This window comes from Tardiphaga sp. vice154, assembly GCF_007018645.1.
Classification (GTDB): domain Bacteria; phylum Pseudomonadota; class Alphaproteobacteria; order Rhizobiales; family Xanthobacteraceae; genus Tardiphaga.
Genome location: NZ_CP041399.1, coordinates 3,720,403 through 3,828,622, shown reverse-complemented (window position 1 = coordinate 3,828,622; position 108,220 = coordinate 3,720,403). Strand labels below are relative to the sequence as shown.

Here is a 108,220-nt window from a genome sequence, read left to right as displayed (position 1 = left end):
AAACCCACCCAGGCCGTTGCGCCAGATATCGAAGCCGGCGAAGTAGATCAGCCGGTCCGGCATCCCGCCGGTCAGGAAATCGAGCCGGCTTGTGCCGGACAGCACGGGGGCAAGAAAGCTTTGCCAGGCCGGCTTGCTTGGCTCGGCCAACTCGATCTCTTCCTCATCGTCGTTGTCGGCGGCCTCCTGCGCGGAAATTCTCGGCACGCAAAGGCTCAGGGCAGCAACGCAGACGCCGACGGCGCATAACGTTGCTCTCCGGAACATCCACCGTACCCCACGCCACAAAAATGCAACCAGAGGTTATTAAAGCTGTGGACAAGTGAGGCGTCTACCGCCGCCATGCGAACGATGCAGGAACGTCGGTAAAAATATCCGAATCGGGCGCGTCAGGTCAGCCGGTCGATCAGCGCCATGGCGCCGGCGGGGGCGCGGACTTTGGCCTCGTGGATCACATAGGTGAAGACGTCGCGCGGCTGTTTCTTTGGCGTGGCGTCGGTGATCCGGGGCAGGTCGGTCGGCTCGCCGCCGGAGGCCCAGGTCTCCAGACGCTTCGCCCAGGCATCGAGAGCCTTCGGCGGATAGCAGGTTTCGATGCTGTCATCGCCCTTTTGCAGTCTCGAATAGACGAAGTCACCGGTGACATCGGCGATGGCGGGGTAGGTGGCGTGTTCGGAGAACACGACCGGGGTGTTGAACTGGCGCAGCAGCGCAATGAATTCCGGTACGCAAAAACTGTCGTGCCGGACCTCGACGACATGGCGCAGACGGCGGCCGTCGATCTGGCGCGGCAGCAGGTCGAGGAAGGCGCCGAAGTCGCTCGGATCGAACTTCTTGGTCGGCGCGAATTGCCAGAGCACCGGGCCGAGCTTGTCACCGAGCTCGAGCACGCCGGAATCGTAGAACCGCTGCACGCTTTCGCCGGCCTCGGCGAGCACGCGGCGATTGGTGGCGAAGCGCGGCCCCTTCAGCGAGAATACGAAATCATCCGGCACTTCGCTTGCCCATTTGCGAAAGCTCTCCGGCTTCTGCGAGCCGTAAAAGGTGCCGTTGATCTCGATCGAGGTAAGTTTCGAGGCGGCGTAACTGAGCTCCTTGGCCTGGGTCAGCTTCTCCGGGTAGAACACGCCGCGCCACGGCGCGAAGGTCCAGCCGCCGATGCCGATGCGGATGGTGCCGGCCTTGCCGGCCGACTTGACCGCTGACTTAGCTGCGGTCTTGGCTCCAGCCGTGGCCGGGGGGACGACGTTCGGACTGCGCTTCAAGGCGCTCTTGCCGGGAGTCTTAGGTTCGGTCTTCGTCTTGGTCTCTGATTTTGCTGGCTTTTTCGCTGTTTTTTTTGCCACGTCGATTGCCCCTTGCGCAATGCCCCACCAACCCCTATCTTGTTTTTAACGGCGACGTCGATGCTTTAACAAGCCTCCGGCGCTGGGACGACCCTAGGATAGCTCGGTAGCGCCGGATGTACGCGCACCATGTTGTTCGGGGTCGTTGGCATTTCTGGGCTAGTTTTTAGCCTTCCCCACCTCCCTTCATTCGGCCTGACCTGCATCAAGTTCCGGTGCGCTATCTCGTCCTCGCCTTGGCACGGTCCGGCGTGGCGGATATAGGCTGTGTTATGAATGAAGCCATCAGACCGGAACCCGGACAGCTCCTGCAGGCGGGGGCTCCGCTGCAGCTGTCCGTCATCGTTCCCACCTTCAACGAGAGCGGCAATGTCGCGGTGCTGGTGCAGCGCCTCGGCGTTGCGCTGGCCGGCATCGCCTGGGAGGTCATCTTCGTCGATGACAACTCGCCGGACGGCACCGCCGACGTGGTGCGCGGGCTGTCGCAGCGCGATCCGCGCGTTCGCTGCATCCGGCGGATCGGCCGCCGCGGCCTGTCCGGCGCCTGCATCGAGGGCATGCTGGCTTCCAGCGCGCCCTGCGCGGCCGTGATCGACGGCGACCTGCAGCATGACGAAACGCAACTGCCGAAAATGCTCGGCCTGATCGAATCGGGTGCCGCCGAACTGGTGATCGGCAGCCGTTACATCGACGGCGGCAGCGCCGACAGTTTCAACAGCCAGCGGCTCGGCGCCAGCAAGTTCGCCACCGCCGTGGCGCAGCGCGTGCTGCGCGTCAAGATCGCCGACCCGATGAGCGGCTTCTTCATGATCCGCCGCGATCGTTTCGAACAACTGGCGCCGCAGCTCTCGATCCAAGGCTTCAAGATCCTGCTCGACGTGGTAGCGACGGCGCGCGGCGATCTGCGGATCATCGAGGTGCCCTACACCTTCGGCTCGCGGCTGCATGGCGAGAGCAAGCTGGATTCGATGGTCGCCCTGGACTTCCTTGGCCTGGTGCTGGCCAAGCTCACCAACGACGTAGTGTCATTGCGCTTCTTGCTGTTCGCGCTGGTCGGTTCGATCGGCCTGTGCGTGCATTTTGCCGCATTGTATGTCGCGCTCGAAGTGTTCCTGCTGCCATTTGCCGAAGCGCAGGCCTGCGGCGCGCTGCTGGCGATGACCAGCAACTTCCTGCTCAACAATTTCCTGACCTATCGCGACCAGCGGCTGAAGGGCTTTGGCATCCTGCGCGGATTGCTGCTGTTCTATCTCGTCTGCTCGGTCGGCCTCCTCGCCAATGTCGGCGTCGCCTTCTCGGTCTATGACCAGGAGCCGATCTGGTGGCTGGCGGGGGCGGCCGGCGCGCTGATGGGCGTGGTGTGGAATTACGCCATGTCGGGCCTGTTCGTCTGGCGCAAGCGGTGATGGTGAGATGACGCCGGCGGAAACGCGGCTGGTGCGTGGCACGGCTGCGGTGGTCGCGGGTCTCGTGCTGCTGCGCCTGATCGCGGCGGCATGGACGCCGCTGACCTTCGACGAAGCCTATTACTGGATGTGGTCGAAGCACCTCGCCGGCGGCTATTATGACCATCCGCCGATGGTCGCGATCGTCATCCGGCTCGGCACGCTGCTGGCCGGCAATACCGAATTCGGCGTGCGGCTGGTGTCCGTGCTGCTGACTTTGCCGATGAGCTGGGCGGTGTACCGCACGGCCGAGCTATTGTTCGGCGGCACGCGGATCGCCGCCAGCGCCGTGCTGCTGCTCAACGCCACCATGATCGTATCGGTCGGCACCATGATCGTGACGCCGGACGCGCCCTTGTTGGTCGCCTCGAGTTTCGTCTTGCTGACGCTGGCGAAGGTGCTGGCGACCGGTCGCGGCCTCTGGTGGCTTGGCGTGGGCCTGGCGGTCGGTGCCGCCCTGCTGTCGAAATACACCGCGATGTTTTTCGGGCCGGCGATCCTCATCTGGCTGGTCGCGGTGCCGAAGCTGCGCCGCTGGCTGGTCTCGCCATGGCCCTATCTCGGCGGGCTGGTCGCGCTTGCGGTGTTCTCGCCGGTGATCTTGTGGAACGCGGACCACCAGTGGGTGTCGTTCATCAAGCAACTTGGACGCGCCCGCATTGACAGCTTCAGTGCGGCCTATGTGGCAGAACTGATCCCGACGCAATTCATGTTCGCCTCACCGCTGGTCTTCATCCTCGGCGCGATGGGACTCTACGCGCTGATGCGGCGCGATGGCGGGGCGTGGCCGTCACGGCTGCTGATCAGCGCAACGCTGTGGACCATCGTGCTGTATTTCGTCTGGCACGCCTTCCACGCCCGGGTCGAGGCAAACTGGTTCGCGCCGGTCTATCCGTCGTTCGCGATCGCGGCCGCGGTTGCGGCGCATCTGGCGATCTGGCAGCCACGCGAGCGCCGCACGGTGGATTTCTGCCTGCGCTGGGCAGGCCCCGTCGGCGTGGTGATGTTCACCGCTTTGGTGGTGCAGGCCAACACCGGGCTGCTGTCGGGCTATCGCCGCGACGCCAGCGTGCGCAGCATTGGCGTCGGCTTCAAGGAACTGGCCGGCGAGATCGACGCGGCGCGCCTCCGCACCGGCGCGACCTGCGTGCTGGCGCCCGATTACGGCACCGTCGGCTGGCTTAGTTTCTATCTGCCGGAGGGAACCTGCGTTGTTCAGTCAGGTCAGCGGATTCGCTGGGTCAACATGCCGGAGCCTTCGCCCGCGCAGCTTGCGGGGCCGCTGCTGCTGGTCGGCGAAGCGAATGCGGCGCAGCAGCCGGAATGGCAGGCGCGTTTCAGCCAGATCGAGAAGATCGCCACGCTGACCCGCAAGCGCGGTGCGTTGGTCATCGAGGATGTCGACCTCCATGTGCTGGCGGGTGCCCGCGGCGATCCGCTGGATCGATCGCTTCCGCCGGAACTGGAATTGCCAGCCGCGCGATAAAAGTCGCGCCGATGATGAACCTTTTGCGATGTTCCCGGCGACTAATCCCCGCGATGACACTCATTGGGGCGGGCATTGGAATGGAAAACTCAAATTTCGAAACAAGTCATTTTGCCGCGAACAGCGACCGCGAGACGACGGCAAGCGCGGACGTCGCGGAAGTCGGAGGCCTGCGCGGCGCGCGTATTGCCAGCGTGCTGGCGCAGATCAATGACGGCTTTGCCGACCAGCAATTCTCGACCCGCACGGTTGCAGAACGGCTCGGGCTCTCGGTGCGCTATGTTCAGGACCTGCTGCAGGGGTCCGGCCTCAGCATCACCGACCGTATCATGCAGCTCCGTCTCGACAAGGCACGCACCATGCTGACCGACGATCGCAACTGCAGCCTCAAGATCAGCGATGTCGCGACCAGTTGCGGCTTCAACGAGCTGTCGTATTTTCACCGCAGCTTCCGCCGCCGCTTCGGGGCCTCGCCGGCCAGGTTCCGCGTCCAGTCGATGAACGGCTAGGCACGTCGCCGTCACTTTTCCCCGGATGCGACGCTGCATCGATGTGGCATCGCATCCGTTGCCAGCAACCGTTCTCCCAAGAGCGGTCCGATCCCGCGGCGCAGTTCCGTTTCGGCAGTTCGCCGGGCGCGCGCGATCTGATGCGGTCCCGCCCCCCGACCGCGCGCCCAGGCCCGCGGCGCCCCCGATCTGCGGAGCCTGATCATCGATCGGGCAGGGTGGTGGACGACCCTCAAAGCCGATTTCAGAACCCATCCGGTCCGGATTATTACAGTCCAGCCATGACTCCGCCCGGATTGTCCGGCATTCGGTGAATGGTTCCGGGAATTTGAGATTTCCGGAGCACGACGCTGCCGAGGATCTGCCGAGACTTCATAAGCCTTTAACTAAAATTCGACCTAATGACGCTGCGACCTCGGGTGACTGTCTGCTGACTTCGGTCCGGCAATGCACGCAGGGAAGCCTATGAAATTGCCCTGGACGACCTGCGTATGAACACCCGAACTGCTGCCTTCTACGGAGTCACGGCCGTCCGCGGCCAGCGTTCCCGGAAATCCAAGGCAAAAATTCGCCCGCTCAGCTTTCTCAGCGGTGTCACGCTGGCGCTGGTCGCCCTCGGCGGCGCCTGGTCGCTGCAGGCGCGACTCTCGGGCGCCAACGTGCCTGTAATCGCTGCGGCGGCCGATCTCGGCGATGCCGCAACCCAATCATCCTTCGCCGAACGCTTCGACCAAACAACCTTTGTCGAGCGCTTTTCGCCGGTCATCACGGCGGCGGCTCCGGCCGCACCGACCAAGGCCGAGCGCAAGGTCGCCTGGTTCGATCCCACCTATTCGCTCGGCGCCCCGCCGGAACGCTTTGCCCGCCCGGCGCCCGTCGAGCCGCAGGTCGCAACGGCCGCTCCCTCGCCGAAGGAAGTGGTTTCGCCGGCGCCGACCGTGAAGCAGCTGGTCGCCAGCATTCCCATGCCGTCGCAGCGCCCCTCGGAATTGCGCACGGCGCCGGTGCCGGCCGTCTCCGGGCATGAGTCGCTGGTGGCGCGCGCCCGGGCCGCCGTACTCGCCAGTGGCGCGGCGCGTAACCCGACGATGTTCGAGAAATTGTTCGGCGTGGGCTCGCCCGAGAAGGCGACCGGCACCCAGCTCGCCTTCGCCGGCTCCGATGGTGGCATCACCAGCGACGGCAAGGACGCCGTGGCCGCCGCCCCCTCGTCCGACCGCCAGACTGCCGTCTATGATATCTCGGCCAAGAAGGTCTACATGCCGGACGGCAGCAGGCTGGAAGCGCATTCCGGCCTCGGCGGCCGGCTCGACGATCCGTCGGGCGTCCGCGAAAAAATGCGCGGTGCCACTCCACCGCACGTCTACGACCTGAAGCCGCGCGAAGCCCTGTTTCATGGCGTGGCGGCGCTTCGCCTGACCCCGGTCGGCGGTGAAGCCGCGATCTTTGGTCGCACCGGCCTGCTGGCGCACACTTACATGCTCGGTCCCAACGGCGACAGCAACGGCTGTGTCTCGTTCAAGGACTATGCTGCTTTCCTGAAGGCCTATCGCAACGGCGAGGTAAGGCGGCTGATCGTGGTCGCGAGCCTGAACTGAACCGGCGGCCCTGTCTTTCGCCGTGCTCGGTCCAATGGATGACTTGCTGGGCGCGTGGCATCCTGAATACAATCCCGGGTAACGATGCGCTGGATGTGGATATTCGCATCCGGTGACATGCATGGCGCCGCCAACGAGCGGCACCGCACCGGGAGGAACCGCCGTGATCCTGAAATCCGTTCGCACCTTGATGTTCGCCGCCGTGGCGGGCCTGGCCGCGCTGTCGCAGGCCCAGGCGCAATGGCCGCAGAAACCGGTCACCTTCATCGTGCCGTTCGCGGCCGGCGGCGGCACTGACGCCTTCGCGCGGCCGCTGGCGCAGCAACTCGACATCCAGCTAGGCAAGCGCGTACTGATCGAGAACCGCGCCGGCGCCGGCGGCACCGTGGGCGCTTCGCTAGCCTCCAAGGCCGCGCCTGACGGCTACACCTTCTTCATGGGCGCCGCGCACCACGCCATCGCGCCGTCGCTGTATCCCAACCTCGATTACGACATCGAGAAGGACTTCATCCCGCTGGCGCTGATCGCCCGCCCGCCGCAGGTGATCGTCGTCAACCCGGAAAAGGTGGCGGCCAAGACGCTGGCCGAATTCATCACCTATCTGAAAGCCAACCCCGACAAGGTGAACTACGGTTCGGCCGGCGCCGGCACCACGCATCACCTTGCCGGTGAGCTGTTCAAGAGCCTGACGGGCACCAAGCTGCTGCACGTGCCGTATCGCGGCGCGGGGCCGGCGATGCAGGACCTCATCGCCGGACACGTCCCGGTGGTGTTCGACGGACTCGGTTCCTCGGCCCCGCAGATCAAGAGCGGGCAGTTGCGCGCGCTGGCGATCGCCGCGCCCAAGCGCGTCGCCGCGTTCCCCGATATTCCGACGGCCGAGGAAGCCGGCCTGCCGGGCTACGAAGTCGCAACCTGGTACGGCCTGTTCGCACCGAAAGGCACACCGCCGGAGATCGTCGATCGGATGAAGAAGGAGCTGGCCACCGCACTGCAGGCGCCCATGATCAAGGACGCCTGGGAGCGCAACGGGTCCGACGTGCCGGACGTCTCCGGCGCGGCGTTCGGCAAGATGGTGTCGAGCGAAGTGACGCGCTGGCGCAAGGTGGTGACGGACGCCGGCGTCAAGCTGGACTGAGCGGCAGGCAGCGCGACCCGATCATTTGTAGTGTGGCAAATAAACCGCGCCGCCGCGCGTGAGACGCACGGTCAAGCCTATCATCGTGGCGTCGGATTGCCCCAGGCGGGGCGAATAACCTAGTGATCGCGTACCTACTCGATCACTGGGGAACACCATGAACAAGCTTCTTCTTGCTACCACTGCCATCTTCGCTCTGGCCGTCACAAACGCATCGGCGGCCGATCTGGCTCCGCGCTCCTATACCAAGGCGCCGGCACCGGTCGCCGTCGGCTACAACTGGTCCGGCTTTTACGCCGGTGTGATGGGCGGCTACGGCTGGTCGGATCGCGTTCGCCTCGACGGCTTCGCCGTCAGCACCAACGAGATCAACGGCGGCTTTGGCGGCGGCACGATCGGCTATAACTGGCAGACCCCCGGCAGCATGTGGCTGTGGGGCCTCGAAGTCGATGCCGCTGGCAGCGCGATCAAATATCGTGAAGCCCTGCTGCCGAACCTGATCTTCGAGGACAAGGTGCGCGCCTTCGGCAGCGTCACCGGTCGCGTCGGCATCACCGCCGGAGCCGCGCTGTTCTACGCCAAGGGCGGCTATGCCTGGGCCAACAACCAGGTGTCGCTGAGCATCCCGGGCGTCGCGAGCGCCTCCGAGAGCAAGACCCTGTCGGGTTGGACCATCGGCGGTGGCCTCGAATACATGGTCGCACGGAACTGGTCGGTGAAGGGCGAATACATGTATGCCGACTACGGCAACGGCCGCTACGGCAACGCCGCGACCGGCTTCACCGATCTCGGCCTCTCCACCCACACCGTCAAGGGTGGCATCAACTACCACTTCAACTAGCGTTTTCTTCACTACGCGATCGCCGCGACACGGGAGCGTCGCGGCGATCGTCAGGACTACTCCAGAAAACTTCAGCCCGGCCGCGTCATCAGCGGTCGGGCTTTTTTTTCGCTGGCGCCGGGCCTGGATCGCAGGCCCGGCGTCTAACCGTCAGCGGCAGACGCGGGTCTTGGTGACGACGCGGCGGCCCATCGGCCCGCGGCGCACCACTGTGCGCATGGTGCAGACCGGCCCGCGGCGAATCACGGTGCGACGCATGTAGCGCGCGGCCGAGATATCCGTGCTGCTCGAGATCCCGGTCGGCGTGGGCGTGGCAGCGGATGCCGGCGCGACCAACGATGCAAGGCCGAGGGCCATGGCCGCGGCGAATCCAAAGGCGATTTTCTTCAAGAGCGTTCTCCTCAGTTAAAACCCGGTGCCGTTCGGCGCGAACGGCCGCAGCCCTCTATTGCGGCTGGCGGATGAATCATTGCTGAACGCTTCATGGCAGGAAAAAGTTGCAATGGTCGCGGTCGGTCTTGGCCGGCACGGACTTCAGACGTAAATTTTGATGCAACCGCTTTGCGTTGGGTCATGACAGCCACATGGCCTGGAAGTAATATCGCCGCACTCAAATCTACTGTCGCACTCGCTGCGACGAGTCAGCCGCGCTAAAGTCGCGAAAGGTTCGTCCAGCCGTTGGAGGTCAGATGAAGGAACCCAGATCAGCAGCCGAACTCGAGGCAACGATCCTCAGTCAGATGACGCCGCATGAGGCTCCGGAAGGCGCCATCGTCAGCATCGTGCGCGACGGCGACAGCTGGCGCCCGGCCGTGCAACTCGGCCATGACGTGCCGGAGCACGCCGAGTGGATCGCCAAACTGGTGCAGGTCGCGGATCATCTGAAGGCGAAGTATGATTTGATGGATTAGGTGGCCCGGGCGCGTAGCCCGGATGAAGCGAAGCGAAATACGGGATCCAGACGTGACGGTCAGGCCAGCTCGATTTGCATCCAGGTCACGGATTACCAAGCTGGAGCAGAAAACTTGCGATGGTACACTATCGCCGAAACTGGATCCCGGGCGGGACGTTCTTCTTGACGGTTGCATTGGCCGACCGGCGCTCCTCTGTGCTGGCAGATCATATCGCACTGCTACAGATGGCGTTTCGCAACACAAAGAACCTCAAGCCGTTTGCCATCGATGCCGTCGTGATTCTGCCCGAGCATCTCCATGCGATCCTGATCTTGCCGCCGAGCGACGCCGATTATTCAGGACGTTGGAAGAGCATCAAGGCCTGGTTTACGCGCGGCGTTGTAGCCATTGGCGAGGCGCCGCCGCGCGATCATCGCGGCGAGTATCTGCTGTGGCAGCGGCGGTTCTGGGAGCACACGATCCGGGACGATCAGGATCTGGAGCGCTGCACGAGCTACATTGACTATAGCCCGGTCAAGCATGGCTTGGTCTCGACGCCGGCGGCATGGCCCTATTCATCGCTGCATCGCTATGTCCGGGCGGGGCTGTTGCCTGCCGATTTGGGCGGACACGGAGGCGATGACAGCGGCCATTTTGGCGAGCGAGAGGATTAGCCGCTAGCCCGGATGAAGCGCAGCAAAATCCGGGATTCGGAGGCTGCGGGAGGGCCGGCCCCGGATTGTCAGCCGGGCTACAAAAAACCCCGGCATCGCTGCCGGGGTTTCGTCGTCGATCTCGCCGCACTCACAGGCCCATGCGGGCAGCTCCGATCGGTCTGTCGCGGCTCACCGCGGAGGCGGGCATGGCTGGCCGTTCGGCAGCGTGCATGGCTTGCCGGCAGGCGAAGCCGGGCGGGCCGCAGCCGGTGGAGGCGGCGGTGCCGGCCGCGCCACGGGAGGTGGCGGTGGCGGCGGTGCCGGCCGCACCACGGGAGGTGGTGGCGGCGGAGGCGGTGCAGGTCGCGCCACCGGAGGCGGCGGTGGTGCCGGTCTTGCCACGGGTGGTGGCGGCGGCGCAGGCCGTGCAACCGGGGGCGCTGGCGGCGGTGGTCGCACCACAGGCGGTGGCGGTGCCGACGGTCGCGCCGCAACCGGGGGCGGTGGTGGCGGTGCTGCCGGTCGCGCCGCAGCCGGAGGAGGCGGTGGCGTTGGGCGTGTTGCCGGTGGCGGTGGCGGTGTCGGGCGCGCTGCCGCTGGAGGCGGCGCGATTGGGCGGGCGGCTGCCGGCGGAGCCGGTGGCGCCGCGGGCGGGGTAGGCTTTGGAGCGGCCGATGGTGCCGCCGGAGCCGGCGGCGAAGCGGCCGGCGGCAGCGGTTGGCCGTTGGCGCCGGGCAAGGCCGATCCCGGTCTTGCGGCGTTCAGCGGAGCGGCAGGCGTCACAGGCGACGGGGCTCCGGCCTGGCCGGGTCTTGCGCCACCTGCCGGCGCCGCCGGAGCCGGCGGCGAACCGGGCACGGGCGGCAGCGGACGGCCGTTGGCACCGGGCAAGGTCGACCCCGGTTTTGCGGCATCCGGCGTTGCGGCAGGTGTACCGGCGGCCGGGCGAGGCTGGCCGTTTGCACCGGGCGGCGGTGGCGTTGCAGGCGACGGTCCACCCGGCACGGGGCGTGCGCCCGGCGCTGCGCCGGGGACGGGCGGAAGCGGCTGTCCGTTGGCGCCGGGGAGCGCGGTGTTTGGGGCGTTGCCATTCGGCGTTGCCGGAGCCGGGCCGCCCGCTTTCGCGCCAGGCGGCGTTGCACCGGGCGCGCCAGGGGCGGGCGGAAGCGGCTGGCCGTTGGCCCCCGGCAAGGTCTGCGCCGCCGGCCTGCCATTGGCAGGGGGCACGCCCGGCGCGCCGGGCGGATTGGCCGGATTGGCGCCGGATAGCGGCGTTGCTCCGGCCGGTGCCATCCTGGAACCGGTGGGTGGCACAGCGCCGGGCGCGGGCTTGCCGTCCGGCGTGGTCGCGCCGGGTGCGGGTGTCGTCTGCGCCTGCGCCGGCACCGGTTGTGCCGACAGCGCCGGTTTGAACATCTGGGCCGGCGGCGGATTGGGGGCCAGCGCCGCCTTGGTCGCGACCGACGGTGGCAGCGACGGCGCGAGCAAGGCCGCGGCGCCGACACCGGCAACACCGGCCGCGAGCACGCCGGCCGCAACCGGCGCGGCCGGCGACCCGGCCGGAGCGGGCGCCTGTGCGGCCGCCGCTACCGGGGCTGCCGGCGGCGTCAAGACCTGAGCCTGTCCGGCGGGATTGGTGATCGTCACCGCTTGGGTGGTGTTGTTGATCACCACGGCGTTGTGGATGTTGTTGTAGATGATGTTGCTCGGCGGCGGCGCGATGTCGCGCGGCGGCCGGACCCAGACCGGCACCGGCTGATAGTTCGGCACCGGCAGGACATAGGCGTAGACCGGCGGCGGCGGCGGTGGCAGATCGTCGAAATAGACCGGGCGTCGCGGCAGGAAGAACACCGGCGGCGGCGGGGGCGGCGCAAAACCGAAATCCGGATCGTCGAACATCAGCACCGGCCGCTGGATGTAGATGACTTCTTCCGGCGGCGGCGGCGGAATGTCGTAGGCCATCACTGTGAAACTGGGCGGCGGATCGTATGCCGCCGAGAGATAGCTCAGCCGGCGCCGTGCATCGTCGGAATGCGCGCCGCGCGGGTAGCGCCGCAGATAGGACCAGTAGGCCGGCGGCGTGTTGACGTTGCGGGTGCGGCGCCAGGTGATCGCCTCGCGGCGTGCGGCGACGATGGCGCGCACGCGCCGTGCCATCGGATCGCGGGGATAGGCGTCGAGAAAGGCTTCGTAGTCCTCCAGCGTGTCGCGATCGACCGCGGCGAGATAGGCCTCCTGGGCGCTGAAATCGCGCACCGGGCGGGAGCGCACCATTATGGCCTGCTCGCGCGACACCGTCGGCGGCGGCGCGTCGGGGGCGCGTTCGAAGAAGAAGAACGGCGCCGGCAGCTTCGACACGTTCCACGGCACCTGCGCGCCCTTGGTGGTCTCGTTGACGCGCAGCCGGATGCGGCTGAACAGATCGTCGCTGCTCAGGCCGCCTTCGCGCATCATCTCGGCCAGCGCCTGGGCATAGGCCGAATAGGGGCCGGGCTCGGCGGGCGCCACGGTGCCGGGCGCGGCGTTGAACGCCACCAGCATGCCCGGCTCGGGATCGACCAGCGCCAGTCCGCCGGACAGCGGATTGCCGGTCCTGGCGAAGGGATTGGCGCGCGCCAGATCGAGCACCACCATGCTGGCCTTCAGCTTCAGCGCCGCCAGCGGCACCATATAGTCGGACAGTCGGATGGCTTCCGCCGAGACATTGACGTCACGGGTGATTTTGGCGTCGATCGGCGCGAAGTAGTTCTCGCCTTCGAGCTGCAGACCGTAACCGCCGAGATAGACGAAGGCGACGGCGTCAGGTCCGGCCGAGGCGGCCTTGTCGAGGAATTCCCGGAAGGTGCGGCGCAGCGTGTCCTGGTCGAGGTCGCGCGCGCCGGTGACGTCAAAGCCGGCGGCCTGCAGCGTCTGCGCGATCAGGCCGGCATCATTGGCCGGCGTCGGCAGCGCGCCGGCCTGATAGTTGGCATTGCCGATCACCAGCGCGATGCGCCGTTCGGCGGGGGCGGCCCGCGAGGGGCTCTCCGAGGCCACGATCAAGGCCAGCACGACAGCAAGGAATTTCAGCATCCACGTCATGGCGGCTCCGCGCGTTCTGGAATCGTGCCTCTAGTCTCTAAGGAATGCGTTGAATGATTACTGAATGCAACAGGTCGAAACTATGGCTGGCGCGGGGAGCGGGGTGAATGGGCGGATGTGGCGGGCCATTGCGCCGCTGCCGCCCATTGAACCTCGCTCCTGCTCGGCGCGCGGGTCGCGCTTTGGATCGTGAACCGGTGGCAATCGTCCCCGAAGCCGCAGGACGCGCGGCCGTTGTTGGCGTGAGGCTGGTGGTGGATGAGCTTGCAGGCTCGATCGTAGCCCGGATGAAGCGAAGCGAAATCCGGGACGCACAAATTATGTCCACGCGGGTCCCGGATTGCGCTTCGCTCCATCCGGGCTACGGACGACTAACAAGACGCGACGCCGCCTTTCTGTCGCTTTTGCGAAATCCAGGATATGCTCCTGTCATGGTGCTCTACCGGCGAAACTTGATCCCTGGCGGGACGTTTTTCTTTACGGTGACGCTGGCCGACCGGCGATCATCGGCCTTGGTTGATCATGTCGGCATTCTCCGGGCCGCATTCCGCAACGCCCGCAGTCTCAAGTCGTTCGCCATCGACGCCGTCGTGATCCTTCCCGATCATCTGCATGCGATTCTGACATTGCCCGAAGGCGATGCCGACTTCCCCGGACGCTGGAAAAGCATCAAGGCCGGGTTTACGCGCTGTGTCGCTGCGTCCGGCGTCTCTGTGCCGCGAAATCGTCATGGCGAATACCGGTTGTGGCAGTCCCGCTTCTGGGAGCACACAGTCCGCGACGACGCTGATTTCGAGCGCTGTGCCAACTACATTCATTTCAATCCCGTCAAGCACGGCCTCGTGACGGCACCGGTGGCTTGGCCATATTCGTCGTTGCACCATTATGTCCGCAAAGGCCTGTTGCCGGCAGACTGGGCCGGCGATGGATGCAACGATGGCGCCGGCTTCGGAGAGCGCGCCGAATAATATGCCGGGCTGTAGCTGTAGCCCGGATGAAGCGCAGCGAAATCCGGGTTCACAGGTCGCGGTCACCGCTCCCGGATTGCGCTGCGCTCCATCCGGGCTACCGACAAACAAAAACCCCGGCATCGCTGCCGGGGTTTTCTTAATTGTCAGTTGCCTGGTTGGCTTGGACTTAGAAGTCCATGCCGCCCATGCCGCCGCCCGGGGGCATGCCGCCGCCGGCGCCGCCCTTCTTGGGCAGTTCGGCGACCATGGCTTCCGTGGTGATCAGGAGACCCGCAACCGAAGCTGCGTTCTGGATCGCGGCACGGACCACCTTGGTCGGATCGATGATGCCCTTCTTGAGCATGTCGCCGTAGGTGCCGGTCTGCGAGTCGAAGCCGAACGCGTAGGTCGCGTTCTCGAGCACCTTGCCGACGATGACGGAGCCGTCTTCGCCTGCATTGAGCGCGATCTGGCGAGCCGGGGCCGAGAGAGCGCGACGCACGATTTCAACGCCGGTCTTCTGGTCGTCGTTCGCGGTCTTGATCTTCTTCAGCTGTTCCGAAGCGCGCAGCAGAGCGACGCCGCCGCCGGGGACGATGCCTTCCTCAACCGCAGCGCGGGTCGCATGCATCGCGTCGTCGACGCGGTCCTTGCGCTCCTTGACTTCGATCTCGGTCGCGCCGCCGACGCGGATGACGGCAACGCCGCCGGCCAGCTTGGCGAGACGCTCCTGCAGCTTCTCACGGTCGTAGTCCGAAGTGGTCTCTTCGATCTGCGCCTTGATCTGCGACACGCGGGCTTCGATGTCGGCCTTCTTGCCGGAACCGTTGACGATCGTCGTGTTCTCCTTGTCGATCATCACCTTCTTGGCGCGACCGAGCATGGCGAGCGTGACGTTCTCCATCTTGATGCCGAGATCTTCCGAGATCGCCTGGCCGCCGGTCAGGATCGCGATGTCCTGCAGCATGGCCTTGCGGCGATCGCCGAAGCCCGGAGCCTTGACGGCTGCAACCTTCAGGCCGCCACGCAGACGGTTGACGACGAGGGTGGCGAGAGCTTCGCCTTCGACGTCTTCCGCGACGATCACGAGCGGCTTGCCGGTCTGCACGACGGCTTCGAGCAGCGGCAGCATCTCGTTGAGGTTGGAGAGCTTCTTCTCGTTGATCAGGATGTAGGCGTCATCGAATTCGACGCGCATCTTGTCGGCGTTGGTGACGAAGTAGGGCGAGATGTAGCCGCGGTCGAACTGCATGCCTTCGACGACGTCGAGTTCGGTCTCGAGCGACTTGGCTTCTTCAACCGTGATGACGCCCTCGTTGCCGACCTTCTTCATGGCGTCGGCAAGGAACTTGCCGATTTCGCTGTCGCCGTTGGCGGAGATGGTGCCGACCTGGGCGATCTCTTCGTTCGAGGTGACCTTCTTGGAGTTCTTGACGAGGTCGGCAACCACGGCTTCCACAGCCAGGTCGATGCCGCGCTTCAGATCCATCGGGTTCATGCCGGCGGCAACCGACTTGGCGCCTTCACGGACGATCGCCTGGGCGAGCACGGTCGCGGTGGTGGTGCCGTCGCCGGCGAGATCGGCCGACTTCGACGCGACTTCACGGACCATCTGAGCGCCCATGTTCTCGAACTTGTCTTCAAGCTCGATTTCCTTGGCGACGGTGACGCCGTCCTTGGTGATGCGGGGCGCGCCGAACGACTTGTCGAGCACGACGTTGCGGCCCTTGGGGCCGAGCGTCACCTTGACGGCGTTGGCGAGAATGTCGACGCCGCGCAGCATCTTGTCGCGGGCATCAACGCCGAATTTGACTTCTTTAGCTGACATGTTTTGCTTCCTTGGAAATTAGGGGGAGAAGGCGGGAGGCGCTGATTAAGCGACCTTCTTCTTGGCGGCGGGGGCGGCGATGTCGGTCAGCACGCCCATGATGTCGCTTTCCTTCATGATCAGCAGGTCCTGGCCATCGATCTTGACCTCGGTGCCCGACCACTTGCCGAACAGGACGCGCTCGCCGACCTTGAGGTCGATCGGGATCAGCTTGCCGGCTTCGTCGCGGCCGCCGGGACCGACGGAAACGATCTCGCCCTGCGAGGGCTTCTCTTTGGCGCTATCCGGGATGATGATGCCGCCAGCGGACTTCTCTTCAGCGTCGATGCGCTTGACTACAACGCGATCGTGCAGCGGACGGAATTTCATGCAGTCCTCCTAAGTTTCTGTAAAAGTTCGATATTTCGGAATTTTGGCAGTCGAGGCCGACAAGTGCCAGCACGACTGTTCCGGACATAGGCCGAACGTTCCCGCTCGGCAAGGCCTTCTAGCAGTTTTTTTGGCACTCAAATATGACGGCTGCCAATTTGCCCCAACGCCGTTAATGGGGCGCCAGAGGGCTGCTAGCACTCGCGGTAAGTCATTGCTAACATTGAGGCTTTCAACGCATTGTTAAACTTTTAAGCTTGTGATGGGGTTGTTGTGTGCGTCACACTTCAGACATCGCGTCGTCAGGGCGAAGTGGAATCCGGTTCGCGGTCGGGCGTTGCGGTCACAGGAGAGCAGAGCGTCGAGGTCCTACCGGAAGCCACTGAGGCCGAATGCGCTCTGTCTTTGGAGGTTGCAATGGGTTCGCGAAGTGCAGTTTCTGACGATTTCAGGAAGCAGGTGCTCGGCTATGGACTGACGACCGCGCAGATCCTGTACCGGATGCCCGACCATCCCGCTTTGCTGCAGAGCTACGTCTGGCAGGATTACGACCTGTTTCCGAAATTCCCGGCCCTGAAGGATTTTCTGGCGTTCTGGGAGGAGAAGCTGGATGGCCCCTTGTTCGCCGTCACCGTCGCGCATTCCAAGCTGATCAAGCCGGCCGAACTGCGCGCCATCGACGGCGTGTTCCGGCTGCATTGACGCTGCGGCGCAAGGCCCGAGCGCAGCTGCGCGCGCTTCGGTCTATTCCGGGGCCGTGGCTCGGCGGTTGCGACATGATGCGAATTACCGCTGTGATCAACTGCGGCTAACCTCCTGCGAAGGGCGCGAGGCGCATTGGCGCAGCGTTGTTCAACAGGGGGTTCGCAATGGCGAAGCAGGCGATGTCAAAGGCTTCAAGTCTCAAGACCGCGGCGCGAACCGCCACGACGAAAAAACCGGGCGCATCCACGCGTGCGGTGTCCGCGAAAAGCGCGTCGCGCAAGCCGCTGAAAGCCAAAGCCGCCGCTGCGAAATCAACCCTGCGACGTTCGAAGCAGCGGGTTGCCGTCAGCCATTATCGCGAAGACGATTTTCAGACCAATGGCCTGCGCGCCTACGCCAGGTATCGCGACCTCGGCATCGCCGCCGCCACCCACGGCCTGGCGCAGGCACATGTGATCCGCCTGATTGGTCCCTGCAATCCGGACGAAGTCTCCAAGCTGCATTTTCACGACATCGAATTTCAGATGGTCTATGTGCTGAACGGCTGGGTGAAGACCTATCTCGAAGGGCAGGGCGAGACGCTGATGCAGCAGGGCAGCTGCTGGACACAGCCGCCGAAAATCAAGCACCTGATCCGCGATTACTCCGATAATTGCGAACTGCTTGAGATCATCCTGCCGGCGGAATTCAGGACCACTGAGATCACGCGCTGACGTCGTCGTTGCGCCGCATCACGTTCAGACGTGCCGCGGCAGGCGCTGGCCGGGCATCAAATCGTATGGCGCACGCCAGCCGGGTAGCTCCGCAACACGGCCGAGCCACGCTTGCACCGCCGGATGCGTGCTTGCAAAATCGTAGCCGGTTTCTTCCTTGGGAAAGAACAGATAGCCGATCATCGACAGGTCGGCGATCGTCGGCTTGTTGCCGACCATGAAGTCGCGATGCCGCAGATGCGCATCGACGATCGCCAGGAAACCGTCGAGCCGGCTGCGCAGAAACTTGAGCACTTGCGGGTCGGCATTCGGCATGAAGGCGCGCATGAAGCGATAAGTCGCCATGAAGCTGGTGAGCTTGTGGTTGTCCCAGAACAGCCAGCGCAGGATTTTGAAACGCTCTTCATCGCTGTTGCCGCCGAAGCAGCCATAGCGTTCGGCCAGCGTCAGCAGGATCGGCGCGGTCTGGGTCAGGCGCGTTTCGAAATCTTCGAGCACGGGAATTTCGCCCATCTCGTTGACCTCAGCGCGCCATTCCGGCGTGCGGGTGACGCCGCCGCCGAAGTCAGTCCACACCAGTTCAAAGTCTGCGCGCACAGCGTCAGCATCAGCGCGAGCTTGTAGCTGTTGCCGGACTCCGGGAAGTAATGCAGCCGGTATTTAGTCACTGTCGTTCTCCAGCATAGCAGCGCGACGTTGTCGATGAAGCTGAGCGGCGACACCGTCTTCGATGCTCTGTCGCGGACCGGCGCGGCGATGGCGACGATGAGCGCCGGATCGTTGGCGGTTCACTTCGCCAATTGGTTGCCTTAGCGGGTCAACTTTCACCGAGGTTTAAGGAGTTGATGGGAAGATAATCAGAATGCGCATCCATTTCCGGAGAGGCCGGGCCGGACGCCCTGCCGGTTCCACCGCTTCGATTTCGACTTCCACAACCAGGACCCACCGATGTTAGTTTTAGATTCCCCGATATCCTGGCGTGCGGAAGGACGCGGCACTGTCGATCACGCCGAGCGATCAGGCGCATTGCCATTGCGCCCGAAACTTGCGTTTGCCGGCGCCGAATATGAACTGAATTTTATTCGATATTACCACGCCTTTTACTATCGCTACGCGCAGGCCAGCCTCATCGTCGGTATGGTTTTGATCTTCGGCGATTTTCTGGTGGACCATCTGGCGTTCCAGAATGCATCCGCAAATACCTATCGCCTTCAGCTGTGCCTGCCGATCCTCGGCATTGGAATCGCCTATTCCTTTACGTCCACGGCCAAACGGCATTGGCAATTCGTCATGTGCGCCTTCATCGCGGTGGTCGCCTGCAGCCTGTTTTGGGTCCTGCTGGAAATCGACAGCCAGGGCGGCATGGGTCTCAGCTCCTGGGTTGGCATCCTCAATTTCGTCTTTCTTGAGTTCTATTGCTTCGTCATTCTTGGCGTCCAGTTCCGATACGCGCTTCCGGCGGGACTCATCATTCTCCTGATGTTTGAATGCGCGCTGCTGCTGGCGTCCGGTAAAGACCTGAGCACGCTCTTCTACTGGTCCTATCACGTCGTCACCGCCTTCATTCTGGCGGCGGGCATCGGCTGGTGGCGCGAATTCCTGTTGCGTAAGGATTTTTCGGCGCAAACGGCCCTGACGGCGGCGAAGGATTTCCTGAAGAACCAGAACGGGCTTCTCGAAATCGAAGTTGAAAAACGCACCCGCAAGATTCTCGATACGCAGGATGTGACCATCGAAATCCTGGCGTCGCTGGCCGAGACCCGCGACAACGAAACCGGCAACCACATTCGTCGCACCCAGCATTATGTCAGGGCGCTGGCTCGGCAATTGCAATTTCACCCTTCCTTCGCCGACTATCTGGTCGATCATCAGATCGATACGCTCTTCAAATATGCTCCGCTCCATGACATCGGTAAGGTTGGCATTCCCGACAGCATCCTGCTGAAGCCGGGTAAGCTTGACCCGGACGAATTCAAGATCATGCAGACCCATACGACGCTCGGCCACAACGCCATTGAAAATGCCGAAAAGCGACTTGGGACGAAGATTGAGTTTCTCGCCTGCGCAAAGGAAATTGCGCTGTTTCATCATGAAAAATGGGACGGCAGCGGTTATCCGAACGGGCTGGAGGGTCACGCCATTCCCATCTCTGCGCGCCTGATGGCGGTGGCCGATGTTTACGACGCATTGACCTCCAGCCGTGTCTACAAGGACGCCATGCCGCATGACCAGGCGATCGCGATCGTCGTGGAGGGCAGGGGCAGGCACTTCGACCCGGATATCGTCGATGCCTTTATTCAGATCACCGATCAATTCAAGGATATTGCAGTTCGTTACGCGGATTGAGAGCGCCTACGTAGGCGGGCTCACGGCGGCTAGCTGAGCACGCCGACGACGGCGCCGATCAGGCATGTCGTCAGCGTCCCCGAGACAACCGACTTGAGGCCGAGCGCGGCGATTTCGTCGCGCCGCTCCGGTGCCATCGTGCCAAGTCCGCCGATCATGATCCCGAGGCTGGCGAAATTGGCGAAACCGCACAGCGCATAAAGCATGATCAGCCGCGAGCGCGGATCGAATGTGGTGGGCGGCAGCTTTGACAGCTCCACATAGGCGATCAGTTCGTTGAGGATGGTCTTGATGCCCATCAGGCTGCCTGCGGTCATCGCCTGATCCCACGGCAGGCCCATCAGCCAGCACACCGGCGCCATCACGATGCCGAGCATGCGCTGCAGCGTGATGGCGGCGCCGCCGACATTCGGCAGCAGGCCGAGCGCGGCGTTGGTGAGATAGACCAGCGCCACCAGCACCAGCAGCAGCGCGACGATGTTGAGCAGCAGCTCAAGTCCCGCGACCGTGCCCCTGACGATGGCGTCCATGGTGCCGGAGGCGGTGGCGGTGGGATTTTCCAGCGCGCCGCCGGTCCGCCTGTCGGCGGTTTCGGGCACCATGATCAGGCTGATCACGATGGCCGCCGGCGCACCGAGCACCGAGGCGATGACGAAATGCGCCGGTGCGTCCGGGATCAGCGGCGCCAGCAGCGTGGCATAGAGCACCAGCACGGTGCCGGCGATCCCCGCCATGCCGCCGGTCATCACCAGAAACAGCTCGCTGCGCGTAAGCTGGGCGAGATACGGCCGGATGAACAAGGGCGTCTCGACCATGCCGAGAAAGATATTGGCGGCGGTCGACAATCCGACCGCACCGCCGACGCCGAGCGTGCGTTCCAACAGCCACGCCATGCCGCGCACGATTGGCGGCAGCACACGCCAATAGAATAGCAGCGTGGTCAGAACGCTCATGACCAGCACGATCGGCAGCGCCTGCAGCGCGAGGATGAAATCCGACCCCGGCGTCTTGGGATCGAACGGCAGCACGCCGCCGCCGAGATAGCCGAACACGAAGGAGGTGCCGGCGCGCGTCGCCGACGAGATTACGTTGACAGCGTTGTTGATGGCACCGAAGGCGTGCGCGACGATCGGCAGCTTGAGCAGGATGACGGCGGTGAGAAATGTGGCGACAAGGCCGATGGTGGCCTGCCTGAGCGACACCGCGCGGCGGTTCTCACCCAGCACCCATGCGAGCATGAGCAGCGCGAACACGCCGAACGCCGATTGCAATTGCAGCATGACACCCCCGAAGCCGCAACGATTATGGCCGCAGCGGCCTCAGGTGTGCAATGGCAAGGCCGGCTGAGGCCTAACCGCGCCCGACGAACGGCATCTTGGTCGCCATCACGGTCATGAACAGCACGTTGGCGTCGAGCGGCAGGCCGGCCATGTAGGCGACCGCGTCGCCGACGGCCTTGGCGTCCATGCGCGGCTCCTGCTTGGAGGTGCCGTCGGGCTGCAGCACGCCGGGGCCGTTGACCATGCGGTCGGTCATCGGTGTGGCGGCATTGCCGATGTCGATCTGGCCGACCGCGATGTCATAGGCACGGCCGTCGAGGTTGGTGGCCTTGGTGAGGCCGGTGATGGCGTGCTTGGTCGAGGTGTAGGCCGCCGACAACGGTCGCGGCGCATGCGCGGAGATCGAGCCGTTGTTGATGATGCGGCCGCCATGCGGAGTCTGGTCCTTCATGATGCGGAAGGCGTGCTGGGTGCACAGGAACGGTCCGGTGAGGTTGGTGTTCACCACCGCCTGCCAATGGGCGAAGCCGAGATCTTCGAACGGTACGGCCGGTGCGCCCATGCCGGCATTGTTGAACAGCAGGTCGAGCCGGCCGTAAGTGTCCCTGATTTTGGCGAACAGCACCGCGATCGAGGTGGGGTCCGCCATGTCGGCGGTGACCGGCAGGCTCTGGCCGCCCTCGGCTTCGCCGAGCTTTTGTGTTTCCTGCAGCAATTCCAGGCGGCGCCCGGCGAGCACGACGGTGAAGCCGATCTTCATCAGCGCGAGCGAGGCGGCGCGGCCGACGCCGGTGCCGGCACCGGTCACGAGTGCAATCTTGTGGGTCATAGTGTCTTCCCTTATCGTTTTTTCTGGATTAGTTCGCGGCGCATGAAGCGGGCCTGCGCATCGTAGCTGCGCAATTGCCCGTCGAGCTCGGGATCGACGACGATATCAAAACCCTGCCGGCGCCAAAAATGAACCGAATTGTTGACGGCAACAAGCGTCATGTTCGGTAACTGCAACGCGCTCGCGTGAGCCGCAAGCGTCGCGACGATCGCGGCGGCCGCGCCGGATTTTCGTGAGGCGGGAAGCAGTGCCAGATCATGGATATAATAGGTCGAGGCGGCCGTGGCTGGATGGCGGAGGACCGCGTTCAGCTGCGGCGGCTGTCCATCGTACCAGGGATGGCTGAGCACGTACCCGACCGCGCCGGCGTCGCCATGCAGCGTGAAGCAGCCGGCCGGATGCAGCGCCAGGCGATCGGCAAACACCGCAGCCTCTTCCGGAAAGTCCGGATGAATGACATCGGCCAACGCCAGCACGGCCGGCAGGTCGGCCGCCGTCATCGCGCGCCAGTGCGACGTGGTTACCGGCGTCAATGCGTTCAGCCTTCCTTCTTGTAGGGCGGGCGCGGGATGTTGTGGTGCGCCTGGCGCAACGCGGCCGACCAGCGCGACCGCAGGTCGTGGAAATAGGGCTCGCCGGCCTCGATGCGATGGTTGAGGTCGGCCTCGCAGGTGTCGGTGCGCACGACCAGCACGTCGATCGGCATGCCGACGCCGATGTTGGAGCGCATCGTCGAATCCATCGAGATCAGGCTGGTCTTCAGCGCCTCATAGAGTTCGACCTCGTAATGCACGGCGCGGTCGAGCACCGGCTTGCCATATTTGTGCTCGCCGATCTGCAGATAGGGCGTATCGGTGGTGCATTCGATGAAGTTGCCGGCCGGGTAGATCATGAACATCCGCATCTTGCCGCCCTTGATCTGACCGCCGAACAGGAACGAGACGTTGAACTTGATTTCCTCGGCCTCCAGCGCCTCGCCTTCAGTGGCGTTGACATGGCGGATGGCACGGCCGATCCGCTGCGCGGCCTGGAACATGGTCGGCGCATTGAGCAGCGTCTCGTGCTCGCCGGTCTTGGGATTCTCGAACCCCTCGCTGAGCGTGGACAGCACCGACTGGCTGATCGCCAGGTTGCCCGCAGAGGCCACCGCCATCACGCGGTCGCCGGGCTGGTCGAAGATGTGCAGCTTGCGGAAGGTCGAGACGTTGTCGAGCCCGGCATTGGTGCGCGTGTCGGCGATCATCACCAACCCGTCCCGCACCAGGATTCCGCAACAATAGGTCATCGAATGTCCTTGCCCGACCAGAGGGTCGACAGAACACTGATAGGTCATTCAGACGGCGCGTAAAACCCCGGAATGCTGGCTTCCTTCCGCTTTACGGCGTCCCGAGCCGCGCGAAATCCCGATCCAGCTCGGCGAGCGCGCCGTCGATGCGCTGCCGCCTTGCCTGGATCCATTGATCCTGCTCGGCCAGCGACTGCTTCGCTTCGGCCACCATCCGCGCCATCTCGGCGGGCTGCGGCCCGCCGGCGGTCGCGCGATGGCGGATGATCGCCACGGGGTCCAGGGCTGCGCGGAATTCCGCCTCGCTCAAGGGCAGTTCGCCGCCGGCCACCTTCATCTCCGTCAGCGTCGTGGAAAAGATCCGCCGGGCCTCCTGATAGGGGAAATCGCTCGGTCGGATGTCGTGCGCCTTTGCGTAGTCGACGACCTCGGAGGCGAAATGATGCCCGACGCGGAACGGCAGCTTGTACTGCCGCATCAGCACGTCGGCCACTTCCTGGGATGCGGTCCAGTCGCTGTTAAGTTCTTCCAGCGCGCGCTCCGGATTGACCGCGAGGGCGCCGAGGATGCGGTCCCAGCCGGCCAGCACGCGCGTGGCGCCGCCGACCACTACGGCATTGTCACCGACGTTCTTGGCATCGTTCATGCCCGGCGGGATGTTGTGCGCCTGGATGGCGCGACCGATCCCCAGCGATACGACGCTGGATGCTTGCCCGCGCACGTCGTTCAGCAGCCCGGGATTGCGCTTCTGCGGCATGGCGCTGGAGACATAGGTGTTGCCGCCGCCTTCCTGCAGCAGAATCCAAGGGCGCGGCTGGGCGTATTGCACCATGACGTCCTGGATGTAGGCGCCGGCGTGGAGGGCGATCGCGGTGGTCACCGCGCCGAGCTCGACCGGGATCTCGGTGGCCGAGATCTGCGCGGCGTCATAGGCGTTGTCCACGGTCGCGGCAAAGCCGAGGTAGTTGGCCATGCGGGGGCGGTTGAGCGGCCAGCTCGTCCCGTTCAGCACGGTTGTGCCCATCGGCGAACGGTCAAGCCGGGCGTAGAACTGGCGCAGCCGCTCGGCATCGCGCTGCAGGCCCGCCACATGGCCGAGCAGGTAGTGCCCGTAGCTGTTGGGCTGGGCAGCGACGCCATTGGTGTAATTGGGAACGATTGTTCCGGCGTGCTTTTCGGCGAGCGCCACCATGGTGGCTGTCGTCTTGCGCAGCTGTTCGGCCAGCGTCAGCACTTCGTCGCGAATGATGGCGGCGCGCACCGTGGCCAGCATGTCCTGACTGGAACGGCCGGCATGCAGCAGCGTCGCCTCGACGCCGGCAGCCTCGATCAGCAACGGCTCGAAGGTGATGACCAGGGTGGGCCGCTTGCCGCCCGGCTTCTCGCCAGCGTGCAGCACCGTGCGCAGGCCGGCCGCGATGCGCGGCGCCACCGCGCGATCCAGCAGGCCTTCGTCGGTATTGATGACGGCGCTGGCCTTGTTGATCTCGCCCAGCCAGAAGAACTCGTCACGCCTGGGTCCGGATTGTGCCTCGGCCCCGACAGTTGTGAGCGAGATCAATAGTGCTCCAAGGCAGATTGCCGTCTTCTGCATGTTTCCTCGCTTGTGACGGCACTTGGGCGCGCCGTTCATGCGACAGTCGCGACTCCCGGCGCGGCTGCGCCCAGGCATCGATCAACCGTCAGGTTAACGATTGTATCAAGACTGGCTCTGCCACTGTCCCTGTCGGCCGGCCTGATCGACCTTGACGGAGACCATCAGGGTTTCCATGCCGCCGCCATAGCGGGTGCCGCGCACCGGGGCGGCGCCGAGATAATCCAGGCCGATGGCGACGCGGGCATGCGCGTCGGTGGTGCAGATCGCATTCGCCGGATCGAAGCCGACCCAGCCCAGATCGGGCACAAAGGCTTCCGCCCAGGCGTGGCCGGCCTGCTGCTCGACCATGCCGTCGCTGCGCAGAAAATGCCCGGCGACGAAGCGGCAGGGTACGCCGCCGGTGCGGGCGCAGGCGATGAAGATGTGGGCGTAATCCTGGCAGACGCCGCGCTTGCCGGTGAAGGCCTCGATCGCCGAGGTGCCGGTATTGGTGGGGTCGCCGTCGAACGTCATGTGCTCGTTGATCGCCATCATCAGCGCGTGCAGGTAACCCAGCACGTCGGTGTCGGGCTGCGGATCGAGCTCGCGGGCGAAGGCGGCCATCGCCGGGTTGGCCTTGGTGAGGCTGGTCTGGCGCAGGAAGAAGCTCGGCGGAAAGCGCTCGTCGGTACCCTTCAATACGCCGCCGGTGTCCTGGGTTTCGATCAGGCCTTCGCAATGGATGGTCAGGTCGGCGATCGGCCCGTGCGTCAGCACGTGGGTGACGTTGCCGTAAGCGTCTTCATGCAGGTCGAGCCGCGAATCGGTGGAGACGTCGATCTGCCATTCCGCGACGTATTGACCGTCATGGCTGCCCGGCGTCATGCGCAGGATCTGTATCACGCCCGATGCCGGCGGCTCGTAGCGATAGGTCGTCGTATGGGCGATACGCAGGCGCATGATGTTTACTCGTCATTCCGGGGCGAGAGCGCGAAGCGCGATCGAACCCGGAATCTGCATTGATCTATTTGCTCGGGATTCCGGGCTCGCGGTCGGCTGGCGCCGCCCGCGCCCCGGAATGACAATCAATCATATCAGATATTGCTTGGCGATGATCTCGCCGAGCCGGCTGTTGTCCGCAATGAATTCCTGGATGAATTCATGCAACCCGTGCTGGAAGATATCGTCCATGTTGCTGTGTTCGAGCCGGTTGCGCACGCCGCGGGCATGGCGCTGCGCGGCGCCCTGGCGGCCGTAGGAGACGCCGATCTGGTCGAGGTTACGTACCAGATTGCCGTAGCAGGAGGCGAGCGAGCGCGGCAGCGTGTCGTTGAGGATCAACAGGTCCGCGATCAGCCAGGGTTTCAGCGTTTCGCGATAGACCCAGTGATAGGCGGTCAGCGCCGATACCGAGCGCAGGATCGATGTCCACTGGTAATAGTCCAGCGGGCCGCCGACGTGTTCTTCTTCGGGCAGTAGCAAGTGATATTTGACGTCCAGGATTCGTGCAGTGTTGTCGGCGCGCTCCAGATGCAGGCCAAGGCGTGAGAACCAGTAGGCATCGTTGCGCAGCATGGTGCGATAGGCCGAGCCATCGAAGCGCAAGGAGGTTTCCTGCACGAAGCGCAGGAAGCGCGCCAGTTGCTCGCGGGTCTTGGCACCATTGCTCCAGATCTCCTGCAGTTCGATCCAGGCACCATTAATGGTGTCCCACATCTCGCCGGTCAGGGCGGTCCGCACCGAGCGCGAATTCAGCCGGGCATTCTCGATGCAGTTGCGGATCGAGGACGGGTTGGCGGTGGAGAAGGAGAGATATTCGACGACGTTCTTCTCGTCGGCTTCCTCGTAGATCTCGTAGAACGCCGCCGAGACGCCGGCGGTGAGCAGGGCCGAATCCCATTCGTTGGTCTGGCCGACATAGGCATTGGGCAGCGCGGTGACGCGCAGCGTCGCCTCGATGGTCCGCGCGAGATATTCGGCGCGTTCGACGTAGCGGGCTAGCCAGTACAGGTTCTCGGCGGTGCGCGACAGCATGCGGGGTAATACTCGTCTGAAATCGGTTTGCGCGTTTGGTGTCGAAGTCGCTCGGTGGGACGAATTACTCGTCGAGAATCCAGGTGTCCTTGGTGCCGCCGCCCTGGCTGGAATTGACCACCAGCGAGCCTTCCTTCAGAGCCACGCGGGTGAGGCCGCCGGGCACGATGGTGACGCGGTCGCGGCCGGTCAGCACGAACGGCCGCAGGTCGACGTGGCGCGGCGCCAGGCCCGAGGCGGTGCAGGTCGGGCAGGTCGACAGCGCCAGCGTCGGCTGGGCGATGAAGCCTTCCGGCTCGCGCTTGAGCTTGTCGCGGAACGCCTCGATGGTCGCCTTGCTGGAGGCAGGTCCGATCAGCATGCCATAGCCGCCGGAACCGTGGACTTCCTTGACGACGAGGTCAGCGAGGTTGTCCAGCACATAAGCGAGGTCCTTCGGCTCGCGGCAGCGCCAGGTCGGCACGTTCTTCAGGATCGGCTCCTCGCCGAGGTAGAATTTCACGATCTCCGGCATGTAGCTGTAGATCGCCTTGTCGTCGGCGATGCCGGTGCCGACGGCATTGGCCAGCGTGACGTTGCCGGCCATATACGCCGACATCAGGCCGGGCACGCCGAGCGCTGAATCCGGGCGGAACGACAAAGGATCGAGGAAGTCGTCGTCGACGCGGCGGTAGATCACGTCGACGCGCTTGAGGCCCTCGGTGGTCCGCATGAACACTTCGTCGTTCTTGACGATCAGGTCGCGGCCCTCGACCAGCTCGACGCCGAGCTTGTCGGCCAGGAATGAGTGTTCGTAATAGGCGGAATTGTAGACGCCGGGCGTCATCAGGGCCACGGTCGGCTCCGAATTGGCGCTATCAGGAGCCACCGAGCGCAGGCAGGACAGCAACTCGTCCGGATATTTCTCGACCGGGGCGACGCGGTGCCGGGCGAACAGGTCGGGGAACAGCCGCATCATGATTTCGCGGTTTTCCAGCATGTAGGACACGCCGGACGGGGTGCGGGCATTGTCCTCCAGCACGAAGAACTCGTCCGGATTGGTGCGGACGATGTCGATGCCGGCGATGTGGACATAGACGTCGTGCGGCACCTGCTGGCCGTTCATTTCCGGGCGAAAGACCTCGTTCTGGAAGATCAAATCGTCCGGGATCAGCCCGGCGCGCAAGATGTCGCGGCCGTGGTAAATGTCGCGCAGGAACATGTTGATGGCGCGGGTGCGTTGCTTCAGGCCTCTTTCCAGCAGCGTCCATTCCTTGCCGGAGATGATCCGCGGGATCACGTCGAACGGAATCAGACGTTCGGTCGATTCGGAATCGCCATAGACGGCAAAGGTAATGCCGATCCGGCGGAACAATAGTTCCGCCTCCTGCCGGCGATATTCCAGGGCGTCTGGCGGCGTCTCCTTCAACCAGCGCGAGAGTTCTGCATAGGCTGGGCGGAGATCGCCGAGCGGGCCATTCATTTCGTCGAACGCAACTGCCATGAATCCTGACTGCTTTTCGAGTTCATGCCGGAGAATGCATGATGAAACAGGATGCTAGCAAGGGCCGGGCCAGCGCGATATGCATTCGAGCTGGGCAATTCGTAGCAGGGCACCAGTGAGGTGCCTGAAAAATCGGCGGGAAGCTGCACGTTTCGGCAGCAAAAGCCCGTGACATCAAGGCCTTGCCTGCGCATGGTCGCGGGGAACGGTGAGGAAATATCGATGAGCGACATAGTCACGGCAGGCATTCTGGTGATCGGCGACGAAATTCTGTCGGGCCGGACCAAGGACAAGAATATCGGTTTTATTGCCGAATACCTGACCAATATCGGCATCGACCTCAAGGAGGTCAGGGTGGTCTCCGACGATGAGCCGGAGATCATTGCCGCGCTCAACGCGCTGCGCCAACGCTATGATTACGTATTCACCACCGGCGGCATCGGGCCGACCCATGACGACATCACCGCCGACGCGGTGGCCAAGGCGTTCGGCGTCAAGATCGACCACCATCCCGAGGTGGTCGCCCGCTTCAAGGAGCGGTTCGGCGACGATCTCAACGAAGCCCGCCTGCGGATGGCGCGAATCCCTGATGGTGCCGACCTGATCCAGAGCGCCACCATCCTGGCGCCGGGGTTCAAGATCGAGAATGTCATCGTGATGGCTGGCGTGCCTTCGATCATGCAGGCGATGATGGACATCGTGTCGCCGAAGTTGAGATCCGGCGTGCGGATGCTGTCAGACACGGTGCGTGCCGACGCCCGCGAAGGCGATCTCGGCGGTCCCCTGGGCGAGATCGCCAAGGCGCATCCGGATGCGATCATCGGCAGCTATCCGTTCATCGACGACGCGCAAAAGCCGAACGTCAATCTGGTGGTGCGCTCGCGCGACCAGGCCAAGTTGGATGCGGCGATGGCGGCGGTGAAAGAGATGCTGGTGGCGCTGCATGCACCGAAGATCGGAAATTGAGGAACTGACATGGCTGAACATCCGGAAATGAGCGCCCAGGAGCGCGCCGGCAAGGCGTTTCCGGTCTCGTGGGATCAATTCCACCGCGACTGCCGGGCGCTGACCTGGCGCCTCAACAGCGCCGGTCCGTTTCATGCGATCATCGCCATCACCCGCGGGGGCCTGGTGCCGGCCGCGATCGTGGCGCGCGAACTTGGCGTCCGCATCATCGATACCGTCTGCATCGCCAGCTATGAGCACACCACGCGTGGCGAACTCCAGGTGCTGAAAGGCATCTCCGCCGATGCGGCAAAGCTCGGCGGCGGCACCGGCAAGGGGCTCTTGATCATCGACGACCTCGTCGATACCGGCAAGACTGCGCGCATCGTGCGCGACATGCTGCCCGACGCCCATTTCGCCACGATCTACGCCAAGCCGATGGGCCGGCCGCTGGTCGACACCTTCATCACCGAAGTGTCGCAGGACACCTGGATCTTCTTTCCGTGGGACCTCGGCCTGTCTTTCCAGCCGCCGATGCGGGACGGCGCGGCGTAAGCCTTTCACCTCTCCCCGTTGGGGAGAGGTCGAGCGGGCGAAGCCCGGTCGGGTGAGGGGGCCTATCGATAGGCCGGTACCCCCTCACCCCAACCCTCACCCCAACGGGGAGAGGGGGCGCAGCAGCGTTTGCCTGATAGTTAGAGTTTCAACTGTCGGCATTGCGGAGTGATTGACCATGCCGCTGCAAAACCGCGTCACGCCGTTTGGCGACATCGTCGCGACACCTGAGCGCGGGATGTTCACCGGCAACCGCGGCATCATCCACGATCCCTCAACAAAAACGCTGCTCAATAAACGCTGGAGCAATCCGGCGTGGATCACCTGCGTCTGTGAGTTCCGCGGCCGCCGCCGCGAGGTGATGGCGACGCGAAGCTGGACCGAGCTGTTCTTCCTCGACGAGGCCACCGCGCTCGCCGCCGGCCACCGTCCGTGCTTTTATTGCCGCCGCGACGAGGCGAATGCGTTCCGCGCTGCATGGGAAGAGGGCAACGGCATCAGCCGCGTGCGGGCGAGCGAGATCGATGCGGTGCTGCATGTGGAGCGATTGGATGGCCGCAAGAAGCGATTGCATGCGCTGCCATGTGCGATCGACGCGTTGCCCGACGGCGCGATGCTGGCTATGAACGGCGAAATTTACATGATCTTGCAGGGCAGGCAGCTGCGATGGACATTCGTCGGCTATCATGCCGTTGACATCAAACTGGTTGATGCACCTCTGTTGACGCCGCCGTCGACGCTGAAAGCGCTTCGCGCCGGCTATCGCCCGCTGCTGCATGCGAGCGCGCAACCATAGAACTCGTCATTCCGGGGCGCGGACGGCGTGAGCCGGCCGCGAACCCGGAATCCCGAACTGTTTTGAACATGCCGAGGTTCCGGGTTCGCTCGCGCTGGTGCGCTCGCGCCCCGGAACGACAGTCTGGGGCTTACCCCAACCGCTCCCGCGCGAGCTTCGCGCCCGCACCCAGCGCACGCAGCTTCGCTTCCGCGATGTCGCGATGCATCGGCGCCATGCCGCAATTGGTCGTGGCGACGATGTTCGCCTTCGGCACATGCTTCATCACCGCCTCGATGGTGGCCACCACATCCCCCGGCGTCTCGACCGCGTCGCTGGCGACGTCGATGACGCCGGCCTGCACGATCTTGCCCTTCAGCAGGGACAGCAATTCCAGCGGCACCCGCGAGTTGCGGCATTCGATCGCGACCTGCTGGATCGGACTGGCGTCAATCGCCGGAAAGATCTGCTCGTACTGCCGCCACTCGCTGCCCAGCGTGTCCTTCCAGTCGGTATTGGCCTTGATGCCGTAGCCGTAGCAGATGTGCACGGCGGTCTGGCAGGTCAGTCCCTGGGCCGCGCGCTCCAGCGCCTTGACGCCCCAGTCGGCCGCTTCGTCCATGAACACGTTGAAGGCCGGCTCGTCGAACTGGATCATGTCGACGCCGTCGGCCTGCAGCGCCAGCGCTTCCTGGTTGAGCAGCTCGGCGAAGGCGAAGGCCATTTTCACGCGGTCGCCGTAGTAACTGTCCGAGAGCGTATCGATGATGGTCATCGGACCGGGCAGGGTGAACTTCAACTTGTTCTTGGTATGCGCGCGCGCCGCCTGTGCTTCGAAGGCATGGACGCGGCCCTTCAGTTGCAAGGGCGCGACCACCTGCGGCACCATCGCCTTGTAGCGGTCCTTGCGGATGCCCATCTCGACCTTGTTGGCGAAGTCGATGCCACCGACCTTTTCCAGGAAGCCATGGACGAAATGCTGCCGCGCCTGCTCGCCTTCGGTGACGATGTCGATGCCGGCGTCCTCCTGCACCTTGACCGCCAGCAGGGTCGCGTCGCGCTTGGCGCGCGCCAGTTCGTCACCGGAAGAACGCCAGGTCGGCCACAGCTTGTTGGGCTCGGCCAGCCATTCGGGCTTCGGCAGCGAGCCGGCGATCGTGGTCGGGAACAGCATGGCGTCTCCTCATGGTTTCTATTTGCCACCTATCTGCCATGTCCAGCCCGGCGCGTATAGGCATTGGCGCGCCGGCCAAGCGGCGCTAGGATCGATGAAAACAAGATGGGGAAACCATGATCGACCTGCATTACGCACCGACGCCGAACGGCTGGAAGATCTCCATCATGCTGGAGGAATGCGGGCTGCCCTATACGTTGGTGCCGATGCAGCTCGGCCGCGGCGACCAGCTCCAGCCGGAATTTCTCAAGCTCAGTCCCAACGGCCGGATGCCGGCGATAACAGACCATGCGCCCGCCGACGGCGGCGATGCGGTGAGCATTTTCGAGAGCGGGGCGATCCTGATCTATCTGGCGGAAAAAACCGGCCGTTTCCTGCCGACCGATTTGCGCGGGCGCCTCGAGGTGCTGCAATGGCTGATGTGGCAGATGGCCGGGCTCGGCCCGATGCTCGGCCAGAACGGCCACTTCCTGCTCTATGCGCCGGAGAAGATTCCCTATGCGATCGATCGCTACACGCGCGAGGCAAAGCGATTGTACGGCGTCCTGGACGCGCATCTCGAGGGCCGGGACTATATCGCGGCGGACTATTCCATCGCCGACATGGCGTGTTTTCCCTGGATCATGACCCACAAGGCGCAGAGCCTGACGCTGGACGACTATCCGAACATCAAGCGCTGGTACGCGGGTTTGCGTGCGCGGCCGGCGCTGCAGGCGGGCCTCGCGGTCGGCAAGCAGGCGCGGCAGCCGATGGACGAGCAAGCGCGCAAGATCATGTTCGGCGTCGACGCGCCGGCGCACGCGCAGCAGCAGCAATCTTAGCTGTCATTCCGGGGCGCATCGCGCGCGAGCGCGACGGCGAACCCGGAATCCCGAGATGTTTTGAACACGTCGAGATTCCGGGTTCGCGTTCGGCTGACGCCGCCCGCGCCCCGGAATGACAACACCGAGGAAACCCCGATGATCGAATTCTTCTTCGACTGCTCCAGTCCCTGGACCTATCTCGCGTTCCACAATATCCAGCCGTTGGCCAAAGAGTTCGGTGAGGACATCGTCTGGCGCCCGATCCTGGTGGGCGGCATCTTCAATTCCGTCAATCCAACCGTCTATGAATCCCGCAAGACGCCGGTGCCGGCCAAGGCGCGCTACATGAAGAAGGACCTCGCCGATTGGGCGCGCTCGTCGGGTCTGGCGATCAAGATGCCGCCCACGGTGTTTCCGGTGAACAGCGTCAAAGCGATGCGCGGCTGCATCTTCATGGCACCGGACATGGTGCCGTTTGCAAAGGCGGTATTCGAGGCCTATTGGGCCGACGACCGCGACATTTCGCAGGACGAAGTGCTCGGCGACATCTGCACGCGCGTGGGAATCGATCCCGCCAAATTCTTCGTCGGTATTGCGGATCAGGCGATCAAGGATCAGCTCAAGGCCAATACCGACGAGGTGATCGCGCGTGGCGGCTTCGGTTCGCCGACGATCTATCTCGACAAGACGGATATGTACTTCGGCAATGACCGGCTGCCGCTGATCCGCGAGGCGCTGCAGCGCCGACGCGCCGGCGCATCAGGCTCTGAAAGCGCCGCTTGATGCCGAGAGCCGTCGTTTGCCGCGCGCTCGGTCCGCCCCAAGATTTGCGCATTGAGGAATTTACCTCGTCGCCATTGCAGGGCGGGCAGGTTCGCGTCGCGGTGCGCGCTGCCGGCATTAACTTTCCGGACATCCTGATGACGGCCGGCGCGTATCAGCTCAAGCCGGATCTGCCGTTCACGCCGGGCATGGAAGCGGCGGGCGATGTCAGTGAGGTGTCTGGCGACGTCACCGGCGTGAAGCCCGGCGATCGCGTCATCGTCAAGCTGCGCCATGGCGGCTATGCCGATCAGGTGATCGCGACCCCGTCGCAAATCACGCCGCTGCCATCGACTTTTGATTATGCGGAAGGCGCCACGTTTCTTGCCGCCCATGGTACGGCCTATCATGCGCTGGTCGATCGCGCCCAGATAGGGCCAGGCGAAGTCTTGTTGGTCCACGGCGCGGGCGGCGGCGTCGGTCTCGCCGCAGTGGAGATAGGCAGGCTGCTTGGCGCAACGGTCATTGCGGCTGCTTCATCGGAGGACAAGCTCGCGGTCGCGAGGACGCGTGGATCGGATCACAGCGTGCTCTACGGCATTGAGCCGTTTCGCGATGCCGTGAAGCGGATCACCGGTGGCCGCGGCGTCGATGTGGTGTTCGATCCGGTCGGCGGCGAGGTGTTCGAGCAGAGCGTGCGCTGCATCAACTGGGGCGCGCGGCTGCTGGTGATCGGCTTCACCGGCGGGATCGGCATGGCGAAGACCAATCTGGTGCTGATCAAGGGCGCCAGCGTGCTCGGCGTGCGCGCCGGCGAGGCCGCGCGGCGCAATCCGGCAGTGGGCGAGGCACGCATCAAGGCGCTGCTGCAATGGGCGGAGCAGGGCAAGGTTCGGCCCAACGTCTCGCATCGGCTGCCACTGGAAGATGTGGCGCATGCGATGCGGCTGCTGATGAATCGCAAGGCGATCGGGCGCGTGGCGCTGATGATGTGAACGCTCGTCGTTCCGGGGCGCGAGCGCACCAGCGCGCGCGAACCCGGAACCTCTACATGGGACGATGAGCATCCCGGGATTCCGGGTTCGCTCGGGCTGCGCCCTCGCGCCCCGGAACGACAGGCGAGGGCTACTTGTATTCCCGCTCTTCCCACCACGGGAAATAGTCGGGCATGTCCGTGCTGACCTTGTTCCTGAAGTCCGCCGGGCGCTTCTCCAGAAACGCGATCACGCCTTCCTTGACGTCCTCGGAACGACCTCGTGCATAGATGCCGCGGCTGTCGATCTTGTGGGCCTCCATCGGATCGTCGGCGCCCATCATGCGCCACATCATCTGGCGGATCAGCGCCACGGACACCGGCGCCGTCTTGTCGATGAACGTTCGCGCCAGCGCGCGCGCCGTCGGCAGCAACTCGTCGGGCGGCACCACCTGGCTGACGAGGCGGCCTTCGAGGGCTTCGGCGGCGGGAAACACCCGGCCGGAAAAACACCATTCCAGCGCCTGCGAAATGCCGACCAGCCGCGGCAGGAACCAGCTCGAGGCGGCTTCCGGCACGATGCCGCGCTGCGAGAACACGAAGCCGAAGCGGGCATTCTCCGAGGCGATGCGGATGTCCATCGCCAGCTGCATGGTGGCGCCGATGCCGACCGCGGGGCCGTTGACCGCGGCAATCACCGGTTTCAGGCATTTGAAGATGCGCAACGTGACCTGGCCGCCGCCATCGCGCACTTTGTCGTCGCTGTAATCGACGCTGCCGTCGGCATGGCGTTTGACGGGGCCTTTGCGGGCATCACGGTCGAACGTGTCGGCGCCGGACGACAGATCCGCGCCGGCGCAAAAACCGCGGCCGGCGCCGGTAACGATGATGGCGCGGACGTTGTCGTCGGCGTCGGCGGCATCGAACGCCGCGATCAGCTCGGCCTGCATGGTGGCATTGTAGGCGTTGAGTTTGTCCGGCCGGTTCAGCGTGATGGTGAGGATCTGGTCGGCGACGTCATAGAGAATGGTCTCATAGGCCATGCTGGTTTCGCTCCCGGTATATTTTTGTTTTTAGTTTGTCATTCCGGAGCGCGAGGGCGAAGTCCGGGCGAACCCGGAATCCCGAGATGTTTTGCGTTGAACATGTCGAGATTCCGGGTTCGCTCGCGCTGGTGCGCTCGCGCCCCGGAATGACAGCTTGGGAAGAGTTGTAGCAGACGACGGGTGATGTGCCAGCCGCGTGCGACCTGGTCGCAGGCGGCGAGCTGGCAAGCGCGGCGGCGCTGCGATCGTACAGTGCCGCCGTTTGTGCAGGTCGCCAGCCTTAGACCGCGACCGGCAGCCGGGTTTCGATCAGGCGGGCGAACATGCTGGCGCCGATCGGCAGGATCTTGTCGTCGAGATAATAGCCGGGATTGTGCACCGGCACCGAGCCTTCCTGGCCGAGCCAGAAATACGCGCCGGGCACCGCCTGCAGCATGTCGGCAAAATCTTCCGAACCCATCTTCGGCCGCACCTTGGTGAAGACGTTGTCGTCGCCGACGATGGTGCGCGCGACCTCCTCGATTGCCTTGGCCTGTTCTTCCTGGTTGATCAGCACGCTGAAGCCGTCGCGGATATCGACCTTGATCTCGACATCGAAGGCGGTCGCCATGCCGGCGGCCAACGTACGCATCCGCTCGCGGATCTGCAGGCGGATCTTCTCGTCGAAGGTTCGCACGGTGCCGCACAGTTTGGCGTCGCCGGGGATCACGTTGTAGGCTGAGCCGGAGTGAATCTGGGTGATCGACAGCACCGCCGACTTCAGCGGATCGACATTGCGGCTGACGATGGTCTGCATGGCCTGGCCGAGGGTCATCGCGATGACCACCGGATCCTTGGAGCGCTCCGGCATCGCGCCATGCGCGCCGTAGCCGGTGATGGTGATGTCGAAGAAGTCGGCGGCGGCCATGCCGGGGCCGGGGAAGATCGCGATCTCGCCGTGGTTCATATCGGGCGCGTTGTGCAGGCCATAAATCTCGTCGCAAGGAAACTTGTCGAACAGCCCGTCCTTGATCATCGCGCGCGCGCCGCCGAGGCCTTCTTCGGCGGGCTGGAAGATGAAGTGCACGGTGCCGTCGAAATTGCGGGTCTCGGCGAGGTAGCGCGCGGTACCGAGCAGCATGGTGGTGTGGCCGTCATGGCCGCAGCCGTGGAAGCGGCCGGGAATCGTCGAGCGCCATTTCAGGTTGGTGTTTTCTTCCATTGGCAGCGCGTCCATGTCGGCGCGCAGGCCGATGCGCTTGGTGCCGGAGCCGTTGCCGCGGAGCACGCCGACGACGCCGGTGGTGCCGAGGCCGCGGTGCACCTCGACGCCCCAGCTCTCGAGCTTCTCGGCGACGATGCCGGAGGTGCGGACTTCCTCGAAGCCGATCTCCGGATGCGCGTGCAGGTCGCGGCGGATCGCGGTGAGTTCGTCGGCGAAACCTTCGATGCGGTCGAGTGTGGGCATGGGACTATCCGTTTGCAGGCGCGAGGGCGGGCGAGGGGGTGGTCGGCGTAAAGGGCTGGCCGTTGGGCTTGAGACGAATGCCCGGACGCAACCGGGTCCACGGCAGCACCGAGGTATCCGCCGGCATCGCGCCTGGCGCGGCGCAGATCAGCAGGGAGCCTGCGATCGGCTCGAAATCGGCGCGGAAATGCACCGAACTCTTGTTGACCAGGATGGATTCGGTGGTCGGCTCGATGCCGACGAAGCGGTACATCGCCTGGTCGGCGAGCTGCGCCTTGTGCGAGGAGATCACGACGCGGACATCGTCGATGCGCAGGCAGGCCGAGGGGCCCATGTCCATGTCGCGCCCGCCGTAATAGGGACCATTGGCGACGAAGATGCCGTCGGACAGTTTCTCGACCGTGAAGGTCGCTTCATAGGGCGCGTCGCCGGGAATGCCGGACTTGCCGCCGAGCGACAGCGTCACGCTGGCGCCTTCGCCGGCGGCGTGCGCGGCCGCAGCCGAGACGGGATCGTAGATCACGCCGATCGAGGCCTTGGTCGCCTTGTTGCGTACCAAAGCGGCGAGCATGCCGGTGGTGTCGGAATCGCCACCGGCGCCGGGATTGTCCTGGGTGTCGGCGATCACGATCGGCTTGCTCGCCGTCTTCGCCAGTTCCATCGCATGCCGCACGCCTTCGTCGGGCGTGTAGATCCTGCCGTCGAAATCATCCTCGTGGCCGCTGACCAGACGCACCACGGTATCGGCGGCGGCGTCGGCATCGGCTTGCGTCACGCCATAGGCGAACACGCTCGGGCAGCAATGCGGGAAGTCGGCGGCCGGAAAGCCCGGGCAGAACGACAGCGTCGGGACCTGATCGTCCTCGAGGACTGTGAGCATTTCGTAGATGCCCTTGGTCGGCTGGTCGTTGGTGCACTGCCAGCTGATCGGAATCAGGAACGGCAGCTGCCGGAACGCCTTGGCGAACTTGTTGCCGGCGAGCAGCAGGGCCATGTGGCGCGCGGCGGCGCGGCCGGTGTCGGCCATGTCGACATGCGGATAGGTGCGATAGGCGATCAGCGCGTCGGTGTTCTCGACCAGTTCGGGCGAGATGTTGCCATGCAGGTCGAGGCTGACGACGAAGGGGACGTCGGGGCCGATCACGGCGCGGACGCGGGCCGCGATCTCGCTCTCGCCGTCGTCGAGATGTTCGGTGACCATCGCGCCGTGCAGGTCGAGATAGACGGCGTCGAGCGGCAGCGCCGCCTGGATGCCGTCGACCATCTCGGTGACGATGCGCTCATAGGCGTCTTTCGTCACATGCGCCGACGGGCTGGCGCCGCAGGCGATGGTCGGCACCAGCTCCCAGCCGCGCGTCTCCGCGTCCTCGACAAAACCGGCGAGGCCGACATTGATGCCGCGCATCACGCGCAGCACGTCGGAGCCGTGCGTCATCGCCGGCCAGCCGCCGCCGTGTACGAAGGAATCATACGTCGCCTTGGTCGGCGCGAAGGTGTTGGTCTCGTGCAGGAAGCCGCCGACAGCGATACGGGTCATGAATGTCCAATCTAGGTCATCATTCCGGGGCGCAGCAGACGGCGTAGCCGGCTGATGCGAACCCGGAATCTCGGAGTGTTCATCGTCCCACGTCGAGGTTCCGGGTTCGCTCGCGCTGGTGCGCTCACGCCCCGGAATGACAGAGTGGGGTTAGATCGCCGCGGCCACCGACTCGACCGCGACCGGCCGGAAGTTGGCGAAATCCCATCCCCGTCCGGGCGCCGCGTCAAGCAGCTGTCGGGTATAGGCCTGTTGCGGATTTGTGAGGACTTCGCCGGCCGGACCCTGTTCCACCACGACGCCGTGCTGCATCACGGCGACATCGTCACAAATTTGCGCTGCGACGCGCAGATCGTGGGTAATGAACAGGATGCCGATGCCGAGCCGGGTCTGGATGTCGTCGAGCAGCCGCAGCACCTGGGCCTGCACGGATACGTCGAGCGCGGAACACGCCTCGTCCGCCACCAGCACGTCGGGCTCCAGCGCCAGCGCACGCGCGATCGCGATGCGCTGGCGCTGGCCGCCGGAGAACTGGTGCGGATAGCGCGACACGGCGTCGGCCGGCAGATCGACCAGTTCGAGCAGTTCGCGCGCGCGCGCCATCGCGACCTTGTGCGACGTGCCGTAATTGATCGGGCCCTCCGCAATCGATTCGCCGATGGTGATGCGCGGATTGAGCGAGCGGTACGGATCCTGGAAAATGATCTGGATCTTCTTGCGGTGCGGACGCAGCGCGGACCGCGACAGGTCGGAGATCTCGCGGCCGGCGAGGCGGATGCCGCCGGAGGTCGGATCGATCAGCCGCACCAGGCAGCGCGCCACCGTGGACTTGCCGGAGCCGCTCTCGCCGACGATGCCGAGCGTGCGGCCCTTGCGCAGCGTCAGCGTGACGTCCTTGGCGGCCGCGACTTCGCGGGCTTTGCCGAAGAAACCACGCTCGCGATAGACCTTGCCGAGTTCGTTGGCTTCCAGCACGATCGGGTTGAAGCCCGCTTCGACGCGCGCGTGGCGCGGCACCAGGCTCGGCACCGCCTGCAGCAGGTTGCGGGTATATTCCTCCGTCGGCGCGCGCAGGATGCCGTCGAGCGTGCCGGTTTCGACCAGCCGGCCCTGGCGCATCACGGCGACGCGATCGGCGATCTCGGCGACCACGCCCATGTCGTGGGTGATGAACAGCACGGCGGTGCCATGGTCCTTCTGCAAATCGCGCATCAAGGACAGGATCTGCTTCTGCGTGGTGACGTCGAGCGCGGTGGTCGGCTCGTCGGCGATCAGCAGCTTGGGCTCCAGCACCAGGGCCATTGCGATCATGATGCGCTGGCGCTGGCCGCCGGACAGGCGGTGCGGATAGGATTTGAAAATCCGGGTCACGTCGGGCAGGCGGACCTGGTCCATCATGTCGAGGATGCGCTTCTTGCGCGCCGTCGAATTCAGGTCGGTATGGGTGCGCAGCACCTCGTCGATCTGGTTGCCGACCGGGACGACGGGATTGAGCGCCGTCATCGGCTCCTGGAAGATCATCGCCATCGTGGTGGCGCGCAACTGCCGCAGCCGTCGGTCGCTGGCCTGCAATACATCCTCGCCGACCAGCTTGATGCTGCCGCCGGTCGCCTTCAGCGAATCCCGGGGCAGCAGGCCCATCGTCGCCAGCGAAGTCACCGACTTGCCGGAGCCGCTCTCGCCCACCACGCACAGTGTTTCGCCCTGGCGGACCTGCAGCGAGATGCCGTCGATGATCCTTTTGCCTTTGCCGTCCTTGCCGACGCCGACAATGAGATTGTCGACTTCGAGCACCAGCGGGCTGGTGTTGACGGCCTTGCCGAGCTGTTGGGTCAGTTGATCGTTCATCGGTGCGTTCACGTGGTCGTTCACTTGCCGGCCTCCCGCTGCTTCATGCGGGGATCGAGCGCATCGCGCGCCGCGTCGCCGATCAGGTTGACGGAGAGGATCGCGATCGACAGCAGCAGGCCCGGCCAGAAGATCAGCGACGGCTTGATCTGGAAGAAGGCGCGGCCCTCGGCCATGATGTTGCCCCAGGTCGGCGTTTCCGGGCTGATGCCGGCGCCGAGGAACGACAGGATCGCTTCGGTGAGAATGGCGGAGGCCGCGATGTAGGTACCCTGGACGATCAAGGGCGCCACGGTGTTCGGCATCAGATGCCGCCACATGATCTTCGGCAGGCTGGAGCCGAGCGAGATCGCGGCTTCCACATAGGGCTCCTCGCGCGCCGACAGCACGACGGAGCGTACCAGGCGCGCGACGCGCGGGATTTCCGGGATCGTGATCGCGATCATCACGGTGGTCAGGCTGGCGCCGGACAGCGACACCACGGCGATGGCGAGCAGCACGCTCGGCATCGCCATCAAGCCGTCCATCACGCGCATCAGGATGGCATCGACCCATTTGAAGAAGCCGGACACCAGGCCGATCACCAGACCGATGGCGACGCTGATGCCCGCGGCGCCGAGGCCGATCAGGAGCGAGATGCGGCCGCCATAGAGAATGCGCGCCAGCACGTCGCGGCCGTAGGCGTCGGTGCCGAGCAGGTATTTGGAGCTCGACGGCTTCAGCCGCTCTGCCGGCAGCAGCAATTGGGGATCATGCGAGGTCAGCCACGGCGCGAAGATCGCCGACAGGATCACCAGCGCAAGGCATACCGTCGCCACCGCGATGATCGGCGTCGAGGTGAGGAAGCCGAGGGACGGCCCGGCGCGCGTCGGCAGGGCCGTGTTGGGAAGTGTTTCGGTCGCCATTGACGGATTCCTAGTAACGAATTCTGGGATCGAGCAGCGAATACGCAAGATCGATCAGCAAATTGACCAGGACGTAAATGCCGGAGGTCAGCAGGATCATCGCCTGGATCACGGGGAAGTCCCGCGCCAGGACCGCGTCCACCGTCAGCCGCCCGACGCCGGGCAGGTTGAACACGCTCTCGGTGACGACGACGCCGGAGATTAGCAGCGCAAAGCCGGTGCCGATCACGGTGATGACGGGCACGGCCGCATTGCGCAGCGCATGGCGCAGCAGAACGCCGGACTCGTTGATGCCCTTGGCGCGCGCGGTGCGGACATAGTCCTCATTGAGCACGCCGAGCATCGCGGCGCGGGTCATGCGGGCGATCAGCGCGACATAGATAAAGGACAGAGCGATCGTCGGCAGGACGATGCGTTCGAAGAACGGCCCGAATCCCTTGAAGATACTCCGGAAGCCCTGCACGGGGACCCAGCGCAATTCGATCGCGAAAATCTGGATCAGCACATACCCGATCACGAACACCGGGACCGAGAAGCCGATCACCGACAGTGCCATCACGAAGCGGTCGATCCAGGTGCCGTGCTTCCACGCCGCGATGACGCCGAGCGGCACGGCGACAAGAATCGATACCAGCATGACGCTCAATGCGACTGATATCGAGGGTTCGACGCGCTGGCCGATCATCTGCATCACCGGCACGTTGGAGATCAGCGAGGTGCCGAGATCGCCGTGCAGCAGCCGGCCGATCCAGGAAAAGAACTGTGTATAGAGCGGCTCGTTGAGGCCGAGCTGGGTGCGGATGCGATCGAGCTGTTCCGCCGTCGCATTATCGCCAGCGAGAATCGCTGCGGGATCGCCGGGCGTCAGCCGCAGCAACAGGAACACGAACAGCGCGACCACGCCCATGACGGGAATGGCGGCGAGAACGCGACGAATGAGGTAGCCAAGCATGGACGTTCCTAACAGGCGCAGGCCGACGTCGACGACGTCTGGCAGCGCGGGTTCGGAAGCGATTTGGGCTCGTTGCAGATATTTTTCATGGTTCTCACTGTCGAAACGGACTTTATGCAGCGGAGCAAGAGCTGTGCCAGTGTTTTAGCCTTGGATTGCCGTCCGTGCACCGCCTATGGCGCGCAGACTGCCTTTTCCTTGTGCATCAATCCAGCGTCGCCAGCAAACCGGCCATCAGGCGACCGCGCTGCACAAGGCTGTCGATTTCGATGTATTCGCCAAGCGTGTGCATGTCGGCGCCGACCACGCCCAGGCCGTCGAGTGTGGGGATACCCATCGCGCCGGTGAAATTACCGTCGGAGCCACCACCAGAGCTCTCATGGCCGAGATCGATTCCGAGATCCCGGCCGATGGCACGGGCTTTTTCGTACAGCGCCATCGTGCCGGCGTCGGGCTCCCAGACCGGGCGGGTCACGCCGCGCGTCACCTTGAAGGTCACGTCGTTGGTGGTGCCGTTCAGCGCCATCATGCGCTCGATGCCTTTGTCGAGATCGGCCTGGCGCTTGGCCATGCTCAGCGCCTCGCCGGTGCAGGACGAGGCAACGCAATTGACCCATCGTCCGCCATGCACGACGCCGACGCTGAAGGTACAATCCGGCCCGGTCATCTCGTCGATGGCGATGATCTGGCGGGCCATCTCGCGAATCGCGGAGCGTCCGTTGGACAACGTCGCGCCGGAATGGCTGGGCTTGCCGATGGCCTCGAGATTGAAGCGCGCGATCGCATAGCGGCCGGTGACGACGCCGCGGCCGCCGCGGCCGGCGGGCTCCGGCACCAACACATATTTGTTGCGCGCGGCTTCCGCCTCGATGATGTCGCGGGTCGACGGCGTGCCGACTTCCTCGTCCGGCGTGAACAGCACGGTGATCGGCAGCGGCGTGGTGAAGGACGCGCGGGCGAGCTGGCGGATCGCTTCGAGCGAGAGGTAATTGCCGCCCTTCATGTCGCAGATCGCGGGGCCGTAGCACTTCGATCCTTCGCGGCGCCAGTTCAGCTTCTCGATGGTGCCGACCGGATGCACGGTGTCCATGTGCCCCGCGATCAGAATGCCCGGCTCGCCGAATTTCGGATGCGGAAAGCGCGCGCGAACGCAGCCGCCGAATCCCTGGCGCCCTGCGATGCGCTCAACGGTCGCACCCATGATCGCCATGTCGCGCGCGGCAAGATCGAGCATGCTGTTGACGGCATTGGCGTCCCACGTCGGGCTTTCGCACTCGACCCAGACGCGCAGCCCTTGCAGCATCGCATCGACATCGAACGGCAGGTTGGCGGGATTCATCGGCAACTTCCTTGTGGATGAGAATATCACGCGTCGTCGCACGGGTTCGCGCGAAGCCGCACGCGAAGCCGTACGGCGAGGTCTAGCAGCACTGGATTTGAATTGGCAAATCGGCGGCGCGCGTGTGAAGTGCATTGCATCAATACCGCATTGACGTGCCGCGTGCTTGATGCAAGTCTTTGATGTCTAAAAGATAAAGACAGCGTGCCAACGCCGCCTAAAAATCTATCGCGTTGCATAATGAATCATCCACCGATGATGAGTTTCCAATCAGGAGAGACCGATGTCTTACATCTCACGCTGGCGGCAGTCCGCAGCGTTTTCCAAAGTGACGCTGTCCGGCGTGCTCGTCGCGGCTGCATTGGCACTGCCGGCGTTCTCGCTGCCGGCGCTGGCAGCCGGCAAGACCATCACCGCGGTGATGCATTCCGATCTGCGGGTCATCGATCCGGGCATCACCACGGCGTACATCACGCGCGATCATGGCTACATGGTTTACGACACCTTGCTGGCGATGGACGCGAACTTCAAAGTTCAGCCGCAGATGGCGAGCTTCAAGGTCTCTGACGACAAGCTGGTCTACACCTTCACGCTGCGCGATGGCCTGAAGTGGCATGACGGTCCGCCGGTTACGGGAGAAGATTGTGTTGCCTCGCTGAAGCGCTGGGGCAAGAATGACGGCATGGGCCAGAAGCTCATGGACTTCACCAAGAGCATCGAGGCGCCCGACGCCAAGACCATCGTGCTCACGCTCAAGGAACCCTACGGCCTGGTGATCGACTCGATTGCCAAGCCGTCGTCCCTGGTGCCCTTCATGATGCCGAAGCGTCTGGCCGAAACGCCCGCCGGCAAGTCGATCGCCGAGCAGATCGGCTCCGGTCCGTTCAAGTTCGTGCAGGCTGAATTCCAGCCCGGCGTGAAAGCGGTCTATGAGAAGAACAAGGACTACGTGCCGCGCTCCGAGCCCGCGAGCTGGGCCGCCGGCGGCAAGGTGGTCAAGGTCGATCGCGTCGAGTGGATCACGATGCCCGACGCGCAGACCGCGGTGAACGCCCTGCAGTCCGGCGACATCGACTTCATGGAGAACGGCCCCTACGATCTGCTGCCGGTTCTGTCCAAGGACAAGGAGCTCAAGATCGAGGTCCTCAATACGCTCGGATACCAGACGCTTGGCCGGATGAATTTCATTTATCCCCCGTTCGATAACGTCAAGGTTCGCCGCGCCGCGTTCCTGGCGATGAACCAGAAACCGGTGCTCGACGCGCTGGTGGGCAATCCCGAATACTACAAGATCTGCGGCGCGATGTTCGGCTGCGGCACGCCGAATGCGACGGACGCCGGTATGGAAACCGGAATCAAGGGCAGCGGCATGGCGGAAGCCAAGAAGGCGCTGGCCGAGTCCGGTTATGACGGAACCCCCGTCGTGATTATGGCGCCAACGGACGTCACGACGCTGAAGGCGCAGCCGATCGTGGCAGCCCAGCTGCTGCGCGATGCTGGCTTCAAGGTCGAGGTGCAGGCCACGGACTGGCAGACGGTGGTCACCCGCCGCGCCAGCCAGAAGCCCGTCAAGGAGGGCGGCTGGAACATGTTCTTCACCAACTGGGTCGTCGCGGACATTCTGAACCCGGTCTCCAACGTCTCGACGCAGGGCCGCGGCAAGACCGGCGGCTGGTTCGGCTGGTATGACGACGCCAAGATGGAAGAGCTGCGCGACAAGTACGCCCGCGCCGCGACGCCGGAAGAACAGAAAGCCGCCGCTGCGGAAGTGCAGGCCCGGGCGCTTGAACAGGTCGCGTATCTTCCGCTCGGCGAGTATCAGGTGCCGAGCGTATGGCGCACCTCGCTGACCGGCGTGTTGCCGGGCGCCGCTACCCCGGTGTTCTGGAACATCGACAAAAAGGACTGATCCGCGCCGCTTCGGCGGAGGATTGATCCTGCGGCTGCGCCGGCCCGAGCGATCGGGCCGGCGCAGTGCGTTTGGGACATGCGATGGAGCTATTTGCGGCGTCGCGGATTGGCTGTAGAAGCGTTGCCAAGATCGGGCATCGCTTTCCTCTGGTCCCGCACGAGACATCACATGACGAACAGCGGCAGCAAATACACCGCCACCACCTATGGCGAGCGCGTCGAACAGGCGATCGGGGCGGGCGACGTCGATGCCTTGATCGAATTCGCCTATGGCTATCCGTGCCGTTGCACCAAGCTGAAGGGCGAGCCGCTCTGCGTCTGCCAGATGCAGGCCAAGGCCTTGCGCGAAAAGGTCGTGCCGTTGCCGCTGTTCAGCGGCAAGATCGAGCGCACGTAAGGCTCGGCCGCCAGCAATTGAAAAACATGCGTTGACCCCGCTGCCGAAAAACGTGAAGTAGGCCCGGCGCGGACGTGGCGGAATTGGTAGACGCAAGGGACTTAAAATCCCTCGATGGCAACGTCGTGCGGGTTCGATTCCCGCCGTCCGCACCAAGCACCACCCCGGCCTCAATCCGGTCACCGGCCGGTGCTTTACGCAACCTCAACGTTGTCGGGGTACCAAACTGGATGATCGATTTACATTCCCCCTGGGTCGCACGCGCGGCCATCGTGGCGCTGGGCATCGGCCTGGCCGGATGTGCCGGCATTGGTGACAGCTTCATCTCCGGAGCCTTCGTCGATCCCGCCAAATATGAGCTTTACGACTGCAGCCAGCTCGACACCGAGCGCAAGACGATGGCCAGGCGCACCGCGGAGCTGCAGGGGCTGATCGACAAGGCGCGGACCGGCGCCGCAGGAACGGTGGTCGGCGAGGCGGTGTATCGCAATGATTACATCTCGGCGCGGGCGTCGGCGAAGCTGGCGGAAGAGGCCTGGCAGCGCAGCAAATGCACGGAGACCGCGCCGCCGATCCTGTCGCCGGCAGCCGCCGCGAAGCCGACACGGCCTCGCTAACGCCAGCAAACTCTTTCCTTCACGGCACCCAGTCATAGATCCAGTTCTGCCGGGCCTGCAGCGCCGGCGCGCCGAGCGCCCGCATCGCCAGATCGCGCGCCAGCGCCATCGGTCCCTGCAGATGATAGATCTGGCCGGATTGCCGCGCGGTGCGCTGCACCCTTCCGACCCGCGGCGCGCGCAGCGCCGCATAGCGCGCCAGCGCGGCCGGAACGGTCTCGGGCTCTCGAGCGGCATCCGCCAGGCATTGCGCCAGCACGGCGGCATCCTCGATCGCCATGCCGGCGCCCTGGGCGGCGAACGGCAGCATGGCATGGGCGGCGTCGCCGAGCAGGGCCACGGGGCCTGCGTTCCAGACGCCGCCATCGGGCAGTGTCGACAGCGGCCAGCGCCGCCATTCGGCGACGGCGCCGATCAAAGCCAGCGCCGGCGCCGGCCAGCGCGAAGCCCGGAAATGGTCCGCGATCTTGGTCGCGCTTGAGTCGGCGTCGTCGAGCCGGCCGGGCATGATGACGACCACATTGACCTGCTCGCCGGAGGACATCGGGTAGGCCACCAGATGCGCCCGCGGCCCCATCCACAATTGCACGCGGCGTGGCGGGAAGGCGCAGGGCAGGCGGCTGTTCTCGATAGAGCCGCGCCAGGCGACCTGTCCGGAGAAGGTCGGCTGCACGGCGGGAAACAATAGCTGCCGCACCTGTGAGCGGACCCCGTCGGCGCCGATCAGCGCCAGCCCCGGCGCCTCGCCGGGAATTTCCACGGAGCCGTCGTCAGCGATGCTGAAACCGCTGAACGGGTGGGCGAGTTGCAATTCAATCTGCGAATGATCCTGCACGGCGGCCAGTAAGGCGGCCTGCAGGTCGGCGCGGTGCATGACCCAATAGGATGCCGTGTCAGACGCGGCGAAGGGCAGGCGGCTCACTTCACCGCCGCTGCGCGCCGTCATGATGCTGACGGCCTCCGGCCTCGTTGCAACCGCCGCAAGGCGGGGGCCGAGGCCGAGCCCGATCAGCACGCGGCTGGCATTGGGCGACAATTGCAGCCCGGCACCGACCTCCTGCAGCCGCTCAGCCTTTTCGTGGATGCAGACCGAAAAGCCCCGCTCGGCCAGCGCCAGTGCGGCGGTCAGCCCGCCGATGCCGGCACCGGCGATGACGATGCGGCGCGATCCTGACACCGACCGGGATCAGGCGACCTTGTCTTTCAGCACGCATTCCGGCGGGCGAGCCTCGCCGGCGCCAAGGTCCGCTGCGAAGCGGTACAGGGTCGAGCAATAAGGGCAGATGATCTCGTTGTCGTTGCCGAGGTCGAGGAAGACGTGCGGATGGTCGAATGGCGGGTTGGCGCCGACGCACATGAATTCCTTCGAACCGATCTCGATGATCGGGACGCCGGCATCATTGTGGAAGTGCGGAACGACGTGGTCGGCCATCTTGATCTACCTCTGCTCGCAATGGCGGCGAACCAGTTGCCGCGCGCCATTCAGTGCGACGCACCATAGTGTCCCCCGAAGATGATTCCTAGGGAGCCGGAAGCAGCCCTGACCGTCGCCTGCGGGCCGACTGCAAGTCGGTGCGATGGAGCAAATTCGACACAATCCCGTTGGGTTAGAGAAGCCCTTCTTTCGTCGGGGCGGTTGTGTCTAAAAAACGGCATACCATCTCTGCTCGGGATGCATGATCAGGACTGGCGGATGCGATACCGGCTCGACACGGCACTGACGGGGGTTGCGGTCTGCGCGACCATCGGCCTGTTGCTGTTGCCGCAGGCCCGCGACGCCGGCGCCGTGCTGGTGGCGCAGGACGATCCCGTCGCGCTGGCCGACGCGCAGGTTTCGGCAGCCATGCGGACCGATCCCGGCGTGCTGGCTCGCAATATCGAAGAAGCGTTGGCCGCCAAGGATGCCGATCTGGCCAATAGCTTCGTCGAGCTCGCCGCCGCCAGGCAGGTACCTCTGTCCGCAGATCTGACCAAGCGTGTCGCTGACGCCGTCACCGAGCAGAACTCCGCGTCGAATTTCGCCGCCAAATTCGCCAGTGGTTTCGTGACCGGGCAGGCCGACGATATTGGCAGCATGTCCGGCACGGTCGCCGGCGACCTGTTCGTCTACGGCGACATTCGCGACGTCGTCCGCGAGGGCAAGCATCTGGCGATGGGCGAGGACGCCGATCATCTGATTCTCGGGCTGGCTGCCGCGGGGCTCGCCGTCACCGCGGCGACTTACGCCACCGTGGGCGGCGCCACGCCGGTGCGGGCAGGGCTGTCGCTGGTGAAGGACGCCCGCAAGGTCGGCCGGCTCGGCGAAGGACTGACGGCCTGGGTGGGACGCTCGGCTCGCACTATCGTCGATACGCCGGCGTTAACCGGTGCGCTGGCCGATGCCTCGATGCTGCGGCCGGGCAAGACCATCACCGCGGTCAAGGCCGCCTTTCGCGGCGACAAGGCCGGCGATCTGGTCAAGCTGGCGCAGGATGCCGGCCGCGTCGGCGAAAAAGCCGGCGTGCGCGGCGCGATGGATACGCTGCGCATCGCGCAGGGGCCGAAAGATGTCGCGCGCATCGCCAAGCTGGCCGAGAAAAATGGCGGCCAGACCCGCGCGATACTCAAGATGTTCGGTCGCGGCGCCATCCTGCTGGCGGTCGGCGCCTTCAACATGACGATGTGGGTATTCTGGGCATTGCTGACGCTGTTCGGCTTCGTCTGCTCGATCAAGGCGGCGACCGAGCGCGTCACTTGGTCGTGGCTGCAACGCTCCCGAGCACGCAAGGCGCGCCGCGTGCTGCAATCGCGCCATGAAATGGCCTTGCGACCGACTCTGGCGGCGGCCTCGCTGCACGGCTAAACTGTGCCTCCCGCCGACCACCCAACACCCTCACCATCATAAACGGAATATTGGATGCCGAGTTTTCACAACGGCGCTGTTGAGATTGCCTATCTCGATGAAGGCGAAGGCGAGCCGATCGTCCTCGTGCACGGCTTTGCCTCCAGCAAGAACGTCAACTGGGTGTATCCGACCTGGGTCTCCGAGCTGAAGAAACACGGCAAGCGGGTCATCGCGCTGGATCATCGCGGCCATGGCGAGTCCACCAAACTGTATGACCCCGAAGACTATCATCTCGGACTCATGGCCGGTGACGTCCGCGCGCTGATGGCGCATCTGGGGATCTACCGCGCCGACATGATGGGCTATTCGATGGGCGCGCGCATCACCGCGCTGCTGGCCGCGAACAATCCGGAACTGATCCGCAGCGCCATCATCGCCGGTCTGGGCATCGGCCTGGTGATCGGCGGCGGTCCCGGCGAGAATGTCGCGATAGCGTTGGAAGCCGATTCGCTCGACGACGTCAGCGATCCCGTCGGCCGCACCTTTCGCGCCTTCGCCGACCAGACCCGTTCCGATCGGCTGGCGCTCGCCGCCTGCATGCGCGGCTCGCGCCGGCTGATGACAAGGGAAGAAGCCGCCGACATCAAGGTACCGACCCTGATCGCGGTTGGCACCATCGACGAGATCGCCGGCTCCGCGCAGGAGCTGCAACAGTTGATCCCGGGCTCCGAAGTGCTCGACATCCCGAACCGCGACCACATGCGCGCGGTCGGCGACCGCGTCTACAAGGAAGGTGTGCTGGCGTTTCTGTCGCGCCGGCCCTGAGGCTGGCCGGCCACCCTTGAATTGGCCGGCCGACAGCCCATTTCGGAGGCAGGCCTTGCACGCAGGCAATTCGTGTCCGATTAGGGAATGCCTGCAGAGTCAACGGCTTGGAAGGTGTTCTCGGGTTGACTGATGTTTCATCCGGCCGCCTTGCGCTTCGCGACAGCGCCGCTGGTTGTGCTATACTGCACGACCAAAGACAGAGATTTGCGAGTCCATCATGGCCGTGCAGAGCGTTAATTCGCAGACGACGAAACTGGCAACGCTGGATCCGATCTGGGATCGGATCCGCGCCGAAGCTGAAGACATCGTGCAGCGTGAGCCGGAGCTGGCGTCGTTTTTGTATTCGACGGTGCTCAACCATACGCGCCTGGAAGACTCGGTGGTGCATCGTGTCGCCGAGCGGCTCGATCACTCTGCGCTGTCGGGCGACCTGATCCGCCAGACCTTCGACGAGGCGCTGCGCGACGAGCCGGATATCGGCAATGCGTTTCGTGCCGATCTGGTCGCGGTGTTCGACCGCGATCCGGCAACCACGCGCTTCATCGATCCGCTTTTGTACTTCAAGGGCTTTCACGCCATCCAGTGCCATCGCCTTGCGCACTGGCTGCTGAACAAGGGCCGCAAGGACTTTGCCTGGTACCTGCAGAGCCGGGCGTCCGCGGTGTTCCAGACCGACATCAATCCGGCCGCGAAGATCGGCCGCGGCATCTTCCTCGATCATGCCACCGGCTTCGTCGTCGGCGAGACCGCGGTGATCGAGGACGATGTCTCGATCTTGCACGGCGTCACGCTCGGCGGCACCGGCAAGGAGAACGAGGATCGCCATCCGAAGATTCGCCGCGGCGTGCTGATCGGTGCCGGCGCCAAGATTCTCGGCAATATCGAGGTCGGCCATTGCGCGCGCATCGCCGCGGGCTCGGTGGTCGTGAAGCCGGTGCCGCACAACGTCACCGTGGCCGGGGTGCCCGCCAAGATCGTCGGCGAGGCCGGCTGTGCCGAGCCGTCGCGCACCATGAACCAGATGCTCAACGCGACCGGGCTGTGATTTTCGCGCCGCCTTGAACGGCGCTGGTGATTTCTCGACAAACAGCCTAGCCGCGGGCGTCGTCTCGCATTAAAGCTTCGCCATCAGCCCACCCCCCATCAATTGCATTGGAGACACCTGTGGACGTTCAGGAAGTCAGAAAGCTCGACGCCTATCTCAAGCGCGTGTTCGGCAACCAGAAGCTCCGCGTCGTGCCGCGGCCCAAAAAGGACGACTCGGCCGAAGTTTATATCGGCGAGGAGTTCATCGGCGTGCTGTTCGTCGATGACGAGGACGAAGATCGCTCGTTTCAGTTCCAGATGGCGATCCTGGAAGAAGACCTCGTCGACAACGGCTGAGCCTTTTCCCCTCCCCCTTGCGGGGAGGGTGGCCGCGCGTAGCGCGGTCGGGTGGGGGTAGCCCCACGGAAAACCGGTGCGTGGGGCTACCCCCACCCCGGCCTCCACTTCCAACGATGCTGCGCATCGTTGTCGTTCGGCCGACACTCCCCGCAAGGGGGAGGGATGTTACGACCGCCGTCCGTTCCCCCAATGCTACCCCCGCGGACCCGCCAGCTGCGTCGTCAGCGTGTCCATCGCTTCGCCGACGTCGCGCCATTGCGCCAGCCATGCGCGCGGGAAGCGGAAGCTGAGATCGGCGCCGTTGATGCGGCGTTCGCTCAGGCACATGCCGGGCGTCTTGCCGTCGCGGGTGCAACGCGCCACCAGAGCGGACTCATTCCCGATAAACAGGTCTTCGTTGCTGTAGGGCGTGGCATCGCGAAATGGCCGCGTCGCCAGTCCGTCCTGCGGCGCCATGACCTGATCGCTGTAGCGCGGATAGATCGTGCGCAGCCGCGTCTCCGGCGACATCACGTCATGATGTGCCGAGATCGACAGGAAGATGCGGTCGATCGGCTGCGGTGCCTCCTCGAACGCCTCGACGCTGACATGGCGTGGCACGTCGGTGGCCTGCAGCGACGGATACAGATAGCTCAGATCGACGCGTTCCTGCGGGCCCGAGTGCTTCTGCACCTTGCGGCGAAACGCGTGGCTGTCGACGTTGAACAGCGTGCCGCCGACGCTGACCGGGATCCGGTCGGGATCGCCGGCGCGAGCGCTCTGCCAGGTCGGCCACAAGAGATAGCCGATCAGCGCGATCGCGCCGAACGCCAGTGCCGCGCCGATCATGACCGGAACGAGGTGGCTGCGGGACTTGCGGCGGCGTCGCCGTATCGGGGATTGGGTCGGATAGGTGAGGGTCATGGGTACGCAGGTAAGAGACAGAACCTGGCGCCAATCAACCGCAAAACCCCCAGCACAGGGTTAACGCCGGGGCGATTTATTCGCCAGGAGTGGTAGCCATGGATTGCACCAAGGTCGCGCATTAACCTTCCATTAAGGATGTCGTGGCGCAGAACCCTGGATTTTGCGATCAAGGCGCGTTGTCGTGTGTAGGAAAGATCCTCGATGTCGCCGCAAGCGTTGAATTCCCTGTTTGAGCTGTGCATCGGCTTCGCACTGGCGGGCCTGCTGACCAGCGGATATCAGGCGCTGCTTCAGCGCCCCGCCGGCTTCGCGCTGCTGCAGCATCGCGCCAGGCCCACGGCCTTCGCCGCCGTGCCATTCCTGGTGTTCGCCGCGCCCTTCATCATCATGCGCAACACGCTGCTCGGCCGCCGCGTGGTCCAGCAATATCGCATCCGGTTCGTGATGATGGCGACCGTGCTGGCCGGCTTCTGGAGCCTGATGTCCGGCACGTTCGTGGTCATGACGCTGCGGGCCCTGGGCCTGCTGGCATAATCGCTGCAATCCATGCCAAGGTCTCCCGAAAGGGAGAACAAGAAACCATGGCGATCTACGAACTCGACGGGCAGGGCCCCGAACTTCCCGCCGACGGCAATTTTTTTATCGCCGACAGCGCAGAGGTGATCGGCAAGATCCGTCTGAAAGCTGCCGCCAGCGTCTGGTTCGGCGCCGTACTGCGCGGCGACAATGAATGGATCGAGATCGGCGAGGGCTCCAACGTGCAGGACAACTGCACCTGCCACACCGACAAGGGATTCCCGCTGACCATCGGCACCAACTGCACGATCGGGCACAACGTCATCCTGCATGGCTGCACCATCGAGGACGGCGCGTTGATCGGCATGGGGTCGATCGTGATGAACGGCGCGGTGATCGGCCGCAACAGCGTGGTCGGTGCGGGCGCGGTGATCACCGAAGGAAAGCAGTTTCCGGAAAATTCGCTGATCATCGGCGCGCCCGCACGCGTCGTTCGTACGCTGTCGCCCGAGCAGATCGCTGCGATGGGCAGCGCCGCGAAATTCTACGCGGCGAATGGCCCGCGGTTCAAACAGGGCATGAAGAAAATCGGCTGACGGGATTTCTTATCATCGCCACGCGACAGGCGCGCTGCCGCGTGGCGACCGCATGATGAAGAAGCATGAGGGCTACGTGCCCTCCGACTCCTGAGCTTCCATGGCGACGGCTATGCGTTCGTGGCCGGCGCTCCATAATGCATGTTCCTGGCTGCCATCCTGATATGGATTGGCCTCGGCCGGAATTCCGTCGCGGGCGGCGCGCTCGCCTTCGTCAGTGGGGTCTCGTTCGGGATCGGTCATGGGATGCCTTCCTGTCACTCGGGTGGTCGGATCATTCTTTCGCGCAAACGGATGTCTTACATACGGGGCGACTGTCGCCAATGCGGCTGTTTTCTCGACTTATCATAGACCTTATCGACACGACGGTTCAGCGCCTGCGCCACGCCGAGCCTGGCAAAACTGACCGGACCCCCGTGATCGGCCGCCTCGATCAGGCAGTGCATCGCGGTCTGCCATTCCTCCGCCTCATGCTCGGCTGCCGGCAGCCGCGTGATGTAGGCGCCTGCGTCGCGCAGACTGACCAGCACGGCGCCATCCGGCACCTCGATCGGCTCTCGAAACTGCTTGTCCCACGACATCGGGAAACTCCACGCAACGCTTTACACACTGAGTTCAAACCCTTCGGCAAGATTTTGTTCCGATCGGGAACCTGCGCCCGATGACGCGGTTGGCGTGCAAAGGAGATTCCGATGTTCAAAGCCTCCAAGCCAATGATTTTCGCCGCTGTTGCCGTTCTACTGTCGTCCATGGCGGCTTTTGCCCAGACCGGTGGGGGCGCCGGTGGCGCATCGGGAGGCGCGACGGGTGGTGCGGCGGGCACCAACAGCGCCGGCACGGCGAATTCGAGCGGCGGCATGGGCCGGACGACCGGCGCGGGGCCCGGGGGGGCGCCTGCGGTGGACGGCAAGCCGGCCACGGGCGACGCCAACGTCGATGCCCAGGACCGTGCCGTCGATCGCAAGGTGAAAAGCATCTGCAAGGGCTGTTGAACGGCGACGGCCGTCGAGCGCAGCGCGGTAGCGCGGATGTGAGCGGCCCGCGGCCCGATCGCATAGCTATTCGTCGCAACGATCCTATCTAACCGATACAAATCTACCGTAGCGGATGTGTTGGAGAATGGTGATGTTGCGCAAGATGGTGTTTGGGATGATGGCCGCGGCGGTTCTTGCCTTGGCGGCGCCGACCGAGGCTTCCGCGCGCGGTGGATATGGCGGCCACGGTTTTCACGGTGGAGGTTTCCACGGTGGCGGATTCAGGGGCGGCGGCTGGGGCGGTCGCGGCGTCGGCATCGGGCTGGGTCTGGGGCTTGCCGGCGCGGGCCTGTACGGCGGCTACGGCTACGGCCGCTACGGATATGGCGGCTATCCCTATGCCATTGGCGGCTATGATGACGAAGGTGGCTGCTATCTCGTGCGCCGTCGGATCATGACTCCGGCGGGCTACCGCGTGCGGCGGGTCGAAGTGTGCGAGTGATCGCTCTCCAGACACGCTGATGTGATCTTGCAACGGCTCCGGCATACCTCTGCCGGCGCCGTTTTGCGTCGGGCCTTGTCGGCTTGTGTTAGAATGGCCGGATGCTGGCGAACCTCGACGCACCCCATCTGACCCTGATGTTCTGCGGCATTGTATTGGCGCTTACGCTGGCGCTGGTCTGGCTGCTGTTCGAACTCGATCGCCGGTTCGGCAAACGCATCTCCGCCAGCGCGCTGGCGCGGTTTGGCTATTTGCCGGACGGCCGCCGGAAGCGCTGACCCAGCAGCGCGAGCCCGCGTCGCGCTTATCGGACGTCCCCCCCAAAAAAAGTTGCGGCCAGCGTTGGGGGAAGGCTGGCCGCACGCGATCCGGTCTGGGACGGGGAGGGGTGGGGAAGTGACCGGGTCGCGTATCTCGAAAAATTCGATATCAGCGGGCGCTGGCGGTGGCGACGGCAGGACGGTTGTCTCCGAGCGAAACCCAGACGTTCGGGTTGGACTGCGACTGCCGCTTGACGAAGCGGTAGCCGGTCTCGGTCCACGACACGACGTTCTCATTCTGGTTGTCGAGCACGTATTCGCCCTTGTCGGTCTTCACCGTCAGCACCGCATGTCCGTCGCCCTTCTTGTCGCGTACCACGGTGATCAGCAGTGCCTCGCGCGGCCAGCCCGCATCGATCAGCATCTTGCGCTTCAACAGCACGTAGTCTTCGCAATCGCCGTAGCCGTCGTCTGGCAGCGACCACTTCTCGACCACGCCCCAATGATCCTGATCGGTCATCGGCTTGATGGTCTCGTTGACCCAGCGGTTGACGCGCAGCAAATCCTTCCACGCCGTCTGCGTGATAACGATGTCGCGCGCTTGGGTAGCAGCCCCGCGGCAATCAGCGGGATTGTCCGCGCAGAATTCGATCCAGCCGATCGGCGAGCGCGTCGTGTCGCCCAGGCTTGCATAGCGTGCGTCGCCGGCATTCGCCGTAACTGAAAATCCGATCAGGAAAGCAGCAATCGCCATTCCTGTAGTTCGCCCCGTGATACCAAACATTGTGGCCCCCGTTTCTTGTTGGGACCATGTTTTGCACAGAGGCTTTGCGGCGCCGCTAAATCGGCCAACTACAATTGAGACGAATACGCTTCAAACACGCTACGTTTTCGAAACTATAGTTCGGGCTTTCTGGAGCCGAATTTAACCTTGCCGATTTGATTCAAACTTTACGCATTAAGCACGCCGCGCCGGGAAATGGCGGCTTTGCGGCGCAACCGTGGCTCGGCGTTAACGGGTAAGGCAGTTGTCAAACATGAAGAAGGCGGTATCCCGGGACAGGGATACCGCCTTTCAATCGCAACCAGATTGGGGTCAGGGAGGCTTGGTCGTTTACCCGGCGTTGACGCTGTCTTCCAGTGTCTCGGCGAGCTGCTCGTGAATGAACTCGATCGCGAAGCCTTCCTCGAGATGGCGGACGACGCGGGACTGCACCCGGCCGAGCAACACATGGCTGTGCAGCGGCGGACGCTTCTCCGCCGCGATGGCGGCGCCGGACAGCGACAGGTCGATGATCCGGCAGGTCATCTGGGTGCTGTCCTCGAGCGTGAGGACGCAGATCGGGTTGCGCGGCACGATACGGTCGTGGCGGCGGTCTTCCGGCAGGTTGAGGATGTCGCGGTTGGCAAGCCAGGTCAGCTGCGCCGCCAGCTTGTCGCGCTTGCGCGGGGTGGCGCCGACGGTCATCGCAAAGCCATTGTCGATGATGCGGGTCACCTTGCCTTCGACGCGGCCGATATGATCGAGATAGGCGATCACGCGATCGCCGATATTGCCGATGCCGGGGCCGAGCAGGGCCAGGCCGCCAGGCGACATATTGATCACCTGGCAGGGAAACTCGCGGCGGTCCGGCAGCATGTAGCGGCCGAGAAGGTGGACCTTCACGCGCTGGAAACGTCGCTTTTCTTCTGCCGCGGGCAGAATCGATCGTGGTTGCGCGAGCGCCATATGCCGTGCCGGTCAGCGGGTCGAGGGTATCACAACTCTACGTGGCTCAGGGTTAATGATGCGTTAGCAATCACGTCGTTTCATCGCCGATGGGTGTGAAGACGGCGCGCGACGCCAGACCGGATCGCTCAACGCAGCCCCTCATAGATCATCAGTCCGTGGGCGACCTTCAGCTTGCGCAGCGCGCGCGGTGCGAAGCGTTGCGGCGGGTGGGCGAGATAGCGGAACGAGGTCAGGCTGAAATAGCCGAGCCGGCCGCCGGCCTCGCCGAGCGGCGCCAGCAGGCCGGTCAGGCTGGTCGGGGTGTGGGCGCGCATGTTGAACGGCAGTAGCAGCAGTTCCAGTTGCACCTTGCGGCCGTCGTCGGTCACCGCGGTGACGCCGGCCACGGCCGCCAGCAGTTCCTCGGCCACCACGGTGACGATCTCTTCAATGTCGCGACGGTTGTCCGGCGCAAACAGCATCGGGAACGCCTGGCCCTTGAGGTCGCGGTCGAGCAGGGCGCAGACCCGCGTGCCGGCGACGCGGAACGGGAAACCGGCCGGCTTGTCGTAAGACAACACGAAAATATCGCCGAGCAGTTCGCGCACCGGACCGGGCTCGATGTCGCTGCGCTCCGGGGCGCGCGCGTCGCCGCGCTTGTCGTCCCAATAGGCAAAGAACTCTTTGCTGGATGGATGCTTCATCAACGCTCGCCTTGACCGGCAAATGGTCCGTGCGGGACATTTCTGTCCCGAATCCAGGCACCTCGTGCCCGCTACATCTTGTGCAGGTCAGACATTGCATCGTCCATGCCGCAGCCGCGTTTTCCACGGCGTTAACTTTAATTGCAGATGTTAACGTTTATTTAAGCATGATGGTGGCGTAGCGCTGGTGTTCGCGTAGTATGGTCGCGTACTACACATCGGCGCGGTACCTTGATGAGGCGCCGCGGTTGATACCAGGGTGGCTGACAACAGGTTTGGTCATCGCGCGCGATGCCTGGGACGGGGCAATTCGGATCCCGGGCAGGCATCCGCGGAAAGATCGATCCAGGTGAAGGGGGGGCGTCTCAGCGCTCTCCCTTTTTCTTTTTGGCGTTTGGTCGCTGAACCGGCGATGCGTATCGTATCCGGATTCAGCGTCGCAATGCATCGGGCCGCTCGTGCGCTGCCGCAGATATCACTATAATAAAAGATGCTAGAAATACTATTTACAATCTCTGATTGTAAATCCATGATTGACGTGCGGCGATCGAACCGGGGAGCGCGCATGACAACGGCAGACACCAGCCAGTCAAAGTATGCCGGGCCTGTCTGGCGCGGGGTTGATTACAGCCCGACCTGGACGGCATGGGTGGTGGGGGCCGGAGCGACGCAGACCGGCGATTCGGATTTCGCCAACGATGCCTTTCAGTCGCTATGGGCGGCCAATTTCATGGCCGCTCCAGGCGGCGACACCAGCCTCCCGACCGACAACGGCAACAACTATCGCAACGATCTGCAAATCATCGCTGATGCGGGGCTCAACCTCGTTCGCCTGTATAACTGGGATATGGCCCGGGGCACGACAGCAACATCCAATGTCGGACTGGACCACATCAACTTCCTCGATGCCGCTGCCGGCTTTGGCCTCAAGGTCGTTGTACCGGTGTCCGACTGGTTTCTATCGGATGATCCCAATGCCTGGAATTTTACCCCGGCGCCGCTTCCGTCGAACTACGATTTTGCGAATGCACCTGCAGCCATTCAGACGGATTTCAGCCAGTTCGTCGCCAGCGTGACGGACCCGACGACCGGCAAGATACATTCTGCCGTTCATTCCATTGATGTCGGAAATGAGGGCGATATTGGCCAGGGTTTGAACGGCCAGACCACGCCATCCAGCTTCTTGTACCGCACCATCTGGTGGATCGTGAATTTGCACCAGCAGATCAACGGCGGCAGCCCCGGTCCGGACGGCAGCCCGGCGGTGAATGGTGCAACGCCGGTGGTGCCTTCGACCGCCACCTTCTCCAATGGCGACCAGGGCCTGGGCATCGGGAGCTGGTTCAACTGCCTCATCGCCGGCGTGGCCGCCAACCAGCAGACGCCCACGGAAATGGATGGCCACAGCAGTTTCGACGTGGCCGTGACCGGGCTCAAGGCTGCGGATCCCGCCTGGGAGCAGTATTACTATAACAGCACGAATATCAGCCAGGTCTCGACGGCAACTCCTTTCGGCAACACCCTGGCCGCGACGCTGGCGCTGTACGATTCCGGCGCTTCCCCTTGGCCTGGCGCGGATTGCACGGTTCCGTTGCTGCTGATGGAGTTGTTCACCCCCAACCGTACCGCTTTTCCCGAGCCTGCGGATCAGGCGGTTGCGGCGGTGGGGCAGGTGACCGATCTTGAAAGCTATCTGGCCCAGAACAGCGCCGGCACAGCGAGCAGCAGCACCTATCTGATGGGCTACAATTATTTTGAATTCAATGATGAGCAGCAGGTCAAGCTGACCGGGCTCTACCAATACGGGGCCACTTTCAATCCGGCGGCAACGGGGACGACGAGTGTCTTCTACAGCCCCTATCAATTCCCCATCATGGCATTTCCGGTCTATTCCCTCGTCGCCACGCCCGGGCCGAATGGCAGCGGCACGCTGATCGATGCTTTGACCCAATGTGTGCCGGGAAACATCGTCGCTGTTTTCGGCGAGACGGGCAATTGGCAGGCGACCTTCTATACCGGTGCGCCGATCCCCTCCTGGGTGACCACGGGCATGAGCGTGTGGGGCGCCAACATTCCCGCCAGCACCACCGTCAACGTGCCGACACCAGGCCCGGGCGCGGTGGACATGACGGTCGTATTGGTCTGTGCCGGGTCGCAGGCCAGCAACCCGTTCACGGTCGAGACGGTGACGCTGAGCTTCTATTGAACGCTTGTGCGCCACAGCCGGCATTGCTGACATGCGATCCGTCCCGGCCCGCTGCGGCCATCGCGCGCTTGCTTCGCCGGCGTAAACCCGCCTATTTGGGCGATCGCTCGCATGAGCCCGCTGACCAGGCCCTTGACCGTTGGAATCCACCGTCCCCCCGCGTGAGCCCATCCTGACCCTGCCGGGGGCGCTGACCGCCTATGTGGCGCTGCTGGCGCTGATCCATGTCGGCCGGCTGTTGCTGCCCCCGGAACTCGACGACCTCGTCATCGAAATGTTCGGTTTCATCCCCAAGCGTTACGACCAGACGCTGCTGGCGATGCCATTTCCGGGCGGCGCCGGCGCCAAGATCTGGACCTTCGTCAGCTACTCGCTGCTGCACGCCAATCTCAGCCATATCGGCTTCAACGTGCTGTGGCTGCTGCCGTTCGGCAGCGCGCTGGCGCGGCGCTTCGGCGCGGTCCGGTTCTTCGTCTTCATGGCGGTGACGGCCGTCGGCGGCGCGGCCGCGCATCTGCTCACGCATGAGCACGAGCTGGCGCCGATGATCGGCGCTTCGGCCTCGGTGTCCGGCGCGATGGCCGCCGCGATCCGCTTCGCCTTCGTGCGCGGCAGCTTCCTGTCGTTCAACCGCGGCGATGCCGACGAGGCCGCGCGCGTCCCGGCGCAGCCGCTGCTGCGCGCGCTGCGCGATCCGCGCGTGCTGGGATTTCTGGGCGTCTGGTTCGCGGTCAATATCATCTTCGGGGTCGGCGCGATCGCGATCGGGGCCGAAGGCGCCAGCGTCGCCTGGCAGGCGCATATCGGCGGCTTCTTTGCCGGGCTGCTGCTGTTCTCGCTGTTTGACCCGATCCCGCGCAGAAGGCCTGGCGCCGGCGTTGCGGCCCCAGACAGGCCTGACCTGCGCTGAGCGCAGGCCGCCGCCTTGCGGGGTCGGCAGGATTGATCCACATTGCCGAAGGGACAGGTGACCTTGGCGGGGCGATGTTACGCTTTTCCGCGGCGTTGTTCTTTGACTGCCCGGGATCTTGAGTGCCCAAGAATAAGAGACGCCCACCCAAGGGCGAATTCGACTTCAGGAGGCGACGATGACGGTACGTGCAATCCTCGATTCCAAAGGCCACCAGATTATCCACGTCGGGCCGGACGACACATTGTCGGTGGCCATCAAGCTGCTGTCGGAGCGCAAGATCGGTGCGGTCTTGGTGATGTCCGGGCAGCACCTCGACGGCATCCTGTCGGAACGCGACATCGTCCGCGTGATCGGCGAGCGCGGCGCCTCTGCGCTGGACGAACCGGTACAGGCGGTGATGACGCGCAAGGTCATCAGTTGCAAGGCGACCGACACCGTGGGCGCGCTGATGGAGATGATGACTTCCGGCAAGTTCAGGCATCTGCCCGTCATGGACGGCGACAAGATGGTCGGGCTGATCTCGATCGGCGACGTCGTCAAATGGCGGCTGCGCGAATTCGAGCATGAGCAGGAAGCGCTGCGTGACTATATCGCGACGGCCTGATTGCACGTGGGGACGGCTTGAATTGAACGGCGCATGCGTCTGCGCTAGGGTTGGATCCTCCATCCCAGCATGAGCCGACTGAAATGGCGTTTGCGTCCGTCGATCCTATACTTGGCCTTTCTCCTTCGGACCGCGACCATCGAGAGTAGCCGCGGCAAAACCCGGACGTTCAGGTTTCGATCAGCGCCTCGTGCGTGGACTGGGGGGCGACTTCCCCGATCGCTTCGCGGATCGAATCGATCGCGCGTTCGGCGGCGCGGGAGCCGTGCGCGATCAATTCGTCGGCACGGTGGAAGTCGAACCAGCCGATATGACCGATGCGGGGCGCGATCAGCATGTCCGGCGGATCGCCGGCAAGGCGCGCCCGGGTGATGCGGTCCTGCATGATGTTGAAGGCATCGACCATCACCGAGGAAATGCCGGGCCGGCCGCGGCTGCCGAAGAACTCGCGTTTCATGGTGCGCTCGGCGGAGAACAGCCGGCTGAAGCCGCGCTTCGGCGGCTCCTCCGGCTCGATCTCCGGTTCGATCGGACGCGCGTGGGCGCCGTGCGAAAAGATCGTCGTACTATGGCCGAACACGTCGTTGCTGAGGTTGACGGCAATCATGATTTCCGCGCCGAGCGCGCGCGCCGCCGATACCGGCACCGGATTGACCAACGCGCCGTCCACCAGCCAGCGGTCGCCGACCAGCATCGGCGAGAAGATGCCGGGCAGGGCGTAAGACGCGCGCATCGCGTCGACCAGCCGGCCATGCGTCAGCCAGATCTCGTGGCCGGTGCGGACTTCGGTCGCCACGCTGGCGAATTTCAGCGGCAGGTCCTCAATCACGGTGTCGCCGAGCGAGGCCTCGAGCTGGGCGGCCAGCTTGTTGCCGCCGATCAGGCCGGAGCCGTTGAGGCGGATGTCGAGGTAGCCGAGGATGTTGCGCGGCTGCAGGCCGCGCGCCCATTCTTCCAGCGTGTCGAGCTGGCCCGCCGCGTAGGCGCCACCGACCACGGCGCCGATCGAGGTGCCGACCACGACGTTGGGGACGATGCCGTGGGCCAAAAGGGTGCGCAGCACGCCGATATGGGCAAAGCCGCGCGCAGCCCCGCCACCCAGCGCCAGCCCGATCACGGGGCGGCGGACGCTGCCGAGACCTGGTCTGCCGAGACCTGGGCTGCCAATTCCCGGCTTGTCACGGCCATTCGCGCCGTTTTCGTTGCGCCCCATCAGATTCTCCAGCACGAACTCACTCCTCAGCCGGCCTGATTCAGTCGACGGCCGCATATTTATTCGGCCCGGCCGAATGACGCCAGACGGTACCGCATTCATGATTTATGCCGCCGAACATCGCCTTAGGCAGTAAATACGACGCCGTGGCGACACGTCCGCCGGACGGCGTACATTGCCGGTGGATCTCGCGGCATTGTGTAGGGTGCCAAGTGCAGGCTTGAATTTGCCGCGTTTTCGGTGAAAAGCAGGGCGATGATGGCACTGGGCGATGATTTGGTAAGAGCCGGAAGGGGCCAACGCTTGGCATGCGCGCTGGCGCTGGCCTTGCTGTCGACTTTTCCAGCCGGTCCTGCCTTGGCCCAGTTTTTCAGCGATCGTCCGCCGCCGGTGCCGCCGGGCTCGATCCCGGGCGTCGAGTCCGGCCCGGCCATCAGCTTGGCACCACCTTCGGGGCCGGCTTCCGCGCCTTTGCTGCCGGCGCCTTTGACCCAGCCGCCGGTCGCCGCCGTGACGCCGCCGGTGCCGTCGCCGCTCCCCGTCAGCCCGGCTGCGCCCGCGCAGGGCGTGCTGGCGCTGACCGCTCGCTACGGCAAGGACATGTCGGTGATCGGCAACGGGCTGGTGTGGCGGGTCTATTCCGACCGGCCGGACGAAACCGGCGCCTTCAAGCTGATCCGCGAAGACCGTGGCGCGACCCCCAATATCGTGCTGCCGCCCGGCAGCTACGTGGTGCATGTCGCGATGGGGCTGGTCAGCGCAGTGCGCCCGGTGACGATCAAGACCGACACCGATCGCGAATCCTTCGTGCTGCCCGCCGGGGGCCTGCGCATCGAGGGCCGCGTTGGCTCCTCTAAAATTCCGCAGAACCAGATCTCGTTCAGTATCTACAAGGGCAGCCAGTTCGAGGCCGGCGAACGCGCGCCCTTGCTGCCGAGCGTGCCCGCCGGCGACGTCGTGCTGCTGCAGGAAGGCACCTACTACATCGTCTCCAACTACGGCGACGCCAATTCGACGGTGCGCTCCGACATTCGCGTCCAGGCCAGCAAGCTGACCGACGTCACCATCTCGCACCGTGCGGCCGTGATCACGCTGAAGCTGGTCGGCGACAAGGGCGGCGAGGCGCTGGCCAACACCGCGTGGTCGGTGATCACCCCGGCCGGCGACGTCATCAAGGAATCGATCGGCGCCTTCCCGCGCGTCGTGCTTTCCGAAGGCGAGTACCGGGCCATCGCCAAGAACGAAGGCAAGGTGTTCGAGCGCCCGTTCAAGGTGGTCAATGGCGTCGACGGCGAAATCGAAGTCGTCGCGCGCTAGCGCAGAAGAACGACAACAAGTATCAATAGCCGTCGATATGTCATGCTACTGTCATGGTTCTGAATTCGTCCTAACCATCACGCGACTTTAAAAATTCATAATGCTGGATTGCGCGTCACGGCGGCGGATCGTTTACATCACGTTAAGCAGCATGACCCGAATACCGTCTGCACCACAAGGATGCAGAAAGGAACGTCGTGACTGCGGTCAGACAATACGCCGGGCAACCGGATAGCAAGTTGCAGGGTGACGTTCCGGTGCTGCAGCGCAAGTGGCACGCCGCAGTTCGGCCTGGCCAGAATTTGCCGGGCTATGAAGAGGTGATGCTCGGCAGCCTCGGGCGCCTGGCCGATCACATCGTACTGCTGGTGGGCGACGGCGCGTCATGGCGGGTGTCGCGGAGCGGCCGTTACGTGCAGCACTGGCTCGGCGACGAGCGCTGGGACATCCCGCTCGATACGCTTTCGCCGGATTGCGCCACGGCCCTTTCGGAGGCTGCAGGCTGCGCGCTACAGACCGGTCGGCCGCGCATCTCCTCGGTGCATTGCGTCCGTAACGGACTGGTACAGACCTACGAAATGCTCGCGCTGCCGACCGCGTCGCGCTGGGGCAGTACGCTGATCGGAGTCTACGTCAATGAGCACGGGCCGCGCTACAATCTCGTCGATGCGATCTTTTCGGCCACCAATGAAGGCATCGTGACGCTGGCGGCGATCCGCAACTCTGCGAGCCAGGCTTTCGACTTCCAGATCGTGCACCTGAACGATGGCGCGGCAAGACTGTTGAAGGCGCCCTCGACCGGGCTGCAATGGTGCAGGTTGAGTGCTGGCGGCCACGCGCTGTGCCTGCCGGACGTGCTGCAATGGCTGCTATCGATGATCTCGCGCGGGACCAGCGACCAGTTCGAGATCGACAGCGCCGACCGCAACCTGCGGCTCAGCGCTACCGCGTTCGGCGATCTGTTATCGCTGACGATCACGGACGTCACCGACATCAAGCGCCGCGAGGAATCGTTCCGGCTGCTGTTCGATGCCAACCCGATGCCGATGTGGGTGTTCGATGCGGAGACGTTGCACTTTCTTGGCGTCAATGACGCTGCAATTGCGCATTATGGCTATGATCGCGCCACCTTTCTTACCATGGAGCTCCGGCAGATCTGGCCGGAGGATGAATGGGACGCGCATACGAGGTCGCTGCAGGAGATCGGCGATGCCTATCAGTCTGAGCGCAACTGGCGGCACATCAGGGCGAATGGCAGCGAGATCCAGGTTCTGACCTACGGCCGCCGGGTGTCGTTCGAGGGCCGCGACGGCTTTCTCGTCGCCGTGGTGGACATCACCGAGCGTCGCAAGGCGGAGGCCCGCGTCGCGCACATGGCGCATCACGACGGCCTGACGGGCCTCGCCAACCGCGTGATGTATCAGGAGCGGCTGAACCAGGCGCTGCAGCAGGCGCGCTCGGATGCCGAAGGCGGCATCGCGGTGCTGTGCATCGACCTCGATCTGTTCAAGAACGTCAACGATTCCTTCGGTCACCCGATGGGCGACCGGCTGCTGACCATGGTGGCCGCGCGGATGCGCGCCAATGTCCGCGGCAGCGATCTGGTGGCGCGGCTCGGCGGCGACGAATTTGCGATCGTGCTGGCCGGCGAGATTGCGCCCAACGACGCCAATGATTTCGCGCTCCGGCTGATCCATACGCTGAGCGAACCCTATGACATGGACGGCATCGAGATCGTGATTGGCGCCAGCGTCGGCATCGCGCTGTCGCCCGGCGACGGCGACAACAGCGAAGAGCTGATGCGCAACGCCGACATGGCGCTGTACCGCGCCAAGAACGACGGCGGCGGCGTGCATCATTTCTTCGAGCGCGAGATGGATCTCCAGGCGCAGAAGCGCCGTGACATGGAGATCGACCTGCGGCGCGCCTTTGCCAATGGCGAGTTCGAGTTACACTACCAGCCTTTGGTCGATCTCGCCGCGGACCGCATCACCGGCTTCGAGGCGCTGTTGCGCTGGAAGCACCCGGACAAGGGCATGATCTCGCCGGCGGACTTCATCCCGGTCGCCGAGGACATCGGCCTGATCGTCACGCTCGGCGAATGGGTGCTGCGCAAGGCCTGCGTCGAGGCCGCGAAATGGCCGGACGATATCAAGATCGCCGTGAATCTCTCACCGGTGCAATTCCGCAACCGCAATCTGGTGCAGGTGGTGATCGCGGCGCTGGCCTATTCCGGCCTGTCGCCGCTTCGGCTGGAACTGGAGATTACCGAGTCGCTGTTCCTCGCCGAAACCGAAGCCAATCTAGCGGTGCTTCACCAGTTGCGCGCGCTCGGCGTCCGCATCTCGATGGACGATTTCGGCACCGGCTATTCGTCGCTCAGCTATCTCCGGAGTTTTCCGTTCGACAAGATCAAGATCGATCGCTCCTTCATCAAGGATCTGGTCGGTCGCTCCGATTGCATCGCCATCGTGCGAGCGATTTCCGGGCTCGGCCGCAGCCTCAACATCACCACGACCGCCGAAGGCGTCGAGACCGTCGACCAGCTCGACTGGCTGCGCGCCGAGGGCTGCACCGAGGTGCAGGGCTTCCTGTTCAGCGCCGCGAAGCCGGCGTCCGAGGTGGAAGAGTTGTTGCGCCGGTTCGGCGCGCGGGCGTCGGAAGCGGCGTAGCGCCCGACATTGTCGTTCCGGGGCGCGAGCGCGGCAGCGCGAGCGAACCCGGAACCTCGATGTGTTTTGCGATGAACATTTCAGGATTCCGGGTTCGGTCGCAGCTCGCGCTCCTCCCGCCCCGGAATGACAGCTAGAATCTGGTGACCAACTTCGCCAGCTCCGGCCGAGGCCGGTCTTCGTTCGGCTTGGTCGGCTTGCCGATGTGGATGAAGCCGGCAATCTTTTCGTGGGCACCAAGGCCGAGGCCATCGAGCATGGCACGGTCGTAGGAATACCAGCCGGTCAGCCAGTTGGCCCCGAAGCCGAGCGCGGTGGCGGCGGTGACGAGGTTCATGCAGCTCGCGCCGGCCGACAGCTCCTGCTCCCACGGCGGCACCTTTGGATGCGGCTTGATGCTGGAGACCACCGCGATCACCAGCGGCGCTTCCATCAGGCTGTTCCTGGCGCCGTCGAGATCGGCGGCCGAGGCCTCCGGTTTACTGCGCGACAGCGCTGCGGCGATGACGTCGCCGGCGCGCGCACGCGCATCGCCCTCGAATACGATGAAGCGCCACGGCGCCAGCTTGCCGTGATCCGGCACCCGCGCGCCGATCGTCAGGATGGTGTCGATTTCGGCGGGGGAGGGGCCGGGGCCGCTCATCTCGCGCGGCTTGACGGAACGGCGGGTCTTCAGGAAGTCGATGATGTCGGGCACGGCGATCTCTTCGGCAATGGGACTGCCGATACCGCTACCACGCGAAACGGCCCGCGTTGAGGCGGGCCGCGATCATTTAGATCGAATGTGACCGCGCGATCGCGTGATCGCCCGGCCGTTCAATCGCTTAGCCCCTGGCCGGCATCTTGCCGGCGCGGTCGAGCAGATCCTTCGCGAGATCCTCCAGGATCTCGCGCGTCGCCAGAAACAGGCTGTGGCCCTGGTCGGTCTCGAACGCCAGCGCCACGACATGCGGGCGGTTGGGATCCGGGATCAACTGATAGGCCAGGATCGGGTAGGCGGGGATTTCCTGTTCGTCGGTCATGCCGCGTCCCTCGCCCGCTTGACGTCCGGCGGCGTGGCTTCCTCGACCAGTGAGGCCAGCGCGTCGGTCAGCGACATCACGGTCTGCTTTTCGCTGCCGAAGCGGCGGATCGAGACCTGGCCGGTTTCGGCTTCCTTCTTGCCGACCACCAGCATCACCGGGATCTTCATCAGCGAGTGCTCGCGGACCTTGTAGTTGATCTTCTCGTTGCGCAGGTCGATCTCGACGCGCAGCCCGGCTTTTCGCGCGGCGGCGGCGACGGTCGTCGCGTAGTCGTCGCCTTCCGAGGTGATCGTGGTGACCACGATCTGGGTCGGGGCCAGCCACAGCGGGAAGTTGCCGGCAAAATGCTCGATCAGGATGCCGATGTAGCGCTCCATCGAGCCGCAGATCGCGCGATGCACCATCACCGGCGCCTTTTTCGAACCGTCGGCATCGATGTAGAACGCGCCAAAGCGTTCCGGCAGGTTGAAATCGACCTGCGTGGTGCCGCACTGCCAGTCGCGGCCGATCGCGTCGCGCAGCACATACTCGAACTTCGGCCCGTAGAACGCGCCTTCGCCGGGCGAGATTTCGGTCTTGATGCGGTTGCCGCCCTGCGCCGCGATCTCCGACAGCACGGTGGCCATCACGCGCTCGGCGTGGTCCCACATCTCCTCGGTGCCGACGCGCTTTTCCGGTCGCGTCGAGAGCTTGACCGTGAGGTCGCCGTCGAAGCCGAAATCGGCATAGGTCGACAGAATGAGCTCGTTGATCTTCATGCATTCGTCAGCGAGCTGCTGCTCGGTGCAGAACACATGCGCGTCGTCCTGCGTGAAGCCGCGCACGCGCATCAGCCCGTGCATGGCGCCCGACGGCTCGTAGCGATGCACCACGCCGAATTCGGCGATGCGCAGCGGCAGGTCGCGGTAGCTCTTCAGGCCGTGCTTGAAGATCTGCACGTGGCCCGGGCAGTTCATCGGCTTCAGTGCGAACCAGCGCTTGTCTTCCGCCTCGTCGCCGGCGGACTGCGCCGCGAACATATTTTCGCGGTACCACTCCCAGTGGCCGGAGGTCTCCCACAGCGACTTGTCGAGAATTTGCGGCGCGTTGACTTCCTGATAGTCGCTGCCGAGCCGGCGGCGCATATAGGCGACCAGCGCCTGGAAGATGGTCCAGCCCTTGGCGTGCCAGAACACGACACCGGGGCCTTCCTCCTGGAAGTGGAACAGGTCGAGCTCGCGGCCGAGCTTGCGGTGGTCGCGCTTCTCGGCCTCCTCGATCTGGTGCAAATAGGCGTCGAGATCTTCCTGCTTCGCGAACGCCGTGCCGTAGATTCGCGTCAGCATCGGGTTGTTGCTGTCGCCGCGCCAATAGGCGCCGGCCACCTTCATCAGTTTGAAGGCGGTGCCGACCTTGCCGACCGAGGTCATGTGCGGGCCGCGGCAGAGGTCGAACCAGTCGCCCTGCTTGTAGACCTTGATGGTCTGGTCGGCCGGGATCATGTCGACCAGCTCGACCTTGAACATCTCGCCGTTGTCCGAGAACACCTGCTTGATGTCGTCGCGCGACCAGATTTCCTTGGTGAAGGGTTTGTCGCGCTGGATGATCTCGCGCATCTTCTTCTCGATCGCGGCAAAGTCTTCCGGCGTGAACGGGTCGTTGCGGAAGAAGTCGTAATAGAAGCCGTTCTCGATCACCGGGCCGATGGTGACCTGGGTGCCCGGCCACAGCGCCTGCACGGCTTCCGCCAGCACATGGGCTGCGTCATGCCGGATCAGCTCCAGCGCGCGCGGGTCGTCGCGGTTGACGAATTCGATCTTGGCGTCGCGCTCGATCGGGTCGGAAAGGTCGGTCACCACGCCGTCCAGCGCCATCGCGACGGTGCGTTTGGCGAGCGAGGGCGAGATCCCCTTGGCGATCTCGAAGCCGGTGATGCCGGCGGCGAATTCGCGCGCGGCGCCATCCGGGAAGGTGACGGTGATCTGGGCGGCGGGCGGCGCCGGCGGGGTGAGGTTGGCGAGGCCGAATACGAATCCGGGCGGGTTGCTGTCGGGCATTTTCATCTCCTGTGGCTCACTCCTGCACACGGGCGCAGGTAAGCAGAAGCGCGGTATAGCAGCCGAATGTGGCGTTGCAACAGGGGTTGGAGCGCCTGATTTGACTTGGATGCGGCTGCATCCTTAGACTAGCACATCTTGCCCGCGCCTCGCCCCTACGCCCCCACCGCCCTCATGATCGGCAATTTCGTCACCGGCATCGCTTTGCTGGCGCCGACGGCGATGTTGCACGAATTGTCCGACGGGCTCGGCGTCACCATTCGCGAGGCCGGGCTGCTGATTACCTTCGGCGCGATCGTGCTGTGCGTGGGTTCGCCGGTGACCGCGTGGCTGACCAGCCGGATCGAGCGGCGGCATTTGTTGATGGGCGCGGTGGCGGTGATTGCGGCGGCGGATTTCGCCTCCGCCTTCGCGCCGAATTATGCCGTGCTGCTCGTGATCCGGCTTTTGATGGCCGCGGTGGCGGCGCTGTACACGCCGCAGGCCGCCGGCACGGTGGCGCTGATCGTGCCGCCCGGGAAACGCGGCGGCAGCATCGCCTATGTGTTTCTCGGCTGGACGCTGGCTGCCGCCATCGGCCTGCCGCTGGTGACCTTCATCGCCAGCCGCTATGGCTGGCGCGAGGTCTATGCCGGCATCGGCGCGCTGAGCGTTCTCAGTCTGCTGCTGCTGGCCTGGCGGCTGCCGCGCGGGCTTTACGGCACGCCGGTCGATCTTGCGACCTGGACCGAACTGGCGCGCAACCGCCTCGTCGTGTTGCTGCTGCTGATCACCACGCTGCAGATTTCAGGACAATTCGTGATCTTCACCTTTCTCGCGCCGCTGCTCGGACAATTGACCGGGGCAGGGCCCGACGCGGCCAGCGCGGTGTTCGCGATCTACGGCCTCAGCGGCCTCGTCGGCATCCTGACCGCGACACGCATCGTCGATGGCTGGGGGGCGTTCAACTCCTCGCTGCTGGCGACGGCGCTGGTGCTGTCCGGCATGACGGTATGGTCGTTCGGCGCGGGCTCGCTTGCCGTGATGGCGGTCGGCGTCGCGATCTGGGGCATGGGTTTTGGCGCCACCAATTCGATGCAGCAGGTGCGCCTGGTTGGCGCCGCGCCGGCCGCTGCCAGCGCGTCGGTGTCGCTCAACACGTCGGTGCTCTATGTCGGGCAGGCGATCGGCTCGGCGATCGGCGGGATGCTGTTTGCCGGGGGACAGTTTCGTGCCGCCGGTTTTGTCGCGATGGGGTTCATGACGACGGCGCTGATCGCCGTGATCGTCAGTCGTCGCGTGGTGGCGACGGCGCAATCCTAGTCACTCGCGCACATCATGCACGCCGCGCCAGCGCGCATAGCGCCACGGCAGATACCACCGCGCCGTGGCTGGCGCTTGCGCCGGCACGTTGTCGATGCCGTGGGTGCCCCACGGATTACAGCGCAGCAGCCGCGCCAGCGTCATCCAGCCGCCGGCCCACAGCCCGAACCGCCCGATCGCCTCATCGCCATAGACCGAGCAGGTCGGCAGATGCCGGCAATGGTAGCCGACCAGCGGCGATAGCGTGTGGCGATAGATCCAGATCGCGCCGCGACCGGCGTTGCGCGGCAGGCGCATCAAAGTACCCGCGCAATGCGCGCAATCCGCTGAATGTTTCATAGGCGCATTGCTATCAGATTGGACGCGTTTTGCACGGTGCATCGGCACGCGCTCGAGCGGGCTATGCAAACGGGACACACTTGCCAGCAATCCGATCGCGATGCGGCAATTGAACTGGACGCCGGTAAGGGACCGGTTACGTTTTTGCATAACAATGATGTGACAGAATCGTAAACGTTGTTTGGGGCCCGTACCACTGCTCGGTAGAGCGCAGGGAAGGAACCGATGTGAGACACGTGACGTCGCTTCGCTCGGGCCGTCTGGCACTGTTTCGTGCCGCCGCCTTTTGCCTCGCTCTTCCCGGCCTGCTGGCCGTGGTCGGCGCTCCCGCTTATGCCGGCGCCGTCATGGAAGAACGCAAGCTGCCGATGCGCTTCACCTGGATTGCCTGTGAGCCGGACTGCCGCGGCTGGATCGGCGCGGTCGGAATCATCACCGGTGACACCGTCAAGGATTTCGAGGAATTCGCCCGCGGACGCGAACTGGCCGGCGCCACCGTGGTGCTGGATTCCAGCGGCGGCTCCGTCAATGACGCGATCCGGATGGGCCGGCGCTGGCGCAGGATGGGCCTGCTGACCACGGTCGGCACTACGGTCGAACTGCAGACGCTGTCCGGCCTCAAGCCGGCGGTGGTGCCGCAGGCCTATTGCGAGTCGATGTGCGTGTTCCTGCTGCTCGCCGGCAAGACGCGTTTCGTGCCCGACCAGGCGCATGTCCGTGTCCACCAGATCTGGATGGGCGACCGCGCCGACGATCCGCGCGCGGCGACCTATACGGCGCAGGACCTGATGATCGTCGAGCGCGATATCGGGCGGCTGGCGAAGTACACCTTCGACATGGGCGGCACCGGCGATTTGCTGTCGCTGTCGCTGAACGTGCCGCCGTGGGAATAGCTGCATGAATTGACGCCGGATGAATTGCTGACGACCAACCTGGTCACCACGCATGACGTGGCGGCGGTGCTGCCGCCCGGCAAGCCCGACGTGCCGATGGCCTCGCTGACGCCGAAGGTGGTACAGGACCGCTTCGTCAGCGCCATCGACGACTCGAAGACGCCGGTGGCGTCGATCGAGCCCGTAACGTCCAGGCCGACCAAGACCGCTGAGGCGACGGTACCGACCGGAGGCGCGGCGGTCACGCCGGCGAGGTAAGGATTCAGGCCGGCGCGTTGCTGGCGGCCTTGGCTTCGATCTGGCCGATCGCGTCGACCACAGCATCGAAGGTCAGCAGCGTCGAGGCGTGGCGGGCCTTGTAGTCGCGCACCGGCTCGAGCAGCGCGATATCCGCCCATTTGCCGTCCGGCGGCGCGCCGTTTTCCTTCAGCATTTTTCGCACCGTCTCGCGCAACGCGCGCAGTTCTTCCGCGGTCGAGCCGACCACATGGCTGGCCATGATCGCGGATGATGCCTGACCGAGCGCGCAGGCCTTCACGTCATGCGCGAAATCGGTCACGACGGGACCGTCCATCGTGAGGTCGATCTTCACCGTCGAGCCGCACAATTTCGAATGCGCGGTGGCTGTCGCGTCGGGCGCTGGCAGGCGACCCAATCGGGGGATATTGCCGGCGAGGGCGATGATGCGCTTGTTATAGATGTCATTCAGCATAAAGGGCGCCTTGACCGTGAAACCGCGGGTTCCCTCGCCCGTACCTTGGCAGCCGGGAACCCATCCCTATATAGGATGGTAGCGGCGCAAGAAAATGCCTGCCGTGCTCCGGATCGCCGGAAATTGAGAATTCAATTCGGCAGGGCTGATGTTATTGTTGGGGTTTCAGGCGTCCGGTGGCTGTGCCATCTCCGTCTGCCCGGTGACACTCCGGTCCCAGGGACCGGTCGAACGGAGTTTATATGAACGCGATGATCAAGCCGCTGCGCGGCAAAGCCCCCGAGCCGAAGCCGGGCTTCCAGCCCTCCGAACTCGATCCGGCAGAATTCCTCGCCCCGGCGGTGAATCCCGACCAAATGCGGCCGTCGCGCGCCGAGGCCGAGCAGGCGGTGAAGACCTTGCTGGCCTATGTCGGCGAAAACCCGCAGCGCGAGGGCCTGCTGGATACGCCGCGCCGGGTGGTCGAGGCCTATGACGAGCTGTTCCGGGGCTATTACCAGAACCCCTCCGAGGTGCTGAACCGCACCTTCGGCGAGACCGCGGGATATGATGATTTCGTGCTGATCCGCGACATGGGCTTCACCTCGCATTGCGAGCATCACATGATGCCCTTCTACGGCAAGGCGCATATCGCTTATACGCCCGTCGAGCGTGTCGTCGGCCTGTCGAAGTTGGCGCGGCTGGTCGATATTTTCGGCCACCGCCTGCAGACCCAGGAACATCTGACGGCGCAGCTCGCGGCTGCTGTGGACGAGGTCCTGAAGCCGCGCGGTGTCGCCGTGATGGTCGAGGCCGAGCATACCTGCATGTCGGCCCGCGGCATCCGCAAGGAAGGCTCGCGCACCTTCACCACCCGCTTCACCGGCAATTTCCGCGACAACCCGGCCGAGCAGGCGCGGTTCATGGCGATGATCAACATGCCCTCGCGCTAGGCGCTTCTTCCACCCTCTCCCCTTGTGGGAGAGGGTGGATCGAAGGCGCGAAGCGCATTCGAGACGGGTGAGGGGGGGCCGCAAGCTCTGAGCCTCGCGACTACCCCTCATCCGTCACGGCCTTCGGCCGTGCCACCTTCTCCCACAAGGGGAGAAGGAAGAGGCCTCCGATTTTTTGAAAGAACCCCCGTGTCTCACGATCACGACCTCGAAGAATCCCTCGTGCTGCGGCCGAAATTCGACGCGGCCGGCCTCGTCACCTGCGTCGCCACCGATGCCGGCAATGGCGACGTGCTGATGGTCGCGCACATGAATGACGAGGCATTGCGCAAGACCATCGAGACCGGCGACGCCTGGTACTACAGCCGCTCGCGTAAGGCGCTGTGGCGCAAGGGCGAGAGCTCGGGCCATGTCCAGCGCGTGGTCGAGATGCGGATGGACTGCGACCAGGACGCGATCTGGATTCGCGTCGAGCAGCAGGGCGGGGCGGCCTGCCACACCGGCCGGCGCTCGTGCTTCTACCGCGCCATCACCCGAGGCGATGACGGTGCCGCCAAAGTGTCGTTCGTCGATGCCGGCCAGGTGTTCGATCCCGGACAGGTCTACCGCCAGGGTTCGTGACGCGATGTTGCTGTTAACTGCTCGTTAACCACATTGGCCCGATGGTCGTTGCAGCTTGGCGCCCTGACGGTGCCGGGGGCAGCACACATGGTCGACGCGACCAGTATCACATCGGCGATCGATACCACGCGCAGCCGGGTCACCGGCGCGATCAAGTCGGCTGCCGAAACCACCGGCACCAGCTTCGAATATCTGCTGTCCGCCGCCAAGATGGAATCCAACTTCAATCCGCAGGCGACGGCCTCGACCTCGTCCGCCAAGGGGTTGTTCCAGTTCATCGAACAGACCTGGCTCGGCACCGTCAAGGAAGCCGGCAATGCGCTGGGCTACGGCAAATATGCCGACGCCATCAGCAAGTCCGAATCCGGCAGCTATTCGGTCAGCGATCCCGCCGCGAAGGAAGCGATCCTGAAGCTGCGCGACGATCCGGTCGCCAGCTCGGCGATGGCCGGCGTGCTGACGCAGTCCAACGGCTTCAAGCTGACCGGCGCGATCGGCCGCCGCCCGACCGACGCCGAACTCTACATGGCGCATTTCATGGGCGTCGGCGGCGCGACCAAGCTGATCACTTCCGCCGAAAACAATCCGACGGCGTCGGGCGCGGCGCTTTTTCCCAATGCCGCCGCGGCGAACACGTCGATCTTCTACGACCAGGGCGGCCGGGCGCGCAGCGTCGCCGATGTCTATTCGGTGCTGTCGACGCGCTATGCTGCGGCCGCCGGTTCGCCGGTGACGCGCACCGCGCTTGAGACCGCCGGCGCCACCGGGGTTTCGGGAAGTGCTGCGGCGACGGCCACCGCGCCGGCCGCCAGCGCCGCCTATCTCGCCAGCTTCCCTGACCTGCGCAATGTCCAGGTCGCCAGCTTCGCGTCGGATACGTCCTCGGTGCCGGCAGCGACCTCGGTCGCGACGCAGGATGGCCCGATCTTCCGCACGCTGTTCCAGGCCGGCGACCGCGCGCAGCCGGTCTCCCAGGCGGTGCAGACGCTGTGGGGCAATAACGGCTCGCTGACCTCGGCGGCTCAGCCGGCCGTCGCGACGCCGCGCCCGCTTGATCTGTTCAGCGATCGCTCCGGCACGTTCAGCAACTAACTACACTTCGACTACACGATTCAATCCGTCATCGTCATCCTGAGGTGCTCGCCGTCTTCGGCGAGCCTCGAAGGATGCGGCCATGAAACGCCTTCGCTTGCGGCGCATCCTTCGAGGCCGTCGCTGCGCGACGGCGCCTCAGGATGACGGCGGAGTATGGTGCAGACGCCCCTGCACCCTTAACGAAACGTCAACAAACGCAACCGGTTATGGTGAACCCTTTGTTAAGTGGCATGGTTTATTTTGTCTGACAGTGGCATCGCGTTCCGGTGTCGATTTGTTGCGTTGGCCGGCAGAACCATGATCGTTCGGCAGTTCATTTCCTGGGTACGTACCGCGCCGGCGAGTGACCGCGCGGAAGCGACGCGCTCGCTGGCGCGGGCCTGGATCTTCTCCGATCTCACCGACGACGATCGCGCCGCCGCCGAAGGCGCGCTGCTGATGTTGCTCGACGATCCCTCGCCACTGGTGCGCCAGGCGATGGCCGACGTGTTTGCGCACGCGCCGTCCGCGCCCGCCGCGATCGTGCAGGCGCTGGCACTCGACCAGACCTGCGTGGCGTTGCCGGTGCTCGAACATTCTCCGCTGCTGATCGACGCCGACCTCGTCGATATCGTCGCCACCGGCGACAGCGAGTTGCAATGCGCGGTGGCGCGCCGCGTCACGCTCCCGGCGTCGGTCTGTGCTGCGATCGCCGAAGTCGGCTCCGCGGCCGCAGCGCTGGAGTTGATCGAAAATCCCTATGCCGAGATGGCATCGTTTTCCTGGGACCGCATCGTCGAGCGGCACGGCCATCTCGCCGCGATCCGCGAATCCATGCTGGTGCTGGACGACCTGCCGGCGGCCACCCGGCTGGCGCTGGTCGCGAAACTTTCCGACACGCTGACCCGCTTCGTGGTGGCGCGCAACTGGCTGAGCGCCGATCGCGCCGGCCGCATCGCCGACGAGGCGATGGCCCGCTCCACCGTCAATATCGCGGCGCGTTCGCGCGGCGACGAGATGCGCGACCTGGTGCGGCATCTGCGCCAGGCAGGCACGCTCACCGTCGGCTTGATCCTGCGCGCGCTGTTGTCGGGCAATATCGAGCTGTTCGAGCACGCGCTGGCGGAATTGTCCGGCGTGCCGCTCGGCCGCGTGTCGGGCATTGTCCATGACGGCGCCGGCCATACGCTGAACGCGCTGCTGCTGCGCGCCGGGCTGCCGGAATCTACCTATCCGGCGTTCCGCGCCGCGCTGGAGGCGCGCGACGAGATCGGCTTCATCGGCAGCGTCGGTGGCGCGGTGCGGCTGCGCCGCCGGATGGTCGAGCGCGTGCTGACGGTCTGCGAGACCGACGAGGCGGCGTCCGCCCCGCTATTGATCCTGCTGCGTCGTTTCGCGACGGAGTCGGCGCGCGAGGAAGCCCGCGTGTTCTGCGACGAACTGGCCGAACAGGCGCGGGCGTTCGAGTATCAGCCGCTCGCGGCGTAACCTTCAAAACTCTTGCGACATGCTCACTAACTTCATCCTGAGGTGCTTGCCCGAAGGGCAAGCCTCGAAGGATGCGGCGACGGACGCTTGCGGTGCATCCTTCGAGGCCGCCGCTATGCGGCGGCGCCTCCAGCCGAAACGCAATTGCGTTTCGGTGGGGATGACGGCGGAGATTGAGGAGTCGGAAACGGAAAACCTAGCCCGCCGGCACCAGGCTCGGCGCGGCGATCGTTTCGAGGTAGTCGGGACGGTGCTTGTTGACCAGCATCAGATAATCATCGGCGACGGCGCGCAGCTTGCGGCTGAGGGCCTGCGCCACGCCGGCGGTCTCGATCGTGTTGTGCTCGCGCACGATGGCCTGGATCGCCTCGATATGGTGCCGGATCAGATCGGCCGGTACCTGGTCGAAACTGGGGGCGTGTTCGACGATCCGGCACAGGCTTTCCGCCGCGGCCCCCGCGCTGGGAAAGCCGAACGTGGCGGCGTCGCCCTTGATGTCGTGCGCGGCGCGAAACAGCTCGTCGCGACCGGACGCGGTGACGCCGTCTCGCTCCAGCGCGGCGTGGGCTGCGGCCAGCCGGTCGCATTCGACGCGCATCCAGTTCTTGAACTCGCCGGACAGGCCCGCCAGCGCCTGTTCGGCGCGCGCTACGGGGTCGTCGGTCTCGCGGTCCTCGGTGCGGCGGATGGCACGGCGCAGCGTGTTCTGCGGCGTGATGATCTGGTGATCGGCGAAGGCCTCGATCTTCGGCGCCAGCGTCTTGTCCCGCGACATCTTGAGCTTCTCCAGCGAGGCGCGCATCATCCGGTGACGCGCGCTTTGTCCATCAGCGACGGCTGTTGCAGCACCTCGGCCTCGCCGCCATTGCGGCGCTCCGGCCCGATATAGGCCACCGTGGTGTTGCGCCGGCGGTCCGGCCCGAAATAGTTCTTGGTCTTGATGAAGGGGCGGGGATGCGCGACCACGCTCATGATGCGCAGGTACAAGGCCTTGGCCGAGATCGGCTTGGCGAGAAATTCGGTGACGCCGGCATCGCGCGCCACGGTCACGCGGCGCTTCTCGGAATGGCCGGACAGCATGATGATCGGCGCGTAGGGATTGCCCTTGGAATCCGGCTGCCGGATCATCTGCGCCAGCTCCAGCCCGTCGAAGATCGGCATCGACCAGTCGGTGATGACGATGTCGGGCACGTAATGGCTGTACATTTCCAGCGCGGTCGCGCCGTCTTCCGCTTCATAGACTTCGCGTGCGCCAAAGGAATGCAGCAGCGTCCGCAAGATCCGCCGCATGTGCGGATTGTCGTCGCAGACGAGGAAGCGCAGCTTGTTGAAGTCGATACGGAACATGTGGGGCCCGGACGGAGGCGGTTACGTGGTGTTAACTATAGGGCGCCGGGATTAAGGAAGGGTTGAGGGGGAGGAGCAGGGCGGACGCGGCACTCCCCGTCATTCCGGGGCGCGAAAGCGCAGCTTGAGCCAATCCGGAATCCCGAAGTTGGACGGATAGCGGTCAGGCTGGCCGCAGTTCGATTTGCGGCTGAACTAGCAAAACTGGAGCTGCCTGGGACGACGCGCGTCGCAGGCGCCGTCGCCCCCCTCAATACCCGAACTGCTCGCTCAATATCCGTTCCTCCAGGCTGTGGCCGGGATCGAACAGCATCCGCATCTTGATGGTCTTGTCGGAGATGATCTCGACGCGGCGGACGTCGCGGGCTTCGTCGTGGTCGGCGACGGCGGCGACCGGGCGCTTGTCGCCTTCCAGCACCTCGATCACCACGAAGGCGGTGTTGGGCAACAGCGCGCCGCGCCAGCGCCGCGGGCGGAAGGCGCTGATCGGCGTCAGCGCCAGGAGCGGCGCATTGATCGGCAGGATGGGTCCCCCCGCCGACAGGTTGTAGGCGGTCGAGCCGGCCGGCGTTGCCACCAGAAGGCCGTCGGCGATCAGCTCAGACAGCCGCTCGCGCTCGTCGATCAGGATGCGCAGGCGCGCGGCCTGGTAGGTCTGGCGAAACAGCGAGACCTCGTTGATGGCGTGGTGGACGTGAACCTCGCCGTGCACGTCGGTGGCGCGCATCAAGAGCGGATGGATCACGGTGTCCTTGGCGGCATCCAGCCTCGCGTGCAGGTCGACCGTCGAGTATTCGTTCATCAGGAAGCCGACGGTGCCGCGATGCATACCGTAGATCGGAATATCCGAGCGCATGTAGTCGTGCAGCGTCTTCAGCATCAACCCGTCGCCGCCGAGCGCCACGATGACGTCGGCTTCAGCCGGATCGGCATTGCCGTATCTGGCCGCAAGCTGCGTCAGCGCGGTCTGCGCCTCGACGCTGGGACCGGCGACGAAGGAGATCCGGTCATGTCGGACAGGCGGGGTCATGAATCGCGGGCCTTTGCGGCTGCTTGACGCGGGACGATGGCGCGGGCGTCGTCTAGCGGCGTTGCCGGGGATTGTCGAGCGGGCAGTTGAGGCGCTGGAAGTCGGGATGTCGAGCGCGGCCGCGGGGATGCGTTAACGGCGCGCGGGCCGTCCGTGGCCATAGCGCCGCTCCATGTCGGCGATCACGGCCTTTTCCGGCCGCAGTTTGGAGCCGGCCAGCCAGACCTCGATGACCTTGCCGGCCTTGCTGCGGCTGCGGCGCACGGCCTGGCCATAGCTGGCGTAGCCGGCGGCCTGCACGATCCGGCCGGTGTCGCGACCGGTCACCTCGATCTCCGTGGCGTCCATGAACGGATTGCCCATCACCGGACTGCCGACCAGCACGCGGTTGCCCATCGGCACCAGATCCGTCGCGCCGGACGCCGTCCACCAGCGCCCGGTCCAGTCGCGGACGCGGCGGGTCGGTGCGCCGTTCTTTGCAAAGGCGCGCAGGATATGCAGGGCGCCGTCGAGCCAGAACCACGCCCAGCCATCGCTGGCATTGCTGAGCACGACGATCGTGAGATCGCAGGCGGGTATCATTGCGGTGCGCGAGATATAGCCCTGCAGCCCGCCGCTGTGGCCGAACCAGTCCCAGCCGGCGAGGCTGCCGCTCATGATGCCAAGGCCGTAATAGTTCTCGACGGTCGAATCGGGATTGCGCCAGTGCCGGCGTGTCATCTCGCGCCGGCTGGCCGGCGACAGCACGCTGTTCTTCGCCTGCGGCGAAAGCTGCGCGAAGAAGCGCGCGACATCCGCCGCCGTGCTGACGAAGCCGCCGGCCGGCGTGATGGCGTGTTGCGGAATGTCGCCGGGCACCACGAGGCGGCGGCCGAGCGGCAGCAGCGGCGTGTGGCCGCCGGCCATCGGCGCCGCCCGCGCCAGCGGCGTGGCGGCCTCCGTCTCGCGCAGGCCCACGGTCTCGACGATCTCGCGCTCGATCCAGGTCCGGTAGGGCTCATGGGTGATGTTCTCGATCACCATCCCGAGCAGCCCGAACCCGATGTTGGAATATTTCAGCCGCGTGCCCGGCGCGATCGCCGGCGGCACGGCGAGTTCGGCCAGCAATTCGCGGGGGCTGAGGAAGGGCCGCTGGCCGGTGAACTGCCCGGCATCGGCGCCGTCGCGCGTCAAGCCGGCGCTGTGCGACAGGATCTGGCCGATCGTGGTGTCGGCGACCTGCGGATGCAGGCCCTCGACATAGTGGCCGACGGGATCGTCGAGCCGCAGCCTGCGACGCTCGCGCAGCTTCATGATGCCGGCCGCGGTAAAACTCTTGGAATGCGAGGCGATGCGAAACCGGTGCCGCGGCGTCATTTTCTCGCCGGTGACCAGATTGGCGTGACCGAGGGCAAACTCCGAAATGATTTTGCCGCGATGCGCGATGGCGATGATGCAGCCGGGTTGCTGCGAGCTGCGGATCTGGAAGTCCATCCAGAGACGAAAGTAGTCGATCGCAGGCTGGACCCACGGCTCCATCGGCAACTCCCGTCTGTTCGCCGGAGATTACGGCAGGGCGTCACGCAGGCAAAAAGATACCGGCACACCCCAAGATGCGCCGGTAAAATCAGCGTTGCAATGGCTCGTTAGTAGGTCGTGGCGGAGCCGGCCAGCGCCGAGGCCAGCGACTGGTATTCGGCCGAGCCGGTGCCGGCCAGTGCGCCGATCCTGGTCAAATGATATTGCGCCTGGTCGCGGTTGCCCTGTTCGATCTGCCACAGGCCGTAATACTGCCAGGTGCGGACGTGGGCGGGATCGGCCTTCAGCGCGCGTTCGTAATAGGCCTGGGCGAGCTGGTAGTCACCGAGCTTGCGGTAGGAATAGCCGATCAGATTGGCGACGTCGGCGCGCTCGTCATGGCCGAGCGCCTTGAGCTGCGCGATTGCGCTCGTGTAGTCGTTCTTGTCATAGACCGTGGCATAGGCGGCGCGGTAGCGCGCGAGGAAGGCGGTGTCTTCCAGCCGCGGACCGTTCTCGGCGCCCTTCTTCTTGTCCTTGGTTTTGCCGTCGGAGGCCGGCGGCGAGGAGGGGGTGTCGGTCCCTGCGGCAAGCGCGGTGGACAGAGGCGCCGTCACCAGCGCCATCGACAGCATCGCCAGCGTGGTCATCTTGATCGCAGTCCGGGTCATGCACGCGCTCCGTTTTTCTGATGAGATAATCTGGCACTAATGCCATTGATTGCAAACACCGGCTGGGCTCCGTCATTCCCGCGGGACGTCGTGCGAGGTGACGAAGATGTCACGCAGATGAACGAATACCGACTGGCGCCTTCAGAACCGGTTCAGCGCGCGGCGCCTAGGGTGGTGACATGAAGCGACGCCCGGCCAACCGACCGGTCACCTTCGTGAATGTGCACAGGAGACCACCATGTTGAAGAAATTGTCCGCCGCTCTGATCCTGGCTTCGCTGCTCGCCGCTCCGGCGATGGCCGCCACCCCCGAGAAGACGGCGCCCGCGCCGATCACCAAGCCGGTGGCCGCGACCGATGCCAAGCTGCAGGCGAAGCCGGCGGTGCGAACCGCTCATGCCAAGATGGCACGCCATCATCACCGTCACGTCCGCCACCACTACCGCGCCCACAAGAAAGTGGGTCTGCACAAGACCTTCAAGCACACCACGCACGTCGCCGTTAAGCATTCCCGCCGCGGCTGAGCCGTCGCGACCACGCCGATCGACCTCCGGCCCGCCGCCTTGCAGCCCAAGGCGCGGGCCGGATTGCGTTGCGGCGCGATGACGGAGATGCGAATTCCATTTCGGCGCCCGAACGTCTAGGGAAGGGCGGGCAATCGGGCATGGGATAACGGGTAGGTACGTGCGAATTTTTGCGAAACACGCCGCGATTTTGCTGCTTCCGCTGTGGCTGGCGGCCTGTGGTGGCGGCCCGTCCGGCGGCATCTCCTTCACCGACGATCCCGGCACCGCCGCGCAGCCGTTTCCGTTCAATTACAGGACCGATTTGCTGGCGTTCCTGCGCAGCTATCTCAACAATCCGGTCGGCGTGCGCGACGCGGCGATGGCGCCCCCGGTGCAGCGCACGGTGGGCGGCCGGCTGCGCTATGTCATCTGCGTCAACTATACCGCCATGGACGGGGACGGTAAGCCGCTGGCTCCGCAGCAGCTCGCGGTGAGCTTTGTCGACGCCCGGCTCGACCGCGTCGTCGAGGACACCGCCGCCGCCTGCGCCGGTGCCAGCTACGCGCCGTTCCCCGAGATGGAAAAGATGACGCGGTAGCTCTTCTTCCCTCGCCCCGCCCGGCGAAGCGCAGCTTCGCTAGGCGGGGCGAGGGAAGCAGCCTCACATGAACGCTTTCGCGATGGCATCGAAGCCGCGGCGCCAGGCGCGGGCGATTTCGGGATCGACCGGCGCGTCCTCGCAGGCCATCCGCACGATCACCAGCTCGGCGTCGGGGTTGATGTAGATGAACTGGCCATGGATGCCGAAAGCCATCAGCACGTTGCGGTCGCGGTCGATGCGATACCACTGGCTGCGGTAGCTGGCGCCCGGAAACAGCTCGGCGAATTCGCCGCGCGCCCAGGCTTCCGCATTTCCCTGCTGATTGATGTCGTCGATCCAGGCGCCCGGCACCACCTGGCGGCCATGGGCCACGCCGCGGCGGCGGATCATCTCGCCGAACCGGGCGACGTCATGCGCCGTTGCACAGATGCCGCCGGCGGCGCGCATCGCGTCCTTCGAATCCACGGTGATATAGGCGTCGTGCTGCGCGCCCATCGGCGCCCACAGATAGTCGCTGAGGATTTCGGCATAGGGCCGGCCGCAGGCGCGCTCATAGACCCAGCCGAGCACGTCGGTATTGGTCGAGACGTAATGAAACAGGCTGCCATGCCTGTTGCCGTCGGGCTGCTGCTCCGCCAGGAAGCTGCGCAAGTCGGTCGGCTTCTCGCCGGCGAGCTGCGGATCCCAGCCGGCGGCGCGCCGGTAGCGAAACACATTGCTCGTCGGGTCGACATAGTCCTCGGTGAAGGAGATGCCGACCGACATGTCGAGCAGATGGCGCACGGTGCAGTCGCCGCCATAGACCGACGACGCCAGTTCGGGGATGTATTCGGTCACCGGATGGTCGGGATCGAGCACGCCCCGCTCGACCAGGATGCCGCCCAGCGCGCCGCAGATCGACTTCGAGACCGAGAACACGATATGCGGCGTCGCGGCGTCCATGTCGGTGCCGTACCATTCGGCGGCCAGCCGACCCCGATGCAGCACCACCAGCGCGTCGGTGTGGGTGGCAGGCAGCGCGGCGGCGACCATGGTCTCGTCGCCGTCGTGGCCGGTGAACCGGATCTGGCCGACGTCGCGCAGGCTGATTTCGAACGACACCGGCTGCGCGCCGCGGGCGATATTCGCGGTCGGCAGCAACCGGCGGACATTGTGAAAGCCCCATTGGCTGAACGGCGCGCGGCGCCAGTTCGACAGCGTGACCTGCGCGCCATGCGCCGGGGGAAACTCGTTCATCAGATCGTTCGCAGCCATGGGCACTCCAAAGAAGATTGCAGCATCAAATTTGCGTGAGGGTTGAACCTATCCTTCATCCTCGATGCCGCAAACTGAACGGAACCGAAAGTGTTGCGGGTTTGTCGCACTCGGCTTCGATCGCGTTGCAGAGTGCTGCCGCAAGGCAACCAAATTGCCGCCACGATGTTTTTCGATGGTCATTCGGTAACTAGGGGAACCATCATGAAGAAGCTTCTGCTCAGCGCCTCGGCCATCGTCGCGGTTGCCGCGCTTTCCACCTCCGCCTTCGCTGCCGATCTCGCGGCGCGCCCGTACACCAAGGCTCCGGCCTATACCGCTCCGGCGCAGGTCTACAACTGGACCGGCTTCTATGTCGGCGGCCATCTCGGCGGCGCCTTCGGCGACAGCGCGAGCATCGGCGGCGACGGCGGCCGCTTCATGGGCGGCGTGCAGGGCGGCGCCGACTACCAGTTCGCCACCAACTGGGTGATCGGTATCGAAGCCCAGTATTCCTGGATGGACAGCAACAACACCGGCCGCCTGTTCCCGAACGGCACGCTGGTCACCGCCAATAACGACCAGCTCGGCTCGGTCACCGGCCGCCTCGGCTATGCCTGGGGCCCGGCGCTGCTCTACGCCAAGGGCGGTTACGCCTGGAAGGGCAGCAACGACATCGGCGTGAGCAACGCGGGCATCGCGCAGCCGTTCGCTACCTCGGGCAACGCCAAGGACGGCTACACCGTCGGCGGCGGTCTGGAATACATGTTCGCCCCGAACTGGTCGGCCAAGGTCGAATACCAGTACTATAATTTCGGCAACACCACCGTGACCTCGCTGGCGATCCCGACCCCCGGCAACAGCGCGAGCTACAACAACGACGAGCACACCGTCAAAGCCGGCCTCAACTATCGCTTCGGCTGGGGTGGCCCGATGGTCGCCAAGTACTGAGACACGTACTGAGACACGTACTGAGATCGTTCACATCTCTGACGAAAAGGCCGGCTTCACGCCGGCCTTTTTTGTGCGCGTTCGCCGCATGTCGGGCCGGCGGGCAGGGGCCGAGAATCGAAAGTAAACGAGTCCTGAATCCCCGGAAAAATAAGCCGCGAGACTTCTTGACCAGAATCGCCCGATGCTGTTTTGGCCATGAGAATCATCGACAACATCCTCAACGAGACCCTGCAGGTCGGCCTCACCGCCGCCCTGTTGTTCGCCTGCGCCATAAACGCCGCGCTGCTGTGGACGTGGCTGTAGGGCAGGGCTGCCCGGTCAGCCGTAATGATAGCGGCACTGGATGATCTCAAGCGCCTGTTGATCGGCGCTGCCGGTGACGCGGTAAACCAGCCGGTGCTCTCCCGAAATCCGCCGCGACCACCAGCCCTTCAGGCCATGTTTCAGCGGCTCGGGCTTGCCGAGACCGCGAAACGGATCGCGCCGAATGTCCCTGATCAGGGTGTTGATCGCGGCCAGCATCTTCGGGTCGGCGGCCTGCCAGTGCAGATAGTCGTCCCAGCCGTGATCGCTCCACAGGAGCTTCACGGCAGCCTTATATCGGGCCGGCGGTTGGCTCCGCGTCCGATGGCGCGCGCTCGGTGAGCCGCTGGTCGTCCGCCTGGTCGATCGATTGCGCCAGCCGGGCAGCATTGGCGGGGCTGGTCAGCAGATGCAGCGTTTCGATCATCGCCTCATATTCATGTTCCGACATCAGCACCACGCTGCGAGCATTCTGCCGCGTGACATGGAGCGCGGCCCGGCTGTCGCAGACCTCGTCCATGTAGCGCGCCAAGTTGCCGCGCAACTCGCTGTATGAAACGTGGGTCATGGCCATCCTCCAACGTACAGATATTTGTACGAGTGAGGCGGAATGTCAAACCATTGCCGACTTGCACCGTGTTGTCCGTCGGGTGTGGCTCTTGCGGACGGAGTCTGGTATCTGACGCCGTGAATGCCGGGCCGGTCCCCGTCCCGGCGCTCGGCGGGCTCGGGACATCAGCCCAAGGCCTTGAAATTGTTGCCGGTTTAGCTCAGCGGTAGAGCAGCGGTTTTGTAAACCGAAGGTCGGGAGTTCAATCCTCTCAACCGGCACCATTTCAACCGGTCTGGGCCCGGCACGATCTCAGAATCGATATCAGTTACAGGGATGTGCGCGGCCGTCCTGGCCGCGATAGGCGGCGGCCGACTGGTCGCAGCGGACCCTCAGCGGACCGTCATAATAGGCATAGGTGCCGGGCAGGATGCCGGGGCCGTAATTATGGCTGAAGCTGATCCGGTAGGGCTGGCCGGGGGCGGCGTAATACATCGGGCCGTGCGCGGCATGATGATGCCGATGGTGATGCCGGGCGTGTCCCGCCAAAGCAGGCGTCGACAACACGGCGAAGGCGACGAGCGCGGCACTGAGCAATTTCATGGAACATCTCCGGGACAGGCAATGGGCAACCCTTGTCAGGGCGTTCGGTTCCGCTGGTGTAATTGTCCCTGCGGAGGGCAGGGCTCGCTCAAATCATTAACGATATACGCGGTGTCTTGACGCGTTTGAACTTCCGGAAACGCCGGTGCGTTAGGCTTACTAGCAGAATGCCGAGCGGATTTAACCCATGCCGCGATGGCTTGGGCTAGCCTATCACCGGAATACAGGACATTGCCATGCGCCTCGTTGCAGCGTTGTTGATCGTGATCGGGACCAGCCTGCCGGCCATGGCGGGCGACGGGTTCAATATCGTCATTCCCGGCAGGACAGGCGTGCCAATCATCATCAACGGCATCGATGCCTCCTATGCCGTGATCGAGGGTGACCGCGGCCTGTCGCGCGGCATCCACGTCCAGCCGACCGTCTACGGCGGACGTTACGTCGATCCGGTGCCGAATGTCGGCCACTATTACCCTAGCGCCGGTCGCCAGCCGGGCTACGGGCGGCTCGAGATCGAGCCGCCGAAGAACCGCAAGCTGCCGAAGCCGGCAGAGAGTTACCACGAGAGTTGGTCGGCGGCGTCGCCGCCGCCCGCGCCACAGCAGGTCGTGCCGTTTGATCCGCCGGCGGTGATCGTGGCCCCGCCGGATATCCGACGTCGATAGTCACTTCGTTCAACTTAGTTCAACCAAGAAAATGTCCAACCAGGAGAGCGTTTATGCGTAACATGATTTCCAAATTGATAGTTGCCGCGGCTCTGGTCGCCGCCAGTGCAGCGCCGGCGATGGCTTGTGGCGGCCTGTTCAACAGCGGTTGCTCGCCATGCGGCCAAGCCTATGTAAGCCCCTGCGCCGGCGCAGGCTATGGCGCAGGATACGGCGGCGGCTATGGCTATGCCGGCGTCGCCGGCTATGAGCGGCTGCCGGATCCGAGCCGCTATCATTACGCCAATCAGGGGCCGAGCTTCAGCGGCCCGGGCAATTACGCGCCGGTGCCGACCTATCAGGAAACAGCCCTGAGCGGACCGCGCGGCTATGATCGCCCAAACTACGGCTATTACGACGGCGGCCCCTACGGCAACGCGATCAACCACACGTCCTGGGCGCAGCCGGCCTATCGCGGACCGGCCGTCTACAGCTATCCGCCCCGGATGCGCGCCAGCTATCGCCACGGCTACCGCATGGCGCCGCGCTACGGCTACGCCCCGCGTGGCTACGCGCCGCGTTATGGCTATCACCATCATCGCCGCCACGTCGCCGGCCCGCGCGTGATGTATGCGCCGCGTCACGCCCATCCGCAGCATCATCGCCGGATGTACTGATCCGCTTCAGCCAGTGAAACGCCCGCTCGCAGCGATGCGAGCGGGCGTTTCTGTTTCGGGATATCAGCGCATCAGGCCGAGCTGGCTGGCGCCGATATAGAGCGCCAGCACGGCCGCGTTGGAGACGTTGAGGCTCTTGATGGCGCCGGGCATGTCGAGCCTGGCCACGACGCTGCAGGTATCGCGCGTGAGGCGCCGCAGGCCGCTGCCTTCGGCGCCCAGCACCAGCGCCAGCGGCTGGCGCAGCGGCACAGCCGACAGCGTCTCGCTGCCCTCGCTGTCGAGTCCGACGGTCAGGAAGCCGAGGTCGTTCAATTCGTCCAGCGCGCGGGCGAGGTTGGTGACGGTGATGATCGGCACCAGCTCCAGCGCGCCGGAGGCGGATTTCGCCAGCACGCCAGTGGCCTCCGGGCTGTGCCTGGCGGTCGTGACGATCGCCTTGACGTTGAAGGCCGCGGCCGAGCGCAGGATGGCGCCGACATTGTGCGGATCTGTGATCTGGTCGAGCACCAGCACGATGCCGTCCTGGGTCAGCGAGTCCAGATCGGGCGATTCCAGCGGGTCGGCTTCCGCCAGCAGGCCCTGGTGCACGGCGTCGGGGCCGAGCCGGTCGGCGATCTCGCGCGGCGGCACGATGGTAGGCTCGATCCGTGTGTCGATCTTGTCGTCGGCCAGGCGCCGCGCGGCATTCTCGGTCAGCCACAATTTGCGGATCTTGCGCTCCGGATTAGCCAAGGCTGCCGTGACGCTGTGCCAGCCATACAGGATGGCCGGGCCGTCGCCCGATTCGCGCCCGCGCCGCGGCGGACCGCGGTCGCGGCCCTTGCCGCCGCCGCGCGCGAACCGCGGCTTTCGATCTCGGTCATTCATGCCAGTCGCCTGCGTCAATCTTCGTGGTCGGGTGAGGTCGGTTAGGCAATTCCGCCGCCGGTGTCGAGCGCAATCCATCGGGCGGCGTTCAGGCGCTGCGGCATCTCGGTGGAACGCCGGGCCTCGCCGCACGTTCTCCGTCGATGGATGATGCCACGGAAAACGAGCTGCTTGCCGCCATTGTCGCCGTCAGCCTCGCCGGATTTTTGACCTTCGTGCTGTGGGCCATTTTCGGCTGAGCCGTCGGCACCGTACGCGGCGAGGCGATCCGGCTGACCTATGCCATCGCGTCGGCGCCCTTGTGGCCATCGCCGGACGGCTTGCCATCCAGTGGGATCACGCTGATGTCACCGCTTCCTTCGATATAGGCCGATTTGACTTGCTTTGGATCGTCAATGCCCTGGCTGCGCAGCAGCGACATCAGCTCTTCGTCCGTGACCAGCTCCCGCCGCATGTTTCGCCGCAAGACCTGTCCATTTTCGATCAGTTTGACTTTCGGTGAACTCACCAGGAAGCGCAGGCGCGGCACCCTGAAGCTCAGCCATTGCAGGCCGTAGCTCCAGGCCATGACCGTGCCGATCAAAAGGGCTGCCTCGGTCACCGACCCGTTCTTGCCCATCGCATCGGTGGTCGCCTCGACGATCAGAACGATCACCAGAATGTCGGGAATGCCGACGGCGCCGGCCTGCCGGTTCAGGAAGAAACGCAGCACCAGAAACAGCAACAGATAGATCAACGTGCCGCGCACGATCACTTCGGCCAGCGGGTTCTGCGGGACCAACAAGGAGCCCCAGTCGACGGCTTCAAACACGCGAAAGTGGTCCTTTGTGCATTCTGCCGCCTTGGGGCGATCTGGCCGATTCGTTCGGTGCCGGAACGATAGGGCGTCGTTCGCTCATTTGCTGCAGCCGTTGCCGCAGGCAGGCGCCGTGCAGTCGGGCCAAGCCCGCGACGCGATTCGAGCGGGTTCCGGGCCGACGCGGCCGCTCCGGCAAATGCACCGAACACCGCAAAAGCCGCTCTCGCCGCCGCCCCGCAGGGCTAATTCTTCAATGAAAACAGGATGGTGGGGGAAGAAGGACTCGAACCTTCGAAGTCATAAGACGGCTGATTTACAGTCATAGATTTATACATAGTCAGCTTACTTATATGGGTACAAGCGGAAGTTTTTGCGTAAAAACTTCCCGTTCAGATTCAGGATGTTGGCCTTAAAAACGTGACATGTCACGACTGCCATTGACCTTTGCGCGTTTCGGCGTTTTCTCTCTGGATCTGACCCAGGGCTGTCCCAGCCAGACCGAGAGACTGACCCCAGTGGCCGCCCCCTTCACCAACACTACCGTCGCGGCGGCCATCGCGGCCGGCCGCAAGGGCGTCTACGTTGATGTCAGCGACACCCATACGAAGGGGTTGATGTTGCGCATCAAGCCGTCCGGAGCCCGCTGGTGCGTGCGTGGCACTCTCCGCGGCGTCCAGGTGCGGTACGAACTGGGCCATGCGACCGGAAATAAGATCGACGACGGCCCGGCCGCCTGCCTTGAGACCGCCAGGAGGCGCTGCATGGAGATCCGGGCGAAGTTGGCCCAGGACATGGATCCCGCCAAGATCATCGCATGGATGCTGCGCGGCCCTGAGGGCATCAAGGAAGACGAGGAGATCGAGCGCAAGCGCGTCGCGCAGGAAGCCGAGCGCCTTCGCCTGGTCGCCGAGGCCGAGGCCGACGCGATCGAGGCGGCTACGCCGAGAACCTGGAATTGGGAAGAAGCCAAGGCGGCCTTTTGGATCGAGAAAGAGCGCGCCAACCGCGACGGCACGCTGCGCGACTACAAAATCAAGCTCAACGTGCCCGAATTCACACAGCGCTTCACCGGCCGCCTGGTCAGCGACATCACAGACGTCGAGATCGCCGAGGCCTACGCCGAGATATTCGCGCGCGCCGAGCCGATGGCTGACGGGTGTCTGCGCACGATCAAAGCCTTCTGGAGCTTCCTATCGGCGGCCCATCGGCGCTCGCTCACGGGCGTCTCCGCCGACCTGAGGACCGTGCGCTTCGAGGACCGCACCCGCGAAGAGGAGGGTGATCCGAACAAGCCCTTCAATCCCGACGACGAAGTTGGCGACGCGCCCGAGCCGATCCAGTTGGGCATCGCGCTGGCGATCGCCAGGTGCCCGGGCTCGCTCGAGCCGCATGAATCGAATGCCTTGTTGCTGTTGCTGGCATCCTGCCAGCGCCGCCGAGCAGTCATGGGCGCCACCTCCGACCGCTTCAAGCGCTACGTCGGGTCGCCCGACGAGCAGGCCTGGTTCGTGCCTCCATTTTTCAGGAAGACCCGCACGAAGCGCGGCTCCCGATCGCATCTGGTACCGGTCCTCGGCTTCGGCGCCGAGGCCGTGCGTGCGCAGGAGCGGACGATCAATGGCAGCACCTGGCTCTTCCACAACGGGCGCAAGGGGGACCAGCACCGAAACGTCAACATGCTCAACAAGTTGTTGGAAAGCCTTCCAGGGGTGGACTGGTCGCCTCATGCGCCGCGCTATGCGCTCTCGGACTTTGTATCGACGCTGCAAGGATTCGAGAAGTCCGACGCGAAAATCATACTCGACCATTCGGAGGGCACGGAGCCTTCTGACGTCACTGCGACGTACTACACATCGAACCCGCAGATCGCGAAGAAAAGGGAGATCATGTCGGCCTGGATGGAGCACCTGCTCAATCTCGAACGTGAGGCCGTACGGGCGAATCCTTTGCTGCGCGACGCCGCCTGGATCCGCCGCGAGGTCTTCATGGCACGCAACGGCGATGACCGCACAAAGAAAAGGGAGGCCGATCGCACTGCGAAGGGCCTCCCTATGTGGTAGCTGGCGACTGTTACTTCAGCTTCGCCCGGATCGCCTTGGCCTTCGCGATGTTGACTTCGGCGACCTCCAGATCCTTGTCGATGCCGGCGACGATCTTCTGGAAAGTATCCTCTGTCAGCCTGCGGCGGCCGGACACGATCGATGACATCGTTGTCCGACTAAGCCCGGCAGCGGCCGCCATCTTCGCCATCCAGTCAAGGCCGTAGCGCAGGATGCCGATCGCCTGGATGCGCTCGATGCGCTTGTTGTCGTCGACGATCGTCATGTGCCCCTCCCGGTCGCCGGCGGCGATCGCGGCCTGATTTTCGGCATCGGGGGGCGGCCTTCGGCGGCCGGAAGTACGCCGACCCTCGACGACATGAGGCCGGACGACGGCTGCGTCTCGGTCTCCGACAAGGGGCGGCCGGTCGTGGCGTGGAGCTTGAGCACCCTCGTCGGGAGAGCCAACAAATGGCAAGTCGGCCCGGTGCTCCATTCTTTGTCTTTGCCGTAGAGATCACGCGCATCCTCTATGCCGAGCAGCCGGCACTGCCAAGAGCGCACCTTGCGTTCGTCTTCGTTGAAAAAGGGCAGCATGCGAGCTTCGTTTTCGGTGATCGCCCTGAAGCCTTCCTTGACGACACGCATGCGGCGGTCGTCGTCGTAGATGAATTCGAGTTCGACCGACCGCCAGGGAACGTCGTCACGCGGAACGTTCTCGAGGTAGCTCTTGGACGGCAGCATCAGGTCTGGCGTGAGCACGACGGTGAAGGTCTTCAGCTTTTTCTCAACAACGGGCTGGCTCCCGGGGAATGGCCTTCGGGGCGACGTCACCGCGACCGGGCGAGCATAGTGTTGTTCACGCGGCGTGGTCTGGATCGTGAACGGCTCGCGGTCCTCGTCGTTCTCGTCGGGCACGACGGTGTAGCCGTCGTCAGCATTCCAGGCGGCGGGAGCGATGATGGCCTCCTCAGTCTCTTCGCTTTCCACCTCTGGCGCGACATATGCCGTCGCGACCCGTGCGGCGGCAGCTGCTTCCCGAGCCCTCTTCTCCTCATCGGCCTTGCGCATTTGCAGAGATATCGCCTCGTTGCGCTCGTTCTGCTCGCGCGCCGCGACACGCCACGGCTCTTCCTCCCCTTCCTTCGGCGCGACATACGGCGTAGAGGCCCGCGCGGCGACGGCATCCCTGCGCACTCGCAGAGCTTTCTCCGCGTTTTCTTCTCGCTTCGCCGTCAGGGCGGCGTCCCATGACGTTTCTTGTACTACTACCGGCGCCGGCGTCGCGACGACGACCTCGGGGGTCGCCGGCTTTGCCTTGGCCTGCGGCATCTTCGGCATCGCGGTCATCGTGACCTTCGCCGGCGCGATCGACGACGGCTGCTTCGCGAGGATCACCGGCGGCTGCGCGGCGACGACCGGCTGCTTCGGCTTCGACGCCGGCATGTTCTTGAAGGGGTTCTGCGGGGCCATGCTACTTGCCCTTCACGTTGGCGGCGGCGATGCGCTTCTCATACCGGTGACCCATGAAGAAGATGCGGACGCCGAGATTAACTTCGTCGAGGCTGCTGTTGCGGGGCAGCGTGAACATGACGTGCTTGCGGCGGAAGGCCTGCGTGTAGTCGTTCGCGAACACGGGGCCGCAGGGCAGCACGGGCGCCGGCGCGGTCGAGCGCCTGACGCCCTCGTGGATACCGGACATCACCATCTGCAAGGCTGCCTTCGGGTCAGCGATGTCGCCCGGCAGGCCGCAGAAAATGACTTCGTACTCACCGCCGCCGCGGTGGATCTGGATGTCGATGCTGTTGTCGCCGGCGTCGATGGCCTGCAAGCTCTGGTGCTCGGCGATGACGTTCTTGATGACTTTGGGGGACATTTGGATTTCCTTGAGGATGTGGGTGATCGTGCGGTCGTGCTGGGTCGTCTAGGCCGGCGGCGCCGTGGGCGGATCATGCCGGCCTTCGCGGCGGAGACGGTCGGAGTAGATCTCGAGCGCCTCGCGGATCTGGTCTTCCAGACGGAGCTGGACGCGCTCGTAGAACAACGCGAACCGCAGCTCGTGGCGCTCGAACTCCAGCGCGCGAACGCCGTCGAGGCGCTCCCGGACTCCGCCGTGGTGCCTCTCGAAATCCCTGCGCGCCTTGTAGAATGCGGCTCTGTCTTTACCCGCTGCGACCTTCAGCAAGGCCAGCAGGGCGACTTCGCGGCGGTTCGGTTTGACTGCGGACATCGGCGTCTTTCGTGGGAGGGCTTCTACGAGCCCGGGCCCGGTAGCCGATGAAGGCGCCGGGCGTGAGGTCGATGGAGGTAGGATCAGGCGGCGACGAGATCGCCGCCGTACGGCTTGACGACCAGCTTCTTGCGGATCGCCGGCGTCATGAACTTTTCGGCTTTCTGAATGGCGGCGGCGGCGGCATCGATGGTCTCGAACCCGTCCGCGCGATCGATGGCGGACGCGAAAATCGTCCCCTTGAGCCAGTATTTCTGGCCGCCGTTCGAGACCTCGACGACATATACCTGTTCCTCCATCGTTATCTCTTCGCCCTCGACGGTCTCGGTGATCCGTTTCAAAATTGGCACCTAGCGCTCCCTTCCTTGAGCCGGCGGAATGCCTGGCTTCTACGCCCTTAGGCCCGGTAGCTCTCGCGAGCGCCGGGCGTGAGGTCGATGTCGGTGCAGGTCATGCGGCGATGGCGTTGCGATGCAGGACCAACGACTTCGTGCCGTCCTCCAGCGCGGTGTCTGCCTCGCACAGCACGACCGACTCGGCAGAATTGCTGGCGTTGATCGAGGCGACGATCTCCTCGACGAGCGCATCGATGTCGAGAACTTCGACGCGGTCGGCGCCGAAGTACACCGGGTCGCCTTCGATGCTCTTCACGATCGCCGACAGCGGCATCGTGACGACGATCGCGTTTCCGATGCGGGCGGCGGTGTAGTCGGCCATGGTGCGTTCCTCCGGAGCTGGATGCTCTCACGCCCTTAAGCCGGGTAGCCCTTCATGGGCGCCCGGCGTGAGGAGCGATGTCTCGGTAGATCAGGCGGAAGGGCGCTCCGGTGCGCGCATGAGTCCGTGGGCTCCGCCGGCGTTGAAGGACTGGTAGATCGCCTTCGCGACGCCCTCCGGCGTGAACTGCGGCTTGCGGCCGAACTTCGCGAGCGCACGCTTGACGAGGTTCTCGGCGGCGGCGTCGGTGATCGCGACGTCGAACTTCTCGGGGTTGCCTGGCCAGACGTTGACGCGTTCGATGCCGGTCAGGAACCAGCACTTCGCTCCGCGGGTCAGCGTGACGCGCGTCGAGATCGCAGCGTTCTTGTATGCCTTCGCCGCCGGCCCGCCCGGGGTCATCGTGACGGTCGCGCCGGCGCGGTCGGAGAGAGGCACTCCGTTCGCGATCAGGAAGCGTTCGCCCTGACGCGCGAGGATTCCGACGTGAGCCGGGGACGTGAGCGTGAACGTCTTCGCGGCGCCGTTGACGGCATCCAGTGCGTCCCTGAGCTTCGCAGCGATCGTCGAGGACATCCACACTATGTCTTCGCCGGCAGGGTCGGTCTTCACTTCGGTTTCGATCCGGATCTTCATCGTTGTCTCCTGGTGATGATGAGGAGCGGCGCCCCTCCTAACGGCCCGAGCCCGGTGAGCCTTGCGGCTGCCGGGCGTGGGAGCGATGTCGCGAACCTCAGTCGCAGAGTTCGAGGCCGAGCTGGGCCGGGTGCGTGCGGCTGTACCGGCGCTCGAGCCAGTCCTGGATGCAGGGCACGATCTCCTTTGCGTCCTCGAGCCGATCGCGCAGCGCCGCATCGGCAGCGATGAGGTCGTCGGCGAGCCAAGCCGCGGTCGCGCCACCGAGGAAGCCGGGGATCACCTTGACGCGGTCGGGCATGCTGGCCTCCTTGTGATGCTGTTAACCCTTCGTTAAGCTCTGTCTACAACGTGATGACAACGAAGGATTTAAGCAAGCCCTTTCTGCGCGCTGTCCTCATTTATTTTCGCGCGGACCCCGATTTTCATAGGGTTTTGAACATTGTTCAAATATCGGACCTGGGCGACTACACAAATCGCTGCGGCGCAGGCGTTTCTGTAGTTCGCGACATCATTCTATTGTTTTCGTACGACAGGATTCTATTGTTTTCGCACGACATCATTCTATTGAGATCATCCGGCGCCGGTATCAGACGGCTCCGCGACGAGCGCGCCGGCGGCCTCGGCCCGCGCCAGCATCACGGACAGGCAGGTTACGTACCTCGATTTCCGCCCGCGCTTGACGTTCGCCTGCAGCATTGGGTCGTAGAGGTCCAAGGTGAAGTCGGCGATGCCGCCAATGGTCCACTCGATCTTGCGACCGGCCGCCTTCGCTTCGGCCTGGTAGGCCTCGATGCGCTCCTTCGTCGGGCGCCGGCCGGGACAGATGTTGACGATGAACCGATCGGGATCCCCGGGCTTCCGCGCCGGCGCGAGCGTGACGAAGGGATCGAACCTCGGCGGCTCGATCCAGTTGCGCTCCTCGATGCCCTTGAGGCAAACGGCGACTTGTTTCGGCGTGAGGAACCCGATGTTCGCGAGCCACTCGCTCTGCTTCCAGAAGAAGCCGGACTCGCCGGCATCGCGGCCCTTGACGCTCGCGCCATAGGCCAGCGGCTGGTCCTGGAGGAATCGGACGACGGGGCCGTTCTTGTCGTCGAGGATGAAGCCGGTCGGGTGCATCAAATGGTCCTCGGCGTGATGAACATGGCACGGCGCGCTTCGTATTCCTCGTCGGATTCGTCGGGGTCGCGGTCGAGCACATAGTCATCGAGCGAGAACGGCGGCAGCGCGGCGGCGTCAGGCGACGGGATCGCCTCCGTGACCTTCGCGTCCTTGCTCATCAAGACGGGCGGCGACCCATCTTCCGGAATGAAGTACACTTCCGTACGCAGCAGCTTGAACTTGTCGGGGTCGCTCATATCGTGAATCCCTTGTCGTTCTCGGGCTCGACGTCCGCCGACAACGCCAGGCGGGCTTTGATCATCGGCAAGCTAACCGGGCAATAATTCCAGCAGTCGACGCCCACATCGAGCGAGAGCGCCGTGCCAGGAAGCCTTCCGTGGCTGTGGCCGTAGAGCTGGATCGCGCCGCGACTGATGCCCGGCCACACGCGGAGGCCATAATGGCAGAGCACGACGCGCTGGCTCTCGACGCTGATCTCCGCGATCTGCCTGACGCTGGCCCAGGGCAACCCGGTGGTGTCGCCGTCATCGTGGTTGCCGAGGATCAGATGCTTGCTACCGTTGAGCTTGCCGAAGATCGAAGCCTTGCGCCTGGCGTCGATCCTGTGCGCGAAATCCCCGAGGTGCCACACGGTGTCCGACGGCTGCACGACGCTGTTCCAGGCGTCGACCAAAGCGCGGTTGTGCTCGTCGATCGACTCGAACGGGCGCGCCGAGAATTCGAGGATGCCCTTGTGGCCGAAGTGGGTGTCGCCGGTGAAGAAGGTGGTCATGCCGCGACGCTCTCGTTCGTGTTGAGGCACCGCGCGCACATGCGGTTGTGGTTGCCTTCAGACATGAACGGCTTCGTGCAGGTCATGCAGTCGCGCGGCTTCAGGCTGGAGATAGCCCTGTTGCGGCGGCTCATGCCATGTCGGCTTAACGCGGTCTGGATCGCGCTCTCGGTGGTGCCCATCGCGTCCGCAAGGGCGGCGATCGTCGGGCGCGGCTCGCGCATCGCCATCTCGCGCAGCTTCGTCAGGTTCTCTTCGTTCCAGCGCACGCCGTCAGAGTTCGGCTGGAAGGTGACGAAGCCCGCCTCGATCTTCGGCTCCGGCACCGGCGGCGAGCTGCGGACCATCGAGAGGCCGTGGCGCTGACGGTATTTCTTGATCGTAGCGTCGCTGCACCCGAGAAGCGCAGCCGCAGCTTCAACCGAACTCGTCTTCGAAACCGCGTCCGCGATCATCGCGTCGTTGAACTTCACGACGCGCCCGCCGTTCTGAGCCTTGCGCTCGCTCGGCGCCGGCTGCTCGACCGCGGCCGCGATCGACGGCGCCTCCACGACGGGCTGCACGACCACTTCCTGCGGGACGGGCGCGACCTCAGCGATCGGCTGCACCACCGGGACCGGCGCCGGCGCGAACGATGCGGGCGACACGGAGACGAGAAGGCGCAGGAGCTGGACCGCGAGCACGCCGCGCTCGGGCTCGCCGACCTCGGCGCGCATGACGTCCTGGGCCGTGGTGATGACGAACGACGCGACTTCGCCGAGCTTGGCGTTGATGGCTGCTTGGATGTTCATGACAGGTCTCCCGGTGATGCCTGATGACTGAAGTAGGAGAAACGATTCTCGATTGCACAAATATTTTCGGGCTTGAGCAGCCCCCAGCTCTCGAGCTGCGCGACCGCCTCCGCAAGGCCCTTGCAGACCGCACAGATCGCGCCGGCGCGGGTCAGCCGGGCGATCATGTCTCGCTGCTCCTTGGACGTCCGACCGCCCTTCAGCGCCTTCATCTCCAGGAAAAAGCTCAAGCCGGCATCGATCAGATAGATGTCCGGGACGCCGGCGGTGGCGCCCTCGGCCTTCAGCTCAGCGGCAACCGATTTGGCGCGATGCCCGCCGTTCGGGATCGCAAACGCGACGGCGCCGGCGACCAGGCGCGGCTTGATGAAGTCGTCGAACAACGCCACCTGGTCGTCGTGCTCCGGCTTCTTCCGGACGGCCTTGACCTTGATGCCCATGCGCTTGGCGAGCGCCGACGGGAGGGCGACGCGGCGGCCGCGGCGGGTGCGGGTGAATCGGACGGCCATCAGGCAAACTCCCGCTCTTCGCGGCGCGCCAGCACGCGCAGGCGATTCAGCACGCTGCTCGGCGCGCGCTTCAGAACCTTCCCGATCGCCCGCGGGGTGCCGCCGGCGATCGACATCTCGACGACCTTGGCGTCCTCGGCCGGTCCGAAGAACCGCATGGGCCGGCCATTGCGCATGCTGATGCGGCTCGGATCCCGTGGCGGCACGATGTAGGGCTTTGTCGGATGCTCGACGCCGAGGACCGAGCACGTCCACTGCGTCGCGCTGACGCTGCAGCCGATCTCTTTGGCGATCGCCGAAAACGGCAAGCCGTCCTCGCGGAGCTGCGCAATGCGCTCCTTCTGCTCTGCGGTCAGCCGCCACGGCCGTCCGGATGGCGCAATGCAGACGTTGCCGGACCGGTTGCGGTAGTTCGAGATCGTCGCCGCGCAGCAGCCCAGGAGCTTTGCGGCCCCTCGGTTGCTGCCCTGTGCCTGGACGAGCGCGGCCTCGATGTCAGCGTCGGTGTAGGTTCGGTGATCCGCCGCCATCACGCCACCTCGCAGGCGATGCTGTAGCAACGCTGGCACTGGCGGTTGTGCGAGCCTTCCGAGATGAACGGGCGCGCGCAGGCGATGCAAGAGCGCTGCTTGACCGTGTTTCCCCTCGCCATGGCACGGCGCTGTTGAACAATTCCGAAGCGCGACATGGCCGTCTGGACCCCGGAGACCGTCGTGCCCATCGCCTTCGCGAGGTCGTAGATCGGCGGGCGCGGATTGGCCCAGACGAGCGCCTGCAGCTTGGCGATGCGCTCCGGCGTCCAGGGCAGAGCGGGGCCGGCGGCGATGCGGCGCGGCAGGTTCATGCGGGCGCGGTAGGCGTAGACCGTGAAGTTGCCGCAGCCCAGGGCGCGGGCGGCCTCGTCGATGTCGTCGCCCGCCGCAGCGAGGGCGGACTTGATCATCTCGTCGGTGTAGATCTTGCGGGGTCCGATCTGGCGGGCCCAGTGTCCGCGTCCGCGCGGCACGACGGTCAGCCCGTGCGCGAGGGCGTGGATGCGGACCGTCTTCGGCGTGCAGCCGATGAGGCGCGCGGTCTCCATCGCATCGCCGCGGGTTTCCGCGAGCGCTTTCTTCAAGGCGGCGAAGTTGATCGGGCGGCTCATCGGAGGGGCTCCTGGTTGCTGATCTGATTGACCCAGGCGATCTCGGCCGGAAAGAAGCCGGCGTCGCCGGGGTCCCGCCAATTCAGGATGTCGAGCTGGCGCTTCGTGTCGGTATCGATCCAGGAGCTGCCGTCCTCCTCGTTCACGCGGCGGCCGTCGAGGTACCAGTGTTCGAAGTTGATTTTGTCGTGCGGCTCCCACCACGCGTGCGGTTTGAAGACCGACACCACCGCGGGTCCGCCTTCGCGATGCAGGAAGCCGCCCTTGAACCACTCCTGGCGGTAGCCGTTAGCTACGATCATGCGGACGGGATGCGGCGGCACATCGAGCAGCACCGCCGGCTCGCCGAACACAAGATCGCCGGTGCTGTGGACGACCGTCGGACCGTTCTCGCGGAACAATCGGCCATCGCGGTACCAGTGCTCCTCGATGCCCGTCGGATGATACTTCGCGGGCCCGCCGTCCCGGTGCAGCACGCCGTCGCGGACGTGGATCGTCAGGCCGGCGTGGTCCGTGTGGATGCCGTCCGCGACCGGCTTCAGGGGCGAGCCGTTGAGGTCGAGCCGGAGGCACAGGCAGACCATGGCCTTTTCCACCGCGTCGACGTAGCGCTCGGCGACGGGCTTGTTGCCGCGGCCCCAAGCCTCGTTGTGATCGAAGTCGGTGGCCTCGACCTCGATCGTGACGTGCGGCGCGTTGCGCGGGTCGCGCAGGGAGAAGATTCCGCCGGTGGCGCCGGTGTTGTCGTAGTTGCCGTCGCCGACGCAGTTGCCCATCACGAACCCTTCGGTGTCGCGGGACTGGTCGGTCTTCAACCAGCGGATCGTCCAGCCTTCCAGATCGCCGTCCAGGTGCATGACGATCGGCTCGCCGAAGGGATCTTCCGGGATGCCGTGGTCCTGCAGGCGACGAGCGCGGCGAGCGATGGCTTCGTGCCAATTGTCGGAGTGCGCGATCATCTGCGCGAAGCTCATCTTGTGGAGCGATCCGAACAGGCGCGGGTCGCGGATGTGCAGCTCGGACAACCAATCAGCGACGTGGACCATCTGAGAAGTGCGACCGACGCCGAGCCCGAGCATAGAGATGAAGACCGGCTCTCCGCGCAGTTCAGCCTGCTCGGCAGCCAGCAGGTCGGCATTCGAGATGCTGTACCTCGGATCGATCGAGCGGGGGGAGACAATCTTCAACATGCGCAAATCGAGGCCCTTGCGGGCGTGACGCTGATAAGCCTGCGCGACCGTGGCGTTCGTCAGCGCGTCGCCCTCGATGAACTCCAGATCGAGCAGCTCGTCAGCGTTGATCACATAGATCGGCATCTACTTCACTGCCATCGTCGGCGTCAGCGCGCGCAGCGGCAGCTCGACGATCATCTCGTCAACGAAGTCTTTGTTCTCCGGCAACCTCCCGGAATACATAGGACCATATCCCTTGGGGTTTGCGATGATGCGCGTTTTGCCGATCGTCACATCGATCGACCCATGGCAATGTCCATGGATCCAGAGGTTAGGACTATAGTCCTTAATTAGCTCGGTCAGGTCGCTGCTGAAGGCTGGGTTGAGGGCATCGTTGCCGGCGCCGTGGTATTCGAGGGGCACGCTGGCCATTCCAGCTACCCCGTGGTGACTGACGCAGATGGTGGGGCCGTCGTGCGGAATCGCGAGATTGCGTTCGAAGTAGTCGTAGTCGCGCTTGTGCTGAGCGAGCGCGTCCGATGTCCGGAGGAGCCCGACGGAGCGATCCTCGCGCTGGTGCAGGATCATGCGGTGGTCGTTCATCTCGCGTTGTGCTCGGATCATCGACTCATGACGAGTGCCGTTCAGTTCGTAATTCGTCCACAAGGTCGCAGCGAGAATCCTGACGCCGTTAACGTAGAAAACCTCGTCGCCATCTCCAAGGCCGACGCACGTGCCGCGAGCAGCGTCCTTGCCCTTGCGGGCTTCCCACTGCCACGGCGAGCCGCGGCCGTAGTAGTCGTGATTTCCTGGCACATAAATGATCGGCGCGCCGCCGAAGTTCTTCGCCATCGACAGCCAACGGATCGTGCTGTCGAGCGGGCTGTCGAGGTCGCCGGCGATCACCACAAGGTCACACTCGGCATAGAGCTGGCGCAGAAGCCAGATCGGGCGGTGCTCAAGATGCAGATCGCTCAGGATCAGGATCCGCAAGCAGAGCATTTCGAGGTAGTCGAGTATCTGCTTGGTCATCGGATCATACCCGTCGGCTTGCGCGCGGCGCAGACGAAGTTGAGGAAGCTGCCGTCACCGCCGATGCTGCGCGTGAACGTGCAGCCGTCCGTGAGGCGCAGGCGGTTGGCTTCCGCTTCGGTCTTCATCGCCGGGCGGTCGTAGCCGAGCTGGACGATGCGGCCGGTGACCGCGCCGGCGGCGAACACCAAGCAGACTGCGAGGATGGTGATGCAAGCGCTCTTCATGTGATCAGTCCTGGTCGTCGTGGTGGGGTTCGGTATCATCCTCGATGTCCGTGTCGTCGATCGGCATGCCGTCCATCGCGCCCTCGTGGTCCGGATCGTCGCGCGGACCCGGCACGTCCAGCGGGTCGTCCGGCGCGGGGTCGTCGTCGGACGACGGGGGCTCGCCGCCCAGCTCCACGATGTCCGACAGGAGCGGCTCGCGGCCGGTCATGAGGCGGTGCAGGCTGCGGGCGCGGCGCACGCTGTCCAAAGCGAAGCTGATGATGGCCGGGTTCTCATGGCCCTCGCGGAAGTAGCCGGCGAGATCGATCGGCTCCGCGACCGGGATGCCGAGGTGCGCGCAGAGGTCGTCGATCGGGAGCTTGCCGCGGGCGCCGATGAACTGCGTCTCAACGTCGTAGATGCGGTCGCTGAATGCGCCGACGCCGACCGGCCACCACACGGGCACCGGAACGCGGAGAGCGATGCAGGTCTGCGAGATGAAGCGCGTCGTCGCCTCGACGCCGTGGCCGACGAGGACCGGGCGGTAGACGTTGGGCAGGATGCCCTCGGTGATGATGCCGCGGTGCTCGTCGACCGTGATCTCGGCGAGGCGGCGGAAGAAGGCTTGCAGCATGAACTTCGGATTGCCGCAGGTAACGACGTCGAACACCTCGATCTCGCCGTCGCCGACCGCCATCGCGATGGCGAAGATCCAGCCGCCGAGCAGCGGGCTCGACGCGGTGTCGAGCCATTCCTTCTTGGCGCTCGCCTTGTTCGTCTCGTTGCGCTCCGCGAGGTCGATCAGCGCCTTCGCCGACTTCTTCTCGATGTCGGCTGCGATCTTCGCAGGATCGGTCAGCCTCTTGTCGGCTTCGACGGGGAACGGCTTATCGAACACCGGCCAGGCACCGACGATGCCTTGCATGCGCGCCTTGTCGAAGGTCGGGAGCTTGACCGCAGCGATGGTGACGGGGGGAGGATTCATCGGAGATCCTGCAAAAATAGGGGTGCGCGTTAAGTCAACCGTAACACACGATGTGTATTAGTACTAAGAAGTAATTTGTTGACGCTTACGAGGCCTCACAAACCCCCGTTCTATAAAGACTTCTGCCATGTCGAACCCTGATTTCGAAGTGAGCGCTCACAACCTCTGCGGGTCCTCTGCGATGTTTTTTGCGGCCGGCGCCGGCGTGCTGGTGACGAGCGCCTTGGCTACGCGCGCGCGGCTTCGAGAAGAGGCCCAACAAGCGAACGACGTCGCAGCACTGCGCGACGTCGTGTTCGATTGGCAGGCTCATGCCGACGGTCAGGCCGAGCTGATCGCCGCGCAGGCCGACGAGATCGCCGACCTGCAGGCCCGTCTGGCGACCGTGAAGGGCGTGCTCGCTAGCACAATGCGTAGGCTGCACGTAGATCCTGCTTGAAGGACTCGTCGTCCCGCTCGGGCGGGACGGCGTCGAGCCGGGCGACGGGCAGCGCACGGACCGAGGGCACGCCCTCGACCGGCCGGACGCCGCCGATGTGCGCCGAGATGCCGGCGATGCCCGAGCGCGAGAGCGTGACGAGCTGGCTGGTCGAAAGGCCGGGGAGCCAGCTTGCCACGCCGCGCGGGAGGCCGGGCGGCAGGCACTGATGCGCACCGGCGTCCAAGGTGCTCAAGATCCAACCGCGCACCTGACTGACAGTGCGCTTGTGCGCGCGGTCCAGCTCCTCGGGCGTCAGGCCGGGCGCCGCCGGCGCTTTCGCGCGGGGCGGACGCGGCACGTCGGCCGCAGCGGACTGCGAGCCGCCGCCGCCGAACCAGGTCAGCGGCCAGGTAACGAAGGACCAGATCCCGCCAAACGCGCCCCGCATCGCTTTCATCAGAGAAGAGAGAAATCGCATCATCGTCGCCAGCCTCCGTTGGGTTCGGACGGAAGATCAGGGCCAGGGCTGCAAGACGCCAACACTTTCGACGGCGGACAAGTTGACTATGCCAGGAACGGCATTAGCGTTTTCTAAGTGGACCAAGAACTACAACGGCTTACCGGGCAAATTGGCGGTAGCCTATGTCTAAAATGTCACGAACCTACGTCTAAATCGGAGAGCGCCCGTGTCGCACCCGCTACCCAAAACCCTCAGCCATCGGCTCCAGCAAGTGGGCCAGGCGCTCTACGGCGACCGCTGGCAGAAGGATCTCGCCCGCGGCCTGGGCGTGTCGAGGTCGTCGATCGTGTTGTGGTCCCAAGGTCACCGGCCGCGGGCCGACATCGACGTCGACGCGCGGTTGCTCGACCTCGTCCGCCGGCGCGGCCTGGCGTTGGATCAGGTTGGGCCGGTCGCGGAGCTGGAGCGCGAGCTGAAGGCGTTCGTCAGGGAGAAGGCGTGATGAACCTGCTGTCATTCATACTGCTGGCGGTGATCGCCTGGGCCCTCGTCGGCATCAAGGCGAACACTGACCGCCCCGCCGAAGCCTCGCTGCCGCGTCAGCCAGAGAAGATCGAACAGACGAAGCCGTGCCTCACTGGCCCCGATTGGGTCGGCTGCCGCTACTGAGTTCCAACCGAAGACACTCGTTAACGGAAAAAGTTTGAGATGACCTCATCTCGAGCTACACGTGCGCGTCGGCCTATTCTTTTGACCGTAACAAAGCGTTACATAGATTCCGGAAATCGTATTCTTTCTGCCGTAACTAAACGTTACATTTCTGGGTATGTAACGGGGGGCCTTCGCCAAATCCGGGCCGCCCTTCAGCAGTTTTGATAGTTGCCCAAAAGACCCAAAATCGCCGCCTCTCGCTGTGCCGCAGGGGGTCATGTTTCGAATCTCGAAAGGTCGACTATTCGAGATTCGAGGCGTCTATCCTTCGGAATCCGAAGCGTTCAGACCCGGACGCCGTGCCTGGATTCGAAGGCGCGCACCTCGTCCATCGGGTCTCTCTCGTCGTAGTCCGACCGGTACGTGGGCTGTCGCCGGCGCGCCCGGTCATCGTGCGGCGGGATGGCGTGGAGCCCCCGGTGCGAACAGGATAGGTGGACGACGGGCAGCATAGTGGGCTCCAAAAGATTGCCGGCGGGATCTCGGCCGCCGGATCGCCGCCGCCGCTGTCCCGTGGGATTCCGCGGCGGGCGGACGAATTACTGAAGGTCGTAGAGGCCGGCGAGGATGAAGATCCAGCCGACGAGGCCGACACCGAGCAGGAGCCAGGCGCGGTCGCGCGGGTGGTACGCCAGCCACTCGGCCTGCAGGCTCCTACCAATGATGGCAAGTCGCGCCGTCACCGCAGCATCCAGGCGGCGCCGATGACGACGAGCACCGACACGGCGCCGAGCACGAAGGCGAGCAATTCGGGGTGCGCGATCAACCCGTCTTCCCAGGTCGGCGGGGCGTCGACAGCGTAGGGCTTGGGATCGGGATCGTCGAACATCAGTGGCTCCTCAGGTACAGCGCCAGGGCGACCACGGCGGCGATGGCGAGCGCGCGCCAGGCGATCGTCGCGCGGGACCGGCGGAGATCGCGGACCTCCCAGCGGGTGCGCTGCGGGCGGTCCGGCTGGTCGGGGTACTCGACGCACGGCAGGTCGAAACCCTGGAGCGACCATTCCTTCTTCGTGATGTTGCGGTACCAGAGATAGCGGCAGGCGGACTTGCCTTGGTTCGGGTTGTCGCAATGCGAGCATTGAATGCGGTCGGACATGGCGATCACTCCGGGGCGACGTAGGCAAGGATGCGGCTTTTCGGGTAGACGGCTTCGGCGACGACGCGGTTGTGGTTGCCGGAGATGACGATGGGATCTCCGTCCGGCGTGACGCCGCTGTCGACGCCCACATGCCCGCCGCCTCGGCGGGACATCACGGCGATCGGGCCGACCACCGGGCCTGCCACGCGTCGACCATAGCCGCTGAAGGACCGCGCCGCCCTTGATCCCGTGCCGGCGCGCTCGGTCCGGCGTTCGATGAGGTTCATGAAGTCGGCGCACCAAAGCCGGTTCGGCAGGCCGAGCTGCCGCGCGGTGGCGCTGAGATAGCGCCGGGCCGTCGACACGCGGGCCGACGTCGACGTCGGAGCGACGAGCACCGGCGTCTCCCGCAGCGTCGGCGCTGCGGCCGCATAGGACCACGACCATGACCATCGCAGCGATCCTCGCATTCCTTGGTGTCGGCGCCTGACCACGTTCGGTCTGGCCGCGCTGATGCCTGCCGTCGCATTGCCGGGGGGGGGGGGCGCGGCGCTCGTTGCGGCGCTCGTTGCGGCGGTCGTCTGGTGGAAGGCGAACCGGGGCACGACCCAGACGATCGGAAAATGGGTTGCCATCATCGGCGCCGTGATCGCGATCGCCGCCGTCGGCTTCTATCTGTCCGTCCTACGGGAGCGGTCGACGGAGCTGGCCGACATCAAGCAGCAGGTCGTCGCCGCCGAGGACCGCCTCGGATGCACCGAGCGCGATAGGGAAGCCGAGCGGGAGCTGTTCGTCTGCCTGCCGCTGCAGGAAGCCGAAGCCAAGCAGGCCGCGGCCGACGAGTTGGCGAAGCAGCAGGCCGCCCACGACAAGACGCTCGGCGAGCAGATCGCCCGGACGGTTCGGGCACAGGCTGATCTCGCGAAGTCCGACAAGGAAGCCGACGAGGACCAGGACGCCAACAACGACATCCCGGCCGCGCTTGGCCGCTACTACGACGGCAAGCGCGCGGCGATGGGGCTGAAATGAAAACCTGCTATCTAAATAGCAGAATCTCGATGCTCGCCGTGGGCCTGCTTGTGGCCGGCTGCGCGAAGGAAGTCGTCTCGCATATGCCGCCGGTAGCCACGCATGGCGCGCGCTTTCTCGCATCCGAGCTGACCTGCCAGCCGAAGGTGGTCCCGCCCGACCGCGCGCATCGGCAGGCCAAGGACGGCGTGAAGTACGACGAGCGCCTCGACCAGCGCGGCGACGACTGCGCCGGGAAGCTCAGCGACGTCGGAGGCCAGCTCGAAGCGCGCGGCCTCGTCGCCCGGTGAAGACGCCATGTTCTCGCTCGCCATCCTCACGGTCCTGCTGGCCGTCGCCGTCGTGTCCGTCACCAGCCTAGCGCTGACGACGCCGGCGGAAGCCCGGCCTGGCCGACATCTCCAGCATCCCACCTCGTCGTCCGGACGTCCCGGCGGAGGCCCCGTCGTTCTGGTCTGGACGGCGACCCGAAGAACGTGTTGTCGTTCTTCTGGCTGTCGACCGCGGTCGGTGTCTTGCGTGGCTTTGGCGTTGATGTTGACCTTGTCCGCCGGCCCCGTGCGGGGGCTTCGCAGCGAATGCAATCGCTTCCGCCTTGATGTGAAAGCGCTCGAACAGGCGTAGCAGGCGCCTAGCATGAAGGGTGTCGTAACGCTCGGCGCTGCGGTAGCTGTCTGGTCGCGCGGCGCGCAGCGGGTCTCGCCGTCCTTCGGCATCGCGACGGCTTTGATGGGCCTAGGATCAGCTTGTCGTCGAGGTCCTCGACGGCGACGAGGCGGCCGCGCTGCAGCTTCTTCAGCTATGACAAGCCTGAGTGCGAGACCGTCGGCGGTAATTCATTGGTCGCGCTGCGACGGATCGAAAGGCGTGTCGTTAGCATCCGCATGGCCCTTAAACCCGGAATCTGGGTCACCGGCCGCTAATGGCGCAAAGCGGCCAGATCGAGTCATGATATGCTTCGTTCCCTGATCGCCGTGCCGAGAGCCAACGCTTTCGCCAGGACTGCCGCCGTGGTCTTTAGAGCGGCGATACGCGACGGCAATTGCTTATTCATGATGCGCTCCAGCGGGCCGGTCATGCCGACAGAGTGAAGAACAGCTCCACTCGGCAGCAGGACCGGGACGGAGATAGCAGCCAGGCCCTCGTCGATCTCGCCAATGCAGGTGGCATAGCCGCATGTCCTCACCTTGGCGTACTCTTGTTCAATCCACTTCCTGCTGGTGCGGGAGTTCACGGTGGGCCTCGGCAATTCGTGCGACAAAGCCTCGGCGATCAACTCCCTGCTCTGGAACGCCATAATCGCCTTGGCGGTCGCAGCAGCGTTCACAGGCATCTCGATACCGGGTTGAACATAACCCCGCCATCTAACGTCCGGTGAGTAAGAGATCGCAACTAAGACGCGTGCGCCAATCAGACGCGCTAGGTAGCAGGTCTCCGTCGTAGCCTCTGTCAGCGCGCGCAAATGCGGGCCGGCCAAAGAGGCGTACCAGGCGTCGTCTGCACCGGCATGCAACAACCGCGTCAAGCGCTCGCCGACATGATAGGTGCGACCAGCGTCGCCCTCGGCTGCAAGTCCCGAACGCACCAAACCCTTCAAAAGTCGATGCGCCGTCGTTTTCGGCAGTGCGAGAATAGACGAGACGTCTGTAAGCGTGATCGCGCCGGAAAATGTTGCGATCACTTCGAGGACGTCGATGTAACGCGCGAGCGGGCCGGGCGACGAATCGTCTTCAGACATCTGATCTGACCAATTGTTGGGCGCGCATGCCGATTTGTGCAGCTTGACTTACCGAGGGATCGACAGATACGGTTTCGGTAACCGGAATTAAATTCCGAAAAACGGAACAGTTTGTCAAGGCCTCGAATCCAATGAGGCCGCGCAGTGCTCATTAATTTTTGTGAAGGAGACGCGGAGTGGGGATCATGCGAAAAGATTTGCTCGG

Annotated in this window: 124 protein-coding genes, 2 tRNA genes and 2 pseudogenes (2 of these 128 running past the window's edge); 55 read left to right on the top strand and 73 right to left on the bottom strand. The window is 64.6% G+C overall.

Annotated elements, in window-relative coordinates:
• Both bcsS and FIU28_RS17965 read right to left on the bottom strand, forming a co-directional pair.
• Window positions 1–207, bottom strand: partial view of a cellulose biosynthesis protein BcsS gene (gene bcsS / locus FIU28_RS17970; RefSeq protein ID WP_168202967.1) — the 5' portion only. The gene continues 588 nt to the left of window position 1, outside the view; only the first 207 of its 795 coding nucleotides appear in the window; it begins with the start codon at window positions 205–207; its stop codon lies off the left edge, out of view.
• 182 nt (window positions 208–389) lie between these two features.
• Window positions 390–1,172 (bottom strand): DUF72 domain-containing protein, encoded by a 783-nt coding sequence (locus tag FIU28_RS17965; RefSeq protein ID WP_168203090.1) that lies wholly within the window; start codon window positions 1,170–1,172, stop codon window positions 390–392.
• Between the two features lie 446 nt (window positions 1,173–1,618).
• On the opposite strand from FIU28_RS17965, the gene FIU28_RS17960 reads away from it, so the two are divergent.
• The 6 genes from FIU28_RS17960 to FIU28_RS17935 all read left to right on the top strand — a co-directional run bounded on the left by FIU28_RS17960 (window position 1,619) and on the right by FIU28_RS17935 (window position 8,363).
• Window positions 1,619–2,752 carry a glycosyltransferase gene (locus FIU28_RS17960; RefSeq protein WP_143574554.1) on the top strand — a complete coding sequence of 378 codons (1,134 nt, stop codon included), beginning with the start codon at window positions 1,619–1,621 and terminating at the stop codon, window positions 2,750–2,752.
• Window positions 2,753–2,759: 7 nt separating this feature from the next.
• Window positions 2,760–4,277, top strand: a complete 1,518-nt coding sequence (locus FIU28_RS17955; protein ID WP_143574553.1) for a glycosyltransferase family 39 protein — start codon at window positions 2,760–2,762, stop codon at window positions 4,275–4,277.
• A gap of 80 nt (window positions 4,278–4,357) precedes the next feature.
• Window positions 4,358–4,786, top strand: a complete 429-nt coding sequence (locus FIU28_RS17950; protein WP_168202966.1) for a helix-turn-helix domain-containing protein — start codon at window positions 4,358–4,360, stop codon at window positions 4,784–4,786.
• Window positions 4,787–5,277: 491 nt separating this feature from the next.
• A complete protein-coding gene (locus FIU28_RS17945) occupies window positions 5,278–6,384 on the top strand; it encodes a tlde1 domain-containing protein (protein ID WP_143574551.1) in 1,107 nt (368 codons plus the stop codon).
• Between the two features lie 121 nt (window positions 6,385–6,505).
• Window positions 6,506–7,522 (top strand): Bug family tripartite tricarboxylate transporter substrate binding protein, encoded by a 1,017-nt coding sequence (locus tag FIU28_RS17940; RefSeq protein ID WP_210245410.1) that lies wholly within the window; start codon window positions 6,506–6,508, stop codon window positions 7,520–7,522.
• A 157-nt stretch (window positions 7,523–7,679) separates the two neighbouring features.
• Window positions 7,680–8,363 (top strand): outer membrane protein, encoded by a 684-nt coding sequence (locus FIU28_RS17935; RefSeq protein ID WP_143574550.1) that lies wholly within the window; start codon window positions 7,680–7,682, stop codon window positions 8,361–8,363.
• Window positions 8,364–8,513: 150 nt separating this feature from the next.
• Here the strand turns inward: FIU28_RS17935 and FIU28_RS17930 are convergent, their stop codons facing one another.
• Window positions 8,514–8,753: a hypothetical protein gene (locus tag FIU28_RS17930; RefSeq protein WP_143574549.1), complete on the bottom strand. Its 240-nt coding sequence runs from the start codon at window positions 8,751–8,753 to the stop codon at window positions 8,514–8,516.
• A gap of 299 nt (window positions 8,754–9,052) precedes the next feature.
• On the opposite strand from FIU28_RS17930, the gene FIU28_RS17925 reads away from it, so the two are divergent.
• Together FIU28_RS17925 and FIU28_RS17920 are read left to right on the top strand one after the other, a co-directional pair.
• Window positions 9,053–9,274, top strand: coding sequence for a hypothetical protein (locus tag FIU28_RS17925; protein ID WP_143574548.1), 222 nt, complete (start codon window positions 9,053–9,055; stop codon window positions 9,272–9,274).
• Between the two features lie 119 nt (window positions 9,275–9,393).
• Window positions 9,394–9,930, top strand: coding sequence for an REP-associated tyrosine transposase (locus tag FIU28_RS17920; protein WP_143574547.1), 537 nt, complete (start codon window positions 9,394–9,396; stop codon window positions 9,928–9,930).
• Between the two features lie 171 nt (window positions 9,931–10,101).
• Here FIU28_RS17920 and FIU28_RS17915 read toward each other — a convergent pair whose 3' ends face one another.
• Window positions 10,102–12,993: a caspase family protein gene (locus FIU28_RS17915; RefSeq protein WP_143574546.1), complete on the bottom strand. Its 2,892-nt coding sequence runs from the start codon at window positions 12,991–12,993 to the stop codon at window positions 10,102–10,104.
• 431 nt (window positions 12,994–13,424) lie between these two features.
• Between FIU28_RS17915 and FIU28_RS17910 the strand changes: the two genes are divergently transcribed.
• Complete coding sequence (locus FIU28_RS17910; protein ID WP_143576259.1) at window positions 13,425–13,961, top strand: REP-associated tyrosine transposase; 537 nt, start codon at window positions 13,425–13,427, stop codon at window positions 13,959–13,961.
• A gap of 169 nt (window positions 13,962–14,130) precedes the next feature.
• Here the strand turns inward: FIU28_RS17910 and groL are convergent, their stop codons facing one another.
• Complete coding sequence (gene groL / locus FIU28_RS17905) at window positions 14,131–15,771, bottom strand: chaperonin GroEL (RefSeq protein ID WP_143574545.1); 1,641 nt, start codon at window positions 15,769–15,771, stop codon at window positions 14,131–14,133.
• A gap of 45 nt (window positions 15,772–15,816) precedes the next feature.
• Complete coding sequence (locus FIU28_RS17900) at window positions 15,817–16,140, bottom strand: co-chaperone GroES (RefSeq protein ID WP_143574544.1); 324 nt, start codon at window positions 16,138–16,140, stop codon at window positions 15,817–15,819.
• A 417-nt stretch (window positions 16,141–16,557) separates the two neighbouring features.
• Here FIU28_RS17900 and FIU28_RS17895 point away from each other — a divergent pair, with 417 nt between their 5' ends.
• Together FIU28_RS17895 and FIU28_RS17890 are read left to right on the top strand one after the other, a co-directional pair.
• Window positions 16,558–16,842, top strand: a complete 285-nt coding sequence (locus tag FIU28_RS17895) for an usg protein (protein ID WP_143574543.1) — start codon at window positions 16,558–16,560, stop codon at window positions 16,840–16,842.
• A gap of 182 nt (window positions 16,843–17,024) precedes the next feature.
• Window positions 17,025–17,558, top strand: coding sequence for a cupin domain-containing protein (locus FIU28_RS17890; protein ID WP_143574542.1), 534 nt, complete (start codon window positions 17,025–17,027; stop codon window positions 17,556–17,558).
• A 24-nt stretch (window positions 17,559–17,582) separates the two neighbouring features.
• On the opposite strand, the pseudogene FIU28_RS17885 reads toward FIU28_RS17890, so the two are convergent.
• A pseudogene (locus FIU28_RS17885) lies at window positions 17,583–18,226 on the bottom strand (glutathione S-transferase family protein).
• Window positions 18,227–18,506: 280 nt separating this feature from the next.
• On the opposite strand from FIU28_RS17885, the gene FIU28_RS26700 reads away from it, so the two are divergent.
• Entirely contained in the window at window positions 18,507–19,904 is a 1,398-nt protein-coding gene (locus FIU28_RS26700) for an HD-GYP domain-containing protein (protein ID WP_210245567.1), read from the top strand.
• 29 nt (window positions 19,905–19,933) lie between these two features.
• Here FIU28_RS26700 and FIU28_RS17875 read toward each other — a convergent pair whose 3' ends face one another.
• The 8 genes from FIU28_RS17875 to FIU28_RS17840 all read right to left on the bottom strand — a co-directional run bounded on the left by FIU28_RS17875 (window position 19,934) and on the right by FIU28_RS17840 (window position 28,391).
• Entirely contained in the window at window positions 19,934–21,184 is a 1,251-nt protein-coding gene (locus FIU28_RS17875) for a NupC/NupG family nucleoside CNT transporter (protein WP_143574541.1), read from the bottom strand.
• 70 nt (window positions 21,185–21,254) lie between these two features.
• Window positions 21,255–22,013 (bottom strand): SDR family oxidoreductase, encoded by a 759-nt coding sequence (locus tag FIU28_RS17870; RefSeq protein ID WP_143574540.1) that lies wholly within the window; start codon window positions 22,011–22,013, stop codon window positions 21,255–21,257.
• Between the two features lie 11 nt (window positions 22,014–22,024).
• Window positions 22,025–22,546 (bottom strand): GNAT family N-acetyltransferase, encoded by a 522-nt coding sequence (locus FIU28_RS17865; protein ID WP_246660725.1) that lies wholly within the window; start codon window positions 22,544–22,546, stop codon window positions 22,025–22,027.
• Between the two features lie 5 nt (window positions 22,547–22,551).
• Window positions 22,552–23,298 carry a proteasome-type protease gene (locus tag FIU28_RS17860; RefSeq protein ID WP_143574539.1) on the bottom strand — a complete coding sequence of 249 codons (747 nt, stop codon included), beginning with the start codon at window positions 23,296–23,298 and terminating at the stop codon, window positions 22,552–22,554.
• Between the two features lie 91 nt (window positions 23,299–23,389).
• Entirely contained in the window at window positions 23,390–24,892 is a 1,503-nt protein-coding gene (locus FIU28_RS17855) for an argininosuccinate lyase (protein WP_143574538.1), read from the bottom strand.
• Window positions 24,893–24,997: 105 nt separating this feature from the next.
• Complete coding sequence (locus FIU28_RS17850; RefSeq protein ID WP_143574537.1) at window positions 24,998–25,834, bottom strand: transglutaminase family protein; 837 nt, start codon at window positions 25,832–25,834, stop codon at window positions 24,998–25,000.
• A 129-nt stretch (window positions 25,835–25,963) separates the two neighbouring features.
• On the bottom strand, window positions 25,964–26,908 hold the full coding sequence (locus tag FIU28_RS17845) for an alpha-E domain-containing protein (protein WP_143574536.1): 945 nt from the start codon (window positions 26,906–26,908) through the stop codon (window positions 25,964–25,966).
• Window positions 26,909–26,972: 64 nt separating this feature from the next.
• Window positions 26,973–28,391 (bottom strand): circularly permuted type 2 ATP-grasp protein, encoded by a 1,419-nt coding sequence (locus tag FIU28_RS17840; RefSeq protein ID WP_143574535.1) that lies wholly within the window; start codon window positions 28,389–28,391, stop codon window positions 26,973–26,975.
• A 222-nt stretch (window positions 28,392–28,613) separates the two neighbouring features.
• On the opposite strand from FIU28_RS17840, the gene FIU28_RS17835 reads away from it, so the two are divergent.
• From FIU28_RS17835 to FIU28_RS17825, 3 genes are all read left to right on the top strand, one after another.
• Window positions 28,614–29,357, top strand: coding sequence for a competence/damage-inducible protein A (locus tag FIU28_RS17835; RefSeq protein WP_143574534.1), 744 nt, complete (start codon window positions 28,614–28,616; stop codon window positions 29,355–29,357).
• Window positions 29,358–29,366: 9 nt separating this feature from the next.
• Window positions 29,367–29,891: a xanthine phosphoribosyltransferase gene (gpt, locus tag FIU28_RS17830; RefSeq protein ID WP_143574533.1), complete on the top strand. Its 525-nt coding sequence runs from the start codon at window positions 29,367–29,369 to the stop codon at window positions 29,889–29,891.
• A 178-nt stretch (window positions 29,892–30,069) separates the two neighbouring features.
• Window positions 30,070–30,687: a hypothetical protein gene (locus tag FIU28_RS17825; RefSeq protein ID WP_143574532.1), complete on the top strand. Its 618-nt coding sequence runs from the start codon at window positions 30,070–30,072 to the stop codon at window positions 30,685–30,687.
• Window positions 30,688–30,817: 130 nt separating this feature from the next.
• On the opposite strand, the gene FIU28_RS17820 is transcribed toward FIU28_RS17825, so the two are convergent.
• Complete coding sequence (locus FIU28_RS17820) at window positions 30,818–31,840, bottom strand: methionine synthase (protein WP_143574531.1); 1,023 nt, start codon at window positions 31,838–31,840, stop codon at window positions 30,818–30,820.
• Window positions 31,841–31,956: 116 nt separating this feature from the next.
• Here FIU28_RS17820 and FIU28_RS17815 point away from each other — a divergent pair, with 116 nt between their 5' ends.
• The 3 genes from FIU28_RS17815 to FIU28_RS17805 all read left to right on the top strand — a co-directional run bounded on the left by FIU28_RS17815 (window position 31,957) and on the right by FIU28_RS17805 (window position 34,400).
• Window positions 31,957–32,661 (top strand): glutathione S-transferase N-terminal domain-containing protein, encoded by a 705-nt coding sequence (locus FIU28_RS17815; RefSeq protein ID WP_143574530.1) that lies wholly within the window; start codon window positions 31,957–31,959, stop codon window positions 32,659–32,661.
• Window positions 32,662–32,799: 138 nt separating this feature from the next.
• The gene (locus tag FIU28_RS17810) at window positions 32,800–33,426 is read left to right on the top strand and encodes a 2-hydroxychromene-2-carboxylate isomerase (protein ID WP_143574529.1); all 627 of its coding nucleotides are present in this window, start codon (window positions 32,800–32,802) and stop codon (window positions 33,424–33,426) included.
• The gene (locus FIU28_RS17805; RefSeq protein ID WP_143574528.1) at window positions 33,426–34,400 is read left to right on the top strand and encodes an NADPH:quinone oxidoreductase family protein; all 975 of its coding nucleotides are present in this window, start codon (window positions 33,426–33,428) and stop codon (window positions 34,398–34,400) included. The genes FIU28_RS17810 and FIU28_RS17805 overlap by 1 nt, the downstream gene beginning before the upstream one ends.
• A 130-nt stretch (window positions 34,401–34,530) precedes the next feature.
• Here FIU28_RS17805 and FIU28_RS17800 read toward each other — a convergent pair whose 3' ends face one another.
• From FIU28_RS17800 to FIU28_RS17770, 7 genes are all read right to left on the bottom strand, one after another.
• Entirely contained in the window at window positions 34,531–35,421 is an 891-nt protein-coding gene (locus FIU28_RS17800) for a crotonase/enoyl-CoA hydratase family protein (RefSeq protein ID WP_143574527.1), read from the bottom strand.
• Between the two features lie 283 nt (window positions 35,422–35,704).
• The gene (locus FIU28_RS17795) at window positions 35,705–36,871 is read right to left on the bottom strand and encodes a M20 aminoacylase family protein (RefSeq protein WP_143574526.1); all 1,167 of its coding nucleotides are present in this window, start codon (window positions 36,869–36,871) and stop codon (window positions 35,705–35,707) included.
• A gap of 4 nt (window positions 36,872–36,875) precedes the next feature.
• Window positions 36,876–38,408 carry a M81 family metallopeptidase gene (locus FIU28_RS17790; protein WP_143574525.1) on the bottom strand — a complete coding sequence of 511 codons (1,533 nt, stop codon included), beginning with the start codon at window positions 38,406–38,408 and terminating at the stop codon, window positions 36,876–36,878.
• 150 nt (window positions 38,409–38,558) lie between these two features.
• Window positions 38,559–40,256, bottom strand: a complete 1,698-nt coding sequence (locus FIU28_RS17785; RefSeq protein ID WP_143574524.1) for an ABC transporter ATP-binding protein — start codon at window positions 40,254–40,256, stop codon at window positions 38,559–38,561.
• A 20-nt stretch (window positions 40,257–40,276) separates the two neighbouring features.
• On the bottom strand, window positions 40,277–41,161 hold the full coding sequence (locus tag FIU28_RS17780; RefSeq protein ID WP_143574523.1) for an ABC transporter permease: 885 nt from the start codon (window positions 41,159–41,161) through the stop codon (window positions 40,277–40,279).
• 10 nt (window positions 41,162–41,171) lie between these two features.
• Window positions 41,172–42,113: an ABC transporter permease gene (locus FIU28_RS17775; protein WP_143574522.1), complete on the bottom strand. Its 942-nt coding sequence runs from the start codon at window positions 42,111–42,113 to the stop codon at window positions 41,172–41,174.
• 205 nt (window positions 42,114–42,318) lie between these two features.
• On the bottom strand, window positions 42,319–43,452 hold the full coding sequence (locus FIU28_RS17770; RefSeq protein WP_143574521.1) for a M20/M25/M40 family metallo-hydrolase: 1,134 nt from the start codon (window positions 43,450–43,452) through the stop codon (window positions 42,319–42,321).
• A gap of 283 nt (window positions 43,453–43,735) precedes the next feature.
• Here FIU28_RS17770 and FIU28_RS17765 point away from each other — a divergent pair, with 283 nt between their 5' ends.
• The 4 genes from FIU28_RS17765 to FIU28_RS17750 all read left to right on the top strand — a co-directional run bounded on the left by FIU28_RS17765 (window position 43,736) and on the right by FIU28_RS17750 (window position 46,377).
• Window positions 43,736–45,361 (top strand): ABC transporter substrate-binding protein, encoded by a 1,626-nt coding sequence (locus FIU28_RS17765; RefSeq protein ID WP_143574520.1) that lies wholly within the window; start codon window positions 43,736–43,738, stop codon window positions 45,359–45,361.
• Window positions 45,362–45,532: 171 nt separating this feature from the next.
• The gene (locus FIU28_RS17760) at window positions 45,533–45,760 is read left to right on the top strand and encodes a hypothetical protein (RefSeq protein WP_143574519.1); all 228 of its coding nucleotides are present in this window, start codon (window positions 45,533–45,535) and stop codon (window positions 45,758–45,760) included.
• 68 nt (window positions 45,761–45,828) lie between these two features.
• Window positions 45,829–45,915 (top strand) — tRNA-Leu (locus FIU28_RS17755).
• 75 nt (window positions 45,916–45,990) lie between these two features.
• On the top strand, window positions 45,991–46,377 hold the full coding sequence (locus FIU28_RS17750) for a twin-arginine translocation pathway signal (RefSeq protein ID WP_143574518.1): 387 nt from the start codon (window positions 45,991–45,993) through the stop codon (window positions 46,375–46,377).
• A 19-nt stretch (window positions 46,378–46,396) separates the two neighbouring features.
• On the opposite strand, the gene FIU28_RS17745 is transcribed toward FIU28_RS17750, so the two are convergent.
• Complete coding sequence (locus FIU28_RS17745) at window positions 46,397–47,554, bottom strand: FAD-dependent monooxygenase (protein ID WP_143574517.1); 1,158 nt, start codon at window positions 47,552–47,554, stop codon at window positions 46,397–46,399.
• A 9-nt stretch (window positions 47,555–47,563) separates the two neighbouring features.
• Window positions 47,564–47,809: a zinc-finger domain-containing protein gene (locus FIU28_RS17740; protein WP_143574516.1), complete on the bottom strand. Its 246-nt coding sequence runs from the start codon at window positions 47,807–47,809 to the stop codon at window positions 47,564–47,566.
• Window positions 47,810–48,070: 261 nt separating this feature from the next.
• On the opposite strand from FIU28_RS17740, the gene FIU28_RS17735 reads away from it, so the two are divergent.
• The 4 genes from FIU28_RS17735 to FIU28_RS17720 all read left to right on the top strand — a co-directional run bounded on the left by FIU28_RS17735 (window position 48,071) and on the right by FIU28_RS17720 (window position 51,412).
• Window positions 48,071–49,219, top strand: a complete 1,149-nt coding sequence (locus FIU28_RS17735) for a hypothetical protein (RefSeq protein ID WP_143574515.1) — start codon at window positions 48,071–48,073, stop codon at window positions 49,217–49,219.
• A 54-nt stretch (window positions 49,220–49,273) separates the two neighbouring features.
• A complete protein-coding gene (locus tag FIU28_RS17730; RefSeq protein WP_143574514.1) occupies window positions 49,274–50,026 on the top strand; it encodes an alpha/beta fold hydrolase in 753 nt (250 codons plus the stop codon).
• Window positions 50,027–50,246: 220 nt separating this feature from the next.
• Window positions 50,247–51,074: a serine O-acetyltransferase gene (cysE, locus tag FIU28_RS17725; RefSeq protein ID WP_143574513.1), complete on the top strand. Its 828-nt coding sequence runs from the start codon at window positions 50,247–50,249 to the stop codon at window positions 51,072–51,074.
• A 119-nt stretch (window positions 51,075–51,193) separates the two neighbouring features.
• Window positions 51,194–51,412: a DUF3126 family protein gene (locus FIU28_RS17720; protein WP_143574512.1), complete on the top strand. Its 219-nt coding sequence runs from the start codon at window positions 51,194–51,196 to the stop codon at window positions 51,410–51,412.
• Between the two features lie 195 nt (window positions 51,413–51,607).
• Here the strand turns inward: FIU28_RS17720 and FIU28_RS17715 are convergent, their stop codons facing one another.
• Entirely contained in the window at window positions 51,608–52,318 is a 711-nt protein-coding gene (locus FIU28_RS17715) for a hypothetical protein (RefSeq protein ID WP_143574511.1), read from the bottom strand.
• Window positions 52,319–52,522: 204 nt separating this feature from the next.
• Between FIU28_RS17715 and FIU28_RS17710 the strand changes: the two genes are divergently transcribed.
• On the top strand, window positions 52,523–52,855 hold the full coding sequence (locus tag FIU28_RS17710; protein WP_143574510.1) for a DUF6949 family protein: 333 nt from the start codon (window positions 52,523–52,525) through the stop codon (window positions 52,853–52,855).
• Window positions 52,856–52,902: 47 nt separating this feature from the next.
• On the top strand, window positions 52,903–53,433 hold the full coding sequence (locus FIU28_RS17705; protein WP_143574509.1) for a gamma carbonic anhydrase family protein: 531 nt from the start codon (window positions 52,903–52,905) through the stop codon (window positions 53,431–53,433).
• A gap of 72 nt (window positions 53,434–53,505) precedes the next feature.
• Here FIU28_RS17705 and FIU28_RS26535 read toward each other — a convergent pair whose 3' ends face one another.
• Both FIU28_RS26535 and FIU28_RS17700 read right to left on the bottom strand, forming a co-directional pair.
• A complete protein-coding gene (locus FIU28_RS26535) occupies window positions 53,506–53,676 on the bottom strand; it encodes a hypothetical protein (protein WP_168202965.1) in 171 nt (56 codons plus the stop codon).
• Window positions 53,677–53,732: 56 nt separating this feature from the next.
• Window positions 53,733–54,014 (bottom strand): hypothetical protein, encoded by a 282-nt coding sequence (locus FIU28_RS17700; RefSeq protein WP_143574508.1) that lies wholly within the window; start codon window positions 54,012–54,014, stop codon window positions 53,733–53,735.
• Window positions 54,015–54,125: 111 nt separating this feature from the next.
• Between FIU28_RS17700 and FIU28_RS17695 the strand changes: the two genes are divergently transcribed.
• The 3 genes from FIU28_RS17695 (at window position 54,126) to FIU28_RS26530 (ending at window position 55,187) form a co-directional block, all read left to right on the top strand.
• Window positions 54,126–54,425: a hypothetical protein gene (locus FIU28_RS17695; RefSeq protein ID WP_210245408.1), complete on the top strand. Its 300-nt coding sequence runs from the start codon at window positions 54,126–54,128 to the stop codon at window positions 54,423–54,425.
• Window positions 54,426–54,558: 133 nt separating this feature from the next.
• Window positions 54,559–54,909 carry a hypothetical protein gene (locus FIU28_RS17690; protein WP_143574507.1) on the top strand — a complete coding sequence of 117 codons (351 nt, stop codon included), beginning with the start codon at window positions 54,559–54,561 and terminating at the stop codon, window positions 54,907–54,909.
• Between the two features lie 101 nt (window positions 54,910–55,010).
• Window positions 55,011–55,187: a hypothetical protein gene (locus FIU28_RS26530; protein WP_168202815.1), complete on the top strand. Its 177-nt coding sequence runs from the start codon at window positions 55,011–55,013 to the stop codon at window positions 55,185–55,187.
• A 151-nt stretch (window positions 55,188–55,338) separates the two neighbouring features.
• On the opposite strand, the gene FIU28_RS17685 is transcribed toward FIU28_RS26530, so the two are convergent.
• From FIU28_RS17685 to FIU28_RS17675, 3 genes are all read right to left on the bottom strand, one after another.
• Window positions 55,339–55,923 carry a transglutaminase-like cysteine peptidase gene (locus FIU28_RS17685; protein WP_441351237.1) on the bottom strand — a complete coding sequence of 195 codons (585 nt, stop codon included), beginning with the start codon at window positions 55,921–55,923 and terminating at the stop codon, window positions 55,339–55,341.
• 360 nt (window positions 55,924–56,283) lie between these two features.
• Window positions 56,284–56,898, bottom strand: coding sequence for a PilZ domain-containing protein (locus FIU28_RS17680; protein WP_143574505.1), 615 nt, complete (start codon window positions 56,896–56,898; stop codon window positions 56,284–56,286).
• A 128-nt stretch (window positions 56,899–57,026) separates the two neighbouring features.
• The gene (locus tag FIU28_RS17675) at window positions 57,027–57,584 is read right to left on the bottom strand and encodes a PAS domain-containing protein (RefSeq protein ID WP_143574504.1); all 558 of its coding nucleotides are present in this window, start codon (window positions 57,582–57,584) and stop codon (window positions 57,027–57,029) included.
• A gap of 565 nt (window positions 57,585–58,149) precedes the next feature.
• Between FIU28_RS17675 and FIU28_RS17670 the strand changes: the two genes are divergently transcribed.
• The 3 genes from FIU28_RS17670 to FIU28_RS17660 all read left to right on the top strand — a co-directional run bounded on the left by FIU28_RS17670 (window position 58,150) and on the right by FIU28_RS17660 (window position 61,307).
• Window positions 58,150–59,790: a hypothetical protein gene (locus FIU28_RS17670; protein WP_143574503.1), complete on the top strand. Its 1,641-nt coding sequence runs from the start codon at window positions 58,150–58,152 to the stop codon at window positions 59,788–59,790.
• 139 nt (window positions 59,791–59,929) lie between these two features.
• Complete coding sequence (locus FIU28_RS17665) at window positions 59,930–60,700, top strand: rhomboid family intramembrane serine protease (RefSeq protein WP_143574502.1); 771 nt, start codon at window positions 59,930–59,932, stop codon at window positions 60,698–60,700.
• 178 nt (window positions 60,701–60,878) lie between these two features.
• Window positions 60,879–61,307, top strand: a complete 429-nt coding sequence (locus tag FIU28_RS17660; RefSeq protein WP_143574501.1) for a CBS domain-containing protein — start codon at window positions 60,879–60,881, stop codon at window positions 61,305–61,307.
• Between the two features lie 169 nt (window positions 61,308–61,476).
• Here FIU28_RS17660 and FIU28_RS17655 read toward each other — a convergent pair whose 3' ends face one another.
• Window positions 61,477–62,535, bottom strand: coding sequence for a patatin-like phospholipase family protein (locus tag FIU28_RS17655; RefSeq protein WP_246660724.1), 1,059 nt, complete (start codon window positions 62,533–62,535; stop codon window positions 61,477–61,479).
• A 240-nt stretch (window positions 62,536–62,775) separates the two neighbouring features.
• Between FIU28_RS17655 and FIU28_RS17650 the strand changes: the two genes are divergently transcribed.
• Both FIU28_RS17650 and FIU28_RS17645 read left to right on the top strand, forming a co-directional pair.
• Complete coding sequence (locus FIU28_RS17650) at window positions 62,776–63,837, top strand: hypothetical protein (protein ID WP_143574500.1); 1,062 nt, start codon at window positions 62,776–62,778, stop codon at window positions 63,835–63,837.
• 197 nt (window positions 63,838–64,034) lie between these two features.
• A complete protein-coding gene (locus tag FIU28_RS17645; RefSeq protein WP_143574499.1) occupies window positions 64,035–66,509 on the top strand; it encodes a putative bifunctional diguanylate cyclase/phosphodiesterase in 2,475 nt (824 codons plus the stop codon).
• A gap of 133 nt (window positions 66,510–66,642) precedes the next feature.
• On the opposite strand, the gene FIU28_RS17640 is transcribed toward FIU28_RS17645, so the two are convergent.
• The 3 genes from FIU28_RS17640 to thrS form a co-directional block, all read right to left on the bottom strand.
• Window positions 66,643–67,206, bottom strand: a complete 564-nt coding sequence (locus tag FIU28_RS17640; RefSeq protein ID WP_143574498.1) for a nitroreductase family protein — start codon at window positions 67,204–67,206, stop codon at window positions 66,643–66,645.
• Between the two features lie 127 nt (window positions 67,207–67,333).
• Window positions 67,334–67,531: a hypothetical protein gene (locus FIU28_RS17635; RefSeq protein WP_143574497.1), complete on the bottom strand. Its 198-nt coding sequence runs from the start codon at window positions 67,529–67,531 to the stop codon at window positions 67,334–67,336.
• Window positions 67,528–69,570 (bottom strand): threonine--tRNA ligase, encoded by a 2,043-nt coding sequence (gene thrS, locus FIU28_RS17630; RefSeq protein ID WP_143574496.1) that lies wholly within the window; start codon window positions 69,568–69,570, stop codon window positions 67,528–67,530. The genes FIU28_RS17635 and thrS overlap by 4 nt, the downstream gene beginning before the upstream one ends.
• Window positions 69,571–69,744: 174 nt before the next feature.
• On the opposite strand from thrS, the gene FIU28_RS17625 reads away from it, so the two are divergent.
• Entirely contained in the window at window positions 69,745–70,872 is a 1,128-nt protein-coding gene (locus FIU28_RS17625; protein ID WP_143576254.1) for an MFS transporter, read from the top strand.
• Here FIU28_RS17625 and yidD read toward each other — a convergent pair whose 3' ends face one another.
• Window positions 70,873–71,211 (bottom strand): membrane protein insertion efficiency factor YidD, encoded by a 339-nt coding sequence (gene yidD / locus FIU28_RS17620; protein WP_143574495.1) that lies wholly within the window; start codon window positions 71,209–71,211, stop codon window positions 70,873–70,875.
• Window positions 71,212–71,438: 227 nt separating this feature from the next.
• Between yidD and FIU28_RS17615 the strand changes: the two are divergent.
• Window positions 71,439–72,362 (top strand): annotated as a pseudogene (locus tag FIU28_RS17615) (hypothetical protein).
• A gap of 4 nt (window positions 72,363–72,366) precedes the next feature.
• Here FIU28_RS17615 and FIU28_RS17610 read toward each other — a convergent pair.
• Entirely contained in the window at window positions 72,367–72,816 is a 450-nt protein-coding gene (locus FIU28_RS17610) for an iron-sulfur cluster assembly scaffold protein (RefSeq protein WP_143574494.1), read from the bottom strand.
• Between the two features lie 242 nt (window positions 72,817–73,058).
• On the opposite strand from FIU28_RS17610, the gene folE reads away from it, so the two are divergent.
• The 4 genes from folE to FIU28_RS17590 all read left to right on the top strand — a co-directional run bounded on the left by folE (window position 73,059) and on the right by FIU28_RS17590 (window position 76,931).
• Window positions 73,059–73,748 carry a GTP cyclohydrolase I FolE gene (folE, locus tag FIU28_RS17605; RefSeq protein ID WP_143574493.1) on the top strand — a complete coding sequence of 230 codons (690 nt, stop codon included), beginning with the start codon at window positions 73,059–73,061 and terminating at the stop codon, window positions 73,746–73,748.
• A gap of 189 nt (window positions 73,749–73,937) precedes the next feature.
• Complete coding sequence (gene hisI, locus FIU28_RS17600) at window positions 73,938–74,369, top strand: phosphoribosyl-AMP cyclohydrolase (RefSeq protein ID WP_143574492.1); 432 nt, start codon at window positions 73,938–73,940, stop codon at window positions 74,367–74,369.
• A gap of 87 nt (window positions 74,370–74,456) precedes the next feature.
• Window positions 74,457–75,461, top strand: a complete 1,005-nt coding sequence (locus FIU28_RS17595) for a transglycosylase SLT domain-containing protein (RefSeq protein WP_143574491.1) — start codon at window positions 74,457–74,459, stop codon at window positions 75,459–75,461.
• 300 nt (window positions 75,462–75,761) lie between these two features.
• Complete coding sequence (locus FIU28_RS17590; protein WP_143574490.1) at window positions 75,762–76,931, top strand: DUF2336 domain-containing protein; 1,170 nt, start codon at window positions 75,762–75,764, stop codon at window positions 76,929–76,931.
• A gap of 196 nt (window positions 76,932–77,127) precedes the next feature.
• On the opposite strand, the gene FIU28_RS17585 is transcribed toward FIU28_RS17590, so the two are convergent.
• The 5 genes from FIU28_RS17585 to FIU28_RS17565 form a co-directional block, all read right to left on the bottom strand.
• Entirely contained in the window at window positions 77,128–77,706 is a 579-nt protein-coding gene (locus tag FIU28_RS17585; protein ID WP_143576253.1) for an Hpt domain-containing protein, read from the bottom strand.
• Window positions 77,707–77,732: 26 nt separating this feature from the next.
• Complete coding sequence (locus FIU28_RS17580) at window positions 77,733–78,278, bottom strand: response regulator (RefSeq protein ID WP_143574489.1); 546 nt, start codon at window positions 78,276–78,278, stop codon at window positions 77,733–77,735.
• A gap of 250 nt (window positions 78,279–78,528) precedes the next feature.
• Complete coding sequence (locus FIU28_RS17575; RefSeq protein WP_143574488.1) at window positions 78,529–79,308, bottom strand: NAD kinase; 780 nt, start codon at window positions 79,306–79,308, stop codon at window positions 78,529–78,531.
• 132 nt (window positions 79,309–79,440) lie between these two features.
• Entirely contained in the window at window positions 79,441–80,826 is a 1,386-nt protein-coding gene (locus FIU28_RS17570) for a serine hydrolase domain-containing protein (RefSeq protein ID WP_143574487.1), read from the bottom strand.
• Between the two features lie 107 nt (window positions 80,827–80,933).
• The gene (locus FIU28_RS17565) at window positions 80,934–81,476 is read right to left on the bottom strand and encodes a tetratricopeptide repeat protein (protein ID WP_143574486.1); all 543 of its coding nucleotides are present in this window, start codon (window positions 81,474–81,476) and stop codon (window positions 80,934–80,936) included.
• Window positions 81,477–81,714: 238 nt separating this feature from the next.
• Between FIU28_RS17565 and FIU28_RS17560 the strand changes: the two genes are divergently transcribed.
• Window positions 81,715–81,999 (top strand): His-rich protein BRANT, encoded by a 285-nt coding sequence (locus tag FIU28_RS17560; protein WP_143574485.1) that lies wholly within the window; start codon window positions 81,715–81,717, stop codon window positions 81,997–81,999.
• A 160-nt stretch (window positions 82,000–82,159) separates the two neighbouring features.
• The gene (locus FIU28_RS17555) at window positions 82,160–82,579 is read left to right on the top strand and encodes a hypothetical protein (protein WP_143574484.1); all 420 of its coding nucleotides are present in this window, start codon (window positions 82,160–82,162) and stop codon (window positions 82,577–82,579) included.
• A 63-nt stretch (window positions 82,580–82,642) separates the two neighbouring features.
• Here the strand turns inward: FIU28_RS17555 and FIU28_RS17550 are convergent, their stop codons facing one another.
• The gene (locus FIU28_RS17550) at window positions 82,643–83,836 is read right to left on the bottom strand and encodes a serine hydrolase domain-containing protein (protein ID WP_143574483.1); all 1,194 of its coding nucleotides are present in this window, start codon (window positions 83,834–83,836) and stop codon (window positions 82,643–82,645) included.
• Window positions 83,837–84,040: 204 nt separating this feature from the next.
• Here FIU28_RS17550 and FIU28_RS17545 point away from each other — a divergent pair, with 204 nt between their 5' ends.
• Entirely contained in the window at window positions 84,041–84,766 is a 726-nt protein-coding gene (locus FIU28_RS17545; RefSeq protein ID WP_143574482.1) for an outer membrane protein, read from the top strand.
• A gap of 321 nt (window positions 84,767–85,087) precedes the next feature.
• On the opposite strand, the gene FIU28_RS17540 is transcribed toward FIU28_RS17545, so the two are convergent.
• Both FIU28_RS17540 and FIU28_RS17535 read right to left on the bottom strand, forming a co-directional pair.
• Window positions 85,088–85,357, bottom strand: coding sequence for a Txe/YoeB family addiction module toxin (locus FIU28_RS17540; protein ID WP_143574481.1), 270 nt, complete (start codon window positions 85,355–85,357; stop codon window positions 85,088–85,090).
• 7 nt (window positions 85,358–85,364) lie between these two features.
• Complete coding sequence (locus FIU28_RS17535; RefSeq protein ID WP_143574480.1) at window positions 85,365–85,640, bottom strand: type II toxin-antitoxin system Phd/YefM family antitoxin; 276 nt, start codon at window positions 85,638–85,640, stop codon at window positions 85,365–85,367.
• Window positions 85,641–85,831: 191 nt separating this feature from the next.
• On the opposite strand from FIU28_RS17535, the gene FIU28_RS17530 reads away from it, so the two are divergent.
• A tRNA-Thr gene (locus FIU28_RS17530) sits at window positions 85,832–85,906 on the top strand.
• Window positions 85,907–85,946: 40 nt separating this feature from the next.
• On the opposite strand, the gene FIU28_RS17525 is transcribed toward FIU28_RS17530, so the two are convergent.
• Window positions 85,947–86,225 (bottom strand): hypothetical protein, encoded by a 279-nt coding sequence (locus FIU28_RS17525; protein ID WP_143574479.1) that lies wholly within the window; start codon window positions 86,223–86,225, stop codon window positions 85,947–85,949.
• A 236-nt stretch (window positions 86,226–86,461) separates the two neighbouring features.
• Between FIU28_RS17525 and FIU28_RS17520 the strand changes: the two genes are divergently transcribed.
• Window positions 86,462–86,890: a hypothetical protein gene (locus tag FIU28_RS17520; RefSeq protein WP_143574478.1), complete on the top strand. Its 429-nt coding sequence runs from the start codon at window positions 86,462–86,464 to the stop codon at window positions 86,888–86,890.
• A gap of 53 nt (window positions 86,891–86,943) precedes the next feature.
• A complete protein-coding gene (locus FIU28_RS17515; protein ID WP_143574477.1) occupies window positions 86,944–87,546 on the top strand; it encodes a hypothetical protein in 603 nt (200 codons plus the stop codon).
• Window positions 87,547–87,609: 63 nt separating this feature from the next.
• Here FIU28_RS17515 and rlmB read toward each other — a convergent pair whose 3' ends face one another.
• Both rlmB and FIU28_RS17505 read right to left on the bottom strand, forming a co-directional pair.
• Entirely contained in the window at window positions 87,610–88,416 is an 807-nt protein-coding gene (gene rlmB / locus FIU28_RS17510; RefSeq protein WP_143574476.1) for a 23S rRNA (guanosine(2251)-2'-O)-methyltransferase RlmB, read from the bottom strand.
• A gap of 277 nt (window positions 88,417–88,693) precedes the next feature.
• Window positions 88,694–89,227, bottom strand: coding sequence for a DUF421 domain-containing protein (locus FIU28_RS17505; protein ID WP_143574475.1), 534 nt, complete (start codon window positions 89,225–89,227; stop codon window positions 88,694–88,696).
• Window positions 89,228–89,637: 410 nt separating this feature from the next.
• Between FIU28_RS17505 and FIU28_RS17500 the strand changes: the two genes are divergently transcribed.
• Complete coding sequence (locus tag FIU28_RS17500) at window positions 89,638–91,275, top strand: integrase family protein (protein ID WP_143574474.1); 1,638 nt, start codon at window positions 89,638–89,640, stop codon at window positions 91,273–91,275.
• Window positions 91,276–91,285: 10 nt separating this feature from the next.
• Here the strand turns inward: FIU28_RS17500 and FIU28_RS17495 are convergent, their stop codons facing one another.
• From FIU28_RS17495 to FIU28_RS17405, 19 genes are all read right to left on the bottom strand, one after another.
• The gene (locus FIU28_RS17495; RefSeq protein ID WP_143574473.1) at window positions 91,286–91,540 is read right to left on the bottom strand and encodes a helix-turn-helix domain-containing protein; all 255 of its coding nucleotides are present in this window, start codon (window positions 91,538–91,540) and stop codon (window positions 91,286–91,288) included.
• Entirely contained in the window at window positions 91,537–92,727 is a 1,191-nt protein-coding gene (locus tag FIU28_RS17490) for a hypothetical protein (RefSeq protein ID WP_143574472.1), read from the bottom strand. Before FIU28_RS17490 ends, FIU28_RS17495 begins: the two co-directional genes overlap by 4 nt.
• A 1-nt stretch (window position 92,728) precedes the next feature.
• Entirely contained in the window at window positions 92,729–93,130 is a 402-nt protein-coding gene (locus FIU28_RS17485; protein ID WP_143574471.1) for a hypothetical protein, read from the bottom strand.
• 48 nt (window positions 93,131–93,178) lie between these two features.
• Window positions 93,179–93,484, bottom strand: coding sequence for a hypothetical protein (locus FIU28_RS17480; RefSeq protein WP_143574470.1), 306 nt, complete (start codon window positions 93,482–93,484; stop codon window positions 93,179–93,181).
• Window positions 93,485–93,567: 83 nt separating this feature from the next.
• Entirely contained in the window at window positions 93,568–93,834 is a 267-nt protein-coding gene (locus tag FIU28_RS17475; RefSeq protein WP_143574469.1) for a hypothetical protein, read from the bottom strand.
• Window positions 93,835–93,934: 100 nt separating this feature from the next.
• The gene (locus FIU28_RS17470; protein ID WP_143574468.1) at window positions 93,935–94,201 is read right to left on the bottom strand and encodes a hypothetical protein; all 267 of its coding nucleotides are present in this window, start codon (window positions 94,199–94,201) and stop codon (window positions 93,935–93,937) included.
• A 90-nt stretch (window positions 94,202–94,291) separates the two neighbouring features.
• Window positions 94,292–94,837, bottom strand: coding sequence for a hypothetical protein (locus FIU28_RS17465; RefSeq protein WP_143574467.1), 546 nt, complete (start codon window positions 94,835–94,837; stop codon window positions 94,292–94,294).
• A gap of 97 nt (window positions 94,838–94,934) precedes the next feature.
• Window positions 94,935–95,138 carry a hypothetical protein gene (locus FIU28_RS17460; RefSeq protein ID WP_143574466.1) on the bottom strand — a complete coding sequence of 68 codons (204 nt, stop codon included), beginning with the start codon at window positions 95,136–95,138 and terminating at the stop codon, window positions 94,935–94,937.
• A gap of 272 nt (window positions 95,139–95,410) precedes the next feature.
• Complete coding sequence (locus FIU28_RS17455; RefSeq protein WP_143574465.1) at window positions 95,411–95,959, bottom strand: hypothetical protein; 549 nt, start codon at window positions 95,957–95,959, stop codon at window positions 95,411–95,413.
• A complete protein-coding gene (locus tag FIU28_RS17450; protein WP_143574464.1) occupies window positions 95,959–96,198 on the bottom strand; it encodes a hypothetical protein in 240 nt (79 codons plus the stop codon). The genes FIU28_RS17455 and FIU28_RS17450 overlap by 1 nt, the downstream gene beginning before the upstream one ends.
• Complete coding sequence (locus tag FIU28_RS17445; protein ID WP_143574463.1) at window positions 96,195–96,734, bottom strand: metallophosphoesterase family protein; 540 nt, start codon at window positions 96,732–96,734, stop codon at window positions 96,195–96,197. The genes FIU28_RS17450 and FIU28_RS17445 overlap by 4 nt, the downstream gene beginning before the upstream one ends.
• Window positions 96,731–97,525, bottom strand: coding sequence for a hypothetical protein (locus FIU28_RS17440; RefSeq protein WP_143574462.1), 795 nt, complete (start codon window positions 97,523–97,525; stop codon window positions 96,731–96,733). The genes FIU28_RS17445 and FIU28_RS17440 overlap by 4 nt, the downstream gene beginning before the upstream one ends.
• Window positions 97,522–98,034, bottom strand: a complete 513-nt coding sequence (locus FIU28_RS17435; protein WP_143574461.1) for a VRR-NUC domain-containing protein — start codon at window positions 98,032–98,034, stop codon at window positions 97,522–97,524. Before FIU28_RS17435 ends, FIU28_RS17440 begins: the two co-directional genes overlap by 4 nt.
• Window positions 98,034–98,564, bottom strand: a complete 531-nt coding sequence (locus tag FIU28_RS17430; protein ID WP_143574460.1) for a helix-turn-helix domain-containing protein — start codon at window positions 98,562–98,564, stop codon at window positions 98,034–98,036. Before FIU28_RS17430 ends, FIU28_RS17435 begins: the two co-directional genes overlap by 1 nt.
• Window positions 98,564–99,178, bottom strand: a complete 615-nt coding sequence (locus FIU28_RS17425; protein WP_143574459.1) for a hypothetical protein — start codon at window positions 99,176–99,178, stop codon at window positions 98,564–98,566. Before FIU28_RS17425 ends, FIU28_RS17430 begins: the two co-directional genes overlap by 1 nt.
• Complete coding sequence (locus FIU28_RS17420) at window positions 99,175–100,494, bottom strand: hypothetical protein (RefSeq protein ID WP_143574458.1); 1,320 nt, start codon at window positions 100,492–100,494, stop codon at window positions 99,175–99,177. Before FIU28_RS17420 ends, FIU28_RS17425 begins: the two co-directional genes overlap by 4 nt.
• Window positions 100,495–101,382: a metallophosphoesterase gene (locus FIU28_RS17415; RefSeq protein WP_143574457.1), complete on the bottom strand. Its 888-nt coding sequence runs from the start codon at window positions 101,380–101,382 to the stop codon at window positions 100,495–100,497. It abuts the gene before it with no gap.
• Window positions 101,379–101,609 carry a hypothetical protein gene (locus FIU28_RS17410; protein ID WP_143574456.1) on the bottom strand — a complete coding sequence of 77 codons (231 nt, stop codon included), beginning with the start codon at window positions 101,607–101,609 and terminating at the stop codon, window positions 101,379–101,381. The genes FIU28_RS17415 and FIU28_RS17410 overlap by 4 nt, the downstream gene beginning before the upstream one ends.
• Window positions 101,610–101,613: 4 nt before the next feature.
• Window positions 101,614–102,576 (bottom strand): hypothetical protein, encoded by a 963-nt coding sequence (locus tag FIU28_RS17405; protein ID WP_143574455.1) that lies wholly within the window; start codon window positions 102,574–102,576, stop codon window positions 101,614–101,616.
• Between the two features lie 127 nt (window positions 102,577–102,703).
• Between FIU28_RS17405 and FIU28_RS17400 the strand changes: the two genes are divergently transcribed.
• Complete coding sequence (locus tag FIU28_RS17400; RefSeq protein WP_143574454.1) at window positions 102,704–103,015, top strand: hypothetical protein; 312 nt, start codon at window positions 102,704–102,706, stop codon at window positions 103,013–103,015.
• Here FIU28_RS17400 and FIU28_RS17395 read toward each other — a convergent pair.
• The gene (locus FIU28_RS17395; protein WP_143574453.1) at window positions 102,978–103,478 is read right to left on the bottom strand and encodes a hypothetical protein; all 501 of its coding nucleotides are present in this window, start codon (window positions 103,476–103,478) and stop codon (window positions 102,978–102,980) included. The two genes, FIU28_RS17400 and FIU28_RS17395, sit on opposite strands and share 38 nt — an antisense overlap.
• A 205-nt stretch (window positions 103,479–103,683) precedes the next feature.
• On the opposite strand from FIU28_RS17395, the gene FIU28_RS17390 reads away from it, so the two are divergent.
• Both FIU28_RS17390 and FIU28_RS26525 read left to right on the top strand, forming a co-directional pair.
• The gene (locus FIU28_RS17390) at window positions 103,684–103,959 is read left to right on the top strand and encodes a hypothetical protein (RefSeq protein WP_143574452.1); all 276 of its coding nucleotides are present in this window, start codon (window positions 103,684–103,686) and stop codon (window positions 103,957–103,959) included.
• Window positions 103,959–104,126, top strand: coding sequence for a hypothetical protein (locus FIU28_RS26525; RefSeq protein ID WP_168209961.1), 168 nt, complete (start codon window positions 103,959–103,961; stop codon window positions 104,124–104,126). The genes FIU28_RS17390 and FIU28_RS26525 overlap by 1 nt, the downstream gene beginning before the upstream one ends.
• 581 nt (window positions 104,127–104,707) lie before the next feature.
• On the opposite strand, the gene FIU28_RS26520 is transcribed toward FIU28_RS26525, so the two are convergent.
• The 4 genes from FIU28_RS26520 to FIU28_RS27445 are packed head-to-tail and all read right to left on the bottom strand — an operon-like array spanning window position 104,708 to window position 105,718.
• Window positions 104,708–104,851, bottom strand: a complete 144-nt coding sequence (locus FIU28_RS26520; protein WP_168209960.1) for a hypothetical protein — start codon at window positions 104,849–104,851, stop codon at window positions 104,708–104,710.
• Window positions 104,848–104,997: a hypothetical protein gene (locus tag FIU28_RS26515; protein WP_168209959.1), complete on the bottom strand. Its 150-nt coding sequence runs from the start codon at window positions 104,995–104,997 to the stop codon at window positions 104,848–104,850. The genes FIU28_RS26520 and FIU28_RS26515 overlap by 4 nt, the downstream gene beginning before the upstream one ends.
• Window positions 104,997–105,266: a hypothetical protein gene (locus FIU28_RS17385; RefSeq protein WP_143574451.1), complete on the bottom strand. Its 270-nt coding sequence runs from the start codon at window positions 105,264–105,266 to the stop codon at window positions 104,997–104,999. Before FIU28_RS17385 ends, FIU28_RS26515 begins: the two co-directional genes overlap by 1 nt.
• A 5-nt stretch (window positions 105,267–105,271) precedes the next feature.
• Window positions 105,272–105,718 (bottom strand): TIGR02594 family protein, encoded by a 447-nt coding sequence (locus FIU28_RS27445; RefSeq protein WP_143574450.1) that lies wholly within the window; start codon window positions 105,716–105,718, stop codon window positions 105,272–105,274.
• A 43-nt stretch (window positions 105,719–105,761) separates the two neighbouring features.
• Between FIU28_RS27445 and FIU28_RS17375 the strand changes: the two genes are divergently transcribed.
• The gene (locus FIU28_RS17375) at window positions 105,762–106,277 is read left to right on the top strand and encodes a hypothetical protein (RefSeq protein ID WP_143574449.1); all 516 of its coding nucleotides are present in this window, start codon (window positions 105,762–105,764) and stop codon (window positions 106,275–106,277) included.
• Window positions 106,278–106,306: 29 nt separating this feature from the next.
• Window positions 106,307–106,567: a hypothetical protein gene (locus FIU28_RS17370; protein ID WP_143574448.1), complete on the top strand. Its 261-nt coding sequence runs from the start codon at window positions 106,307–106,309 to the stop codon at window positions 106,565–106,567.
• Window positions 106,568–107,223: 656 nt separating this feature from the next.
• Here the strand turns inward: FIU28_RS17370 and FIU28_RS17365 are convergent.
• Window positions 107,224–108,015: an IclR family transcriptional regulator gene (locus tag FIU28_RS17365; protein WP_143574447.1), complete on the bottom strand. Its 792-nt coding sequence runs from the start codon at window positions 108,013–108,015 to the stop codon at window positions 107,224–107,226.
• Between the two features lie 185 nt (window positions 108,016–108,200).
• On the opposite strand from FIU28_RS17365, the gene FIU28_RS17360 reads away from it, so the two are divergent.
• A protein-coding gene (locus FIU28_RS17360) for an ABC transporter substrate-binding protein (RefSeq protein ID WP_143574446.1) crosses the window boundary here: on the top strand, window positions 108,201–108,220 show its 5' portion. It continues 1,123 nt past the right edge of the window; the window shows 20 of its 1,143 coding nt (coding positions 1–20); the start codon lies at window positions 108,201–108,203; its stop codon lies beyond the right edge, outside the window.

Bases quoted from the DNA above. Each gene is read 5' to 3' on its own strand.
- FIU28_RS17940 (WP_210245410.1), top strand. From the start codon at position 6,506: ATGGCGCCGCCAACGAGCGGCACCGCACCGGGAGGAACCGCCGTGATC.
- FIU28_RS17705 (WP_143574509.1), top strand. From the start codon at position 52,903: ATGGCGATCTACGAACTCGACGGGCAGGGCCCCGAACTTCCCGCCGAC.
- FIU28_RS17835 (WP_143574534.1), top strand. From the start codon at position 28,614: ATGAGCGACATAGTCACGGCAGGCATTCTGGTGATCGGCGACGAAATT.
- FIU28_RS17520 (WP_143574478.1), top strand. From the start codon at position 86,462: ATGCGCCTCGTTGCAGCGTTGTTGATCGTGATCGGGACCAGCCTGCCG.
- FIU28_RS17860 (WP_143574539.1), bottom strand. From the start codon at position 23,298: ATGACCTATTGTTGCGGAATCCTGGTGCGGGACGGGTTGGTGATGATC.
- FIU28_RS26515 (WP_168209959.1), bottom strand. From the start codon at position 104,997: ATGTTCGACGATCCCGATCCCAAGCCCTACGCTGTCGACGCCCCGCCG.
- FIU28_RS17660 (WP_143574501.1), top strand. From the start codon at position 60,879: ATGACGGTACGTGCAATCCTCGATTCCAAAGGCCACCAGATTATCCAC.
- FIU28_RS17375 (WP_143574449.1), top strand. From the start codon at position 105,762: ATGCCTGCCGTCGCATTGCCGGGGGGGGGGGGCGCGGCGCTCGTTGCG.
- FIU28_RS17635 (WP_143574497.1), bottom strand. From the start codon at position 67,531: ATGACCGACGAACAGGAAATCCCCGCCTACCCGATCCTGGCCTATCAG.
- FIU28_RS17545 (WP_143574482.1), top strand. From the start codon at position 84,041: ATGAAGAAGCTTCTGCTCAGCGCCTCGGCCATCGTCGCGGTTGCCGCG.
- FIU28_RS17935 (WP_143574550.1), top strand. From the start codon at position 7,680: ATGAACAAGCTTCTTCTTGCTACCACTGCCATCTTCGCTCTGGCCGTC.
- FIU28_RS17365 (WP_143574447.1), bottom strand. From the start codon at position 108,015: ATGTCTGAAGACGATTCGTCGCCCGGCCCGCTCGCGCGTTACATCGAC.
- FIU28_RS17580 (WP_143574489.1), bottom strand. From the start codon at position 78,278: ATGTTCCGTATCGACTTCAACAAGCTGCGCTTCCTCGTCTGCGACGAC.
- FIU28_RS26525 (WP_168209961.1), top strand. From the start codon at position 103,959: ATGAACCTGCTGTCATTCATACTGCTGGCGGTGATCGCCTGGGCCCTC.
- FIU28_RS17675 (WP_143574504.1), bottom strand. From the start codon at position 57,584: ATGAAGCATCCATCCAGCAAAGAGTTCTTTGCCTATTGGGACGACAAG.
- FIU28_RS17700 (WP_143574508.1), bottom strand. From the start codon at position 54,014: ATGTCGTGGGACAAGCAGTTTCGAGAGCCGATCGAGGTGCCGGATGGC.
- FIU28_RS17710 (WP_143574510.1), top strand. From the start codon at position 52,523: ATGTCGCCGCAAGCGTTGAATTCCCTGTTTGAGCTGTGCATCGGCTTC.
- FIU28_RS17420 (WP_143574458.1), bottom strand. From the start codon at position 100,494: ATGCCGATCTATGTGATCAACGCTGACGAGCTGCTCGATCTGGAGTTC.
- folE (WP_143574493.1), top strand. From the start codon at position 73,059: ATGAACGCGATGATCAAGCCGCTGCGCGGCAAAGCCCCCGAGCCGAAG.
- FIU28_RS17610 (WP_143574494.1), bottom strand. From the start codon at position 72,816: ATGCTGAATGACATCTATAACAAGCGCATCATCGCCCTCGCCGGCAAT.
- FIU28_RS17565 (WP_143574486.1), bottom strand. From the start codon at position 81,476: ATGACCCGGACTGCGATCAAGATGACCACGCTGGCGATGCTGTCGATG.
- FIU28_RS17435 (WP_143574461.1), bottom strand. From the start codon at position 98,034: ATGGCCGTCCGATTCACCCGCACCCGCCGCGGCCGCCGCGTCGCCCTC.
- FIU28_RS17445 (WP_143574463.1), bottom strand. From the start codon at position 96,734: ATGACCACCTTCTTCACCGGCGACACCCACTTCGGCCACAAGGGCATC.
- FIU28_RS17625 (WP_143576254.1), top strand. From the start codon at position 69,745: ATGATCGGCAATTTCGTCACCGGCATCGCTTTGCTGGCGCCGACGGCG.
- FIU28_RS17920 (WP_143574547.1), top strand. From the start codon at position 9,394: ATGGTACACTATCGCCGAAACTGGATCCCGGGCGGGACGTTCTTCTTG.
- FIU28_RS17960 (WP_143574554.1), top strand. From the start codon at position 1,619: ATGAATGAAGCCATCAGACCGGAACCCGGACAGCTCCTGCAGGCGGGG.
- FIU28_RS17760 (WP_143574519.1), top strand. From the start codon at position 45,533: ATGACGAACAGCGGCAGCAAATACACCGCCACCACCTATGGCGAGCGC.
- FIU28_RS17900 (WP_143574544.1), bottom strand. From the start codon at position 16,140: ATGAAATTCCGTCCGCTGCACGATCGCGTTGTAGTCAAGCGCATCGAC.
- FIU28_RS17585 (WP_143576253.1), bottom strand. From the start codon at position 77,706: ATGTCGCGGGACAAGACGCTGGCGCCGAAGATCGAGGCCTTCGCCGAT.
- FIU28_RS17415 (WP_143574457.1), bottom strand. From the start codon at position 101,382: ATGACCAAGCAGATACTCGACTACCTCGAAATGCTCTGCTTGCGGATC.
- FIU28_RS17795 (WP_143574526.1), bottom strand. From the start codon at position 36,871: ATGCCCACACTCGACCGCATCGAAGGTTTCGCCGACGAACTCACCGCG.
- FIU28_RS17385 (WP_143574451.1), bottom strand. From the start codon at position 105,266: ATGTCCGACCGCATTCAATGCTCGCATTGCGACAACCCGAACCAAGGC.
- FIU28_RS17750 (WP_143574518.1), top strand. From the start codon at position 45,991: ATGATCGATTTACATTCCCCCTGGGTCGCACGCGCGGCCATCGTGGCG.
- FIU28_RS17825 (WP_143574532.1), top strand. From the start codon at position 30,070: ATGCCGCTGCAAAACCGCGTCACGCCGTTTGGCGACATCGTCGCGACA.
- FIU28_RS17670 (WP_143574503.1), top strand. From the start codon at position 58,150: ATGACAACGGCAGACACCAGCCAGTCAAAGTATGCCGGGCCTGTCTGG.
- FIU28_RS17775 (WP_143574522.1), bottom strand. From the start codon at position 42,113: ATGCTTGGCTACCTCATTCGTCGCGTTCTCGCCGCCATTCCCGTCATG.
- cysE (WP_143574513.1), top strand. From the start codon at position 50,247: ATGGCCGTGCAGAGCGTTAATTCGCAGACGACGAAACTGGCAACGCTG.
- FIU28_RS17500 (WP_143574474.1), top strand. From the start codon at position 89,638: ATGTCACGACTGCCATTGACCTTTGCGCGTTTCGGCGTTTTCTCTCTG.
- FIU28_RS17525 (WP_143574479.1), bottom strand. From the start codon at position 86,225: ATGAAATTGCTCAGTGCCGCGCTCGTCGCCTTCGCCGTGTTGTCGACG.
- FIU28_RS17910 (WP_143576259.1), top strand. From the start codon at position 13,425: ATGGTGCTCTACCGGCGAAACTTGATCCCTGGCGGGACGTTTTTCTTT.
- FIU28_RS17560 (WP_143574485.1), top strand. From the start codon at position 81,715: ATGTTGAAGAAATTGTCCGCCGCTCTGATCCTGGCTTCGCTGCTCGCC.
- FIU28_RS17820 (WP_143574531.1), bottom strand. From the start codon at position 31,840: ATGCTGTTCCCGACCACGATCGCCGGCTCGCTGCCGAAGCCCGAATGG.
- FIU28_RS17570 (WP_143574487.1), bottom strand. From the start codon at position 80,826: ATGGAGCCGTGGGTCCAGCCTGCGATCGACTACTTTCGTCTCTGGATG.
- FIU28_RS17955 (WP_143574553.1), top strand. From the start codon at position 2,760: ATGACGCCGGCGGAAACGCGGCTGGTGCGTGGCACGGCTGCGGTGGTC.
- gpt (WP_143574533.1), top strand. From the start codon at position 29,367: ATGGCTGAACATCCGGAAATGAGCGCCCAGGAGCGCGCCGGCAAGGCG.
- FIU28_RS17455 (WP_143574465.1), bottom strand. From the start codon at position 95,959: ATGCACCCGACCGGCTTCATCCTCGACGACAAGAACGGCCCCGTCGTC.
- FIU28_RS27445 (WP_143574450.1), bottom strand. From the start codon at position 105,718: ATGCGAGGATCGCTGCGATGGTCATGGTCGTGGTCCTATGCGGCCGCA.
- FIU28_RS17495 (WP_143574473.1), bottom strand. From the start codon at position 91,540: ATGACGATCGTCGACGACAACAAGCGCATCGAGCGCATCCAGGCGATC.
- FIU28_RS17535 (WP_143574480.1), bottom strand. From the start codon at position 85,640: ATGACCCACGTTTCATACAGCGAGTTGCGCGGCAACTTGGCGCGCTAC.
- FIU28_RS17430 (WP_143574460.1), bottom strand. From the start codon at position 98,564: ATGGCGGCGGATCACCGAACCTACACCGACGCTGACATCGAGGCCGCG.
- FIU28_RS17595 (WP_143574491.1), top strand. From the start codon at position 74,457: ATGGTCGACGCGACCAGTATCACATCGGCGATCGATACCACGCGCAGC.
- FIU28_RS17730 (WP_143574514.1), top strand. From the start codon at position 49,274: ATGCCGAGTTTTCACAACGGCGCTGTTGAGATTGCCTATCTCGATGAA.
- FIU28_RS17685 (WP_441351237.1), bottom strand. From the start codon at position 55,923: ATGGCGATTGCTGCTTTCCTGATCGGATTTTCAGTTACGGCGAATGCC.
- FIU28_RS17850 (WP_143574537.1), bottom strand. From the start codon at position 25,834: ATGCGCCTGCGTATCGCCCATACGACGACCTATCGCTACGAGCCGCCG.
- FIU28_RS17695 (WP_210245408.1), top strand. From the start codon at position 54,126: ATGTTCAAAGCCTCCAAGCCAATGATTTTCGCCGCTGTTGCCGTTCTA.
- FIU28_RS17450 (WP_143574464.1), bottom strand. From the start codon at position 96,198: ATGAGCGACCCCGACAAGTTCAAGCTGCTGCGTACGGAAGTGTACTTC.
- FIU28_RS17460 (WP_143574466.1), bottom strand. From the start codon at position 95,138: ATGCCCGACCGCGTCAAGGTGATCCCCGGCTTCCTCGGTGGCGCGACC.
- FIU28_RS17950 (WP_168202966.1), top strand. From the start codon at position 4,358: ATGGAAAACTCAAATTTCGAAACAAGTCATTTTGCCGCGAACAGCGAC.
- FIU28_RS17765 (WP_143574520.1), top strand. From the start codon at position 43,736: ATGTCTTACATCTCACGCTGGCGGCAGTCCGCAGCGTTTTCCAAAGTG.
- FIU28_RS26530 (WP_168202815.1), top strand. From the start codon at position 55,011: ATGCTGGCGAACCTCGACGCACCCCATCTGACCCTGATGTTCTGCGGC.
- rlmB (WP_143574476.1), bottom strand. From the start codon at position 88,416: ATGAATGACCGAGATCGAAAGCCGCGGTTCGCGCGCGGCGGCGGCAAG.
- FIU28_RS17805 (WP_143574528.1), top strand. From the start codon at position 33,426: ATGCCGAGAGCCGTCGTTTGCCGCGCGCTCGGTCCGCCCCAAGATTTG.
- FIU28_RS17680 (WP_143574505.1), bottom strand. From the start codon at position 56,898: ATGGCGCTCGCGCAACCACGATCGATTCTGCCCGCGGCAGAAGAAAAG.
- FIU28_RS17895 (WP_143574543.1), top strand. From the start codon at position 16,558: ATGGGTTCGCGAAGTGCAGTTTCTGACGATTTCAGGAAGCAGGTGCTC.
- FIU28_RS17780 (WP_143574523.1), bottom strand. From the start codon at position 41,161: ATGGCGACCGAAACACTTCCCAACACGGCCCTGCCGACGCGCGCCGGG.
- FIU28_RS17845 (WP_143574536.1), bottom strand. From the start codon at position 26,908: ATGCTGTCGCGCACCGCCGAGAACCTGTACTGGCTAGCCCGCTACGTC.
- FIU28_RS17465 (WP_143574467.1), bottom strand. From the start codon at position 94,837: ATGAAGATCCGGATCGAAACCGAAGTGAAGACCGACCCTGCCGGCGAA.
- FIU28_RS17870 (WP_143574540.1), bottom strand. From the start codon at position 22,013: ATGACCCACAAGATTGCACTCGTGACCGGTGCCGGCACCGGCGTCGGC.
- FIU28_RS26535 (WP_168202965.1), bottom strand. From the start codon at position 53,676: ATGACCGATCCCGAACGAGACCCCACTGACGAAGGCGAGCGCGCCGCC.
- FIU28_RS17650 (WP_143574500.1), top strand. From the start codon at position 62,776: ATGATGGCACTGGGCGATGATTTGGTAAGAGCCGGAAGGGGCCAACGC.
- FIU28_RS17370 (WP_143574448.1), top strand. From the start codon at position 106,307: ATGCTCGCCGTGGGCCTGCTTGTGGCCGGCTGCGCGAAGGAAGTCGTC.
- FIU28_RS17440 (WP_143574462.1), bottom strand. From the start codon at position 97,525: ATGAACATCCAAGCAGCCATCAACGCCAAGCTCGGCGAAGTCGCGTCG.
- FIU28_RS17575 (WP_143574488.1), bottom strand. From the start codon at position 79,308: ATGACCCCGCCTGTCCGACATGACCGGATCTCCTTCGTCGCCGGTCCC.
- FIU28_RS17490 (WP_143574472.1), bottom strand. From the start codon at position 92,727: ATGGCCCCGCAGAACCCCTTCAAGAACATGCCGGCGTCGAAGCCGAAG.
- FIU28_RS17925 (WP_143574548.1), top strand. From the start codon at position 9,053: ATGAAGGAACCCAGATCAGCAGCCGAACTCGAGGCAACGATCCTCAGT.
- FIU28_RS17855 (WP_143574538.1), bottom strand. From the start codon at position 24,892: ATGCAGAAGACGGCAATCTGCCTTGGAGCACTATTGATCTCGCTCACA.
- FIU28_RS17740 (WP_143574516.1), bottom strand. From the start codon at position 47,809: ATGGCCGACCACGTCGTTCCGCACTTCCACAATGATGCCGGCGTCCCG.
- FIU28_RS17485 (WP_143574471.1), bottom strand. From the start codon at position 93,130: ATGTCCCCCAAAGTCATCAAGAACGTCATCGCCGAGCACCAGAGCTTG.
- FIU28_RS17815 (WP_143574530.1), top strand. From the start codon at position 31,957: ATGATCGACCTGCATTACGCACCGACGCCGAACGGCTGGAAGATCTCC.
- FIU28_RS17945 (WP_143574551.1), top strand. From the start codon at position 5,278: ATGAACACCCGAACTGCTGCCTTCTACGGAGTCACGGCCGTCCGCGGC.
- FIU28_RS17915 (WP_143574546.1), bottom strand. From the start codon at position 12,993: ATGACGTGGATGCTGAAATTCCTTGCTGTCGTGCTGGCCTTGATCGTG.
- FIU28_RS17395 (WP_143574453.1), bottom strand. From the start codon at position 103,478: ATGATGCGATTTCTCTCTTCTCTGATGAAAGCGATGCGGGGCGCGTTT.
- FIU28_RS17515 (WP_143574477.1), top strand. From the start codon at position 86,944: ATGCGTAACATGATTTCCAAATTGATAGTTGCCGCGGCTCTGGTCGCC.
- FIU28_RS17875 (WP_143574541.1), bottom strand. From the start codon at position 21,184: ATGCTGCAATTGCAATCGGCGTTCGGCGTGTTCGCGCTGCTCATGCTC.
- FIU28_RS17770 (WP_143574521.1), bottom strand. From the start codon at position 43,452: ATGAATCCCGCCAACCTGCCGTTCGATGTCGATGCGATGCTGCAAGGG.
- FIU28_RS17735 (WP_143574515.1), top strand. From the start codon at position 48,071: ATGCGATACCGGCTCGACACGGCACTGACGGGGGTTGCGGTCTGCGCG.
- FIU28_RS17470 (WP_143574468.1), bottom strand. From the start codon at position 94,201: ATGGCCGACTACACCGCCGCCCGCATCGGAAACGCGATCGTCGTCACG.
- thrS (WP_143574496.1), bottom strand. From the start codon at position 69,570: ATGCCCGACAGCAACCCGCCCGGATTCGTATTCGGCCTCGCCAACCTC.
- FIU28_RS26700 (WP_210245567.1), top strand. From the start codon at position 18,507: ATGTTAGTTTTAGATTCCCCGATATCCTGGCGTGCGGAAGGACGCGGC.
- FIU28_RS17405 (WP_143574455.1), bottom strand. From the start codon at position 102,576: ATGAATCCTCCCCCCGTCACCATCGCTGCGGTCAAGCTCCCGACCTTC.
- FIU28_RS17400 (WP_143574454.1), top strand. From the start codon at position 102,704: ATGTCGAACCCTGATTTCGAAGTGAGCGCTCACAACCTCTGCGGGTCC.
- FIU28_RS17810 (WP_143574529.1), top strand. From the start codon at position 32,800: ATGATCGAATTCTTCTTCGACTGCTCCAGTCCCTGGACCTATCTCGCG.
- FIU28_RS17800 (WP_143574527.1), bottom strand. From the start codon at position 35,421: ATGGCCTATGAGACCATTCTCTATGACGTCGCCGACCAGATCCTCACC.
- FIU28_RS17410 (WP_143574456.1), bottom strand. From the start codon at position 101,609: ATGAAGAGCGCTTGCATCACCATCCTCGCAGTCTGCTTGGTGTTCGCC.
- FIU28_RS17790 (WP_143574525.1), bottom strand. From the start codon at position 38,408: ATGACCCGTATCGCTGTCGGCGGCTTCCTGCACGAGACCAACACCTTC.
- FIU28_RS17550 (WP_143574483.1), bottom strand. From the start codon at position 83,836: ATGGCTGCGAACGATCTGATGAACGAGTTTCCCCCGGCGCATGGCGCG.
- FIU28_RS17425 (WP_143574459.1), bottom strand. From the start codon at position 99,178: ATGAGCCGCCCGATCAACTTCGCCGCCTTGAAGAAAGCGCTCGCGGAA.
- FIU28_RS17480 (WP_143574470.1), bottom strand. From the start codon at position 93,484: ATGTCCGCAGTCAAACCGAACCGCCGCGAAGTCGCCCTGCTGGCCTTG.
- FIU28_RS17840 (WP_143574535.1), bottom strand. From the start codon at position 28,391: ATGGCAGTTGCGTTCGACGAAATGAATGGCCCGCTCGGCGATCTCCGC.
- FIU28_RS17890 (WP_143574542.1), top strand. From the start codon at position 17,025: ATGTCAAAGGCTTCAAGTCTCAAGACCGCGGCGCGAACCGCCACGACG.
- FIU28_RS17590 (WP_143574490.1), top strand. From the start codon at position 75,762: ATGATCGTTCGGCAGTTCATTTCCTGGGTACGTACCGCGCCGGCGAGT.
- FIU28_RS17785 (WP_143574524.1), bottom strand. From the start codon at position 40,256: ATGAACGATCAACTGACCCAACAGCTCGGCAAGGCCGTCAACACCAGC.
- FIU28_RS17690 (WP_143574507.1), top strand. From the start codon at position 54,559: ATGTTGCGCAAGATGGTGTTTGGGATGATGGCCGCGGCGGTTCTTGCC.
- yidD (WP_143574495.1), bottom strand. From the start codon at position 71,211: ATGAAACATTCAGCGGATTGCGCGCATTGCGCGGGTACTTTGATGCGC.
- groL (WP_143574545.1), bottom strand. From the start codon at position 15,771: ATGTCAGCTAAAGAAGTCAAATTCGGCGTTGATGCCCGCGACAAGATG.
- FIU28_RS17715 (WP_143574511.1), bottom strand. From the start codon at position 52,318: ATGACCCTCACCTATCCGACCCAATCCCCGATACGGCGACGCCGCCGC.